The 113,975-nt window shown below is 62.8% G+C and carries 103 protein-coding genes and 2 tRNA genes (2 of these 105 only partly in view); 44 read left to right on the forward strand and 61 right to left on the reverse strand.

Annotation, left to right across the window (positions count from 1 at the left end):
• The 15 genes from yjfF to GYK42_RS01425 form a co-directional block, all read right to left on the reverse strand.
• Positions 1-170: the 5' end (the start) of a galactofuranose ABC transporter, permease protein YjfF gene (gene yjfF / locus GYK42_RS01355; protein WP_166446030.1), read on the reverse strand. It extends 805 nt beyond the left edge of the window; only the first 170 of its 975 coding nucleotides appear in the window; its start codon is at positions 168-170; the stop codon falls past the left edge of the window.
• Positions 167-1,249, reverse strand: coding sequence for an ABC transporter permease (locus tag GYK42_RS01360; RefSeq protein WP_139091368.1), 1,083 nt, complete (start codon positions 1,247-1,249; stop codon positions 167-169). The genes yjfF and GYK42_RS01360 overlap by 4 nt, the downstream gene beginning before the upstream one ends.
• Positions 1,246-2,787: a sugar ABC transporter ATP-binding protein gene (locus GYK42_RS01365; protein WP_166446031.1), complete on the reverse strand. Its 1,542-nt coding sequence runs from the start codon at positions 2,785-2,787 to the stop codon at positions 1,246-1,248. The genes GYK42_RS01360 and GYK42_RS01365 overlap by 4 nt, the downstream gene beginning before the upstream one ends.
• Positions 2,788-2,796: 9 nt before the next feature.
• Positions 2,797-3,759, reverse strand: a complete 963-nt coding sequence (locus tag GYK42_RS01370; RefSeq protein ID WP_166446032.1) for an ABC transporter substrate-binding protein — start codon at positions 3,757-3,759, stop codon at positions 2,797-2,799.
• A 159-nt stretch (positions 3,760-3,918) separates the two neighbouring features.
• Positions 3,919-4,953 (reverse strand): arabinan endo-1,5-alpha-L-arabinosidase, encoded by a 1,035-nt coding sequence (locus tag GYK42_RS01375; protein WP_240943367.1) that lies wholly within the window; start codon positions 4,951-4,953, stop codon positions 3,919-3,921.
• A 70-nt stretch (positions 4,954-5,023) separates the two neighbouring features.
• Positions 5,024-6,574: an alpha-N-arabinofuranosidase gene (locus GYK42_RS01380; RefSeq protein ID WP_166446033.1), complete on the reverse strand. Its 1,551-nt coding sequence runs from the start codon at positions 6,572-6,574 to the stop codon at positions 5,024-5,026.
• 224 nt (positions 6,575-6,798) lie between these two features.
• Positions 6,799-7,566 carry an SDR family NAD(P)-dependent oxidoreductase gene (locus tag GYK42_RS01385; RefSeq protein ID WP_058049305.1) on the reverse strand — a complete coding sequence of 256 codons (768 nt, stop codon included), beginning with the start codon at positions 7,564-7,566 and terminating at the stop codon, positions 6,799-6,801.
• Between the two features lie 34 nt (positions 7,567-7,600).
• Positions 7,601-9,178, reverse strand: coding sequence for an aldehyde dehydrogenase (NADP(+)) (locus tag GYK42_RS01390; protein WP_166446034.1), 1,578 nt, complete (start codon positions 9,176-9,178; stop codon positions 7,601-7,603).
• Complete coding sequence (gene araD1, locus GYK42_RS01395) at positions 9,175-10,167, reverse strand: AraD1 family protein (protein WP_046681929.1); 993 nt, start codon at positions 10,165-10,167, stop codon at positions 9,175-9,177. The genes GYK42_RS01390 and araD1 overlap by 4 nt, the downstream gene beginning before the upstream one ends.
• Positions 10,168-10,179: 12 nt before the next feature.
• Positions 10,180-11,922 carry an IlvD/Edd family dehydratase gene (locus tag GYK42_RS01400; RefSeq protein ID WP_166446035.1) on the reverse strand — a complete coding sequence of 581 codons (1,743 nt, stop codon included), beginning with the start codon at positions 11,920-11,922 and terminating at the stop codon, positions 10,180-10,182.
• Between the two features lie 196 nt (positions 11,923-12,118).
• Complete coding sequence (locus GYK42_RS01405; RefSeq protein ID WP_166446036.1) at positions 12,119-13,189, reverse strand: aldose epimerase family protein; 1,071 nt, start codon at positions 13,187-13,189, stop codon at positions 12,119-12,121.
• Positions 13,190-13,205: 16 nt separating this feature from the next.
• Positions 13,206-14,153 (reverse strand): glycoside hydrolase family 43 protein, encoded by a 948-nt coding sequence (locus tag GYK42_RS01410; protein WP_166446037.1) that lies wholly within the window; start codon positions 14,151-14,153, stop codon positions 13,206-13,208.
• Positions 14,154-14,177: 24 nt separating this feature from the next.
• Positions 14,178-15,530 (reverse strand): MFS transporter, encoded by a 1,353-nt coding sequence (locus GYK42_RS01415; RefSeq protein WP_166446038.1) that lies wholly within the window; start codon positions 15,528-15,530, stop codon positions 14,178-14,180.
• A gap of 187 nt (positions 15,531-15,717) precedes the next feature.
• Positions 15,718-18,375 carry a TonB-dependent receptor gene (locus tag GYK42_RS01420; protein WP_166446039.1) on the reverse strand — a complete coding sequence of 886 codons (2,658 nt, stop codon included), beginning with the start codon at positions 18,373-18,375 and terminating at the stop codon, positions 15,718-15,720.
• A 329-nt stretch (positions 18,376-18,704) separates the two neighbouring features.
• Positions 18,705-18,780 (reverse strand) — tRNA-Arg (locus tag GYK42_RS01425).
• Positions 18,781-18,979: 199 nt separating this feature from the next.
• On the opposite strand from GYK42_RS01425, the gene GYK42_RS01430 reads away from it, so the two are divergent.
• Entirely contained in the window at positions 18,980-19,540 is a 561-nt protein-coding gene (locus GYK42_RS01430) for a c-type cytochrome (protein WP_046681924.1), read from the forward strand.
• A 183-nt stretch (positions 19,541-19,723) separates the two neighbouring features.
• Here GYK42_RS01430 and GYK42_RS01435 read toward each other — a convergent pair whose 3' ends face one another.
• The 3 genes from GYK42_RS01435 to GYK42_RS01445 all read right to left on the reverse strand — a co-directional run bounded on the left by GYK42_RS01435 (position 19,724) and on the right by GYK42_RS01445 (position 24,843).
• Complete coding sequence (locus GYK42_RS01435) at positions 19,724-21,799, reverse strand: M13-type metalloendopeptidase (RefSeq protein WP_166446040.1); 2,076 nt, start codon at positions 21,797-21,799, stop codon at positions 19,724-19,726.
• Positions 21,800-22,041: 242 nt separating this feature from the next.
• On the reverse strand, positions 22,042-24,117 hold the full coding sequence (locus GYK42_RS01440) for a M13-type metalloendopeptidase (protein WP_166446041.1): 2,076 nt from the start codon (positions 24,115-24,117) through the stop codon (positions 22,042-22,044).
• A gap of 141 nt (positions 24,118-24,258) precedes the next feature.
• A complete protein-coding gene (locus tag GYK42_RS01445) occupies positions 24,259-24,843 on the reverse strand; it encodes a hypothetical protein (protein ID WP_166446042.1) in 585 nt (194 codons plus the stop codon).
• 327 nt (positions 24,844-25,170) lie between these two features.
• Between GYK42_RS01445 and GYK42_RS01450 the strand changes: the two genes are divergently transcribed.
• From GYK42_RS01450 to ybaL, 3 genes are all read left to right on the forward strand, one after another.
• Positions 25,171-26,610 (forward strand): S41 family peptidase, encoded by a 1,440-nt coding sequence (locus GYK42_RS01450; RefSeq protein WP_166446043.1) that lies wholly within the window; start codon positions 25,171-25,173, stop codon positions 26,608-26,610.
• 177 nt (positions 26,611-26,787) lie between these two features.
• On the forward strand, positions 26,788-27,909 hold the full coding sequence (locus tag GYK42_RS01455; RefSeq protein WP_166446044.1) for a beta-ketoacyl-ACP synthase III: 1,122 nt from the start codon (positions 26,788-26,790) through the stop codon (positions 27,907-27,909).
• Between the two features lie 210 nt (positions 27,910-28,119).
• The gene (gene ybaL, locus GYK42_RS01460) at positions 28,120-29,829 is read left to right on the forward strand and encodes a YbaL family putative K(+) efflux transporter (RefSeq protein ID WP_166446045.1); all 1,710 of its coding nucleotides are present in this window, start codon (positions 28,120-28,122) and stop codon (positions 29,827-29,829) included.
• A 79-nt stretch (positions 29,830-29,908) separates the two neighbouring features.
• Here the strand turns inward: ybaL and GYK42_RS01465 are convergent, their stop codons facing one another.
• Positions 29,909-31,954, reverse strand: coding sequence for an NADPH-dependent 2,4-dienoyl-CoA reductase (locus GYK42_RS01465; RefSeq protein ID WP_166446046.1), 2,046 nt, complete (start codon positions 31,952-31,954; stop codon positions 29,909-29,911).
• A 159-nt stretch (positions 31,955-32,113) separates the two neighbouring features.
• Between GYK42_RS01465 and GYK42_RS01470 the strand changes: the two genes are divergently transcribed.
• A complete protein-coding gene (locus GYK42_RS01470) occupies positions 32,114-32,695 on the forward strand; it encodes an SRPBCC family protein (RefSeq protein WP_240943368.1) in 582 nt (193 codons plus the stop codon).
• A gap of 1 nt (position 32,696) precedes the next feature.
• On the opposite strand, the gene GYK42_RS01475 is transcribed toward GYK42_RS01470, so the two are convergent.
• The 4 genes from GYK42_RS01475 to GYK42_RS01490 form a co-directional block, all read right to left on the reverse strand.
• Positions 32,697-33,152, reverse strand: coding sequence for a hypothetical protein (locus tag GYK42_RS01475; protein ID WP_034752899.1), 456 nt, complete (start codon positions 33,150-33,152; stop codon positions 32,697-32,699).
• A 42-nt stretch (positions 33,153-33,194) separates the two neighbouring features.
• The gene (locus GYK42_RS01480; protein ID WP_034783716.1) at positions 33,195-33,635 is read right to left on the reverse strand and encodes a DUF2721 domain-containing protein; all 441 of its coding nucleotides are present in this window, start codon (positions 33,633-33,635) and stop codon (positions 33,195-33,197) included.
• Between the two features lie 112 nt (positions 33,636-33,747).
• A complete protein-coding gene (gene pip / locus GYK42_RS01485) occupies positions 33,748-34,704 on the reverse strand; it encodes a prolyl aminopeptidase (RefSeq protein WP_166446047.1) in 957 nt (318 codons plus the stop codon).
• 78 nt (positions 34,705-34,782) lie between these two features.
• On the reverse strand, positions 34,783-35,265 hold the full coding sequence (locus GYK42_RS01490; RefSeq protein WP_166446048.1) for an Lrp/AsnC family transcriptional regulator: 483 nt from the start codon (positions 35,263-35,265) through the stop codon (positions 34,783-34,785).
• Between the two features lie 153 nt (positions 35,266-35,418).
• Between GYK42_RS01490 and GYK42_RS01495 the strand changes: the two genes are divergently transcribed.
• Positions 35,419-36,039 (forward strand): LysE family translocator, encoded by a 621-nt coding sequence (locus tag GYK42_RS01495; protein ID WP_235501942.1) that lies wholly within the window; start codon positions 35,419-35,421, stop codon positions 36,037-36,039.
• Here GYK42_RS01495 and GYK42_RS01500 read toward each other — a convergent pair.
• The 5 genes from GYK42_RS01500 to GYK42_RS01520 form a co-directional block, all read right to left on the reverse strand.
• Positions 35,976-37,400: a hypothetical protein gene (locus tag GYK42_RS01500; RefSeq protein WP_166446049.1), complete on the reverse strand. Its 1,425-nt coding sequence runs from the start codon at positions 37,398-37,400 to the stop codon at positions 35,976-35,978. The two genes, GYK42_RS01495 and GYK42_RS01500, sit on opposite strands and share 64 nt — an antisense overlap.
• 117 nt (positions 37,401-37,517) lie before the next feature.
• A complete protein-coding gene (phbB, locus tag GYK42_RS01505) occupies positions 37,518-38,258 on the reverse strand; it encodes an acetoacetyl-CoA reductase (protein ID WP_035823615.1) in 741 nt (246 codons plus the stop codon).
• Positions 38,259-38,394: 136 nt separating this feature from the next.
• Positions 38,395-39,573 carry an acetyl-CoA C-acetyltransferase gene (locus tag GYK42_RS01510; RefSeq protein WP_035823614.1) on the reverse strand — a complete coding sequence of 393 codons (1,179 nt, stop codon included), beginning with the start codon at positions 39,571-39,573 and terminating at the stop codon, positions 38,395-38,397.
• Positions 39,574-39,787: 214 nt separating this feature from the next.
• Entirely contained in the window at positions 39,788-40,273 is a 486-nt protein-coding gene (locus GYK42_RS01515) for a phasin family protein (RefSeq protein WP_166446050.1), read from the reverse strand.
• Positions 40,274-40,402: 129 nt separating this feature from the next.
• Positions 40,403-41,311 (reverse strand): LysR family transcriptional regulator, encoded by a 909-nt coding sequence (locus GYK42_RS01520; RefSeq protein ID WP_046681913.1) that lies wholly within the window; start codon positions 41,309-41,311, stop codon positions 40,403-40,405.
• 118 nt (positions 41,312-41,429) lie between these two features.
• Here GYK42_RS01520 and metE point away from each other — a divergent pair, with 118 nt between their 5' ends.
• The 6 genes from metE to ptuB all read left to right on the forward strand — a co-directional run bounded on the left by metE (position 41,430) and on the right by ptuB (position 48,036).
• Positions 41,430-43,763 carry a 5-methyltetrahydropteroyltriglutamate--homocysteine S-methyltransferase gene (metE, locus tag GYK42_RS01525; RefSeq protein ID WP_166446051.1) on the forward strand — a complete coding sequence of 778 codons (2,334 nt, stop codon included), beginning with the start codon at positions 41,430-41,432 and terminating at the stop codon, positions 43,761-43,763.
• 226 nt (positions 43,764-43,989) lie between these two features.
• Positions 43,990-44,739 (forward strand): septum site-determining protein MinC, encoded by a 750-nt coding sequence (minC, locus tag GYK42_RS01530; RefSeq protein ID WP_046682062.1) that lies wholly within the window; start codon positions 43,990-43,992, stop codon positions 44,737-44,739.
• A 37-nt stretch (positions 44,740-44,776) separates the two neighbouring features.
• Positions 44,777-45,592: a septum site-determining protein MinD gene (minD, locus tag GYK42_RS01535; RefSeq protein ID WP_034752889.1), complete on the forward strand. Its 816-nt coding sequence runs from the start codon at positions 44,777-44,779 to the stop codon at positions 45,590-45,592.
• 1 nt (position 45,593) lies between these two features.
• Positions 45,594-45,845 (forward strand): cell division topological specificity factor MinE, encoded by a 252-nt coding sequence (gene minE, locus GYK42_RS01540; RefSeq protein WP_034752886.1) that lies wholly within the window; start codon positions 45,594-45,596, stop codon positions 45,843-45,845.
• A gap of 117 nt (positions 45,846-45,962) precedes the next feature.
• The gene (locus tag GYK42_RS01545) at positions 45,963-47,411 is read left to right on the forward strand and encodes an AAA family ATPase (RefSeq protein WP_166446052.1); all 1,449 of its coding nucleotides are present in this window, start codon (positions 45,963-45,965) and stop codon (positions 47,409-47,411) included.
• Complete coding sequence (gene ptuB / locus GYK42_RS01550; RefSeq protein WP_166446053.1) at positions 47,404-48,036, forward strand: retron Ec78 anti-phage system effector HNH endonuclease PtuB; 633 nt, start codon at positions 47,404-47,406, stop codon at positions 48,034-48,036. The genes GYK42_RS01545 and ptuB overlap by 8 nt, the downstream gene beginning before the upstream one ends.
• Before the next feature lie 5 nt (positions 48,037-48,041).
• Here the strand turns inward: ptuB and GYK42_RS01555 are convergent, their stop codons facing one another.
• The gene (locus GYK42_RS01555) at positions 48,042-48,551 is read right to left on the reverse strand and encodes a hypothetical protein (protein WP_166446054.1); all 510 of its coding nucleotides are present in this window, start codon (positions 48,549-48,551) and stop codon (positions 48,042-48,044) included.
• Between the two features lie 168 nt (positions 48,552-48,719).
• Between GYK42_RS01555 and GYK42_RS01560 the strand changes: the two genes are divergently transcribed.
• The 7 genes from GYK42_RS01560 (at position 48,720) to GYK42_RS01590 (ending at position 56,257) form a co-directional block, all read left to right on the forward strand.
• Positions 48,720-49,409, forward strand: coding sequence for a response regulator transcription factor (locus GYK42_RS01560; RefSeq protein ID WP_166446055.1), 690 nt, complete (start codon positions 48,720-48,722; stop codon positions 49,407-49,409).
• 81 nt (positions 49,410-49,490) lie between these two features.
• Positions 49,491-50,765 carry a glutamyl-tRNA reductase gene (gene hemA / locus GYK42_RS01565; RefSeq protein ID WP_046681909.1) on the forward strand — a complete coding sequence of 425 codons (1,275 nt, stop codon included), beginning with the start codon at positions 49,491-49,493 and terminating at the stop codon, positions 50,763-50,765.
• Between the two features lie 87 nt (positions 50,766-50,852).
• Positions 50,853-51,929, forward strand: a complete 1,077-nt coding sequence (prfA, locus tag GYK42_RS01570; protein ID WP_166446056.1) for a peptide chain release factor 1 — start codon at positions 50,853-50,855, stop codon at positions 51,927-51,929.
• Positions 51,930-52,055: 126 nt separating this feature from the next.
• Positions 52,056-52,526 (forward strand): disulfide bond formation protein B, encoded by a 471-nt coding sequence (locus GYK42_RS01575; protein WP_166446057.1) that lies wholly within the window; start codon positions 52,056-52,058, stop codon positions 52,524-52,526.
• Between the two features lie 11 nt (positions 52,527-52,537).
• Positions 52,538-53,368, forward strand: coding sequence for a peptide chain release factor N(5)-glutamine methyltransferase (prmC, locus tag GYK42_RS01580; RefSeq protein WP_166446058.1), 831 nt, complete (start codon positions 52,538-52,540; stop codon positions 53,366-53,368).
• A 215-nt stretch (positions 53,369-53,583) separates the two neighbouring features.
• Positions 53,584-55,185, forward strand: coding sequence for a glutamate--cysteine ligase (gene gshA, locus GYK42_RS01585; RefSeq protein WP_166446059.1), 1,602 nt, complete (start codon positions 53,584-53,586; stop codon positions 55,183-55,185).
• Positions 55,186-55,213: 28 nt separating this feature from the next.
• Entirely contained in the window at positions 55,214-56,257 is a 1,044-nt protein-coding gene (locus tag GYK42_RS01590; protein WP_166446060.1) for a histone deacetylase family protein, read from the forward strand.
• 6 nt (positions 56,258-56,263) lie between these two features.
• On the opposite strand, the gene GYK42_RS01595 is transcribed toward GYK42_RS01590, so the two are convergent.
• Positions 56,264-57,046: a LytR/AlgR family response regulator transcription factor gene (locus GYK42_RS01595; protein ID WP_205711240.1), complete on the reverse strand. Its 783-nt coding sequence runs from the start codon at positions 57,044-57,046 to the stop codon at positions 56,264-56,266.
• Entirely contained in the window at positions 57,033-58,298 is a 1,266-nt protein-coding gene (locus tag GYK42_RS01600) for a histidine kinase (protein WP_166446061.1), read from the reverse strand. Before GYK42_RS01600 ends, GYK42_RS01595 begins: the two co-directional genes overlap by 14 nt.
• A gap of 283 nt (positions 58,299-58,581) precedes the next feature.
• On the opposite strand from GYK42_RS01600, the gene GYK42_RS01605 reads away from it, so the two are divergent.
• Positions 58,582-59,007, forward strand: a complete 426-nt coding sequence (locus GYK42_RS01605; RefSeq protein WP_166446062.1) for an organic hydroperoxide resistance protein — start codon at positions 58,582-58,584, stop codon at positions 59,005-59,007.
• Between the two features lie 62 nt (positions 59,008-59,069).
• Here GYK42_RS01605 and GYK42_RS01610 read toward each other — a convergent pair whose 3' ends face one another.
• Positions 59,070-59,903, reverse strand: coding sequence for a type 1 glutamine amidotransferase domain-containing protein (locus GYK42_RS01610; RefSeq protein ID WP_166446063.1), 834 nt, complete (start codon positions 59,901-59,903; stop codon positions 59,070-59,072).
• Between the two features lie 108 nt (positions 59,904-60,011).
• Between GYK42_RS01610 and GYK42_RS01615 the strand changes: the two genes are divergently transcribed.
• Genes GYK42_RS01615 through GYK42_RS01625 form a run of 3 tightly spaced genes read left to right on the forward strand, consistent with a single transcriptional unit; the run spans position 60,012 to position 62,110 of the window.
• Positions 60,012-60,920, forward strand: a complete 909-nt coding sequence (locus tag GYK42_RS01615) for a LysR family transcriptional regulator (RefSeq protein WP_166446064.1) — start codon at positions 60,012-60,014, stop codon at positions 60,918-60,920.
• Between the two features lie 39 nt (positions 60,921-60,959).
• The gene (locus tag GYK42_RS01620; protein ID WP_166446065.1) at positions 60,960-61,436 is read left to right on the forward strand and encodes a GNAT family N-acetyltransferase; all 477 of its coding nucleotides are present in this window, start codon (positions 60,960-60,962) and stop codon (positions 61,434-61,436) included.
• The gene (locus tag GYK42_RS01625) at positions 61,433-62,110 is read left to right on the forward strand and encodes a diphthine--ammonia ligase (protein WP_166446066.1); all 678 of its coding nucleotides are present in this window, start codon (positions 61,433-61,435) and stop codon (positions 62,108-62,110) included. The genes GYK42_RS01620 and GYK42_RS01625 overlap by 4 nt, the downstream gene beginning before the upstream one ends.
• A gap of 66 nt (positions 62,111-62,176) precedes the next feature.
• Here the strand turns inward: GYK42_RS01625 and GYK42_RS01630 are convergent, their stop codons facing one another.
• Both GYK42_RS01630 and GYK42_RS01635 read right to left on the reverse strand, forming a co-directional pair.
• The gene (locus GYK42_RS01630) at positions 62,177-62,638 is read right to left on the reverse strand and encodes an FKBP-type peptidyl-prolyl cis-trans isomerase (RefSeq protein ID WP_138828949.1); all 462 of its coding nucleotides are present in this window, start codon (positions 62,636-62,638) and stop codon (positions 62,177-62,179) included.
• A 155-nt stretch (positions 62,639-62,793) separates the two neighbouring features.
• On the reverse strand, positions 62,794-64,671 hold the full coding sequence (locus tag GYK42_RS01635; RefSeq protein WP_046681898.1) for a potassium transporter Kup: 1,878 nt from the start codon (positions 64,669-64,671) through the stop codon (positions 62,794-62,796).
• Between the two features lie 237 nt (positions 64,672-64,908).
• Between GYK42_RS01635 and rarD the strand changes: the two genes are divergently transcribed.
• Together rarD and ettA are read left to right on the forward strand one after the other, a co-directional pair.
• Positions 64,909-65,793, forward strand: a complete 885-nt coding sequence (rarD, locus tag GYK42_RS01640) for an EamA family transporter RarD (protein ID WP_166446067.1) — start codon at positions 64,909-64,911, stop codon at positions 65,791-65,793.
• Between the two features lie 96 nt (positions 65,794-65,889).
• Entirely contained in the window at positions 65,890-67,557 is a 1,668-nt protein-coding gene (gene ettA, locus GYK42_RS01645) for an energy-dependent translational throttle protein EttA (protein ID WP_034752850.1), read from the forward strand.
• A gap of 72 nt (positions 67,558-67,629) precedes the next feature.
• On the opposite strand, the gene GYK42_RS01650 is transcribed toward ettA, so the two are convergent.
• The gene (locus tag GYK42_RS01650) at positions 67,630-68,211 is read right to left on the reverse strand and encodes a porin family protein (RefSeq protein ID WP_046681896.1); all 582 of its coding nucleotides are present in this window, start codon (positions 68,209-68,211) and stop codon (positions 67,630-67,632) included.
• Positions 68,212-68,435: 224 nt separating this feature from the next.
• On the opposite strand from GYK42_RS01650, the gene GYK42_RS01655 reads away from it, so the two are divergent.
• The gene (locus GYK42_RS01655) at positions 68,436-69,017 is read left to right on the forward strand and encodes a molybdopterin-dependent oxidoreductase (RefSeq protein WP_166446068.1); all 582 of its coding nucleotides are present in this window, start codon (positions 68,436-68,438) and stop codon (positions 69,015-69,017) included.
• Positions 69,018-69,145: 128 nt separating this feature from the next.
• Here the strand turns inward: GYK42_RS01655 and GYK42_RS01660 are convergent, their stop codons facing one another.
• On the reverse strand, positions 69,146-69,508 hold the full coding sequence (locus tag GYK42_RS01660) for a hypothetical protein (protein WP_058049332.1): 363 nt from the start codon (positions 69,506-69,508) through the stop codon (positions 69,146-69,148).
• A 265-nt stretch (positions 69,509-69,773) separates the two neighbouring features.
• Between GYK42_RS01660 and GYK42_RS01665 the strand changes: the two genes are divergently transcribed.
• Positions 69,774-71,228, forward strand: a complete 1,455-nt coding sequence (locus tag GYK42_RS01665; protein WP_166446069.1) for a sensor domain-containing diguanylate cyclase — start codon at positions 69,774-69,776, stop codon at positions 71,226-71,228.
• A gap of 1 nt (position 71,229) precedes the next feature.
• Here GYK42_RS01665 and GYK42_RS01670 read toward each other — a convergent pair whose 3' ends face one another.
• Genes GYK42_RS01670 through GYK42_RS01700 form a run of 7 tightly spaced genes read right to left on the reverse strand, consistent with a single transcriptional unit; the run spans position 71,230 to position 78,277 of the window.
• The gene (locus GYK42_RS01670) at positions 71,230-72,057 is read right to left on the reverse strand and encodes a Rossmann-like and DUF2520 domain-containing protein (RefSeq protein ID WP_166446070.1); all 828 of its coding nucleotides are present in this window, start codon (positions 72,055-72,057) and stop codon (positions 71,230-71,232) included.
• An 8-nt stretch (positions 72,058-72,065) separates the two neighbouring features.
• Positions 72,066-72,653: a DUF924 family protein gene (locus tag GYK42_RS01675; RefSeq protein WP_166446241.1), complete on the reverse strand. Its 588-nt coding sequence runs from the start codon at positions 72,651-72,653 to the stop codon at positions 72,066-72,068.
• Positions 72,654-72,669: 16 nt separating this feature from the next.
• On the reverse strand, positions 72,670-73,410 hold the full coding sequence (locus GYK42_RS01680; protein WP_046681890.1) for an MgtC/SapB family protein: 741 nt from the start codon (positions 73,408-73,410) through the stop codon (positions 72,670-72,672).
• On the reverse strand, positions 73,411-73,665 hold the full coding sequence (locus tag GYK42_RS01685; protein ID WP_046681889.1) for a hypothetical protein: 255 nt from the start codon (positions 73,663-73,665) through the stop codon (positions 73,411-73,413).
• Entirely contained in the window at positions 73,665-75,476 is a 1,812-nt protein-coding gene (locus tag GYK42_RS01690; RefSeq protein WP_166446071.1) for an aminopeptidase P family protein, read from the reverse strand. Before GYK42_RS01690 ends, GYK42_RS01685 begins: the two co-directional genes overlap by 1 nt.
• A 46-nt stretch (positions 75,477-75,522) precedes the next feature.
• Positions 75,523-77,592: a DUF4132 domain-containing protein gene (locus tag GYK42_RS01695; protein WP_166446072.1), complete on the reverse strand. Its 2,070-nt coding sequence runs from the start codon at positions 77,590-77,592 to the stop codon at positions 75,523-75,525.
• The gene (locus GYK42_RS01700) at positions 77,579-78,277 is read right to left on the reverse strand and encodes a Crp/Fnr family transcriptional regulator (protein WP_166446073.1); all 699 of its coding nucleotides are present in this window, start codon (positions 78,275-78,277) and stop codon (positions 77,579-77,581) included. The genes GYK42_RS01695 and GYK42_RS01700 overlap by 14 nt, the downstream gene beginning before the upstream one ends.
• 180 nt (positions 78,278-78,457) lie before the next feature.
• On the opposite strand from GYK42_RS01700, the gene GYK42_RS01705 reads away from it, so the two are divergent.
• The 9 genes from GYK42_RS01705 (at position 78,458) to GYK42_RS01745 (ending at position 87,891) form a co-directional block, all read left to right on the forward strand.
• A complete protein-coding gene (locus GYK42_RS01705; protein ID WP_166446242.1) occupies positions 78,458-80,389 on the forward strand; it encodes an AMP-binding protein in 1,932 nt (643 codons plus the stop codon).
• 14 nt (positions 80,390-80,403) lie between these two features.
• Entirely contained in the window at positions 80,404-81,219 is an 816-nt protein-coding gene (locus GYK42_RS01710; RefSeq protein ID WP_029496076.1) for an ABC transporter ATP-binding protein, read from the forward strand.
• Between the two features lie 19 nt (positions 81,220-81,238).
• Positions 81,239-82,135, forward strand: a complete 897-nt coding sequence (locus GYK42_RS01715) for a branched-chain amino acid ABC transporter permease (protein ID WP_185982135.1) — start codon at positions 81,239-81,241, stop codon at positions 82,133-82,135.
• 78 nt (positions 82,136-82,213) lie between these two features.
• The gene (locus GYK42_RS01720; RefSeq protein ID WP_034752817.1) at positions 82,214-83,272 is read left to right on the forward strand and encodes a branched-chain amino acid ABC transporter permease; all 1,059 of its coding nucleotides are present in this window, start codon (positions 82,214-82,216) and stop codon (positions 83,270-83,272) included.
• Positions 83,273-83,330: 58 nt separating this feature from the next.
• Positions 83,331-84,650 (forward strand): ABC transporter substrate-binding protein, encoded by a 1,320-nt coding sequence (locus GYK42_RS01725; RefSeq protein ID WP_034752814.1) that lies wholly within the window; start codon positions 83,331-83,333, stop codon positions 84,648-84,650.
• 127 nt (positions 84,651-84,777) lie between these two features.
• The gene (locus GYK42_RS01730; protein ID WP_046681884.1) at positions 84,778-85,605 is read left to right on the forward strand and encodes an ABC transporter ATP-binding protein; all 828 of its coding nucleotides are present in this window, start codon (positions 84,778-84,780) and stop codon (positions 85,603-85,605) included.
• A 15-nt stretch (positions 85,606-85,620) separates the two neighbouring features.
• Complete coding sequence (locus GYK42_RS01735; protein ID WP_166446074.1) at positions 85,621-85,980, forward strand: MmcQ/YjbR family DNA-binding protein; 360 nt, start codon at positions 85,621-85,623, stop codon at positions 85,978-85,980.
• Positions 85,977-87,233, forward strand: coding sequence for a phenylacetate--CoA ligase family protein (locus tag GYK42_RS01740; protein ID WP_166446075.1), 1,257 nt, complete (start codon positions 85,977-85,979; stop codon positions 87,231-87,233). The genes GYK42_RS01735 and GYK42_RS01740 overlap by 4 nt, the downstream gene beginning before the upstream one ends.
• Positions 87,234-87,309: 76 nt before the next feature.
• Positions 87,310-87,891 carry a hypoxanthine-guanine phosphoribosyltransferase gene (locus GYK42_RS01745; RefSeq protein ID WP_058049341.1) on the forward strand — a complete coding sequence of 194 codons (582 nt, stop codon included), beginning with the start codon at positions 87,310-87,312 and terminating at the stop codon, positions 87,889-87,891.
• A gap of 106 nt (positions 87,892-87,997) precedes the next feature.
• Here the strand turns inward: GYK42_RS01745 and GYK42_RS01750 are convergent, their stop codons facing one another.
• From GYK42_RS01750 to GYK42_RS01760, 3 genes are all read right to left on the reverse strand, one after another.
• Positions 87,998-88,951: an NAD(P)H-dependent flavin oxidoreductase gene (locus GYK42_RS01750; protein WP_166446076.1), complete on the reverse strand. Its 954-nt coding sequence runs from the start codon at positions 88,949-88,951 to the stop codon at positions 87,998-88,000.
• A 98-nt stretch (positions 88,952-89,049) separates the two neighbouring features.
• Positions 89,050-89,973, reverse strand: a complete 924-nt coding sequence (locus GYK42_RS01755) for an MBL fold metallo-hydrolase (RefSeq protein ID WP_166446077.1) — start codon at positions 89,971-89,973, stop codon at positions 89,050-89,052.
• Between the two features lie 7 nt (positions 89,974-89,980).
• Positions 89,981-90,214, reverse strand: coding sequence for a DUF1289 domain-containing protein (locus GYK42_RS01760; protein WP_240943371.1), 234 nt, complete (start codon positions 90,212-90,214; stop codon positions 89,981-89,983).
• 278 nt (positions 90,215-90,492) lie between these two features.
• Between GYK42_RS01760 and GYK42_RS01765 the strand changes: the two genes are divergently transcribed.
• Together GYK42_RS01765 and GYK42_RS01770 are read left to right on the forward strand one after the other, a co-directional pair.
• Positions 90,493-90,906 carry a CopG family transcriptional regulator gene (locus GYK42_RS01765; RefSeq protein WP_101483396.1) on the forward strand — a complete coding sequence of 138 codons (414 nt, stop codon included), beginning with the start codon at positions 90,493-90,495 and terminating at the stop codon, positions 90,904-90,906.
• A 54-nt stretch (positions 90,907-90,960) separates the two neighbouring features.
• A complete protein-coding gene (locus tag GYK42_RS01770; RefSeq protein ID WP_240943372.1) occupies positions 90,961-92,229 on the forward strand; it encodes an extracellular catalytic domain type 1 short-chain-length polyhydroxyalkanoate depolymerase in 1,269 nt (422 codons plus the stop codon).
• Here the strand turns inward: GYK42_RS01770 and GYK42_RS01775 are convergent.
• The 3 genes from GYK42_RS01775 to GYK42_RS01785 form a co-directional block, all read right to left on the reverse strand.
• Positions 92,222-93,373, reverse strand: coding sequence for a response regulator (locus tag GYK42_RS01775; RefSeq protein WP_166446078.1), 1,152 nt, complete (start codon positions 93,371-93,373; stop codon positions 92,222-92,224). The genes GYK42_RS01770 and GYK42_RS01775 overlap by 8 nt on opposite strands.
• 31 nt (positions 93,374-93,404) lie before the next feature.
• Positions 93,405-96,452 carry a response regulator gene (locus GYK42_RS01780; RefSeq protein ID WP_166446079.1) on the reverse strand — a complete coding sequence of 1,016 codons (3,048 nt, stop codon included), beginning with the start codon at positions 96,450-96,452 and terminating at the stop codon, positions 93,405-93,407.
• Positions 96,453-96,547: 95 nt separating this feature from the next.
• Complete coding sequence (locus tag GYK42_RS01785) at positions 96,548-96,745, reverse strand: cysteine-rich CWC family protein (RefSeq protein ID WP_166446080.1); 198 nt, start codon at positions 96,743-96,745, stop codon at positions 96,548-96,550.
• Positions 96,746-96,976: 231 nt separating this feature from the next.
• On the opposite strand from GYK42_RS01785, the gene argB reads away from it, so the two are divergent.
• Entirely contained in the window at positions 96,977-97,870 is an 894-nt protein-coding gene (argB, locus tag GYK42_RS01790) for an acetylglutamate kinase (RefSeq protein WP_010393729.1), read from the forward strand.
• 65 nt (positions 97,871-97,935) lie between these two features.
• Positions 97,936-98,010 (forward strand) — tRNA-Thr (locus GYK42_RS01795).
• A gap of 161 nt (positions 98,011-98,171) precedes the next feature.
• Here the strand turns inward: GYK42_RS01795 and GYK42_RS01800 are convergent.
• Entirely contained in the window at positions 98,172-99,041 is an 870-nt protein-coding gene (locus GYK42_RS01800; protein WP_240943374.1) for a TraB/GumN family protein, read from the reverse strand.
• 90 nt (positions 99,042-99,131) lie between these two features.
• Between GYK42_RS01800 and GYK42_RS01805 the strand changes: the two genes are divergently transcribed.
• From GYK42_RS01805 to pabB, 3 genes are all read left to right on the forward strand, one after another.
• On the forward strand, positions 99,132-99,866 hold the full coding sequence (locus tag GYK42_RS01805) for a pyrimidine 5'-nucleotidase (RefSeq protein ID WP_166446082.1): 735 nt from the start codon (positions 99,132-99,134) through the stop codon (positions 99,864-99,866).
• Positions 99,867-99,968: 102 nt separating this feature from the next.
• Complete coding sequence (gene slmA / locus GYK42_RS01810) at positions 99,969-100,544, forward strand: nucleoid occlusion factor SlmA (RefSeq protein WP_034752791.1); 576 nt, start codon at positions 99,969-99,971, stop codon at positions 100,542-100,544.
• A 21-nt stretch (positions 100,545-100,565) separates the two neighbouring features.
• Complete coding sequence (gene pabB / locus GYK42_RS01815; RefSeq protein WP_166446083.1) at positions 100,566-102,410, forward strand: aminodeoxychorismate synthase component I; 1,845 nt, start codon at positions 100,566-100,568, stop codon at positions 102,408-102,410.
• An 84-nt stretch (positions 102,411-102,494) separates the two neighbouring features.
• On the opposite strand, the gene GYK42_RS01820 is transcribed toward pabB, so the two are convergent.
• Entirely contained in the window at positions 102,495-102,854 is a 360-nt protein-coding gene (locus GYK42_RS01820) for a DUF1428 domain-containing protein (protein WP_092713240.1), read from the reverse strand.
• Between the two features lie 115 nt (positions 102,855-102,969).
• On the reverse strand, positions 102,970-103,569 hold the full coding sequence (locus GYK42_RS01825) for a glutathione peroxidase (protein ID WP_166446084.1): 600 nt from the start codon (positions 103,567-103,569) through the stop codon (positions 102,970-102,972).
• A 181-nt stretch (positions 103,570-103,750) separates the two neighbouring features.
• On the opposite strand from GYK42_RS01825, the gene GYK42_RS01830 reads away from it, so the two are divergent.
• A complete protein-coding gene (locus GYK42_RS01830; RefSeq protein ID WP_166446085.1) occupies positions 103,751-104,875 on the forward strand; it encodes an extracellular catalytic domain type 2 short-chain-length polyhydroxyalkanoate depolymerase in 1,125 nt (374 codons plus the stop codon).
• A 5-nt stretch (positions 104,876-104,880) separates the two neighbouring features.
• Here the strand turns inward: GYK42_RS01830 and gabD are convergent, their stop codons facing one another.
• The 9 genes from gabD to GYK42_RS01875 form a co-directional block, all read right to left on the reverse strand.
• On the reverse strand, positions 104,881-106,335 hold the full coding sequence (gene gabD, locus GYK42_RS01835; protein WP_166446086.1) for an NADP-dependent succinate-semialdehyde dehydrogenase: 1,455 nt from the start codon (positions 106,333-106,335) through the stop codon (positions 104,881-104,883).
• Between the two features lie 92 nt (positions 106,336-106,427).
• Complete coding sequence (locus GYK42_RS01840; protein ID WP_166446087.1) at positions 106,428-107,270, reverse strand: PPK2 family polyphosphate kinase; 843 nt, start codon at positions 107,268-107,270, stop codon at positions 106,428-106,430.
• On the reverse strand, positions 107,267-107,689 hold the full coding sequence (locus tag GYK42_RS01845; protein WP_166446088.1) for a CoA-binding protein: 423 nt from the start codon (positions 107,687-107,689) through the stop codon (positions 107,267-107,269). Before GYK42_RS01845 ends, GYK42_RS01840 begins: the two co-directional genes overlap by 4 nt.
• A 66-nt stretch (positions 107,690-107,755) precedes the next feature.
• Positions 107,756-108,409 (reverse strand): bifunctional 2-keto-4-hydroxyglutarate aldolase/2-keto-3-deoxy-6-phosphogluconate aldolase, encoded by a 654-nt coding sequence (locus GYK42_RS01850; RefSeq protein WP_166446089.1) that lies wholly within the window; start codon positions 108,407-108,409, stop codon positions 107,756-107,758.
• A gap of 13 nt (positions 108,410-108,422) precedes the next feature.
• Complete coding sequence (locus GYK42_RS01855; RefSeq protein WP_431190145.1) at positions 108,423-109,319, reverse strand: SMP-30/gluconolactonase/LRE family protein; 897 nt, start codon at positions 109,317-109,319, stop codon at positions 108,423-108,425.
• Between the two features lie 15 nt (positions 109,320-109,334).
• Positions 109,335-111,065: an L-arabinonate dehydratase gene (gene araD / locus GYK42_RS01860; protein WP_058049351.1), complete on the reverse strand. Its 1,731-nt coding sequence runs from the start codon at positions 111,063-111,065 to the stop codon at positions 109,335-109,337.
• On the reverse strand, positions 111,062-112,075 hold the full coding sequence (locus tag GYK42_RS01865; protein ID WP_166446090.1) for a 2-dehydro-3-deoxygalactonokinase: 1,014 nt from the start codon (positions 112,073-112,075) through the stop codon (positions 111,062-111,064). Before GYK42_RS01865 ends, araD begins: the two co-directional genes overlap by 4 nt.
• Positions 112,076-112,159: 84 nt before the next feature.
• Positions 112,160-112,927: a hypothetical protein gene (locus GYK42_RS01870; RefSeq protein ID WP_166446091.1), complete on the reverse strand. Its 768-nt coding sequence runs from the start codon at positions 112,925-112,927 to the stop codon at positions 112,160-112,162.
• A protein-coding gene (locus tag GYK42_RS01875) for a XylR family transcriptional regulator (RefSeq protein ID WP_046681867.1) crosses the window boundary here: on the reverse strand, positions 112,924-113,975 show its 3' portion. The gene runs 148 nt beyond the window's last position; 1,052 of the gene's 1,200 nt are visible here — the last part of the coding sequence; the start codon falls outside the window, past its right edge; it ends in the stop codon at positions 112,924-112,926. The genes GYK42_RS01870 and GYK42_RS01875 overlap by 4 nt, the downstream gene beginning before the upstream one ends.

Genomic DNA, 113,975 nt, shown 5'->3' on the forward strand with positions numbered 1-113,975 from the left:
GTCATGCCGACGGCGATCACCAGCAAAAAGGCGTTATCGATCAACAGGTTGAAGATCACTTGCGTCGACAGCAGGCCCGGATAGGCGGCGCCGCCCAGGCCCAGCATCACCACCAGCAGCAAGACCGTGACGAGCGAGGTGAAATACGGGGTGTGCAGCAAGCCCTTCATGCTTTTCTCCGATGCAGCAATTGCTTGAATTCCGACGATTGCGACAGGCAGACGAGGAAGACGACGACCGACTTGACGACCATATTGACTTCCGGCGGCACGCCCAGCGAATAGATTGTGTAGGTCAGGGTCTGGATGATGAGCGCGCCTATCATGCTGCCGACTAAGCTGAACTTGCCGCCAGCCAGCGAAGTGCCGCCCAGGGTCACGGCCAGGATGGCGTCGAGTTCCAGCATCAGGCCCGCATTGTTCGCGTCGGCGCTCTTGATGTTTGAGCTGATCATCAGGCCCGACAGGCCAGCGCAGGCGGCGCAAAACACGTAGACGAAGAAGATCAGGGTCGCCGTCTTGATGCCGGCCAGGCGCGCCGCGACGGGGTTGATGCCGACGGCCTGGATGAACAGGCCCAGGGCCGTCTTGCGCATCAGCACGGCCGTGATGATGAACACGGCAGCGACGAGGAACAGGGAAAACGGCAAGCCGAACAGGTAGCCGCTGCCGATGAAAAAGAACGGTTGATAATAGACGGTGACGATCTGCCCATCCGTCAGCAATTGCGCCAGGCCACGTCCCGCCACCATCAGGATCAGGGTCGCGACGATGGGCTGCAAACCGAGGCCCGCCACCAGCACGCCATTCCAGGCGCCGCACAGCAGGGCCGCGCCCAGGGCGGCGGCCAAGGCCCAGCCCATGGGGATGTTGCTCACGTAGGTCGGCACGCCGTTGTCCATCACCATGGTGCCGCCGATCAGCATGGCGGCTACCGTACCGGACAGGGCCACGACGGCGCCCACGGAAATATCGATGCCGCGCGTGGCGATGACCAGGGTCATGCCCAAGGCCGCCAGCATCAGCGGGGCGGCACGGTTGACGATGTCGATCACGCTGCCGTACAAATGGCCGTCGCGGATCTCCAGATGGAAAAAGCCGGGGATGGCGAAGAAGGCCACCAGCAACAGCAGCAACAGCGCGGCCAGGGGCCGGCTCAGGGGATGGTGCAGAACGGTATGCAAGGCGGACGTACCCGTAGTGGAAGCCGGACGCGCCAGTGGCGCGTTCGATGGCGTGGATAAACTCATGTGGCGTCTCCGGCGATCACTTGCAGCACGGAGCTGTCGTCCAGCTCGCCGCGCGCATAGTCGCCGCAGGCCTTGCGGTCGCGCATGACGAGGATGCGGTCGCTGCAGCGCAGCACTTCCGGCAACTCCGACGAGATGAACAGGATGGCCATGCCCTTGCGACAGAGTTTGGCCACATAGCTCATGATTTCCTGCTTGGCGCGCACATCGATGCCGCGCGTCGGTTCATCGAGAATCAGCATGGCCGGCGACGTCACCAGCCAGCGCGCCAGCAAGGCTTTCTGCTGATTGCCGCCCGACAGGCTGCCGATCGGCGTTTCGATGCTGGCCGTCTTGATGCCCAGCGCCTTGACGTACTCGTCGGCCAGCGCCTGCTGGCGTTTGAAGGGAATGGCGCGCAGCAAGCCCGTGCGGGCCTGCAAGGCCAGGATAATGTTTTCGCGCACGGACAGCGACAGGATCGCGCCCTCGTGCTTGCGGTCTTCCGAGCAAAAGCCGATGTCCTGGGCAATCGCGTCGCGTGGCACGTTGAACTGGCGTATCTTGCCTTGCATGACGATGCTGCCGGAATCGGCCTTGTCGGCGCCGAACAGCAAACGCGCCAGTTCCGTGCGGCCCGAACCGAGCAAACCGGCCAGGCCCAGCAATTCGCCCTGGCGTATTTGGAAATCCATGGGCAGCAGCGCACCTTTGCGGCCCAGTCCCTGCGCTTCGAGCACAGTCGGACCAAAGCTGGCGGCACCCGCTTCCTGCGCCAGATCCAGCGCTTGTTCCTGCGTGTCGGCCGCCACGCCGATCATTTTATTCACCAGCGCCAGGCGCGACAGTTCGCTGCATGCATACTCTCCTTCGCGCTCGCCATTGCGCATGACGGTGATGCGGTCGGAAATGGCGTAGGTCTGGTCGAGGAAATGGGTCACAAACAGAATCGCCATGCCCTGCTCGCGCAGGCGGCGCAACACGGAAAACAGCAGATTGACTTCCGCCTCGTCCAGGCTGGACGTGGGTTCGTCGAGGATCAGCACGCGGGCCGAAATGTTCAGCGCGCGCGAAATGGCCACCATTTGCTGGATGGCCAGCGGAAAGCTGGACAGTTGCGCGGTGACATCGATGTCGATCTGCAACTGCTGCAGCAAGGCACGCGCCTGCTGCTGCATGGAACGCCAGTCGATGGCCCCGAAGCGGCGCGGGTAGCGGCCGATAAAAATATTTTCCGCCACCGACAGGTTCGGGCACAGATTGACTTCCTGGTACACGGTGCTGATGCCCAGTCCCTGGGCATCCGACGTGGACGCGGGGGCGATGGATTTGCCATCAAGCAAAATCTGGCCGCTGTCGGGCGTGTAGACGCCCGTCAGCACCTTGATCAGGGTCGATTTCCCGGCGCCGTTCTGCCCCATCAAAGTGTGCACTTCGCCCGGATACAGGCGCAGGGCAACGTCGCTGAGGGCTTTGACGCCGGGAAAGGACTTGCTGATGCCGCGCAACTCCAGCAAGGGAGCTGGCGCGGCGTTGTGTTGCGCTTGCGTATTCATCATGCGGCAAGCTTAGTACTTACGATTCGGGAATTCCTTGGCGGCCACCTCGGCAGGGAACACGCCTTCCACCGTCGTGATGCGCGCTGGCACGGGTTTACCGGCCACCACATCGCGGGCAATCGACATCAATTGCGGACCCAGCAGGGGGCTGCATTCCACGGTGACGTTCAGCTTGCCGGCAATCATGGCTTCGAACGCGCCTTTGACGCCATCGATCGAAATGATGATGATGTCCTTGCCTGGTTTCATGCCCGCTTCTTCGATGGCCTGGATGGCGCCGATGGCCATGTCGTCATTGTGCGCGTACAGCACGTTGATCTTCTTGCCTTCGGCCTTCAGGAACGCCTCCATTACTTCCTTGCCCTTGGCGCGCGTAAAGTCGCCCGTTTGCGAACGGATGATCTTCAGCTTGGGATTCTTGCCGATGACTTCCTGGAAGCCTTCCTTGCGGTCGATGGCCGGCGCGGAACCGACCGTGCCTTGCAGCTCGACGATGTTCAGTTGCGCGTCCGGGGTTTTCTTGGCGTGCTCGAGCAGCCACTGGCCGGCGCGGCGGCCCTCTTCCACGAAATCGGAACCGATGAAGGTCACGTACAGCGATTTATCGGTGACATTGACGGCGCGGTCCGTCAGGATGACGGGAATCTTGGCAGCCTTGGCTTCGCGCAAGACCGTATCCCAGCCGGACTCAACGACGGGCGAGAAGGCGATCACGTCGACCTTTTGCGCGATGAACGAGCGCAGGGCCTTGACCTGGTTTTCCTGCTTTTGCTGCGCGTCGGCAAATTTCAGGGTGACACCATCTTTCTTGGCCGCCTCCTTGATGGAGACGGTATTGGCGGTGCGCCATTCGCTTTCGGCGCCCACCTGCGAAAAGCCCATGACGAGGGGCTTGGCGGCAAAGGCGGAAGAAGTAGCGGACAGTGCCAACAACATGGCGCTGGCGAGGAGTGTGCGGCGTGTCAATTTCATTCTTGTCTCCAGTTTTTTTGGAATACCATCACAGCCGGATGCCGGATGGGCGGTTTTTTATGAACCCATGGTAGGAGAAAGCAACATAGCCATCCAATCAATTCTTTTTCGCTTGTGATATCGATTTGCGTATCACCTGCCGCCCATCCCCTGCCCGGCTTACCGTTTGGCTGCCGGCAATTGCCGACTTTGATAGCGGTTCAAGTCGCGCGCGTCGACTTGCGGCCAGCCATCCTTGTCCCACGTCATGGGCAGTATCTTGAGCTTCTGCAAGTAATTGTCCGCCGTCTCGTAGGCGTGCAGCACCAGGTAATCCTTGCCATCAAACGTGTAGGCACTGTTGTGGCCGAGGCCTTGCCAGTCCTTGTCGCCTTTCAGCACTACCGTGCCGCCGCCCTGCGCCATGTCGCGGCCATCCTTGTCCAGGTAGGGCCCCGTCACGCTCTTGGCGCGGCCCACGGCCAGGTGGTAGGTGCTTTTTTCCTTCTGGCAGCATAAGCCCCAGGAAACGAAAAGGAAGTAGTCGTTGCCGCGCTGGAAGATGAACGGCGCTTCGATTTCCTCGGGCGCCGGCTTGAATTCACCCGCGCGTGGCGGCAGCGGCACGCGTCGAGCGAGGGAATGCCACTCTTGCGGTTCCGCAATGCGGGTCCAGTCTTTGTTGAGTTTCACCAGCTTGATGCCGTTCCAGAAGGAGCCGAACGACATCCACGGCGTGCCCTTGGCATCGGTGATGATGTTCGAATCGATGGCGTTCCACTCGTCGCGCTCGGGCACCGATTGCAGCAGCATGCCCTGGTCGACCCAGCGATAGTCGGGCGAACGGGGATTCAAGGTCGTGTTGACGGTCACGCCGATGCCGGACGTATTCTTGCCGAAGCCGGATACGGAGTAGTACAGGTAATATTTTCCATCGTGAAATTGCACGTCGGGCGCCCAGATATGGTCGTCAAATGATGGCGCGGCCGTCTTGGCCCAGGTCGGCTGGCCCGCGAAGACGCGCCCTTCCGGCTGCCAGTCGAGCATATTTTTCGAACTGTAAAAGGTGATGCCGGGACCCGTGCTGTACAAATAATACGTGTCGCCTTCCTTGGCCATCACGGGGTCGTGCACGCTGACCTGGGCCGCATGCGCGGCAGCCATGATCGCCAGGGTGCCCAGGATGGCGGCCATGCCGCGTGTCAATATGTGCATCGTCTTCTCCAGAAATGACAGGCCGGCCCGTCATGCGGGCCGGCTCAATAAACGACAAGTGGCGGACAGCTTAGTCGACGGCCACCACCACGACGGCCTTGGCCGGCACGGACACGGTCAGCTTGCCGCCTTGCGCCTTGGCATTGAACGCCACCGGCTGCACTGCTTGCGGTTGCGCAAAGCTGTTGACGGCATCCATCTTGCCTGCGGTCAGCACGCGCCCCGTCACGCTGGCCACCTGCTTGCCGGCCAGCGCCACGCTCACATCGATGGCCTTGTGCGGGTTCGTATTGACCAGCGACAGATACACCTTGCCATCCTTGCCGCGCGCGGCCGAGGCGCTCACTTCCGGAATGCTGACCTTGCCCAGGCTGTACTTGCCATTGCCCTGGATGGCGACCGGCAGGGACGTGGCGTCCTGGAACGGCACGTACATTTCAAACGCGTGATACGTAGGAGTGAGGAAATATTTGTCCTTGTCCGTGATGATCATCGCTTGCAGCACGTTGACCATTTGCGCGATATTCGTCATGCGCACCCGATCCGCGTGGGCGTGGAAAATATTGAAGTTCAGGGCCGCGACCAGCGCATCGCGCAAGCTGTTTTGCTGGAACAAAAAGCCCGTATTGGTGCCCGGCTCCACGTCGTACCAGGTGCCCCATTCATCGACGTACAAGCCCGTCTTTTTCGAGGGGTCGTTCTTGTCGATGGCGGCGATATTGTTCTTGATCAAGCTATCGATGCGCAGGGTGCGGCTCAGGGTGGAAATCCACTCATTTTCGCCAAAGCCCGTGGCGGCGCCCTTCTTTTCCCAGACGCCGGTCGGCACCGTGTAGTAGTGGAAACTGATGGCATCCATCATGTTCGGCTTGATCTCGCGGCTGAGGGTACTGGACCAGCTGATGTCGTCGTCATTGCCGCCGCTGGCGATGAATTTCGGGCGCGCGCTTTCCGGCGTCTTCATGAAGGTGTGATAGTGCTTGTACAGGTCGGCATAGTACTGCGGACGCATATTGCCACCGCACCCCCACGCTTCATTGCCGATGCCAAAGTAATCGACCTTGTACGGCTGGGCGCGGCCATTCTTGCGGCGCAGCTCGGCCAGGGTCGATTTGCTGTCCGAGGTCATGTATTCGAGCCATTCGGACATTTCCTGCGGCGTGCCGGAACCCAGATTGCCGTTGATATAGGTCTGCGCGCCCAGGAGTTCCGCCAGGTCGAAGAATTCATGCGTGCCGACGGCGTTCGATTCTTCCACGCCGCCCCAGTTGGTGTTGACCTTGGTCGGGCGCTTGTCGCGTGCGCCGATGCCATCTTTCCAGTGGTATTCATCGGCAAAGCAGCCGCCCGGCCAGCGGACCAGGGGCACGTGCAACTGTTTCAGCGCGCCCAGCACGTCATTGCGCCAGCCCTTGGTATTCGGAATGCTGGACTCCGGTCCCACCCACATGCCTTCGTAGATACCCGTGCCCAGGTGTTCGGCGAACTGGCCGTACACGTTCTTGTTGATCACGGCACCGGGCTTGGCCACGTCGATGGTGACCTTGACGGGCGCGGCAAAGGCACTGCCGGCGGCCATGGCCAGGCTGAGGGCCACGATGCTGGTATGGATGAGTTTCATGCTGTCTCCTGTTTTTTAGTGAAAAGCAAGGGCCGGGATCAACCCGGCAATATGGAATGGCGATGCCTCTCCTGCCGCGGGGTTGGGGCGGCAAGAGCGGTGTTTCAAAGGAGGAAGATGGCTGCGGGCAAACCCGCGGCCGACAAAACGTTCAGGGCTAGGCGCCTTGCCGAAGACAGTACGAATGTACGGCTAGGCGAGGCAACAACGCCCTGGACGTTTTGTCACACCCAGCCGGCATCGACGATGAATTCTTGGGAGGAGCACATCGCGCCGTCATCGGAGGCAAGGAACAGCACCATGGCGGCGATGTCCTGTGGCATCAGCTTGCTCGGCAAGCACTGGCTTTTCTTGATTTCCACTTCCGCCGCGTCGTCGACCCACAGGTCGATCTGGCGCTGTGTCATGACCCAGCCCGGTGTGACGGTATTGACGCGGATATTGTGGGCGCCATAATCGCGCGCCAGGCCCCGCGTGAGGCCCACGACAGCCGCCTTGGTGGTGGCATACACAGGGTAGCCGCCCGACTTCATGTGCCAGGAAATCGAGCTGACGTTGATGATGGAACCGCCGCCCTTGCGCTTCATGCCCTCGAAGACGGCCTGGCACGTGAAGAACATGGGACGTTGATTGATCGCAATGCGCTCGTTCCAGTATTCCAAGGTGACGTCCTGCGCCTGGTGGCGCTGGTCGTTGGCGGCATTGTTGACGAGGATATCGAAGTCGCCCAGCTTGTCGGCCAGTTCGGCCATGACGGCCTGCAAGGATGGAATATCCGTGATGTCGCAATGACGGAAAATGGGTGCCGTCAGGCCCGCTTCGGCCAGGCGGCGGCACAGGGCCTCGCTCGCTTCCACGGCGATATCGACAAACGCCACCAGCGCGCCCTGGGCGGCAAACTCCGCCACCAGGGATTCGCCGATGCCGCTGCCGCCACCCGTGATAAACACGCGCTTGCCCTGCAAGCTGCCATATTTCGCCAATTGCTTCATCTTGTCTCCGCCTGTGTATTTTTATTTTTTGTGATTAAAGTTTACCCAGCACGCCATCGTGACGGCGCCAGATGCCCAGCGGATTATCGTCGCGCAGCGACTCCGGCAGCAAGTCTTGCGGCAGGTTCTGGTACGAAACGGGACGCAGGAAGCGGTTGATGGCCGCAGTGCCCACGGACGTGCTGCGGCCATCCGACGTGGCCGGGAACGGGCCGCCGTGCACCATGGCCGTCGACACTTCCACGCCCGTCGGGAAACCGTTGGCCAGGATGCGGCCCACGCGGCGCTCCAGCACGGGCAGCAGGCGGCGCGCATCGTCCACGTCGCCGGCATCCATTTGCAGGGTGGCCGTCAGCTGGCCTTCCAGGCTTTCCGTGATCGCCAGCAATTGCTCGATGTCGCGGCAAGCGACCAGCAGGGAAGCGGGACCGAAGACTTCGTCGCGCAGATCGTGCTTGGCCAGGAACGCTTCGCCCGACGTGACGAACAGGGCGGCGGCGCCCTTGCCTTCGTCGCCCGTGTTTTGCACCAGCGGCGTCACGTCGGCATGCTGCGCCAGGGCGGCGACGCCCTTGGCATAGCTGCTGGCGATGCCAGCCGTCAACATGGTGGCGGCAGGCGCCGGCGCCAGCGCTTCGGCGGCAGCGGCGGCAAACGCCGTAAAGTCAGGGCCTTCCAAGCCCAGCACGAGGCCCGGATTGGTACAGAACTGGCCCACGCCCATGGTCAGCGAGGCGGCAAAGCCGCTGGCGATCGCCGCACCACGGGCGGCCAGCGCCTGTGGCAGCACGAAGACGGGATTGATGCTGCTCATTTCTGCATACACAGGGATCGGCTGCGGACGTTCCGCCGCCACCTTCATCAGGGCGATGCCGCCCGAGCGCGAACCCGTAAAGCCGACAGCCTGGATGGCGGGATGGGCCACCAGGGTCTGGCCGATGCCATTGCCCGTGCCCGTCAGCAAGGCGAACACGCCAGCCGGCAGCTTGGCAATCTCGATCGCCTTGACGATGGCGCGCGCCACCAGCTCCGACGTGCCCGGATGGGCCGAGTGGGCTTTCAGGACGACTGGGCAGCCGGCAGCCAGGGCCGAGGCCGTATCGCCGCCGGCCACCGAGAAGGCCAGCGGGAAGTTACTGGCCGCAAACACAGCGACGGGGCCCAGGCCGATCATGCGCAAACGCAAGTCAGGACGCGGTGGCACACGCTCAGGCAAGGCCGAATCGATGCGCGCATCGGTCCAGGAACCCTCGCGCAGCAAGCCGGCGAACAATTTCAATTGCCCCACCGTGCGGCCTCGTTCGCCTTCCAGGCGCGCGCGCGGCAAGCCGCTTTCCGTCATGGCGCGCACGATCAGGTCGTCGCCCAGCTCAAGGATTTGCGCGGCGATGGTGTCCAGAAAATCGGCGCGTTCCGCGTCGCTGGTGGCGCGGAACGGGTCGAAGGCCGTTTGGGCCAGGCGGCACGCCGCGTCGATTTGCGCGGCGTCGACCATGTGGAAAGCGGGCGCGATGTGGGTGCGCGCGGCCGGGTCCCACGCTTCGAAGGAGCCGCCATTGCCCTTGACGGCGACGCCGCCGATCAATGCATCACCGGTGATATTGAAACTCATAATGTGCTCACTTTCGCAAATTCGGTTGGGAAGACGTCGAGGCGGTTGCGCAAGGCAGGGCCAAACGCGGGCGCTTCGATTTCAAAAGTTTCGCCCGGCGCCACGCTCACACCATCGGCAAAGCTTAACGTTGCCGTGCCAAAGAAGTGCACGTGCACATCGCCAGGGCGCTTGAACAGCGGATACTTGAAGTGATGGTGTTCCAGGTTGGCAATCGTATGCGACATATTCTCTTCGCCGCTGACGAACGCTTTTTCCCAGCGCACATTGCCAGCCGCGTCCAGCACGCGCGAGGCGCCGGCGATATGCGCGGGCAATTCGCCCACCAGCAGGGCCGGGCCCACGCTGCAGGCGCGCAACTTCGAGTGGGCCAGGTACAGATAGTTCTGGCGCTCCGTGATGTGGTCCGAGAATTCATTGCCGATGGCGTAGCCGACCCGGTAGGGCTGGCCGTCGTCGCCGATCACGTACAGGCCGGCGATTTCCGGCTCTTCGCCGCCATCGAGGGCAAAGTCCGGCATGCGCAGCGGCTGGCCGCCGGCGCGCACGATGGAGCCGTCGCCTTTATAGAACCATTCAGGCTGGGCGCCGGCCGTGCCGTCAGCCGGCTTGCCGCCTTCCACGCCCAGGCGGAACATTTTCATCGAGTCGCTCAGGGACTCCGCATCGCCGCCGATCTTCTTGTGCATGGCGTCGCGCGCACCGGCGCTGCCCAGGTGGGTCAGGCCCGTGCCCGTCACGTAGCAGTGCGCTTCATCGGCATGATCGAGCGGTGGCAGCACGCGGCCGGCAGCGGCCACGTCCGCATAGGAATGCGTGGTATTGCCGACCGTGGCGTTGACCAGGTCCGCCAGGCTCACCTTTTTGCGGATGGCGTCTTGCGCCAGCGCATACGTCGTGTTGTAGCCTTCGATGACGCGGATGGCGTCGTCTTGCAGCAGGCCGACGAGGCGCCCGCCGTGTTCATTCGTAAATTGCAGCAACAGCATGGGATTCTCCGCTTAGTGTGAGTGGCGCGGCACGGCGGAACCGCGATTGCCGACCAGGAAGTCGAAATCGCAGCCTTCATCGGCCTGCAACACGTGTTCGATGTACAGCTGCTGGTAGCCGCTCTTCGGCCCGGGTGCGCTGCCCAGTTCGCGGGCCGCCAGGCGCTCGGCGATTTCCGCGTCGCTGATGTCGATGTTCAGGCTGCCGTTGTGGCAGTCCAGGGCGATCATGTCGCCGTCGCGCACGATGCCCAGCGGGCCGCCCGCCATCGCTTCCGGCGCCACGTGCAAGACGACGGTGCCGTAGGCCGTGCCGCTCATGCGTGCATCCGAGATGCGCACCATGTCGGTAATGCCTTGCGCCAGCAGTTTCGGCGGCAAGCCCATGTTGCCCACTTCGGCCATGCCAGGATAACCTTTCGGGCCGCAGTTCTTCATGACCAGCACGGAGTTCGCGTCCACATCGAGATCCGGATCAACGATGCGCGCCTTGTAATGTTCAAAGTCCTCAAACACGACGGCCTTGCCACGGTGCTGCATCAGATGCGGCGAGGCGGCCGACGGTTTCAGCACGGCGCCGCGTGGCGCCAGGTTGCCGCGCAACACGCAAATGCCGCCATCGGCCAGCAAGGGATTGTCCAAGGTGCGCACCACTTCATCGTTGTAGATCGGCGCTTCGACGCAGTTGTCCCACAGCGACTTGCCGTTGACGGTCAGCGCGTTCTTGTGCGGCAGCAAATCGCCCTCGCCCAGGCGGCGTATCACGGCCGGCAAGCCGCCCGCATAGTAAAACTCTTCCATCAGGAAACGGCCCGACGGCAGCAAGTCGACGATGGTCGGCGTGCCGCGGCCTACCTTGGTCCAGTCTTCCAGCGCCAAAGGCACGCCGATGCGCCCGGCAATGGCTTTCAGGTGGATCACGGCATTGGTCGAACCGCCGATGGCGGCGTTGACCTTGATGGCGTTTTCAAACGCTTCGCGCGTCAGCACTTTCGACAGGCGCAGGTCTTCGTGCACCATTTCGACGATGCGGATGCCCGACATGTGGGCCAGCACGTAGCGGCGCGAATCGACGGCGGGGATGGCGGCATTGTGCGGCAGGGACGTGCCCAGCGCTTCCGCCATGCTGGCCATCGTCGAGGCCGTGCCCATGGTGTTGCAGGTACCGGCCGAGCGCGACATGCCCGATTCGGCCGACATGAACTGGTGCAGGGTGATCGATCCGGCCTTCATCTGTTCGTGCAACTGCCACACGGCCGTGCCGGAACCGATGTCCTTGCCATTGAGCTTGCCGTTCAGCATGGGGCCGCCGCTGACGACGATGGTGGGGATGTCGACGCTGGCCGCACCCATCAGCAGCGCCGGCGTCGTCTTGTCGCAGCCGACCAGCAGCACGACGGCGTCCATCGGGTTGCCGCGAATCGATTCTTCCACGTCCATCGACGCCAGGTTGCGCGTCAGCATGGCCGTCGGGCGCAAATTCGATTCGCCATTCGAAAACACGGGGAATTCCACCGGGAAACCGCCCGCTTCCAGGATGCCGCGCTTGACGTGCTCGGCCAACTGGCGGAAATGCGCGTTGCAAGGGGTCAGCTCGGACCAGGTATTGCAGATGCCGATGATGGGCTTGCCGTGAAACTCGTGGTCAGGTATGCCCTGGTTTTTCATCCAGCTGCGGTACATGAAGCCGTTCTTGTCCTGCGAGCCGAACCACTCGGCCGAGCGCAGGGCTACCTTCTTTTTTGTCTCAGACATGCCATTCTCCTGGTTGTGCCATGCCGGATCTAATGTCGTCGGCCCGGGCAGCGATGTTGGAATACTAAAGAATCCTGCCATGCCTTTCCAATCAATTTTTAATGCGTTCCGATATCGAAAACGATATCCATAAGCACCAATGAAAACGCCCTGCGCGCGCGTGGCGGCAGGGCGTGGGCTGTTTTAGCGGCGGTGCTTACTCGGCGGAAAAGCGGTACACGGTTTCCGTTTGATACACCTGACCCGGGCGCAAAATGGTGCTGGGGAAGTGCGATTGGTTCGGCGAATCCGGGAAATGCTGGGTTTCCAGGCATAGCGCGCCGCGATAGCAGATGGCGCCTTGCTTGCCCTGCTGGCTGCCGTCGAGGAAATTGCCTGAATAAAACTGGATACCGGGCTCCTGCGTGTACACCTGCATCACCCTGCCCGATTGCGGCTCGCGCACGGTGGCGGCCAGGTTCAGCCCATGATCTGCCTGTTTATTGAGCACAAAGTTATGGTCGTAGCCGCGGCCGATGCGCAGCTGCTCATGCGGCAGAGCTATGCTGCTGCCGATGACGGTGCTCTGGCGCAAGTCGAACGGCGTGCCGGCCACGTCCGCCAGTTCGCCCGTGGGGATAGCCCCCGCGTCCACAGGCAGGTAGCGGTCCGCGTTGATGGACAACTCGTGGCCGAGGATATCGCCCTGCCCCGCCAGATTAAAGTAGCTGTGGTTGGTCAGGTTGATCGGGGTGGCCTGGTCCGTCACGGCGTGGTAGCGCAGGTGCAGCGCATTGTCGTTGTCCAGTTCGTACACGACGGTGACGTCCAGCTTGCCCGGATAACCGTCTTCGCCGTGCGGACTGCTGCGCGTGAACGTGATGCCCACGGCATCGTCCCTGGTGAACGGCGCGGCTTGCCACATAACCTGGTGAAAGCCCTGATTTCCGCCATGCAAGTGATTCGGCGGGTTATTCACGGCCAGCTGGTAATCCTTGCCGTCCAGACTGAAACGTCCCTCGGCGATGCGGTTGCCGAAACGGCCGATGACGGCGCCCAGGAAGGCGCTGTTGTGCAGATACGGCTCGATGCGATCAAAACCCAGCACCACATCGGCAAAGCTGCCGTCGCGGTCCGGCACGTGGATTTCGCTGATGATGGCGCCAAAGTCGAGCACCTTGACTTGCATGCCCTGGCGGTTGGTCAGGGTAAATACGCTCACGTGCTGGCCGTCGGGCAGGATGCCGAACGGCAATTGCGTCACTGAAACAGAATCAACTGGGGTCATGGCGTCAGTCCAGGTTTTACAGGGTCGATGAACGGCCAAACACAGGCATGCCTTGCGCATCCCAGCGCAACGGTTTGACAAAGGTATGGCGGTCCGGGTTCCACAGCGGGTCGCCAACGATTTCCGTATAGGTGCGGGCATGGTACACCAGCAACACACCTTCGCCATCGGCGGCCGTCGTGAAGCTGTTGTGGCCGGGGCCGTAGATGCCGTGCTCGTAACAGGTGGCAAACACGGGCTCGGGCGACTTGGTCCACGAGAACGGATCGAGCAGGTCGGACGTGTCATCGGCCCACAGCAAGCCCATCGCATAGTTTTCATCCGTGGCACTGGCGGAATAGCTGATGAAGATCTTGCCGTTACGCTTCAGCACGGACGGCCCTTCGTTGACCCAGAAGCCGCGGATTTCCCAGTCGAATTCCGGCTTGCTCAGCATCACGGGCGGACCGGCCAGCTGCCACGGCGTGGCCATCGGCGCGATGTACAGGTTCGAATTGCCCTCGATGGCCACATCTTTCTGCGCCCACAGGTAGTACAGCACGCCGTCGTGCTCGAACGTGGTGGCGTCCAGGCAGAAGGTGTCGATGCCCGTGTCGATCTGACCCATGAATTCCCACTCGCCTTCGAGCGGGTTCGCATTCGTATTGCGGATCGCATACATGCGGTGCTGGAACAGTTTATGTTTGATCTCGCGGCTCGGCGCGGCGGCGAAATACACATACCAGGCGCCCTGGTTGAAGTGCAGCTCGGGCGCCCACACCAGCTCGCTGTACGGCCCCGTTTCCGGCTTGTGCCACACGGCGACCGTTTGCGCGTCGGCCAGGCCGGCGATGCTGTCGGCACGGCGCAGTTCGATGCGGTCGTACTGGGGTACGGAGGCCGTAAAGTAATAGTAGCCGTCGCTGTGGCGGTAGATATGCGGGTCGGCGCGCTGTTCGATCAGCGGTTTCAAGACGTCTGCCATGTTGCTTGCTCCATTCAATTATTCTTACGCGGCCACGTAGCCGCGCTTGTGCATTTCCACTTTCACACCCGTGTAATAACTGTCGCTGATGCGGTACTTGAACATCAGCAAGCCCATCAGCAAATGGAAAAAGCCGGGGATGATCGACAGCATCAGGGCGATGCCGTTCAGGGCGAATTGCGTTTGCTCATGGTTGGGCTGGTAATCGAAATACGCGAGCAGCACGCCGACCAGGCCGCCCGCCACCGCCATGCCCGCCTTCTGGCAGACGGAAATGCCGCCAAAGGCAAAGCCGGAGACGCGCTTGCCCGTTTTCACTTGACCGTAATCGATGGTTTCCGCGATGGCCGACCAGAACACGGGCGCGTGCAAGTCTACGACAAAGGACAGCAGGAAATACAGGGCAAAGGCCAGCACGGTGTCGCTCGGCTTCACAAAGAAATAGATCGCCAGGCTGATCAGGGCGACGCCGATCTGCGTGTAGCGGAACAGTTTTACCTTGCAATAAAACTTGGTGATCCAGGTCGAGGCGATCATGGCCAGGATGGCGGCCACCACACCCGTCGTGAGGAAGGCGGCCACGGTTTCCGTGCTACCGCCCAGATAGTATTTCGCGTAATAAATGGCGACCGAGCCGCGCACCACGTAACCGATGGTGCCCGTGACGCACACGCCGCACAGCACCAGCCACTGGTCGTTCTGCAGCAGCACTTTCAACTGCGCCAGCAGCGATTGCTTTTCCACCACGTGCACGACGCGCTCGGTGGTGGAGAAATAACAGAACAGGAACAGGGCCACGCCCATGACGGCCATCACGGCCATGGCCGCCTGGTAGCCGACGGCCGGGTTGCCGCCGCCCCAGCGCTGCGACAGGATCGGCACGACGATGGTCACCATGAAGGCGCCGATCTTGGCGAAGAACAGGCGGTAGCCGTTGGCCGACAGGCGGTCCTGCGGGTCGCTCGTCAGGCCGCTGATCAGCGAAATGTAGGGAATGCCCACGCCGGCCGTCATGATGGTCATCAGGATATACGTCGAGTATGCCCAGATCAGCTTGGCGTCATATTGCCACTCGGGCGTGCTGAAGACAAAGAAGACGCTGACGCCATACGGCACGGCCAGCCACAGCAGGTATGGACGGTAGCGGCCCGAGGCAAAGCTGTAGCGGTCGGTGATCTGGCCCATGACCAGGTCGGCAATGGCGCCGATGACTTTCACGGCCACGAACAGCAGGGCCAGGTCGGTGGTTTTCAAGCCATAGATATCGGTATAGAAAAAGGTGATGATCAACATCATCGACGAGATGACGACATTGAGCGCCATGTCGCCGGCGCCGAAGCCGACCTTTTCAACGGTAGATAATTTTTGCGTCTCCATGCTTTCCGTCCATTCTTTTTATGATGAATCGTGTCTGACTGCCCAACTGACAGGGGCGTTGCCGGCCGAAACCATGGCAACGCCCTTGGATACTGCTACTCACTCATGTAAAACGTTCATGGCAAGGCGCGTTGCCGAAGACAGTACGAGTAGTACGGCGAGGCAATGCAACGCAGCCATGGACGTTTTACATTTTCCAGCGCAGCGATAACCCTACCGTGCGGTCATAGCGGCGCGTATCGCGCGGATACACGCCCGCAGTGTTCCAGTAATCCTTGAACTTGGTATCGAGCAAGTTATTCCCATCGAGGGTCACGGTGAACTGGTCGTTGATCTTGTACGACAGCGAACCGTCGAGCTGGGCCGTCGGCGCCACTTTCAAGTCCAGGCCGGGGCCGCCCTGGTTGTAGCTGTCGATGAATTTCGAGCGCCAGTTGTAGGCCAGGCGGCCCGACCACGCGTCCTTTTCATACAGCAGCACCAGGTTGTACGCATAGCGCGACACGCCCGTAATGGCGTGGCTGCCCGTCTCGTCGTCGGTGGTGCCGCTCATGTAGGTGCCGTTCGCTTGCAAGCCCAGGCCGCTCAACAGGCCAGGCAAGCCGTCATAAAACTGCTGGTAGCCGATTTCCAGGCCCTGCAGCTTGCCGGCGGCCGTGTTGTACGGGCGGTCCACGTCATAGGTCTTGCCGGCGATGGTTTCGCTGGAAATGCGTTGCTGGATATAGCCGTCGAACTTGTGGTGGAAGACGGTGGCCGTGACGGAACCAGCTGGCGCGAAATACCATTCCAGTGCCGCGTCAACATTGTCGCCCGTCACCGGTTTCAAGTTCGGATTGCCGCCCGCGCCCGTGGCCTTCACCGTTTCCGTCGAATTGACGAGGGCCACGCCCGGGTTCAGCTGGGAAAAGCCGGGGCGGCTGATGGTGCGGCCCGCAGCGAAGCGGCCGACCAGATCCGAGCGCAGCTTGATTTTCAGGGCCACGCTCGGCAGCACGTCGGTGCTGGCCGTGTCGCTGATGACAGGCGTGTAGACGCCATCTTGCGAACTGTTGCCTTGCAGGCTTTGCTCGGTGCGCACGACGCGCACGCCCACAGTGCCGTCGACGGGATATGCTGCCAGCTTGAAGGCGATTTTCGCCTTGGTATAGATGGAATACGTCTTTTCCGTATCCTTGAAGAACGAGCCCGGGTCCATAGCGCGCGCCGCGCTGCTGCCGGTGACGGCTTCGCGGATGGTGCCCGTGTTATTGAGCAGGAAGCTGGCGCACGGCGTGTACCACTGCTTCAAGCCATAGTCGGGGCCGCCGCTGGACATCGGTTCCGACAAGCAATTAAGGCCAGGAATCGACGTCACGCTCTGGCGGCCGAACGGAAACGCGGCGCCGGACACGTCCGGTGCTTCCGCATTGCCCTCGAAACTCTTGATCGATTCGGCTTCGCGCTTCACGCCGCGCAGGCCGACGCTGATTTCCTTGAAGATGCCAGCGGCGCTCGGCGTGTACGCCAGGTCGGCGCGCACATCGTTCGAGCTGCCCTGGTCACGGCCGTAGCGGTCGAAGAAACCCTTCAGATAGTAATTCGATGGATCTTGCAAATCGCTGCCCGTGTAGTCGACGTGCAAGGTGCCGTTCTGGTTGGTGTTGACGCGGGCATTCGGCACGACGGTAATGGCGTCGAGAATCGGATTGCGCCAGGCATACGTGCTCTTGGTGCTGGCCACTTCCGACGTGAAACGCCATTCCGGATTGATATCCCACAAGCCGCCCACGGCAAATTGATGCGTCTTCGTCTGGTTCTTGTTCGCCTGCGTCGACATGATGGTGTTGACGTTGGTGGAAGTGAGGGTTTGCAGCTGGTCGGTGCCGGGAATTTTTGTTGCCGACACGGGCGTGCCCCACCATGGCAAGCCGACAAAGTAATCGGACTCGGCATCGAGGAGGAAGCGCGTGGCCATGCCTTCCGCGTACAGCTCGACGTCGGCGTTCGGGCGCCATTGCAGCACAGCATTGGCGGTGGTGCGGCGGCGGTCGCCCTTGATCGGCAGCAAGCCCACCTGGTCCGGCCCCGTCAAACCCGGCGACAGGAAACTTTTATCCACGGGCGCCGTATTGAACGCGCGTTCCTCGTGATAACGGTGCTGCTGCTGCGACAAGCCCAGCAGCGCGCCCACTTCGCCAATACTCGTCTTCCAGCGATTCGACAGCATGCCGCTGATGTTCGGGTCCGTGGCCTTGGATTTGTCGCTGTAGACGGCGCGCGTATTCACGCTGGCAGTGAAATCCTTGAAATCAAACGGACGGTTGGTGCGCACGTCGATGATGCCGGCCACGCCGCCTTCGACCTGGTCCGCGCCCTGCGATTTATACACGTCAACGCGCTGCAGCATGGTGGCGGGAATGTCGGCCAGGTTGACGTAGCGGCCCGTGGTGGTGAACAGTTCGCGGCCGTTAAGCAAGGTCGTGACATCGCGCAAGCCGCGGATCATGACGGCGCTTGCTTCGCCCGAATCGCGGCGGATCTGGATGCCGGAAATGCGCGCCAGGGTCTCGGCCACGTTGTTGTCGGGGAATTTGCCGATGTCGTCGGCGACGATGGAATCGATGACCTGGTCCGAGCGCATCTTGATCTGCTGGGAATTCTGGGCCGAGCGGCGCACGCCGCTGACGGTCACAACCGACACTTCCGCCGCCGGCTCGACACTGGCATCAACCGCCACCGCATCCTGCGCCCAGACCGAAGCCGTGCTCAGCAAGCCAATACCGGCCAGTGCCGCAACGGCTGCCTTCAAGATGAGTGGACGAGGGGAAGTGGCCGCGAGCGGGCCGGTGGCGTTGCGCATCATGAATCTCCAGATATTGTTTGATATTTTTATGTCGCTTGCATGTCGTTCGCATGCTCGGCGTTTATCTTAGGGGCTGGGCGATAATCTCTCCAATCAATTTTTCCACTGTTTCGATATCAATTTTGATATCGGCGGCTGGAGGGCTTTGGCGGCAACGGCAGGGGCGTCAGCGGCAGTTTCGGAAGGAAGATGCTGAAAAAAGCGGCAGTACTGGCTAGCGGCCGCGCAATGCCACCGACGCAGGCTGATGTGCTCAAGTCACGATGGGCAATACCGCAGGCAGCCGCATGGCAATGCTGGCTGGAAAAAACGGGAAAGCGTGATCTGTCTGGTGCGGCTGGCGGGGATCGAACCCACGACCCTTGGCTTCGGAGGCCAATACTCTATCCACTGAGCTACAGCCGCGTAGGGGGAATTTCTGAAGTGATGCGAAGGATACCGTTTTTCTTTACCTACGTCTACGGAAACTGTCGTATCGCTGGCAATTGCATGTCACTGCTCAATTTTTGTGCCTATAATTGTGGGTTTCATAAAGGTTTACATCCAAGCATGTAAAAATGCTACCTTACACGGCCATCAGTTTCAAATCTGGACTAAGGACATCATGAGCGACGCACATAACGAACAACAATCAGCGATCAAAACGCCTAAACAATTGCTTGCCGCCGTAGCTGGCTTCTTCCTCATCACCGTCATCGGCATCATCCTGCTGGTGCAGTTCGTCACGGCGCAAAAACTGACGGGCGCCGGTACGGATAGCCAGTCTCCGGAAGCCATTGCCGAGCGTTTGAGCCCAGTTGCCAACGCTGGCTTTACCTTCAAGGATGCCAGCGGTCCGAAAGTGCTGCAAAGCGGCGAAGCCGTCTATACGGCGACCTGCGTGGCTTGCCATGGCGCCGGCGTGGCCGGTGCACCGAAATTTGGCGACGCGGGCAGCTGGTCGGCCCGCCTGGCCCAAGGCTACGATACGGTCCTGAAACACGCCATCGAAGGCTTGCGCGCGATGCCGGCCAAGGGCGGCAATCCCGACCTCGACGATGTGGAAGTGGCGCGCGCCGTCGTCTACATCGCCAACGCGTCGGGCGGCAAGTTCAAGGAACCGGAAGTCCCGGCACCAGCCGCGGCCGCTGATGGCGCTGCTCCTGCAGCCGAACCTGCCAAATAATTCAGCCAGCGCGCTGAACCAGGAACCGCCCGGATGGGCGGTTTTTTTTCGCCTGCGCATAAGCAAGCGATTTTTCGGATTACGCGTGCCCCTAATCCGACCTACGCGACGTTCGCGACGGATGTGAAAAAGCCGCCCGGCTTGATAGCGGGGCGGCTCGATGCTAGCGCGTTAGCACTGCTGTTACCACATGATGACGCGGTCTTTCGGTGGCAGATACATCTTGTCGCCCGGTTTCACGTCGAAGGCTTGATAGAAGCCGGGCTGGTTGCGCATGGTGCCGTTGGCGCGGAACTGGCCTGGCGAGTGCGGGTCCGTTTTCAGCAAGACCAGTTGCTGCGCTTCCCGCATCTTCATGCGCCATACCTGGGCAAAGCCCGCATAGAAACGCTGCTCACCCGTGAAACCGTCGATGACGGGGGCTTTCTTGCCGTTCAGCGACAATTTGTATGCTTTATAGGCGATCGCCACGCCGGAATTGTCGGCGATATTCTCGCCCAGGGTCAGTTCGCCATTGACGAAGTGGTCCTTGACGGGGCTGAAGCCGTTGTACTGCGCCACCAATTGCTTGGTTTTCTTGGCGAAGTTTTTATGGTCGGCCTTGGTCCACCAGTCGCGCAGATTGCCGTCGCCGTCGTACTGGGCGCCCTGGTCGTCGAAGCCGTGGCTGATTTCATGGCCGATCACGCCGCCGATGGCGCCATAGTTGACGGCATCGTCCGCGTTGGCGTCGAAGAACGGCGCTTGCAGGATGGCGGCAGGAAAGACGATTTCGTTCAGTTCCGGGTTGTAATAGGCGTTCACGGTCTGCGGCGTCATGCCCCACTCGTCGCGGTCGATAGGCTGGCCCAGCTTGTTCAATTCGCGGTTGTAGTTGAGCAGGTGCGAACGCTGGATGTTGCCGATCAAGTCGTCGGGCGCCACCGTCAGGCCCGAGTAATCGCGCCATTTGTTCGGATAGCCGATCTTGGTGGTGAACTTGGCCAGCTTGATTTGCGCCTGTTTCTTGGTGACGGGGCTCATCCAGTCGAGCTTGTCAATGCTTTGCTTGTAGGCCGTCATCAGGTTTTTCACCAGCGCTTCCATGCGCACCTTGCGCTCGGCCGGGAAATACTGCTCCACGTACAGCTGGCCCACGGCTTCGCCCAGCGCGCCTTCGACGGCGCCCACGCCGCGTTTCCAGCGCGGACGCATTTCCGTCACGCCCGTCAGGGTAGTGCCATAGAAGGCGAAGTTTTCATCGACATACGCTTTCGGCAGATAGCCGGCGTTCGCGTGCAGCAAATGCCACTGGAAGTATGCTTTCCACGTTTCCAGCGGCGTCTTGTTGGCGATCTCGGCAAAACCTTTCAGGTAGCTGGGCTGGCTGACGATCACATAATTGACCTTGCCGGCGATGCCCGTGTCCTTCAGGTAGCGGGCCCAGTCGTAGCCTGGCGCCACGCTGGCCAGTTTCGCCAGTTCCACCTTGTTGTAGGTCTTGACGGGGTCGCGGTTCTGCACATTGCTCCATTGCGCCTTGGCCAGTTCCGTTTCCAGCGCCAGGATAGCCTTGGCATTGGCTGCCGCGTTCGTGTCGCCGGCCAAGCTGAGCATTTTTTCCACGTGGGCCAGGTATTTGGCGCGCGTATCGGCCTTGCCTGCTTCCAGGTAGTAATCGCGGTCAGGCAAGCCCAGGCCGCTTTGCACGATGTCGGCCACGTATTTGGTGGAATCCTTGGCGTCCTGGTGGATGCCGAAGTCGTACGGCGACGTCACGCCCAGCTTGCTGAAGTGCGCGATCACGGCCGGCAATTCCGCCTTGTCCTGCAGCGCGGCGATCTTCGCCAGCTCCGCGTTCAATGGCGTCAGGCCCAGGCTTTCCAGCTTGGCTTCATCCATGAAGCTGTTATAAAAATCACCGATTTTCTGGGCATTCGAACCGGCCGCGCGAGCCTTGTCAGCGGCCGCGCCTTCGACGATGCCGCGCAGCTGCGTTTGGGTATCGTCGGCCAGCTTGGCAAAGCTGCCCCAGCTCGACTTGTCGGCAGGAATCACGGTTTCCGCCAGCCATTTGCCATTCAGGTGCTGGAACAGGTCGTCCTGCGCGCGCACGCCAGGGTCGACGTATTCGACGGCGATGCCGGACGTCAGCGCCGCGGCAGCGACGGCCGTGGCGGGAGCGGCGGCGGCTTTCTTGGCAGTATCAGCGGCGCCAGCCATGCCGGACACGCCGGCCAGCAAACTCAAGGTCAATGCACTTAACAAATAACGATTCACGGTTGTCCTCTATATTGTATTGTGTGGAATATAAGGGTCAGAAGGCCCAGGGCTTCTGGCCCGGTTTTTGACTGTAGCATACCGGCTGAAATGACAGAAAGAACTTTGGCCAGAATGCAAAAAAGACCACGCAAGTGGTCTTTTTTGTTGTGACAAGATAACGTTTACATGACGTAGGTCGGCTTAGCCCAGAGGGCGTAAGCCGACAACATTGTGAGTCCCATCGGTGTGTCGGATGACGTTTACCAGATGATCACGCGGTTTTCCGGCGCAACATACATCTTGTCGCCCGGTTTCACGCCAAACGCTTCATAGAAGCCAGGCTGGTTGACCATGGTGCCATTGGCGCGGTACTGGCCCGGCGAATGGGGATCGGTCTTGATCTGCACGATCTGCTGCGCTTCGCGCATCTTGCTGCGCCACACCTGGCCAAAGCCCATGTAGAAACGCTGGTCGCCCGTCAGACCGTCCAGCACGGGCGCCGGCTTGCCGCCCAGCGAGATTTTATAGGCTTTATAGGCGATCGCCACGCCCGAGTTGTCGGCGATGTTTTCGCCCAGGGTCAGGGCGCCGTTGACGTGGTAGCCAGGCAATGGGCTGTAGCCATCGTATTGCTTGGTCAACGCGTCGGCCTTGGCCGCAAAATTCTTGCGGTCGGCCGGGGTCCACCAGTCGCGCAGGTTGCCGTCGCCATCGGACTGGCTGCCCTTGTCGTCGAAGCCGTGGCTGATTTCATGGCCGATGACGGCGCCGATGGCGCCATAGTTGACGGCGTCGTCCGCATTGGCGTCAAAGAACGGCGGCTGCAGGATGGAAGCGGGGAAGACGATTTCATTCATCGTCGAGCTGTAATAGGCGTTTACCGTTTGCGGCGTCATGCCCCACTCTTCGCGGTCGATCGGTTTGCCCAGCTTGGCCACCTGGCGCGCGGAACCGAAATTGGCGGCGCGCATCATGTTGCCCACCAGGTCGCCCTGGACGATTTGCAGCTTCGTGTAATCGCGCCATTTGTTCGGATACGCGATCTTCGGCGTGAACTTGGCCAGCTTGGCTTGCGCTTCCTTCTTGGTCTCCGGGCTCATCCAGTCCAGGGTGTCGATGCTGTCCTTGTAGGCGGCCAGCACGTTTTTCACCAGTTCCTCCATGTGCGCCTTGCGCTCCGCCGGGAAGTATTGCGCCACATACAGCTTGCCGACGGCTTCGCCCAGCACGCCTTCAACGGCGCCCACGCCACGCTTCCAGCGCGGCTGGTTTTCCTTCACGCCGCTGAGTACCGTGCCGTAGAAGGCAAAGCTCTCGTCAACGAAGTTTTTCGACAGATAGCTGGCATAGCTGCGCAGCAATTGCCATTCGAAATAGGCTTTCACGGTGTCCAGGTCGGCGGACGCGAGCACCTTGTTGTAGCCGGCCAGGTAGCTCGGCTGGTTGACGATGACGTAAACGACCTTGTTGGCGATACCGAGGGCGGCCAAGCCGGACTTCAGGTCGTAGCCCGGGGTCAGGTCGTTCAGTTTATTGATGTCGGTCTTGTTGTAGCGTTTGACGGGGTCGCGGTTCTCGACCTTGGTCCATTGCACTTCGGCCAAGGCCGTTTCCAGCGCAACAACAGCCTTGGCGCGGGCGGCGGCGTTCTTGTCGCCGGCCATGGCCAGCATTTTTTCCACGTGCGCCTGGTATTTTTCTTTTACGCCAGCCTGCTTGGCTTCCAGGTAGTAATCGCGGTCGGGCATGCCCAGGCCGCTTTGGCTCACGTAAGCCGCATATTTCGTCGAGGCACGGGCATCCTGGCCCACGTAGACGGAGTAGGGAGTCGACACGCCCGTCTGGCTCAGGTGGGCGATCAGGGCCGGCACGCCCTTCTTGTCGCGCAGCGAGCGGATGCGGTTCAGTTCGCCGGCCAGCGGCTTCGTGCCCAGCGCATCGAGCTTGGCTTCATCCATGTAGCTGGCGTACAGGTCGGCGATTTTCTGTGCTTCGGAACCGGCTTTCTTGTTTTTATCCTGTTGCGTGGCTACGATGATGCCGCGCAATTGCGGCGTCGTGTCGTCGCGCAGCTTGGCGAACGAACCCCAGCTCGACTTGTCGGCAGGGATCTCGGCCGTCGCCAGCCACTTGCCGTTCAAATGGGTGAAGAAATCGTCCTGCACGCGCACGGCGGGGTCGATGTACTGCACATCGATGCCGGAAACGACGCCAGCGGCGGCAGGTGCGGCGCTTGGGGCCACGGTCGGAGCGGCAGCGGCCGATACGGGTTCGGCGGCATGGGCAAACGCAGCCAACAGGGTCAGGGTCAGACTGCTTAAGAGATAGCGATTCACGAATTGTCCTTATGGGGCATGTCAAAAAGACCGGGCAGATAGCTGCGGGCGGATAGCCTGCCGCGCCAGGTACTGCAGGAATGTAGCACGTGAGCATGCCATTTGGCCATCCTTGGCCCCCGACTGCCTCCTTGCTTGCCCTTAGTTGCCCGGTATCGTCATGCCGGCGCCACTGCTGCCCATGCTCACGCCCGCGCCACCCATTCCCCCCTTGCCGCCCTTGCGCCCGCCGTGCTCGCCAGCGGGAGCGCCACGCGATTCGCTGCGGGGTACGGCGGCGTCCATCACGCGCGCCATCTGGCCGGCGAGGAACTGGGCCACCATCTGGCGCTGGTTCTCGTCCAGGGCGTCGTTGACGCTGAGCCACCATTCGCGCAACTGCTTTTCTTCGGCCAGGCTCTGTGTGCTTTCCGTGTCCAGGCCGGCGAGCAAGTCGCGCAGCTCCAGCCGGGGCGCCTGCAAGCCCTGCGTCACCGCCGCTTGCAGCCGTTCGCGGCGCATCTTGCGTTCGCGCAAGAGTTGGCGGGATTTCCCTTCCACCTGCTGCCACAAGATGCTTTGATTCGCATTGAGTTTCAGTTCCACCTTGAAATCGGGCGCCATCGGCAACAAGTCTTCCAGGCGCATCTCGGAAATCGGCACGGCCGAGGCGGTCAAGGCGGTTGTGCCCAGCAGCAAGGCGAGGCCGAGACGGCGCACGGCGGAGGGAAAGGTCAGCGAGGTCATGCGGGCTCCGGATAAAAAAAAGCCTGCGTCCGCAGACGCAGGCAAAACCACTTCGGGTCGAGAATGCGAGTCCACTATAGGGCCGCTGCACACGCTTTTTTTCGACTCTTACAAATGCTTACTCCCCTCAAGACTCCCTATACATCGCATACAAAACCGCAACATATGGCAAGCTGGCGGCCCCGTTTTCGCGCGTAGACTGGGCCCAGGCACGCTTTTTCCACGGCCGGCCCACGCCGGCAGAGATTCAGGTCTATACTTTCAACAAAGCGCCGCTCCACGGGGACTGGCGCTTGTGCAAGACACGCTAGCTGCAAAGGTGCAAAGATGGGCAAACTCAAAAATACCGGCTTGATCGGCCTGGGCGTGGTGGCCGGCGTCGCCGTGTCGCTGCAATTTTCCGCCATGGCGCAAAAAACCGTCGAACCGCCCCTGCCGCTGGAAGAATTGCGCCAGCTGGCCGACGTGTTTGGCCTGATCAAGTCCGATTACGTCGAGCCAGTGGAAGACAAGAAACTGCTGGAAGACGCCATTTCCGGCATGGTCGCTTCGCTTGACCCCCATTCCGCCTACCTGGACAAGAAAGCCTACGCCGAGCTGCGCGAAGGCTCCGAAGGCAAGTTCGTCGGCCTGGGCATTGAAATCGGCCTGAGCGAAGACGGCTACATCAAGATCGTCTCGCCCATCGAGGATTCGCCCGCCTACCGCGCCGGCATCAAGGCTGGCGACTTGATCACCCGCCTCGATGGCCAGCCCGTGAAAGGCGTCAGCCTCGACGACAACGTCAAGCGCATGCGCGGCGAACCTGGCACCAAGGTGTCGCTGACCATTGCCCGCAAGGATGAACCGCAGCCGCTGGCCTTTACCATCACGCGCGAGGAAATCCACCAAAAGAGCGTGAAGGCGAAGATGGTCGAGCCGGGCTACGCCTGGCTGCGCGTGTCGCAGTTCCAGGAGCCGACCGTCGACGACATGGCCGCACAGATCACGGCCCTATACAAGCAGGATCCGAACATCAAGGGCATGGTGCTCGACCTGCGCAACGATCCGGGCGGCGTGCTGCAAGGCGCCATCGGCGTCTCGGCCGCCTTCCTGCCGAAGGACGCGGCCATCGTCTCGACCAACGGCCAGCTGCCGGACTCGAAACAGGTGTTCTACGGCCGCGCCGAATACTATACTTTCCGCTCGGAAGGCGATGCGCTGGCGAAATTGCCCGCCGCCATCAAGAAAGTGCCGTTGGTGGTGCTCGTCAACACGGGGTCGGCCTCGGCCTCGGAAATCGTCGCCGGCGCCCTGCAGGATTACAAGCGCGCCACCATTATCGGCACGCAAACCTTCGGCAAGGGTTCCGTGCAAACCATCCGCCAGCTGACGGCCGACACGGCCGTCAAGCTGACGACGGCCCGCTACTACACGCCGAACGGCCGCTCGATCCAGGCCAAGGGCATCGTGCCCGACCTGCTGGTCGATGAAAATGCGGACGGCGACGGTTTGAACGGCTTGCGCATCCGCGAAGCGGACCTGACCAAGCATCTGAGCAACGACCGCGACCAGGAAAGCGCCAAAGCGGCCCCCGTCAACGACGAGATGGAAGAGCAATTGCGCATCATCGCCCTGGAAAAGACCCGCAAGCCGCTGGAATTTGGCAGCAAGGACGATTTCCAATTGCACCAGGCGCTGAACCACCTGAAGGGCTTGCCGGTGCAACTGGCCAAGGCCGAACCGGTGGTGGTGCAAGCCGACGTCAAGAAAGAACAGAAGAAGTAAGCAGCACAGCCAGGGGGGCACCATGCCCCCCGGTATTCCGTCCACGCGACAAAAATCAATCTTCCGCCACACATCGCCCTGCCCCGCAACACGAAACTCTCTACAGTCGAGCCTGTTTGTGTAAAATTTGCTTCACTTATCGGCGCCACGTCGATTGCCAAATTTGAAAGTTTAACCATGAAACAAGTCGTCATCAGCGGTACCGGACTGTACACGCCGCCATTTTCGATCTCCAACGAAGAACTGGTCACCTGCTTCAATGCCTACGCGGAAAAGTTTAATGCCGATAACGCCGACGCGATCACCGCGGGCACAGTGACGGCGCTGGACCTGTCGAGCGTGGCTTTTATTGAAAAGGCGTCCGGCATCAAGTCGCGCTTCGTGATGGAAAAGGAAGGCATCCTCGATCCGGCGCGCATGGTGTCGCGCATTGCCGAGCGCGGCGATGACGAACTGTCGCTGCAGGCGGAAATGGCCGTGGCCGCCGCGCGCGATGCGCTGGCACGCGCCGGGCGCACGCCAGCCGATATCGACATGGTGCTGGTGGCCTGCAGCAATATGCAGCGCGCCTACCCGGCCATGGCCGTGGAAGTGCAGGATGCGCTGGGCATCGATGGTTATGGCTTTGACATGAACGTGGCGTGTTCGTCCGCCACCTTCGGCATCCAGCAAGCCGTGGCCGCCGTGCAAAGCGGCCAGGCGCGCGCCGTGCTGGTCCTGAATCCCGAAATTACCAGCGGCCACCTGAACTGGCGCGACCGCGACAGCCATTTCATTTTCGGCGACGCCTGCACCGCCATCATTGTCGAAGCGAAGGACACGGCCGTGTCCCAGCACCAGTTCGAGATCATCGGCACGGAACTCAAAACGCGCTTTTCAAACGCCATTCGCAACAATTTCGGCTTCCTCAACCGTTTTGACGAGTCCGGCGTGGGCCAGGCCGATAAACTGTTCCGCCAGCAAGGCCGCAAGGTCTTCAAGGAAGTGTGCCCGATGGCCGCCGAGATGATCAAGGCAACCCTGGCCAAGGCCGGCGTGGAAGTGGCGCAAGTCTCCCGCTACTGGCTGCACCAGGCCAACCTGAACATGAACTTGCTGATCGCACGCCTGATCCTGGGCCGCGACGCGCAAGCCAATGAAGCGCCCGTGATCCTCGACACCTACGCCAACACCTCGTCGGCCGGTTCCATCATCGCCTTCCATAAATATCAGGATGACATGGCGGCGGGCAGCACCGGCGTCATCTGCTCGTTCGGCGCCGGTTATTCCATCGGCTGCGTGGTCGTGCGCAAGCTCTGAGCGCATGGGTGTAACATCGTTTGATTCCTTGAATTAGGCGATGTTCGGGGTGGATAGGCATGCGTTCGCGGCCACCTGGACGAAGATATAGCACAGGTTTTTTGCAATAAAGCCGCAGGAAATTTTCCGGCAGGGGCTTTGATGCGTTTATACTTAGCCGCTGAGCAACATCTCTTCCATCCGCACGTCGCCATAAGGAACCCACCACGCATGCCCCATGACATCAGCCTGATCACCACCATCGCCGCCGCCCTCGGGTTCGGCCTCATCTTCGGCTTCATCGCCGCGCGCCTGAAGCTGCCGGCACTGGTCGGCTACCTAGCCGCCGGCATCATCATCGGACCGGCCACGCCCGGTTTTGTGGCGGATGCGGAAATAGCGGGACAATTGGCGGAAATCGGGGTGATGCTGATGATGTTCGGTGTCGGCCTGCACTTTTCCATCGAAGATTTATGGGACGTGCGCAAGATCGCGCTGCCCGGCGCCATCCTGCAGATCGGCGTCGCCACGGCGATGGGCATGGGCCTGGCCCACTGGTGGGGCTGGACCCTCGGTGGCGGACTGATCTTCGGCCTGGCCCTGTCCGTGGCCAGTACCGTGGTGCTGCTGCGCGCGCTGGAAGAACGGGGCATCCTCGATTCCCTGAATGGCCGCATCGCCGTCGGCTGGCTGGTGGTGGAAGACCTCGTCACCGTGCTGGTCCTCGTGCTGCTGCCGGCGTTTGCCGGCGTGCTGGGCGGCAAGGTCGCGCCGGATGCCGAGGCCGTCAGCCTGTGGCAAACCCTGGCCATTACCTTGGGGCAAGTGGCCGGCTTCATCGTCTTCATGCTGGTCGTCGGCCGCAAGCTGTTCCCGTGGATCCTGTGGCAAGTGGCGCGCACCGGTTCGCGTGAACTGTTTACCCTGTGCGTGATCGCCGCCGCCGTCGGCATCGCCTATGCGTCCACCAAGCTGTTTGGCGTGTCGTTCGCGCTGGGCGCCTTCTTCGCCGGCATGGTGCTGCGCGAATCCGAACTCAGTCACCGCGCCGCGGAAGAATCCTTGCCTTTGCGCGACGCGTTCGCCGTGCTGTTTTTCGTTTCCGTCGGCATGCTGTTCGAGCCGAACATCCTCATCGAGAAGCCCCTGCAAGTGCTGGCCGTGTGCGCGATCATTATCTTCGGCAAGTCGATCGCCGCCTTCCTGCTCGTGATGGCGCTGCGCTATCCGCCGAAGACGGCCATCATCGTCTCGGCCAGCCTGGCGCAGATCGGCGAGTTTTCCTTCATCCTGGCCGCGCTGGGCCTCTCTCTGGGCCTGATGCCGCAGGAAGGGCAAAGCCTGATCCTGGCCGGCGCCATCCTGTCGATCGCCCTCAACCCGCTCGTCTTCAGCATGGCCAAGCCGCTGCTGCGCGTGATGAGCAACAGCGATTTCGCGCGCAAGTTCGAACGCACGACGGATCCGCTGGCCGAGCTGCCGATGACGGTGCCGCAGGAAAAACTGTCGGGCCAGATCGTCCTCGTCGGCTATGGCCGCGTGGGCCGGCGCATTGCCGCCGCCTTGATGGAGCGGGGCATCCACTTTGTCGTGGCCGAGGAAAACCGCGAAATCGTCGACCAGCTGCGCAAGCAGGGCATCCCGGCCGTGGCCGGCAATGCGGGCGAACCGGCCGTGCTGATCCAGGCGCACATCACGCACGCCACCATGCTCGTCATCGCCACGCCGGATACCTTCCACGTGCGCGCCATGATCGAGACGGCGCGCGCGCTGAACCCCGCCATCCTGACGGTGGTACGCACGCACAGCGAGGAAGAGGCGGAATTGCTGCGCGCGGAAAACGCGGGCAAGGTCTTCATTGGCGAGCACGAGCTGGCCAATGGCATGGCCGAGCACGTACTGCAGAGTTTTGAGACGGCGAAGAAGGGGCATGGCCATTAAAGTTCTTTGATGCCGAACCTCTAGCCCATGCAAATGCCGGGGTCGGACCCTGAGGGTCCGACCCCAGTTTTTTTCCGGGTTATAAACTCGCCGCCAGCTCCGCCCCTTCGCGTATCGCCCGCTTGGCATCGAGCTCGGCCGCCAGCGCGGCGCCGCCGATCTTGTGGAAACGGGGGCCGCCCGACACCAGCGGCTTGCCGTCCTTGTCCGTTTCCGGCATGAGTTCCGTCAAGCTGTCCTGGCCCGCGCAGATGACCACGTTGTCCACCGCCAGCAGGCGCTGCTCGCCGCCCACGGTGATGTGCAAACCTTGCTCGTCGATCTTGTCGTAGCTCACGCCGGCCAGCATGGCCACGCCGTTTCTCGCCAGCGCCGCGCGGTGCACCCAGCCTGACGTCTTGCCCAGCCCCGCGCCCACTTTCGACGTCTTGCGCTGCAACAGAAAGATTTGCCGCACGGGATGGGGCGCCACGGGCGGTACCAGGCCGCCACCGGTGGCCGCGTTCAAGTCCACGCCCCACTCGCCCGCCCAGGTCGCCACGGGTTGCGGCAACGGGTGCGCCGGGTCGTGCAGCAAATACTCGCCCACGTCGAAACCGATGCCGCCCGCGCCGATGATGGCGACGCGCGCGCCCACCGGCTTCTTGGCTTGCAGCACATCCAGATACGACAGCACCTTCGGATGGTCGATGCCGGGAATGGCCGGCAGACGCACCTTGATGCCGGTGGCGACGATGACGTCGTCATAGCCGCCGGCCAGTAATTGCTCGCGCGTCACGCGCTGGCCCAGGCGCAGCTTGACGTCCAGCAGCGCCAGCCGACGCGCAAAATAGCGGATGGTTTCCGTGAATTCTTCCTTGCCGGGAATTTGCATGGCTACCTTGAACTGGCCGCCCACGCTATCGCTGCTGTCGAACAGGGTCACCGCGTGCCCGCATTCGGCCGCCACGCAGGCGGCCGACAAGCCGGCCGGCCCGGCGCCAACGACGGCCACCCGGCGCGGCACGGCCTTTTTCGCGTACACGAGTTCCGTTTCATGGCAAGCGCGCGGGTTGACGAGGCAGCTGGCGCGCTTGTTGGCAAAGGTGTGGTCGAGACAAGCCTGGTTGCAGCCGATGCAGGTGTTGATTTCGTCGGCGCGTCCCGAGGCTGCCTTGGCGACAAAGTCAGGGTCGGCCAGGAAGGGGCGCGCCATCGACACGAGGTCGCAGTCGCCCCGCTCGAGGATGGCGTTGGCTTCGTGCGGCATGTTGATGCGGTTCGATGCCACCACGGGAATCGTCACTTCGCGGCGCAGGCGGCCCGCCACGGAAGCAAAGGCCGCGCGCGGCACCGAGGTGACGATGGTGGGCACTCTCGCCTCGTGCCAGCCGAAGCCCGTATTCAAAATCGTCACGCCCGCGTGCTCCAGCGCCTTGGCCACGGTCACCACGTCATCCCAGGTATTGCCGCCCTCGACCAGGTCGAGCAGCGAGTGACGGTACATGATGATGAAGCTGGGGCCGACGGCGGCGCGGATGCGGCGCACGATCTCCACGGGCAGGCGCATGCGGTTTTCGATCGTGCCGCCCCAGCGGTCCTGGCGCAGATTCGTGCGCGCGCACAGGAACTGGTTCAATAAATATCCTTCGCTGCCCATCACTTCGATGCCGTCGTAGCCCGCCTTTTGCGCCAGGCGCGCGCAGCGCACGTAGTCGCAGATCGTGCGCTCGATGCCCCGTTCGCTCAGGGGGCGGGGACGGAAGGGCGAGATCGGCGATTTCTTGGCCGACGCCGAGACGACGAACGGCTGATAGCCATAGCGGCCCGCATGCAGGATCTGCATGACGATCTTGCCGCCCTCCTCGTGCACGGCGCGCGTCACCTTGCGGTGGTTCGGCACGTCGCCGAGGAAATTCAAGGTCCCTCCGAACGGCAGCAGCCAGCCCTGGCGGTTCGGCGAGATGCCGCCCGTGACGATCAGTCCCACGCCGCCGCGCGCCCGTTCGCGGTAAAACGCGGCAAGCTTGCCATAATGGTAAAAACGGTCTTCCAGGCCCGTGTGCATGGACCCCATGATGACTCTATTGCGCAAGGTGGTAAAACCCAGGTCGAGCGGGGCCAGCAGATGGGGATAGGCAGTCATGGTGATCGGTCCGATAAGGTGGTTGCAGGCCGTACGGTAGCAAGCATTGCCGATCGCCGCAGCGACTTTCTCTAGACCGGGAGTTCTAAATCGCCCGGCGCAGCGGCCGGCGATGCGTACAGCTTGTGCCGGGCGGTACTTTCCCGTAGGCTAGGTGGCATGAAGCGACTCTTCCTCTGCCTGCTGATGCTGTGCGCCGTCCCCGCTACCGCGCTGGCACAGGCGATACGCCTGGACAGGCTGAAGGTCGAGGTCAAGCGCATCGAGGTCGACGGCCAGCGCATGTATGAAGTCGATGCCAGCGCCAGCGTGCAGGCGCCGCCGGCGTCCGTCTGGAAGACCCTGACCACCTACGAGCGCATGAATGAATTCGTGCCCGACCTCAGCTCCTGCCGCGTACTGTCTCGCAACGGCAATGAAGTCATCATCGAGCAGCAGGGCATGGCGCGCTTCCTGTTCATGAACCACCCCATCCATCTGGTGGTGCGGGCCACGGAAACGCCGTTGACGTCCATCGACATCGCCCTGATCTCCGGCGACATGCGGCATTACGAATCGCGCTGGAATCTGTATCCCGTGCCCGAGACGGGCGGCACGCGCATCGTCTTTTCCAGCCGGCTGATGCCGGGTTTCTATGTGCCCGGCATGCTGGGCACGACCATGATACGCGGCGATATCGAGCGCATGATGGCGGCCGTGCTGGCCCGCATCGACAGCCAGTACGCCGACAAATCCAGCTAAATTACGCCAGGTAGGTGTCGCGGTCGCGGATTTCCGCGAAGTTTTCCAGGCTGCCCAGCTTCACCGTGACGGGGTTCAGGCTGGCCTGCGGTTGCATCGAACGCCAGGCGAACAGCCATTCCTGCTCGGGCGCTTCGGCGCGCGTCTTGGTGAAGGCGGCGCCCAGGGCGGCGCGCTGGCCGTATTCGACCAGGCCATCGATGCCTGCCCAACTGGGCAAGGTGCGCTGCACGGCGCGGTGCAGGCGTTCGCCGAATTCTTCCGTATTGTGGATGATCAAACAAGCGTCAGCCGGGGCGAACAGGTCGAACAGTTGCTTGTCCCACACTTGCGAAAAGCTCAGGGTCAGGCAATTGCCCGCCGGTGCCAGGCGGAACTGGCCCAGGCTCAGCGCCAGCTCGAGTTCGCTGCGCTGGCCGTAGCGGTGCAGGGTAGGGGGACGTTTGTAATCGTGCATGCTGGACTCGTTCTTCAATAGTAGGGTAAACCGGCGCGCCGCTTACCGTGGCGGGCGGATATGGCGTCGGATGCGCTGGGCCGTCGCGGCCAGATAAATTTCGCGCAGTAAATAAATAAAACAGCCGATCAGGCAAATCACGGCCAGCACAAAGAAGGCCGCGATGTATTTGTCCAGGGTCAGGTTCAGAATATCGCCCAAAAACAGCATGGCGATGATGACGCAGACGAAGAAACCGCACGCCGTGCTCAGCGAAATCGAGTAATTGATCAGATGGGTACGCCGATACAAGGTATCTAGCTCATCCATATAGAAATCGTTGTAGCCGATATCGAGCCGGTCTTCCAGCACGCGCGTGCGGTCGATGATGCGGCCCAGGCGGTTGGTCAGCACCACCAGCATGGTGCCGATGCCGGTCAGCAGGAAAACCGGCGCAATCGCCAGCTGGATGATATGGCCGATGTCGCCGATCTGTATGTTCATGGATAAAAAGTCGTGGGTTCACACCGGCGCCCGACCTTGGCGCCAGCACAGGCCATAGTGTAGCAGGTGGCGCACGCCGGCTGGCCGCTTTGCCAACCGGCATGTTCACGGCTCATGCGAAGCCGCGCCCCGGCACGAAGCGCTCGGTGGCGCGCACCAGCGCCGAAGCGATGCCGTGCTCGAGCGCGCCATGGCCCGCGTCCGGGATCATTTCCAGCTGCGCGCCGGGCCAGGCTTGCTGCAGGCGGTAGGCCGACAGCGGCGGGCAGATGGCGTCGTAGCGTCCTTGCACGATAACAGCCGGCAAATGCGCGATGCGCTCCATGTTGCGGATCAGCTGGTCTTCCTCGAAGAAACCGAGATTGGCCATGTAATGCGATTCAAGCCGGCCCACGCCCAGGTCGAGCGCATCGTTCGGCGCATCTTCCGGTTGCGGCATCAGGTAGACGCGACGGCCTTCGAAGCGGCTCCAGGCACGCGCGGCCGGCCAGTACACGTTTGGATCGCTGCTGAGGATGCGTTGCACATAGGCCGCCAGCAAGTCGCCCCGTTCTTCCAGCGGAATCGGCGCGGCGAATTCCGCGTACAGTTCCGGATAGAACCAGCGCACGCCTTCGATGAACCAGTCGATTTCCGCCTGCGTGCACAGGAAAATGCCGCGCAGCACGAAACCGAGGCAGGCTGCGGGATGCGCCTGGCCATACGCCAGCGCCAGGGTCGAGCCCCACGAGCCGCCAAACACCAGCCATTGGGTGATGCCGAACTGGGCGCGCAAGCGTTCGATGTCCTCGATCAGCAGCTGCGTCGTGTTATTGCGCCATTCGCCCAGCGGCGTGGACTTGCCGGCGCCGCGCTGGTCGAACAGGATCACGCGGTAGCGCTGCGGATCAAAGAAACGGCGGTGCTGCGGCGACAGGCCCGCGCCGGGGCCGCCATGCAGGAACAGCACGGGTATGCCGTCGGGGTTGCCGCACTCTTCCCAATAAATGGTGTGGATGTCATCGACCGCCAGCATGCCGTGCCGGTTCGGCGACAGGGCGGGAAACAGGGGTGACAGTGTATCTGGCATGGCGGTCCTTGGAATGGCGGTCAGGGCGCCAGGCGCGAGTCCTGGCAACTGTTCCAATTATAGTGCGCCGCCGGCGCCTCAGGCCAGCAACAAGGGCAGGCGGTTCGACGACTTGATTTCGCGCATCGACAGGCTGGACTGGATTTCCGCCACGCCAGGCAGGCGGCGCAAGACCGTCGAGACGAATTCGCCATACGCTTCCAGGTCGCGCGCCACCACTTGCAGAAAATAATCGGCTTCGCCCGCCACGTTGTGGCACGACAGAATTTCGGGAATCGTTGCGATCGCTTGTTCGAACTGCGACGGCTGCTCGCCGCCATGGTTGGCAAACACGACACGGACAAACGCGACCAGGCCGATGCCCAGTTTCTTGCGGTTGAGCAAAGCCTGGTAGCCGGTAATAAAACCTTCTTCTTCCAGGCGGCGCAGGCGGCGCCAGACGGGAGTTTCGCTCAGTTTCAAGCGCTCGGCCAGGCGCGCATTCGACAGCCTTCCTTCATCCTGCAACAGCCTGAGTATCTGTAAATCGGTGGCGTCAAGGCTAACTTCTGAAAGTTTCATCTAATTTTTGTTTTTATACGAGTGGAATCTACCCGAATACTAGGGCATGCAGGGCAGGAAAAGCAAGCACATTTCATCGCTGCAAGAACATAATGGGGCCCGGCGAGCAGGCTGCACCGTGCGCATGCTCCCGCTTTTCTTTTCGACTGGCCCATGTCCGATTCTACCTTCCTGATGTACCTGCTGGCACTGGCTGGCGCCTTTTTATTACCGGGGCCCGACATGGCGCTGGTGCTGGCGACGGGCGCCGCGCGCGGCGTGGCCACGGCGCTGGTGACGGCCGTGGGTATCGCCGGTGCGCGCGCCGTGCACGTGGCGCTGTCGGGCGCGGGCCTGGCGGCGTTGATGGTGACGCATCCGCAAGCCTTGCAGTGGGTCAAATGGGCGGGCGCCGCCTACCTGCTGTACCTGGCGCTGCGCCTGCTGCAGTCGGCCCTGTCGAGCAAAACGGCGCCGGACGAAGCCGCCCCCGCCACGGCGCACAGCGCCCGCGCCAGCCTGGTGCGCGGCTTCCTGACGAATCTGCTCAATCCGAAGGCACTACTGTTTTGCAGTATGTTCCTGCCGCAATTTGTCGCCGGCAGCGAGCAGGTCGGCATGCAATACCTGCGCCTGGGCGCTGTTCTGGTGCTGATGGGCCTGCTGTTCGACGCCATCTACGCCGTGCTGGCCGCACGCCTGGCGCGCCGCCTGCGCGGCAAGCCTTCGCCTTACGGCAAGTTCGTGCTGCCCTCGGTCTTCGTGCTGCTGGCCGGACGGCTGGTGCTGGGCTGAACTGCTTTAGCGTCGGCAAAAAAGGCGGGGTAATCGTTCAGCAAGCTGCGCTCAAGGTCGTTGACCTTGCGAAATTGCCGCAGCGACGGCGCCATGGCACGCCCCGCATCCCAACTGCGCCAGGCATTCGGCGCATCGAATTGCGCCAGCAAGGCGTCGCCCAGATCCTGGTACACGGCCGCCATCTGCGGCTTTGCCTGCAGCACGTGCAGATACAAGGCCGTCGCTTGCGGCCATTGCCCCAGCTTGGCGCGCAAATTCCCCTCGAACAAGGCCAGGACGGGCTGCGTCATCCCCGTTTGCTTTCTCAATTCCTGCACGGTGGCCAGCGCGTCCGCGATGCCCTCCTTGTCCTTGGCCTGCAATCCCCGCGTCAAGTCGTGGATGGGCTGGCATTCCTGCATGGCCCGCTGCTGCTGAAGCGACAGTTTTTCGACCAGCGCACCCGTGGAAAAATGGTCTTCCAGCATGGTCAAGAAAGCCTCGAAGGGTTTTTCTGCCGCAAAGAGCCTTTCCGCTTCGGCGCGCAGCGCGGCATGCACCTGCGGTCCCGGCGGCGGCAACAGCGCCGCCTGCGCCAGCACCCGTTCGAGCGGGGGCGCATCGGCCGCCAGCGGGCGGGGCCGGTAGGCGGCCAGCGAATACGTGGCGGGCGCACCCGCCGTCATGGCGCTGACGCGGAAATGGCGCGTCACCGTGCCGCCCACTTCCTGGTAATGCAAGGTGAAGTCGGCGGGAATGCGCTTGCCGTCGGCCAGCAGCTTCAGCACCAGCGGATGGCCGCCCCAGGTGTAGCGCAAGTACTGGGCAAACGCCGTCGCATCGTCGCCGCTGGCGGGGCTGCCGGCAATGCCCAGGCGCAGCAGGGGCTGTCCGTCGAGCGACCACAGCACGGCGCCGTCGAGCACTTGCGGCGCCAGCGCGCCGCGCCGCTTGTTGTCCAGTACCGACAAAGCCTGTTCCTCATACACGGGCAGCGTTGCGTGCTGCTCAAGGCCGCCCGCCTTCAATATGCCGACGATCCCCTGCCGATGGCGCAGCTCGAAGACGCGAAAACCCGCCACGTCGAACAGCGAATACGTGTCGTAGGTGGACGCCGCCGTATCGATCAGGTAGCGGCGGCGCGTGGCAAAGTCCAACACGGACAGACTCTTGCCATCGCGCACGCTCAGGTAATGTTCGCCCAGCACGACATCGCTTTCCTGCGTAGTGCGCGCGGGCAAGCTGGTTTTCACGCCGGGTTTGTTGACGCGTTCGGTTGTCACCGTGACGTGGAACGCGACGCTGGCTTGGGCCGCGCTGGCGCCCAGGAAAAGGATGGCGGCCACGCTGGCGCGGCGCAAGGCGGAAACAAGGGTCATGGAGATGATGCAGTGGGGAAATGCTGATTCTAAGACAAATCCGGCCGTCCCCTTGTTTTGCTGGCAAGCATAAAAAAAGACAGCCGAAGCTGTCTTTCTGTTTTACCTCAACAACGATTACGACATGTGCTGGCCGCCGTTGATGGAAATGTTGGCGCCCGTGACGAACGCTGCCTCGTCGGAAGCCAGGTAGGCGACCAGGCCGGCCACTTCTTCCGGCTTGCCCAGGCGCGCCATCGGAATCTGCGGGATGATTTTGCTGTCGAGCACTTCCTGCGGAATCGCCATGACCATCTTGGTGCCGATGTAGCCTGGCGAGATGGTGTTGACGGTGACATTCTTGCGCGCCACTTCCAGCGCCAGCGACTTGGTGAAACCATGCATGCCGGCTTTCGCGGCCGAATAGTTGGTCTGGCCGAAGGCGCCCTTCTGGCCGTTCACGGACGAGATATTGATGATGCGGCCCCAGCCGCGTTCCACCATGCCGTCGCAGACAGGCTTGGTCATGTTGAAGACGGAATCGAGGTTGGTGCCCATGACGGCATCCCAGTTCGGCTTGTCCATCTTCTTGAACGTCATGTCGCGCGTGATGCCAGCGTTATTCACCAGCACGTCGACAGGACCGATTTCCGCTTCCACGGCCGCCACGCAGGCAGCCGCCGAATCGTAGTCGGCCACGTCGCACGGGTAGGCCTTGAAGTCATAGCCCATGTCCTTCGTCGTCGCCAGCCATTCCGCGACCTTCGGATTGCCTGGGGAATATGTGGTCACCACGCGATAGCCGAGGGCCGCCAGCTTGAAACACACTGCTTCGCCCAGACCGCCCATGCCACCAGTTACCAATGCAACTCTTGCCATTTTCATCCCCTCAGTGTCGTTCTATTGCTAAAAAGTTAATTATTTAAATAAAGCGATCCGAAAACACCGCATGATGGCGGCGTACCGAACCCAGTCGTCACCCACTTTGCGCGACGACTGGGTTCGGCGCTAGCGATTAATCCCGCTCGATCGCTAAAGCAACACCCATGCCGCCGCCGATGCACAAGGCTGCCAAGCCTTTCTTGGCGTCGCGGCGTATCATTTCGTGGATCAGGGTGACCAGGATGCGCGCGCCGGACGCGCCGATCGGGTGGCCGATGGCGATCGCGCCGCCGTTCACGTTGATCTTGCTGGTATCCCAGCCCATTTCCTTGTTGACGGCAATCGCTTGCGCAGCAAACGCTTCATTGATTTCCATCAGGTCCAGCTCTTCATGCGTCCAGCCGGCTTTTTTCAGGCACAAACGCGATGCGGAGACGGGGCCCATGCCCATGACGGCCGGGTCCAGGCCCGACGACGCGTAAGCCTTGATGCGCGCCAGTGGCTTCAAGCCCAGTTCTTTCGCTTGCGAGGCCGACATCATGATCACGGCGGCGGCGCCGTCGTTCAGGCCCGACGCATTGCCGGCGGTAACAGTGCCGTCCTTGGCGAACGCGGGGCGCAGGCCGGACAGCGATTCCAGGGTCGAACCTGGCTTGATGTATTCATCGCTGTCGAAGACGACGGTGCCTTTTTTGTTGGCGATTTCCAGCGGCAGGATTTCATCCTTGAACTTGCCCGCTTTTTGCGCCGCTTCCGCTTTCAGCTGCGACTGCAGCGCGAATTCATCCTGCTCGGCGCGCGTCACTTCGTATTTCTTGGCGACGTTTTCCGCCGTGATGCCCATGTGGTACTGGTTGTACACGTCCCACAGGCCGTCGACGATCATGGTGTCGATCATCTTGAAGTCGCCCATGCGGAAACCGTCGCGCGAGCCGTTCATTGCGTGCGGCGAAGCGCTCATGTTTTCCTGGCCGCCGGCGATGATGATGTTGGCGTCGCCGCACTTGATCGCTTGCGCCGCCAGGTGCGTGGCCTTCAGGCCGCTGCCGCAAACCTTGTTGATGGTAAATGCCGGGATCGAGCTAGGCAGGCCAGCCTTGATGACGGCCTGGCGCGCGGCGTTCTGGCCGACGGCGGCCGTCAGCACCTGGCCCAGGATCGCTTCGCCGATCAGGTTCGGGTCGATGCCGGTCTGTGCCAGCAAGCCCTTGATTACATGCGCGCCCAGTTCGGACGCAGGAATCTTGGCCAGACTGCCACCGAATTTGCCGACTGCGGTACGGCCGGCGGCCACGATTACGACATCATCCATTTATTTCTCCGATATGCAGGCCACGAGGGCCAAGGTCAAGGTACTAATAGAATCCAATGAGAATCCGGGGAAGACACAGCAAGCTGCGTTTCATTCTAGCGCGGCATGCGCCGCAGTTCCAGCGCCGCACCGCAGGCGGCGGCGATGACAGCCTGCTTGCGGTGGCGGCGGGCGGACTGGCGCGGCGGATAGCCGCTGCCGGGCCGCAACACGCTTACGCCTGGCGAGCAGGACGCGTGTTTTTATTTTTATCATACCCTTCATCGGCGCCGCCGAAAGTGGTTTTTAGAAAATTATTGAAGGGAATAATCAGGGGGACGGGGGTTTGCTTTACTACTTGCAACAGCTCGCCAAATTTTTGACGCGATGCAGCAAACTCACCCTTTGTCACAGTCTCGAATTTCTCCTGGGTTTCTTGGGCAACATCCTTTGCCTGGCGGCCATACGCACCGATACGTTCGATGGCCAGTTGCGACTGCGCGCGCGACAGCTGCAGCAGCGCTTGCGGGTCCTTCACGGACAGCAGCTGATTGCCCGCCACCGTAGCGGCGGCCAGCGCCGAGCGGGCCGCATCGAGTTGCAGGTCCAGCACGCTGGCGCCGCTGTCGACGGCAGCCTGGGCATACGCTTGCGCGCTGATCAATTGCGCTTCCACCACGGCCTTGCCGGCCAATGCCCATTGTTCGGAAAATGAAAACATGTCGTTTCTCCCCAAAGAGTAGACGGCGCCATGTTGCGCCGCACAGTGCTCAACTGTAAGCGGTGGTTCATTACTGAACCTTGATATATCTCAAGCTTTGCTGTTGGTTTGTTTCCAACTCAACGTTGATCAAGACAACAACTTGATACCATCGAGCGAGGCCGCGCACTGCTCGCGTATCACGCTGACGAAATCACGCACGTACGCCTTGTCCTGCAGATGGTCTGGCACGGAGACATACAAATCACTCCACAAGCCATGCTCGCCCACCGGGCGCGCCACCACATAATCGTAATCGACGTAATTCTTGATGGCCCAATTCGGCAAGGCGGCAATGCCGCGCCGGCTCGCCACCAACTGCAGCACGGCGACCGTCAATTCGGCCGTGCGACGCTCAAACTGGATGCCGGCCGGCCGCAGCACTTCGCGGATCAGGTCGATGCGCTCTTCCGGCACGGGATAGGTAATCAAGGTCTCGCCCGTAAAGTCGGCCGCCATCAGCCGGCGCTGCGCCTGCAGCCGGTGCTTCTGCGCCATCACCACCAGCATTTCAAAGCGGAACAGGGGAAACACGGTGAAGTCGGGACCATACGGCGAACCGATCACGAGATCGGCCTCGCCCGAACGCAGCAAGTCCGCCGGTTCGCTGTGAAAGCCGGAGACAAGATCGATTTCCACTTCCGGCCAGCGCTGGCGGAATGCATCCATCACGGGCATGAGCCAGTCGAAACAGGTATGGCATTCGAGCGCCACGCGCAGCTGTCCCTGATCTCCCTGCGACAGGCGCGCCACGTCGCGCTCGGCCAGCTCGATCTCGGGCAGCAGCTTGTCGGCCAGTTCCAGCAGCCGGCTGCCCGTGGCCGTAAAGGCGATCGGCATCGACTTGCGCTCGAACAAGGGCGCCTTGTAGCGCTCTTCGAGCAAACGGATCTGGTGCGACAGGGCCGACTGGGTCAGGTTGAGCAGTTGCGCGGCGCGCACCAGGCTGCCGGACGAACGGAGGGCACTCAGGGTGCGCAGGTGGCGGATTTCTAGCATCGGAAAAGTGGGATCTGTACGTGAATTATTTTCATGTTATTCGGCAAAATGTTTCGTTTTGATTATAGATCAAGTTGCCGCACACTCTAGCGCATTCACATTAAATCTCGATGACATCATGACCATTCGTACCCACATCCTTGGCTTTCCCCGTATCGGCGCCGCGCGTGAACTGAAATTGGCGCTGGAAAGCCATTGGCGCGACGAGCTATCCGAGGCGGCGCTGGAAGCGACGGGCCAGCAACTGCGCGCGCGCCACTGGGCATTGCAAAGGGAGGCCGGGCTCGATTACGTCACCGTGGGCGACTTCGCCTTTTACGACCAGGTCGCCAACCATATCCAGCTGCTGGGCTGCGAACCGGCGCGTTTTGACTTTGCGCCAGAGCAATCGCCCCTGTCGCGCTATTTCGCGATGGCGCGCAGTGAAGAAACGCATGCGGAGCACGCGGGCTGCGGCCACGCGCACCATGCACACGCCGCAGGCACTGTCGCGCTGGAAATGACCAAGTGGTTTGACACCAATTACCATTATCTGGTGCCCGAATTGTCGCCGCAGACCCGGTTTTCTCTCGCTTGCGAGCGCCTGCTGGCGGAAGCGGCCGAAGCGCAGGCGCTGGGCCACGAGGTCAAGGCAGCCCTGATCGGCCCCCTCACCTTCCTGTGGCTGGGCAAGGAAAAGACGCCAGGCGAGTCGAGCTTCGACCGCCTGGCCCTGCTGGAACAATTGCTGCCCGTCTACGGCGCGCTGCTCGACCGCCTCAAGCAGCAAGGCGTGACATGGGTGCAGGTCGACGAACCGATCCTGGGTCTGGACTTGCCCAGCGCGTGGCGCAGCGCTTTCGAGAGCACCTATTGGCAGTTGAACCAGGTAGGCGTGAATATATTGCTGGCCACGTATTTCTCGCCGCTGGAAGAAAACCTCAGCCTGGCATGCCGCCTGCCCGTGGCCGGCCTGCACGTGGACGGCATCCGCGCGCCGCATGAACTGATCAGTGTCACGGACTGGCTGCCCGCGCATAAAGTCTTGTCGATCGGCATCGTCGATGGCCGCAATATCTGGCGCACCGACCTCGACGCGGCCCTGGCCGTGCTGCAGCCGCTGGCGGCCAAGCGCAACGGCCACCTGTGGCTGGCGCCGTCGTGCTCACTGCTGCACGTACCGTTCAGCCTGGAAGCGGAAACGGAACTCGACGGTGAAATCCGGACCTGGCTGGCGTTTGCCACGGAAAAACTGGCGGAAATCGCCGTCCTCAAGGAGGCGCTCGCAAGCCATCCCGATGACGCTGCGCTGGCCGCATTGGCCATTTCTCGCCATGCCATTGCCGGGCGCCGCGCCAGCCCCCGCGTGCACCGTCCGCAAGTGGCGCAGCGCCTGCAAGCGCTCACGCCCACCGTGGACCGCCGCGATTCCAGCTTCCCGCTGCGCCAGGCCGTACAGCGCGCGCGTTTCCAGTTGCCCGACTTCCCGACGACGACCATCGGTTCCTTCCCGCAGACGACGGCCATCCGGGCCGCGCGCGCCAGTTTCAAGCGAGGCGAACTTGGGGGCGCCGAGTATGAAGCACAGATGCGCGCCGAAATCGCCCACGCCGTGGGACGCCAGGAGGCGCTGGGCCTGGACGTGCTCGTGCATGGCGAAGCGGAACGCAACGACATGGTCGAATACTTCGGCGAGCAGCTCGACGGCTTTATCTTCACGCGCCACGGCTGGGTGCAATCGTACGGCTCGCGCTGCGTCAAGCCGCCCGTCATCTACGGCGACGTGCAGCGCCCGGCCGCCATGACGGTGGCCTGGACGGTGCACGCGCAAAGCCTGACGAATAAACCGATGAAGGGCATGCTGACGGGGCCGGTGACGATCCTGCAATGGTCGTTCGTGCGCGACGACCAGCCGCGCGCCACCACGGCGCTGCAGCTGGCCCTGGCCATCCGCGACGAAGTGGCAGACCTGGAAACGGCCGGCATCGGCATCATCCAGATCGACGAACCGGCCATCCGCGAAGGCTTGCCGCTGCGCCGCGGCCAGTGGGACGCCTACCTGGACTGGGCCACGCGCGCCTTCCGCATCGCCGCGTCCGTCGTCAGCGACGCGACGCAGATCCACACCCACATGTGCTACGCGGAGTTCAACGACATCCTGCCGCAGATCGCCGCCATGGATGCCGACGTGATCACGATCGAGACAAGCCGCTCGGACATGGAGTTGCTGACAGGCTTTGGCCATTTCCAGTATCCGAACGAAATCGGCCCCGGCGTGTACGACATCCACTCGCCGCGCATCCCCTCGACCGCCGACATGGTGACATTGCTGCAAAAAGCCAGCGCCGTCATTCCACCAGCCCATTTATGGGTCAACCCGGACTGCGGCCTGAAGACGCGGGGCTGGGCGGAAACGGAAGCGGCGTTGAAAAATATGGTGGCGGCGGCACGGCAGATGCGCGCGGCTGCATGACATAAGCCCCTATCCAGGCCGCATGCAGGGCTGCTTTCGGAGCGGCGCACCGGTTTTCCGGGGCGCCGTCCGTTTTTTTTGACATGAAGTGGGTGTTGCCCTGCGGAATAGCACGCGCCAGGCCCCTGACGCCGATTTTTTTGCAGTAGAATGCAAGAAATTTACTGCTCCCATTGTTGCCGTACGGAACATCTGGCCTGCCGCAGTTTCACTTTGATAAATGTTTATGTCCAAAAGCCCGTCGCAGAAGCCTATCGAAATCAAGATTTCCACCGTCGTTGCTGTCTCCGCCATTATGCATAGCGCCGATACGCAGGCACTCGATGCCGCCTTGCGCGACATGACGGGCGGCGTGGCCGACTTTTTCGAGGACGACCTGGCCGTGCTGGACGTGGCAGCCTTGCCGCCCGGCAGCGTGCCCATCGACTGGGCCGCCCTGGTGGCCCTGCTGAAAAAATATCGTTTGAATGCCGTGGCCGTGCGCAATGCGCCGGCCGACATGCATGACGCCATCCTGGCGCAAGGCTTGAGCCTCGACAGCGGCAAGACGCGCGACGATGCGCCGCCCAAGGATGGCCCCAAGGATACGCCCACGGCCGCCGCCCAGGCGGGCGCCGACGCCCAGGTGATGGTCATCGACACGCCCGTGCGGGCGGGCCAGCGCATTTATGCGCGCGGCTGCGACCTGATCATTACCGCTGTCGTCAACAATGGCGCCGAAATCATCGCCGATGGCAGCATCCACGTGTATTCCTCGCTGTACGGCCGCGCGCTGGCCGGCGCCTCGGGCAATGCCCAGGCGCGCATCTTCGCGCTGGCCATGGAACCGGAACTGGTCTCGATCGCCGGCGTGTACCGCACGTTCGAGGATGGTTTCCCTGCGGAAATGGCGCGCGGACCCGCGCAAATTCGTTTGGCTGGAGACAGAATCGATATACACTCTGTCAATCCGGTCACTCCCGTGAACCGCTCTTAAGCTGCACAATTCAAGAGATATCTGAAAAGGATTATTTGTGGCAAGAATTATTGTTGTGACGTCCGGCAAGGGCGGTGTCGGCAAGACGACCTCTAGCGCCAGTTTTTCCACTGGCCTGGCCATGCGCGGCCACAAGACAGCCGTGCTCGACTTCGACGTGGGCCTGCGTAACCTCGACCTGATCATGGGTTGCGAGCGCCGCGTCGTCTACGACCTGATCAATGTGATCAACAAAGAGGCCACGCTGAACCAGGCCCTGATCAAGGACAAGCACTGCGACAACCTGTTCATCCTGCCCGCGTCGCAAACGCGCGACAAGGATGCCTTGTCGGAAGAAGGCGTGGAACGCGTGTTGAACGACCTGATCAACATGGGTTTCGAGTTCATCATCTGCGATTCGCCAGCCGGCATCGAGCATGGCGCGCTGATGGCGCTGACGTTCGCCGACGAAGCCATCATCGTTACCAACCCGGAAGTGTCGTCGGTGCGCGATTCGGACCGCATCCTCGGCATCCTGCAAGCCAAGTCGCGCCGCGCGCAGACGGGCGGCGAGCCGGTCAAGGAACATTTGCTGATCACCCGCTACTCGCCGAAACGCGTGGAATCGGATGAAATGCTGTCCTACCAGGACGTACAGGAAATCCTGCGCATCCCGCTGGTGGGCATCATTCCGGAGTCGGAGCAAGTACTGGCCGCCTCGAACCAGGGCAATCCGGCCATCCATTTCACGGGCACGGACGTGGCGCAAGCCTATGAAGACGTGGTCTCGCGTTTCCTCGGCGAAGAAGTCGAGTTGCGCTTTACCAACTATGAAAAGCCTGGATTACTCCAGCGCATTTTTGGGGCGAAGTGATATGGCCTTGCTTTCTTTCCTCTTCCCCCCCAAGCCGAAGACGGCCACCGCGGCCAAGGAACGCCTGCAGATCATCATCGCCCGCGAACGCAGCGGACGCGATGGCCCGGACTTCCTGCCCGCCCTGCACAAGGAATTGATCGCCGTCATTTCCAAGTACACCAAGGTGAATGCCGACGACATCAAGATTTCGCTGGACCGCCAGGGCAACCTGGAGGTGCTCGACGTCAACGTGGTGCTGCCGGACGCATAGAGCTGGCCAAGCAACAAAGGCGGACAAAAACAGTACTATAATCAAAGGGTTGACATTCAGTCAGCCCTTTTCGCGTTGTCCCTGACGACATTCACCTTTGCTGCACTGGAGCCAACATTGAAAATCGAACGGATCACTCTGCAGAATTTCCGTTGCTTTGAAAATGTGCAGCTCGCTTTCGATCCCCAGTTGACAGTAATTGTCGCACTCAACGGCCAAGGAAAATCCTCCCTGTTAGACGCCATCAAGATTGCCTTGTGGCCGTATATCGCCGGCTTCGACCTGGGCAGCATGTCGCTCGATACCACGGGCATACAGATCGACGATGTGTTTCGCGAAAAACTGGCAGCGCATCAGATGGAATGGCGCTTGCCTTGCGTGATTGAGTCATTTGGCACTATTGAGCCATTGGTCCATGATGCCGGTCGTACTGATCTGGATTGGCATGGGAGACGCTTGCGCGACAGCGTCAAAAGGTCCAGCAAAACAAAAAACAATGCTTTCTCTGATGCAATAGAGCTGTATGGCTATGCACAGGTTTTGGAAAATCGCGTCTTTGCCAATGGCCAGGTTGAAGCGGATGAATTGCCGATGCTCGGCTATTACGGCACGGGCCGATTGTGGAGCCAAAAGAAACTGGCTGGCAAAGTGGATAAAGTGGACCAGGCCTCGTTCTCGCGCACCTGGGCCTATCGCGATTGCCTCGCGCCTTCGTCAAGCTATAAAGACTTTGCCCAGTGGTACACGCGGGTATTCAAGGCGCTCAGGGATGCGCAGATTCGCAATCTCGAAAAGAGACTCGGCCCCGAAGTGGAGGTCGCGGGCGATCTGCTTGCACCGGTACGCGCCGTCCAGCAGGCCATCGACGTGATTCTGGAACCGCATACAGGCTGGCATTGGCTGGAATATAGCGCCGAACACGACGATCTGGTACTGGAACATCCTGATCAGGGCAAACTCAAGGTTAGCCAACTCAGTGACGGCATACGCAACATGCTCGCGCTCGTCGGTGACATTGCCTACCGCTGCTACAAACTCAATACCCACCATGGCGACAAAGCGGCCTTGCTGACGCATGGCATCGTCATGATCGATGAAATCGACATGCATTTGCACCCGGAGTGGCAACAGACCGTATTGCCTGATTTGCAAAAGGCATTTCCAAATATCCAGTTCATCGTCACGACCCACAGCCCTCAAGTACTGAGCAGCATCGACGCGCACTGCATACGCCGGCTGGATTGGGAACTGGATGAAGAAAGCGGTTGCAAGCGCATGGTGGTCAATACCATCGATCAACAAACTATGGGGGTGGCCAGTTCGGACGTGCTGGCCAATGTGATGGGTATCAATCCCGTTCCCGATGTCGAGCCTGCTCGCCAACTCAGTCACTACATGGCGTTAATTCAGCAGAATTTGCATGACGAGCCTGGTGGCAAGACGTTACGCGACCAGTTGGATGCTCATTTTGGCACCCTTCACCCAAAGATGCTGGAATGTGACCGCCTGATACGCCTGCAAGCGTTCAAACGCAAATTGCCGTTGCGCGAGACGGGTGATGCATAAGCTGCAACGCGGTGCTGCGCCGACGTGCTTGTCCAACTATCAGCATGGCCGGGACAACTGGAAGGCCGTCATCGCCGAAGACAAGCACGAGATATGGGAAAGATTGGACGAGATGCAGCAACATCGTTGCGCCTATTGCGAAGATACCTTGCGCAACGACAAGAGACATATAGAGCATTTTCGTCAAAAAGCGCATGATCCAAAGGTGACCTTTCTCTGGGCGAATCTTTTTGGTTCCTGTAATCGATTGGACAGCTGCGGCAAATTCAAAGATAAACTGCCACGTTACGATCCTGCCGACCTGATCAAACCGGACGAGGAAGATCCGGAACATTTTTTCTTGTTCGTCAGCGACGGTACCGTGGCCGTGCGCGAAGGATTGAACGCCACAGATAAAAAACGCGCAATGGAAACCATACGCATTTTCAATCTCAACGGCGCCTTGCGCCAAATGCGACGCAGTGTGATCGCTGGCTATATCGACCAAGCAAAGGAAGTCAGGGAAATGGTGGACTCAGGCGATTTCACAGTAGCGGAAGGAAAAGCATTTTTAAAAGACGAACTCGCGGCAACGGCGAATCAACCATTTGCGACGGCTATCAGACACATTTTGATCCCTACATAAAAGAATCAGCTTTGACTCGGCCTGACCGTGAGCAATTCCTGCGCCACCGCGGCGCAGGCGTTCACGTGCTGGTTGCCGATCTGGCGGAACACGGCGTAGCCGATGGCCGCCGCCACTGCCTGGCCGGCAAACGGCACGAAGCGCGCCACCTGCTTGGTGGCAATCTTGACGCCACTGCGCTTGAGCAGGTGGAGTATCAGTTCGCGCGACACCAACTTTCCTACCAGCATGCCGCCCATACCCACCGCCGCGCGGTAAGCCATCATCTTGAACTGCGGGTTCAGGCGTTCGATCTGCTCGGGCGTGAGACCAAATTCGTGGTTGATATCGTTGATCAGCATGGAAAACAGGCCCACGTCGGACATCAGGTCGATGCCTGGAATGGGAATGGCAGAGGCCCCCGCCGACATCATGGCGCGCCGCTGCACCAGGCGCCGGCAACGCTCGCGCACTTGCTCGATTTCCGCACGACTGGCCGGTATCAGTGTCCAATCGGTAGTGCTCTTGTCTGACATGGCCGTTTCTCCACAGTAGGGGGTAGATGAACAAGTGTAACGTAAAGGGTCTGCCCTCCGATTTCACTGGACACAGTTGCAATCTCTGTTATATTTCACTTGAGCATTCCTTAACATTACGATAAGCAGAGCAGACCGTCTGTTTGTTGCTACACACTCCAGCCAATTATGCGAATTGCCGTACTCGATAGCGACCATAGCCAGGCAGAACTGATCTGCCAGGTGCTCACCGCCGCCGGCCACGCTTGCCACGAGTTTCAGAGTGGCAAGGAAATGCTGGGGCAACTGCGCAAGGACAGTTGCGACATGCTCATCCTCGACTGGCACGTGAGCGATCTGGACGGTGCGGAAGTCTTGCGCCGTGCCCGGGAAAAACTGGCGCCGAAGGCGCCCGTGTTGTTTATGACCAACAGTTCCGGTGAAGACGACGTGGTGGCGGGCATGACGGCAGGTGCCGACGACTACATGATCAAGCCCCTGCGGCGCAGCGAACTGACCTTGCGCACCCAGGCGCTGCTGCGCGTGGCGTACCCGGCCCAGAATGGCGCCGAGTACTTGCAATTCGGTCATTACACGTTTGAAACCCGTCCCGGACGCCTGCTGCGCAATGGCGAAGTGCTGGACGTGACGCACAAAGAATTCGCCCTGGCGCTGCTGTTTTTCCGCAACCTGGGCCGTCCCCTGTCGCGCGCCTACATCCACGAAGCCGTGTGGCAACGCGACACCGCCCTGCCTTCGCGCACCATGGATACCCACGTCTCGCGCGTGCGCAACAAGCTGCAGCTGAAACCGGAACACGGCTACCGGCTCGTGCCCGTCTACAGCTACGGTTATCGCCTGGAAAAACTGGGCGGCTGAATGGCGGCAAACGGCTGACCTGCTCAAAGCGCGGGCACAAAGCGCTATAATGTCGGCATAAGTCACCCCAACAGCCCTGAAATGCAACTGCTCGCCGTCGGTCTCAACCATACCACCGCCCCAGTGTCGCTCCGCGAACAGCTGGCGTTTGCGCCTGAGCACTTGGGTTCGGCGGTGATGGCGGCGCGCACCTGGTTCCAGCGCATCGACTTGCGCGACAACGACGAAGCGGCCATCCTGTCGACGTGCAACCGCACCGAGCTGTATGCGGCCAGCCACGTGCCCAATCCGCTCGACGCGGGCGCGCATTTCCTGGCCGATTATCACAAGCTCAACTACAGCGAGCTGCGCCCCCACTTGTATATGCTGCCGCAGCACGATGCCGTGCGCCATACCTTCCGCGTCGCCTCCGGGCTCGATTCGATGGTGCTGGGCGAAACGCAGATCCTGGGGCAGATCAAGGACGCCATCCGCACGGCCGACGAGGCGGGCGGCCTGGGCACGTATCTGCACCAGTTGTTCCAGCGCAGCTTTTCCGTGGCCAAGGAAGTGCGCAGCAGCACGGAAATCGGCGCCCACAGCGTGTCCATGGCGGCGGCCGCCGTGCGCCTGTCGCAGCGCATCTTCGACAAGATCGCCGAACAGAACGTGCTGTTCATCGGCGCCGGCGAAATGATCGAACTGTGCGCCACGCACTTTGCGGCGCAAAACCCGAAAAGCATCACCATTGCCAACCGCACCATGGAACGGGGCGAGGAACTGGCGCACCGCTTCAACGGCAAGGCCATCCGCCTGGCGGACTTGCCGGAGCAGCTGCACCAGTTCGACATCGTCATCTCGTGCACGGCGTCATCGTTGCCGCTGCTGGGCCTGGGCCTCGTCGAGCGCGCCATCAAGGCACGCCGCCACAAGCCCATGTTCATGGTCGACCTGGCCGTGCCGCGCGATATCGAAGCGGAAGTGGGCCGTTTGAACGACGTCTTCCTGTACACGGTCGACGACCTGGGCAAAGTTGTGCAGACGGGCCTGGAAAGCCGGCAAGCGGCCGTGGCGCAAGCCGAAGCCATCATCGAGACGCGCGTGCAATCGTTCATGAGCTGGGTCGACGACCGTGCCATGGTGCCCGTCATCCAGCATTTGCATGAAAACAGCGAATCGTTGCGCCTGATGGAAGTGGAACGGGCGCGCAAGATGCTGGCCAAGGGCGCCGACATCGACGCCGTCCTGGAAGCGCTGTCGAAAGGCTTGACGGCCAAGTTCCTGCACGGCCCGCAGCAGGCGCTGCACCACGCGCAAGGCGACGAGCGCAAGCAGCTAGTCACCCTGCTGCCGAAACTGTTCCGCCCCCGCCGTTAGCGCAGCCCCGCTGGCCGCCCGCGCGCGACCACCCTTGCCCGCCTGCCGGGCTTGCATCATCCCACCACTCTTTTACCGCGAATCGCTATGAAACCATCCATGCTGGCCAAACTCGATCAACTGGCGAATCGCCTGGTCGAACTCGACGAACTGCTGATGCATCCGGACGCCACGTCGAACATGGACAGCTACCGCAAGATGACGCGCGAACACGCCGAACTGGGCCCGCTCGTGGCCCTGTACCGTTCCTACCAGGAAGCGGGCAACGATATTACGACAGCGCAAGAGATGCTGGGCGACCCGGACATGAAGGAATTCGCCCAGGAAGAAATCGAGACGGCGAAAACCACCATGACGCGCCTGGAACGCGAATTGCAGACCATGCTGCTGCCGAAGGACGTCAACGACGAGCGCAACATCTTCCTGGAAATTCGCGCCGGCACGGGCGGCGATGAATCGGCCTTGTTCGCGGGCGACCTGCTGCGCATGTACACGCGCTTTGCCGAGCGCAACCGCTGGCAGGTGGAACTCGTGTCCTCGTCCGACTCCGACCTGGGCGGCTACCGCGAAGTGATCGTGCGCGTGGTGGGCAATGGCGCGTATTCAAAGCTGAAATTCGAGTCGGGCGGCCACCGCGTACAGCGCGTGCCGGCCACGGAAACGCAGGGCCGCATTCACACGTCCGCCTGCACGGTGGCCGTGATGCCGGAAGCCGATGAAGTCGAGGACGTCAACATCAACCCGGCCGACCTGCGCATCGACACCTACCGCGCTTCGGGCGCCGGTGGACAGCACATCAACAAGACGGATTCCGCCGTGCGCATCACCCACTTGCCAACCGGCATCGTGGTCGAGTGCCAGGATGACCGCAGCCAGCACAAGAACAAGGCGCAAGCGATGAAAGTGCTGGCCGCGCGCATCAAGGACGTGCAGCTGCGCGAACAGCAGTCGAAGGAAGCGGCCACCCGCAAGAGCCTGATCGGTTCGGGCGACCGCAGCGAGCGCATCCGCACTTACAATTTCCCGCAGGGCCGCCTAACGGATCACCGCATCAACCTGACCTTGTACAAGCTCGACTTCATCATGGACGGGGATTTGACGGAGTTGACGAATGCCTTGGCGGCGGAGCATCAGGCTGAGCTTTTGGCGGCGCTGGGCGACTAAAGGCTGGCGCCGTTGTGTCGGCTTACGCTGCGCTAAGCCGACAGCTTTAAGTAGCGGCTAAGCAATAAAAATCGGTCCTTGTGCGAAAATGACCAGCTCGATTCCATCCACCTCACCGTGTCGCCCATGAAAAATTCACGCACCGTCCTCCTGTTGACCGCCGCCCTGTGTTTCCTGATGCTGGGCGTGGCCATGTATTTGCAGCACGCCATGAACATGGCGCCGTGCCCGCTGTGCGTGATCCAGCGCTACCTGTTCCTCGCCATCGGCATCGCCTGCCTGGCTGGCGCGGTGGCAAACAAACCGAAAATCGGCGCGGGCGTCGGCTTGCTGGCGGCCCTGGGCGGCCTGGGCGTGGGCGCCAAGCATTTGTACGTGCTGGCCAACCCCGGCTTCTCGTGCGGCATCGACCCGGTGGAAACGGCGCTGAACAAGGTCTTCACGGCAGAACTCATGCCCTTCATGTTTGAATCGTACGGCGCCTGCGAAAACGCCGGCGAGCCGTTTTTCGGCCTGTCGATCCCGCAATGGGCATTCGCCTGGTTCGCCATCTTCGCCATCGCCATGCTGTGGACCTTGCTGCGCCGTCAGAAATAATTGAAAGCACCATGTCAGAAACCTTGATTCCCGCCGGCAGCACTGTCGGCGCCCTGCAAATCCGTCCACTGCTCGATCCGCTCGATAACCGCATTTTGCTCGGCCACGCGCTGGGCCTGTCGCGCGTGAGTCTGATCACGCAATCGGAGCGCGTGCTCACTGCAGACGAAGCCGAACGCCTGTCCAGCTTGCTGGCGCGCCGCCTGCAGGGCGAGCCGATCGCCTATATCGTCGGCCAGCGCGAATTTTTCGGCCTGCCGTTCGAAGTGAACGACGCCGTGCTGATCCCCCGCCCCGACACGGAAGTGCTGGTGGAACTGGCGCTCGAGCGATTGCCGCCCGGCGGACGGGTGCTTGACATGGGTACGGGCAGTGGCGCCATCGCCGTCGCGCTGGCGCACACGCGCCCCGACGCCGTCGTCACGGCCCTGGACGTGAGCAGCGCTGCGCTGGCCGTGGCGCGCCGCAACGCCAGCGCCAACGGCGTGAACATCACCTTCATGGCCAGCGACTGGTTCGAAGCGCTGGGCACGGAAAAATTCGACCTGATCGTTTCGAATCCCCCCTACATCGCCAGCGGCGACCGCCACCTGGCCGAAGGCGATTTGCGCTTCGAGCCGGCGGACGCGCTGACCGACCATGCCGATGGCCTGTCGGACCTGCGCACCATCGTCTGCGGCGCCGCGCGCCACCTGGCGACGGGCGCCTGGCTGCTGATGGAGCACGGCTACGACCAGGCGGCATCCGTGCGCGGCTTGCTGGCCGACGCCGGCTACAATAAAGTGCAAAGCTGGCGCGACCTGGCCGGCATCGAACGAGTCAGCGGCGCCCGCCTGGGCTGACCGCCGCCACCTGCGCAAAGCTTGACCCGGCAGCGCGCCAGATCCCCCGCAGTTTGTTAAAATATCAAGCGAATTCCTGACCGAAGCGCCGTCCCCGTTCCCCGGGGCGGACGCTGGCGACGCGGCGTTTTTTGGGCCGGCGCCGACGCATTTGCCAAAATTCGGTTAATCTCAGCACAAATTATTTACATGCTGCACACGAAAGGAAGCTCAAATTGCCCAACCTGTTGACTCGCCGCCTGGCATTGCTGACCGAAGATGCCAACCGCGCGCTGCTGGGCGGCTTGCGCGGCATCGAGCGTGAAACCCTGCGCGTCGACCACGCCGGCCATCTGGCTTCCACGCCCCATCCCGCCGCCCTGGGCTCGGCGCTGACGCACCCTGAAATCACCACCGACTACGCCGAAGCGCTGCTTGAATTCATCACGCCGGCCGAATCCGACATCGCCATCACGCTCGACAAGCTCGACACCGTGCACCGCCACGCCTACAGCCGCCTCGGCGACGAGTTGCTGTGGAGCCAGTCGATGCCATGCCAGCTGCCGCCCGAAGCGGAGATCGAGATCGCCAACTACGGCACGTCGAACATGGGCATGCTCAAGCACGTCTACCGGCGCGGCCTGGCCTTGCGCTACGGCAAAGCCATGCAATGCATCGCCGGCATCCATTACAACTATTCGCTCGACGAACAGTTGTGGCAAGTGCTGGCCAGCAATCCGGACACCAGCGCCAGCGCCACGCAGGCAGCAGCCACGCCGAAAGACGTGCAGTCGGAAAGCTATCTGGCGACGATCCGCAACTTCCGCCGCTACAGCTGGCTCCTGATGTACCTGTTCGGCGCTTCGCCGGCCCTGTCCGCCGGCTTCCTGCGCGGCCGCGCGCACAAGCTCGACACATTGTCCGACGACACCCTGTTCCTGCCGTACGCCACCAGCCTGCGCATGAGCGACCTCGGCTACCAGAACGACGCCCAGTCGGGCCTGCGCCCGCACGAAAACAGCCTAGAAGACTACGTCAACGCGCTCACGCACGCCGTCAACGACCCGTATCCGCCGTATGCGGCGCTGGGTACAAAGAAGGATGGCGAGTGGATACAACTGTCCACCAACGTGTTGCAGATCGAAAATGAATACTATTCGACCATCCGCCCGAAGCGCGTGATCCGCACGGGCGAGCGTCCGATACAAGCCCTGTGCCTGCGCGGCGTGCAATACATCGAAGTGCGCTGCATGGATGTCGACCCCTTCGAACCGGTCGGCATCAGCCTGGAAACGGGGCGCTTCCTCGACGCGTTTTTGCTGTTCTGCGCGCTCGACGACAGCGGCCCCATCTCGGCCGAGCAAAGCGCCTGCTACACGAACAATTTCGCGCGCACCGTCAAGGAAGGCCGCAAGCCGGGCCTGACCCTGCGCCGCGATGGCGAGGACATCGGCTTGCAGGCCTGGGGCGAGGAACTGCTGGCGCGCATCGCGCCCGTGGCAGCGCTGCTCGACGCGCGCCATGGCGGCACGCAGCACGCGGACAGCCTGGCGGCGCAAGCCGTCAAACTGGCCGACCCGGACGCGACGCCATCGGCCAAGGTCCTGGCCGAGCTGCGCGCCAACGGCGGCTCGTTTGCCGCCTTCGGCCTGCAGCAAAGCGAACGCCATGCGGCGTTTTTCCGCGCGCATCCGCCCACACCCGAGCAAAGCGCATATTTCGACGCGATGGCCGCCAGCTCGCTGGCCGAGCAGCGCGCCATGGAAGCGGCGCCAGCCGGCAGCTTCGACGATTTCGTCGCCGCCTACCGCGCCAGCACCCTGTGCTCGCACACCTGATCCTGCCCGACTTTTTGCCTGGCGCCCCATGCTGACCTTCTACAATGAATTGCACGGCCAGCACCGGGGCCGCTTCGAGATGTTTCGCGGCACCATGGTGCCCTGCTTCGAGACGCCCGAACGGGCCGACATGGTGGTGGCCGAGCTGGGCCGGCGCAACCTGGGCCGCATCGTCACGCCGCACGGCGTGCCGCTGACGTCGCTCGAGCGCATCCACACGCCGCGCTACCTGCATTTTTTGCGTCACGCCTGGCACGAATGGCTGGCCCTCGATCCGGACAACGCGGGCAAGGACGCGCTGCCGTCCGTGTGGCCCGTGCGCACCTTGCGCAGCGATATCGAGCCGGACGACTTCACGGCCAAACTGGGCCTGTACTCGATGGACAACGGCACGCCGCTGACGGCCGGCACGTGGACGGCGGCCAAGACGGGCGCCGACTGCGCCGTCAACGCGGCCCACGCGCTGCGCCTGGGCGAGCGGGCCACGTTCGCCCTCACGCGCCCACCGGGCCACCACGCGGGCAGCGATTTCTTTGGCGGCTACTGTTTCCTGAACAACGCGGCCCTGGCCGCGCAGCATCTGCTCGACGACGGCGCCCGCAAGGTCGCCATCCTCGATATCGATTACCACCACGGTAACGGCACGCAAAGCATCTTTTATCAGCGCGACGACGTGCTGTTCACCTCCATCCACGCCGATCCGCGCAGCGAATATCCGTTTTACCTGGGCCATGCGGATGAAACCGGCAGCGGCGCGGGACTCGGCTACAACGTCAACCTGCCGCTGCCGGCCGGCAGCACCACGGCCAGCTGGTTCGCCGCCCTGGAAACGGCCTGCCTGCGCATCAATATGTATGCGCCCGACGCGCTGGTGGTGTCGCTGGGCGTGGACACCTTCGCCGGCGACCCGCTGTCGCACTTCACCCTGCAAAGCGGCGACTACCTGCGCGTGGGCGAACGCCTGGCCCACCTGAACCTGCCCACCGCCTTCATCCTCGAAGGCGGTTATGCGGTGAAGGAAATCGGCATCAATGTCGTCAATGTGCTGGAAGGTTTCGAGACGGCCGATTAAGCCGCCCTACATATTGCGGAACAAGGCCATGAACGGCTGGCTCACGGCCAGGGTTTCCGGCCGCGTCTTCAGGCGCAAGACACCGCGTCCCACCTCATCGCGCGTGACGGACGCCACCATCTTCATGTTGACGATGGTGGAGCGGTGGATCTGCTTGAAGATGGCCGGGTCGAGCACGTCGAGCAGTTCGCGGATCGGCTTGCGCAGCAGCGCCTCGCCATCCGCCGTCATGACGGCCGTGTACTTGGTGTCGGACTGAAAATAAGCGATGTCTTCCACCATGATCAGCCGCGTATCCTTGCCGCTGCTGGCCGTCAGCCACACCAGCGGCGGCGACTTGGCGGCCGCCGGCAAGGCGCTGCTCAATTGCTGCAGCAGGCCGGCCAGCGCGCCGTCACCCGCCCGGGCCTTGCCGGCCCGCGCCCGCACACGCTGCAGGGTCGCTTGCAGGCGCTCGCGGGCGATCGGTTTCAACAGATAATCGACGGCGCCCTTGTCGAAGGCGTCGATCGCGTACTGGTCGTAGGCCGTGACAAACACCACCTGCGTGGCGGGACTCGCTTCAAGCGCGCCGGCCGCCACTTCCAGCCCCGTCAAGCCCGGCATGCGGATGTCGAGAAAGGCGACGTCGGGCTTGTGCGTGGCGATGGCCTCGAGCGCCGTGCCGCCATCGTCGCAGGCGGCGACGATGCGCAGTGCCGGCCACTCTTCGGCCAGCAGGGCCACGAGCGCGTCGCGCAGCAGGGTTTCATCTTCGGCGATGACGCAAGTCATCTCAGGCTGATGCATACGACACTCCTTGCGCCGTGCTGTCGGGCACCGTGATGGTGGCCGTCACGCCATCGGGAAAATTGGCGACGATGGCAAACGCTGCGGCACTGCCGTAGGTCAGGCGCAGGCGTTCGCGCACATTGCGCAGGCCGATGCCCGTGCCGGCGCCATCGTCGCTGAAGCCCTTGCCGTCGTCGGCCACCGTGACGATCACCGTGCCATTACCGCTGCGCGCCATGATCCAGATGGTGCCGCCGCCGCTTTTCGGCTCCAGGCCATGCTTGATGGCGTTTTCCACCAGGGTTTGCAGCATCATCGGCGGCAGTTCCACCTGGCGCAGGTATTGCGGCACTTCGATCTGCAGGTTCAAACGCCCGCCCATGCGGATTTTCAAAATATCGAGGTAGGCGCGCGCCCGTTCCAGCTCCGTGCCCAGGGTGGACATGGCTTGCTCCGTGCGCGGCAGCGAGTGGCGCAGGTACAGGATCAGGTTGCCCAGCATTTCATCGGCGCGCACGGGGTCGCTGCGCGTGAGCAGCTGCGCGCTGGCCAGGGTGTTGTACAGGAAGTGCGGCTCGACCTGCGCATGCAGCAGGCTCAGTTTGGCCACCGTGAGTTCCTTTTCCGTCACCGTCTGGCGCGCCTCGGCCTGCTCGCCACGGCGGCGCTGCGCCACCCGGCGCGTGAGCGCCCGCGTCACCGCTTCCGCGTTTTCCAGGTTGCTGCCATGGTCGACGAGGAACCAGTCGGTCCAGGCATTGCGCGCCGGTTCGCAGATCAGGGTCACGCTGCCCGCCTCGCCATTCGGCGTGACGGTGGCGAGGATCTGGTTCGGCCGCGGCTCGAGGAAACCCAGCACGCGCATGCGCGGCAAGCCCGTGTGCGTGTAGGGCGCCGCGCGGCGCACTCTAGCCTGCACCTGCAGGCTGTCGCGCGCGCTTTCCACCACTTCGCTGCCCGGCAATTCGCGGATGGCCGCGTCGATCATGTCGAACGCCTCGCCCGCCTCGAACGGAATCTCGATCTGGCGCCGCTGACGGCTCGACAGGGTGCCGGCATTGACGGCGCCGGCGATCAGGCGCACGCGCCGCACGTGCGAAAACGCATTCGTGATCACGGCGCAGGCCAGCAGCGCGCCGACGATGACAAAGAAGCCTTCCGTATTCCCGAAAATATAGCGCAGGAAATTCTCGACCAGGATCGCCGTGGCGATGATGTAGGTAAGCATCGTGGCCAGGGTGATGCGCAGGATAAAGAAGAGGCTAGTCATGATTTTTCCTTGGTATTGAAGTGGGCCAAGCATAACCATCGGCGCACGCGGCGGTGGCCATTATGCGATGGAAGGGCAATACTGGCGACAAAGGCATCAAAATAAAGCATCAATATGCGTCTCCTCAAAATAAAATCGCTTGCAATTAAATAGCGCACGATATATATTAAGCACATGGACGCCGGCAAGTGCTTCTGCAGACGGAGATCCTGAGGCAACAGCCCCTGAAACAAGTAGCACACTATTTAGTAGCCACCTATTTATCTACCTAAAGGAAACCACCATGTCGATCAAACAAGTCCTGTACCGCGCTGTAGCCACCGCCACCGGAGGCCGTGAAGGCCGTGCCGTGTCGTCCGACAATGTGCTCGACGTCAAGCTGACCACGCCAAAAGAACTGGGCGGCAATGGCGCCGTCGGCACCAATCCGGAACAACTGTTCGCCGCCGGCTACTCGGCCTGCTTCATCGGCGCCATGAAATTCGTTGGCGGCCGCGACAAGATCGCCCTGCCAGCAGACCTGTCCATCGAAGGCAACGTCGGCATCGGCGCCATCGAAACGGGCTTCGGCATCGAAGTGGAACTGAAAATCTCGCTGCCAGGCATGGAACGCGCCGCCGCCGAAGCGCTGGTCGCCGCCGCCCACATCGTCTGCCCGTACTCGAACGCCACGCGCGGCAACATCGACGTCACCCTGACGATCGTCTAATCCCCGCTGCACGCACTGTACATCCCCGGCCGCGCCATTGGGCGTCGCCGGGGATTTTTGCTTTAGCGCAGCGCCTGCAGCAGCTTGTCCGCCAGGGCCGGCGCCGAGGCGGGATTCTGTCCCGTGATCAGTTCACGGTCGACCACCACGTTGCTGGTCCATGGCGCCTGGTTCTGCACATAGCGCGCGCCGGCCGCCTGCAAGCCCGACTGCGGATAGAACTTCATCGTCCCGCCCTTCAGCGCGCCTTGCGCCGCCAGCTCTTCCTGATTGCTGATGACCGTCATGCGGTAGCCGCTGTAGATCCAGTCCGCCGGGGTGGATGGCGTGCGGCCCGCTTCCAGCGCGGCCGCAAACGCTGCCGCCTGCGGCAAGGCCGAAAGCAGGGCGATGGGGCCATGACACAGCAGCGCCGTCGGCTTGCCATCCGCGTGGAACTGGCGCAGCAAGGCGCCCAGGCTGGCGTCCTTCAACAGATCCTGCATCGGCGCGTGGCCGCCCGGCACCAGCACGGCCGCGTAGTGTCCGTAACCGATCTGTTCCACGCGCTTCAGGCTGATCACGGGCGAGCGGCCCGGCACCGTCAGCGCCAGCTGGTCCAGCAGCGCCTTGTGCGCCGCGTGCGCGGCCGCGTCGCCGCCAAAGTAATCGACCGTATCCGAACTGGCGTCCAGGGTGGGCGCCTGGCCATGCGGCGTAGCGAACGTCACCGTGTGGCCCGCGTCGAGCAACTTTTTCACGGGCTGCATCAATTCATTCAGATAAAAGCCCGTCGGGAAGACCTTGCCGTCGCGCAGCTCGAGGTGATTGGCGTCCGACAGCACGACGAGGACGTCTGCCGCCTGGGCGGTGGAAAAGGCGGCGAGCAACAGGCTGCTGATCAGTAATTTTTTCATGGTGTGGCCTTTCTGTAGAGAGGTCACCAGCATATTCCGAATCAAAATGGGGAGAAATGATGAATAATGCACAGCACTGATGCGTAATCAGACTGAATAAGGCAAGACATGGATAAATTGCAGGCAATGCAGTTGTTTCGCCGCGTGGCAGAGCTGGGCAGCTTTCGCCGCGCGGCCGACGAACTGGACTTGTCGGCCTCGTATGTGAGCCGACGCATCGGCCAGCTGGAGCAGGAACTGGGCGGGCGCCTGATGACGCGCACCACGCGCCAGCTGGCCCTGACGGAAACGGGCGCCGCCTACCTCGAGCACTGCCGCAAGCTGCTCGACGAGCTGGCGCAGGCGGAAGACATGGTGGCCCATTCGACGGCGCACGTGACGGGCCGCCTGCGCATCAACGCCCCGCTGACCTTGGGCGTGGGCGAGCTGGCCGAAGGCCTGGCCGATTTCATGGCCGACTGGCCAGCGCTGCGCCTGGACGTCGACCTGAAGGATGAATACGTGGACCTGGCGGCGGCCAACTACGATCTCGGTTTTCGCGTCACCACCGCGCTCAACGATTCGAGCTACGTGGCGCGCCACATCCACGACTACCGCCTGCACATCTGCTGCGCGCCCGCCTACCTGGAACGTCACGGCCCCCTGCGCGAACCCACGGATCTGACGCGCCAGCGCTGCTTCATCTACAGCCACGCCCTGTTCGGCAGCCGCTGGCCGCTGCGCCATGCGGGACCGCACAGCGACATCGAAGTGCCGAACTGGGTCCGCACGAACAACACCCTGTTCATGCGCAGCCTGATCCTGCGCGGCCTGGGCATCGGCATCCTGCCCACCTTTGTCTGCCGCGAGGAACTGGCCAGCGGCGCGCTGGTCGAGCTGTTTCCGGATATCGAGCGCCCCAGCCTGGCGCTGTTTGCCATCTATCCGTCGCGCCAGCTGGTGGCGCCCCGCGTGACGCGCTGCATCGAGCACCTGAAGCAGTGGTATGCGCAGCGCTATCCCACGCCGGTGGCGTGAAGCCGGTAAAATCACGCCACTCTCAATCAAGGATGACCCATGATCAGCTGGCAATGGAACACGTTCGACGAACTCGGCCCCCACGATTTGTACCAGGTGCTGGCCTTGCGCCAGCGCGTGTTCGTCATCGAACAGCAGTGCATTTATCCGGACCTGGACGGCCATGACCAGCAAGCCATGCATTTGCTGGGCTGGCAAACGGTCGATGGCCAGCGCCGGCTGGGCGCCTACCTGCGCGTGCTGGCACCGGGCGCCAAGTATGTGGAGATGTCGCTGGGCCGTGTGCTGACGGCGCCCGAGGCGCGCACCACGGGCGCCGGCAAACAGCTATTAACGGAAGGCATCGCCCGCGCCGAACGCCAGCACCCTGGCCACGCCATCCGCATCGGCGCGCAGCAGTACCTGGAGCGTTTCTATCAATCCTTCGGTTTTGTCACCGTCAGCGCGCCGTACGATGAAGATGGGATACAGCACGTCGACATGCTGCGCGCGGTGGCGCCAGAAACAGCGGCATGACGACGGCCCTGATTTCCTGGAGCGGCGGCAAGGATTCCTGCCTGGCCCTGTGGCGCGCGCGCAACGCCGGCATGGCCGTTCCCCTGTTGATCACGGCCATGGATGAAGATGGCCGCAAGTCGCGCTCGCACGGCGTGCCGCCCGAGCTGCTCGCCGCGCAGGCGGCCAACCTGGGCGCGCGCCTGCAGCGCTATCACGCCAGCTGGGCCAGCTATGAAGAGCAATTCATCGCCATGCTGCGCGCGGCCAAGGCCGAGGGCATCGAGCATGCGCTGTTTGGCGACATCGACTTGCAGCCGCACCGCGACTGGGAGGAAAAAGTCTGCGCCGCGGCCGGCCTGACGGCCCACCTGCCCCTGTGGGGCGGGGACCGCCGCGCGCTGGTCGACGAATTTCTCGCCGCCGGTTTCAAAGCCATCGTCGTGTGCATCAATGGCCAGCACTTGCCGCGCGCATTTTGCGGTCGCGAGTTCGATGCGGCCTTCCTGGCCGACCTGCCACCCGACGTCGACGCCTGCGGTGAAAACGGCGAATTCCACACCTTCGTCTACGACGGCCCCGCCTTCAGCGCACCGGTGGCGCTGCGTCGCACGCAAGTGCTGCAATACGACGCGCCTGCCAACTTGGGCGGCGCCACGTATTACTTCCAGGAACTGGCCCCGCCCGAGGCGTAAAGGGGCCGCCAAAGCAAAAAGGGCGATTCCGAGGAATCGCCCTTTTATTTGCTGCCCTGCGCGTGCTTACTTCTTCGTCACGCTCACCAGCTTGATCTCGAACAGCAAGCCGGCGTAGCCAGGAATCTTCGGCGCGCTGCCCGCCTTGCCATAGCCGAGGTCATACGGGATGGCCAGGGTGCGCGTGCCGCCGACCTTCATGCCGACCAGGCCGCGGTCCCAGCCCAGAATGACACGGCCGATACCCAGAGCGAAGGTAAAACCGGCGCCATCCGGGCTCGCATCGAATTGCGTGCCTTTGTTGCCCGGCTTGCTCGCGTCATACAGCCAGCCCGTATAGGTCACCAGCAGGGTGTCGCCCGCCGCCGCCGCCGTGCCGGTGCCGACCACCGTATCGGTAATGGTCAGTTCTTTCACTTGCGTATTCGGGTCGAGCACGACCGGCTTCTCGGTGTTGGCAGCAGCACCGCAAGCGGTCAGGGCCACGGCGCAAGCGAGGGTGGCGATCATTTGAAATACCGATTTCATGGTTTCCCTTTAAATATTGGTGTGTGGCTCAGCCCGTACGGTGCGGACCGGTGCGAGCAGCAGTTTAACAGGAGTCGCGCAGCCAATTTGTAAGCAGACGTAAGCACGACGCTAAATTGCGCATCGATACAACATTGCCAAAATGGCCATCTCATCTAGATTTCCACCTGCGTGCCCAGTTCGATCACCCGGTTGCTCGGGATCTGATAGTAGTCGGCCGCCGTGCGCGCATTGCGCGACATGGTGACGAACAGGTGCTCGCGCCACGGCATCATGCCGGCGCCCGGCGTCGAGATGATGGTCTGGCGCGCAATGAAGAACGACGTTTCCATCATCTCGAAATCCAGTCCCTGCTGCGCGCACTGCGCCAGCGCGGCAGGAATGTCCGGTTCATCCTTGAAGCCGTAATGCACATTGACCTGGTAGCACTGGTGGCCCAGATCCACCACGCGCACGCGCTCCGATGGCGCCACCCACGGCTCTTCATGCATGAAGACGGTGAGGAAAATGACGCGCTCATGCAACACCTTGTTGTGCAGCAAGTTATGCAGCAGCGCATGCGGCACGCCATCCGTTTCGCCGCGCAGGAAGATGGCCGTGCCCGGCACGCGCAGCGGCGGCGCGATGAACAGCGACGAGAGGAAATCGTCGAGCGGAATCGCGTGCTTTTCCAGGTTCTGGAACACCAGCTGGCGGCCCCGTTTCCAGGTCAGCATGACGATGAACAAAATCGAGCCCAGCAGCAGCGGGAACCAGCCGCCATGGAACAGTTTCAGGGCAGTGGCCGACACCAGGTTGACGTCGATGATCAGGAAAAAGCCCGTGGCGGCCCAGCACAGGGCCAGGTTCATCTTCCAGCGGTAGCGGATGACGAAGAAGGTCAGGATCGTGGTCGACAGCATGGTGGCCGTCACGGCGATACCGTAGGCGGCGGCCAGGTTTTCCGAGGAACCGAAGCCGATGACGGCCAGCAGCACCACGGCCAGTTGCAGCCAGTTCACGGCGGGAATGTAGATTTGCCCGATTTCGCTTTCCGACGTGTGGCGCACGCGCATGCGCGGCAAGAAGCCCAGCGCGATCGCTTGCTTGGTCATCGAGAAGGTGCCGGAAATGGTCGCCTGCGAGGCGATCACGGTGGCCATGGTCGACAGGATCACCAGCGGGTACACGCTCCACGCGCCCAGCTGCTGGTAAAACGGATTCGTGACGGCTTCCGGATGGGCCAGCAGCAGGCCACCCTGGCCCAGGTAGTTCAGCGCCAGCGCGGGAAAGGCGATCAGGAACCAGGCCAGGCGGATCGGCTTCTTGCCGAAGTGGCCCATGTCGGCGTACAGCGCCTCGGCGCCCGTCAGCGCCAGCACCACGGCGCCCAAGGCAACGAAAGCAACGAAGCCGTTATTCATCAGGAAGGTCGCCGCGTGCAGCGGATTGAGCGCGGCCAGGATGGCTGGCGACTTGATGATGTTGACCACGCCCATGCCAGCCAGCGCGGCAAACCACAGCACCATGATGGGGGCAAAATAACGGCCGATGCCGGCCGTGCCGTGCGACTGTACCGAATACAGCGCAACCAGCACCACCATCGTCAGCGGCACCACATACGGACTGAAGGCGGGCGTGGCCACTTCCAGGCCCTCAATCGCCGACAGCACCGAAATGGCCGGCGTAATCACGCTGTCGCCATAGAACAGGGTGGCGCCGAAGACGCCGATCACCATCAGGGGGAAATGCCAGCGCGACAGGCGGCTGACGGATGACAGCACCAGCGCCATCAGGGCCATGATGCCGCCCTCGCCGCGGTTATCGGCGCGCAGCACCAGGGTCACGTACTTGAGCGAGACGATCAGAGTCAGGCCCCAGAAAATCAGCGAGACAATACCCAGCAGGTTCTCGGGCGACAGCATCAGGCCGTGGGCCGGGTCGAAGACGGTCTTCAAGGTGTACAGCGGACTGGTGCCGATATCGCCGTAAACGATGCCGACGGCCGCCAAGGTCATGCCGGCCAGGCCGCTTTTTTTATGTTCCGACGTCAAGATTGCACCCGTTTTTGTTTTGTTGCATCGCACAATATGATAGGTATTAGCAAATAGCAAGAGTATTTTTGCATGGTTCCGGGCTACCCCAAAGTCGTGATTTTGTGCCGCTCCGCCTTGCTGCGCGGGCTTGCGGCCATTGATTTCTTGCCATTCTACGCCTCGTCAGCGGCGCCGGGCAGCCCCCGATGTTTTCAGACATAATGACAGACTGTCTACTCTCCTGCGAAGCCCATCATGAATCCAGGCATGTTGTACGCCTCCCTCGCCTTCCTGTGCTGGGGCCTGTTCCCCCTGTACTTTCACGCCATCGGCGAGATCGCGCCGCAGGAAATCCTGGCGCACCGTATGGTCTGGTCGCTATTGTTCCTCGGCATCGTGCTGACCGTGCGCCGGCAGTGGAGCTGGCTGGGCAGCCTGAAAGCGCAGCCCAGGGTCGTGGCCAGCTTTGTTGCCAGTGCGTTTTTGCTCTCAGCCAACTGGTTCATCTATATCTGGGCCGTCAACAACGGCCACGTGGTCGACGCCAGCCTCGGCTACTTCATTACGCCCCTGATCAATGTCATGCTGGGTTTCCTGCTGCTGCACGAGCGCCTGCGCCGCCTACAGTGGCTGGCCATCGGCCTGGCCGCCTGCGGCGTGGCCTGGCTCACTTGGCAGGCGGGGCAAGTGCCGTGGATCGCCCTGCTGCTGGCGGCCTCGTTCGGCGGCTATGGCTTGCTGCGCAAGACGGCCGCGCTGGGCGCGCTGGAAGGCTTGTCGTTTGAAACATTGATTCTGTTCCCCCTGGCGCTGGCCTACATGCTGTGGCTGGCCTGGCATGGCCAGAGCGGCTTCGTCAATACAGATTCCACCGCCACACGCGCGCTGCTGCTGGTTTCCGGCCCTATCACGGCCATTCCTCTGCTGTTGTTTGCCGCCGGCGCGCGCCGCCTGCCGCTGGCCGTGTTGGGGCTATTGCAATACATCGCCCCCACGGGCCAGCTCTTGATCGGCGTATGGGTCTTCCATGAATCGTTCACGCCCGAGCGCATGCTGGGCTTCCTCGTCATCTGGACGGCGCTGGGCCTGTATGCGGCCGAAGGCCTGTGGAGCGGCCGCCGCGCGCGCAGCGCCGTCTAGTCTTGCCCTGGCGTCCGTTTCCGCAGCGCGCAGCGCTGGCCGGAAGCGGGCGTTTACCGTATCCTGTCCGTCTTTGTATATCACCCGAGATTTCTAATGGCAAATTACGTCTACACCATGAATCGCGTGGGCAAAATCGTCCCGCCCAAGCGCCAGATTCTGAAAGATATTTCCCTCTCCTTCTTCCCAGGCGCGAAGATCGGCGTGCTGGGCCTGAACGGCTCCGGCAAATCGACCCTGCTGAAAATCATGGCAGGCATCGACACCGACATCCAGGGCGAAGCCGTGCCGATGCCGGGCCTGAACATCGGCTACCTGCCGCAGGAACCGCAGCTGGACCCGGCAAAAACCGTGCGCCAGGAAGTGGAATCGGGCCTGGGCGAAGTATTTGAAGCGCAAGCCAAGCTGGAAGCCGTGTACGCCGCGTATGCCGAGGAAGACGCCGATTTCGACGCCCTGGCCACGGAACAGGCACGCCTAGAAGCGATCATCTCCACTTCCGACGGCGGCAATTTGAATCTGCAGCTGGAAATGGCCGCCGACGCGCTGCGCCTGCCGCCATGGGACGCCACCATCGGCGTGCTGTCCGGCGGTGAAAAGCGCCGCGTGGCGCTGTGCAAGCTGCTGCTGTCGAAACCGGACATGCTGCTGCTCGACGAGCCGACCAACCATCTGGATGCGGAATCGGTCGACTGGCTGGAACAATTCCTGCTGCGCTTCCCCGGCACCGTGGTGGCCATCACCCATGACCGCTACTTCCTCGACAACGCGGCGGAGTGGATCCTGGAACTGGACCGCGGCCACGGCATCCCATGGAAGGGTAACTACTCGACCTGGCTGGACCAGAAGCAAGCCCGCCTGAAGCAGGAAGAGGCGACGGAATCGGCCCGCCAGAAGGCGCTGCAGAAGGAATTGGAATGGTCGCGCCAGAACCCGAAAGCGCGCCAGGCCAAGTCGAAAGCCCGCCTGGCCCGCTTCAACGAGCTGTCCGAACACGAATACCAGAAGCGCAACGAAACGCAGGAGATCTTCATTCCCGTGGCCGAACGCCTGGGCAATGAAGTCATCGAGTTCAAGAACGTGTCGAAAGCGTTCGGCGACCGTTTGCTGATCGACAACCTGAGCTTCACCGTGCCGCCAGGCGCCATCGTCGGCATCATCGGCCCCAACGGCGCCGGTAAGTCGACCCTGTTCAAGATGATCACCGGCAAGGAAACGCCGGACAGCGGCGAAGTGGCCATCGGCCAGACGGCGCGCGTGTCCATCGTCGACCAGAACCGCGATAGTCTCGCTGACAACAAGTCCGTGTTCGAAGACGTGTCCGGCGGCGCCGACATGCTGACGGTGGGCCGCTTTGAAATGCCGTCGCGCGCCTACCTGGGCCGCTTCAACTTCAAGGGCTCGGACCAGCAAAAGCAAGTGGGCAACCTGTCCGGCGGTGAACGCGGCCGTCTGCACTTGGCGAAAACCCTATTAATGGGCGGCAACGTCCTGCTGCTCGATGAACCGTCAAACGATCTGGACGTGGAAACCTTGCGCGCGCTGGAAGACGCCCTGCTGGAATTTGCCGGCAGCGTCATGGTCATTTCCCATGATCGCTGGTTCCTCGACCGTATCGCCACGCACATCCTGGCATTCGAAGGCAACTCGCAAGTCACCTTCTTTGACGGCAACTATCAGGAATACGAAGCCGACAAGAAGAAACGCCTGGGCGAAGAAGGCGCGAAACCGAAACGTATTCGCTACAAGCCATTGACCACGTAACTTCAGTCCGGCAATGCAAAAAGGCAGTTACCTCGCGGTAACTGCCTTTTTTTTCAGCAAACTTCCAAGTGATTAAAAGTTGTAGCGTGCGCCTAAAGCGAGGCCGGTAGCCTTGCGGCCCTGGTCGGCGCTCTTGCCGAAGTGTTCCACTTCCGCCGTCAACGAGACTTTCTCGTTGATCGCGTACTGGGCGCCGACGGAAGCGTACACGCCCGTCTTGTCGTTGCCGCTGATGCCGGTCGACAGGCCCGTGCCGCTCACGCTGTTCTTGACCTTGGCCACGCCCAGCTTGCCGAACACGCCGACCTTGTCGGTCACGGGCATGGTGGCCTTGCCGGCCAGGTAGTAGCCGTGCGAATCGCTTTTCACGGAACCGTTGCCGGCGCCCGTGACATAGCTGTAATCCTTGCTGCCGAAATCGGCATAGCCACCCTCGACCGCCCAGGTCTTATCGAAATCGTAACCGGCGAAGATCTTGGCGCCGGCCTTGTAGCCGCTGTGATTATCGGCGCTAGTGGCGCCAGGAATATCGAAGTTATAGCGGTTGCCCGTGACACCGGCACCCACATAGGCGCCCTCGGCGTGTGCGGCGCTCATGCCGGTCAGTGCGGTAACGGAAGCGATCATTGCAAACAGGATTTTCTTCTTCATCATGTTCTCTCTCTCAATTAGTGAATGTTGCCTGGATTCGCAGTTCAGCGAAGTGCGATGAGGACACCATAACAGCTGAAAAAAGCTACGTCTTTCTCCATTCCGTAAGAACTGTGACAAGATGTAAGCCAACATTCCAAACTGACAATAACCGTAAAATGCGCACCGTTGAGCGAACTTAAGATAGACTTAAGAACATTATCGATTTTCAGTCAAAGGAGAAGTGCATGCATAAACGCCAGTTTCTCGCCGCCGCCATGGCTGGCGCGGCCCTGCCCGCCATCGCCCGCGCGGCGCCGGCCGGCCTGCGCAGTCCGGCCTTGCTGACCATCACGGGCAGCATCGACAAGCCGAACCGGGGTCCGTTCGACGCCGTGCGCGACCAGATGATGCACAAGCAAAAGATCAGTTTTGAGCGGGCGCGGGCATTCGACTTTGCGGCGCTGGCGAACTTGCCGGCGCGCACCATCCACCCCACCCTGGAATACGACGGCAAGGCGCATGCCTTGCGCGGGCCGTTGCTGGTCGATGTCTTGAAGGCGGCGGGCGCGCCCGAGGAAGGTGATATTCGCCTGCTGCTGCGCGCCGTGGATGGCTATGCGGCGGCACTGACCATGGCGCAGGTGCGCGCACAGCGTTTTATTGTCGCCACCCACCTGGACGGGCAGGCGATGGCGCTGGGCGGGCTGGGGCCGCTATGGGCGATCCACGATGCGGACCGCATCGCGGCCGTGGCGGCACTGCCCCTGGCGGAACGGTTCGCCAGCTGCCCGTGGGCGCTGTATCACATTGGCGTGGAGACGGGTTGAACTATCTACAACGCCAAGCAAAACCGTAGCGAGCGGAAGAGAGTTGCGGTCAAGAAGCGCAACTGTACGAAGGTACAGTGAGCATCGCAGACTGCAAATCACGACGCGCAGTAGGTTTTGATAGGCGTTTATGCGTAAGCTTCCGCCATCGACATGACGCGTGGGGCGATAGTGATGCCATGCTCCTCGAACAGCGCCGTGATGGCTGCCAGGTTGTGCGTGCACTCCTCGGTTTTCCAGCCCTTGAAGATATCCGTGCCATCCTTCTGGAAATGCAGGTCCAGCACTTTGCCCCCATCCTTGTGCAGGTAGGGCGAGCTATAGGTGTTCTCGAAGCCCAGCGCCTTCAATTGCCCCAGCAAGGCTGATGGTGGATGGTCGGGATCGGTGGCGAGAAAAATGCCGAAGGTCTTGCCAGGCGGCTTGGCGGCGATGTCGACCTCGTAGATGCCGGGGGCCTTGCTGACGGACGTACTCTTTAAAAATAACATGCAACACTCCCTGCGCGTAATGTCCCGCGCCTGAAACGGGCGGCAAGACAGGGGCGGTGCGCAATGATTCCCCTCGTCAAATCTTATTGCTAATTGGCATCTTTGTCGACAAATCGGCACTTTTATTTGGTAAGTCGTGGTTATCTTGTCGCGTTCGCCAGCGTAAATTATCAATAAAGCCAGTTATCATTGCGCCAATACCCGCCCTGCTGCATACTTTTGGCTTGCGTCACGATAGCCTTCCCGCCGGCCACTCCCCGTCTCCATGCGTCTTCTGTCGATCAAATACCGCCTGCTCATCCTCCTGACCCTGATCCTGGGGGCGGGTTTCATGGCCACCAGCCTGGCCAGCTACCTGGCTTCGCGCCAGGCCATCGAACACGGCATCGCCGACCAGACCTTGCCGCTGACGGGCGACAATATTTATTCGGAAATCCAGAAGGACATGCTGCGCCCCGTCTTCATTTCCTCGCTGATGGCGCACGACACCTTTGTGCGCGACTGGATACTGGCCGGCGAAAACAAGCCGGAACAGATCGTGCGCTACCTGGCCGAGGTCAAGAAGAAGTACGGCGCCATCACCAGCTTTCTCGTCTCCGACAAGAGCAGCAAATATTATTACGCGGAAGGCACCTTGAAATCCGTCAGCCCGCAGGCCACACGCGACGTCTGGTACTACCGCGTGCGCGCCATGGACAAGAGCGACTATGAAACGAATGTCGACATCGACATGGCCAACCGCGACAGCATGACCATCTTCATCAACCACCGCGTGGTTGACTACGACGGCCAGTTCATCGGCGCCACCGGCATCGGCCTGACCCTGGACACCATGAGCCACATCATCGACCGCTACCAGGCGCGCTTTCACCGCAACATTTATTTTGTCGATGCCGCCGGCACCCTGGTGTTGGCCGGCAAGACCATGCGCAACGGACGCGGCAACATCCGCAGCCTGCCTGGCGTGAGCGCCATTGCCGGGCAGATCATCAACCACCGCAGCGAACCGACGCATCTGTCGTACCAGCTGGGCCGCGCGGAAATTCTCGTCAACTCGCGTTTCATTCCCGAACTGGGCTGGTACCTGGTGGTCGAGCAGAATGTCAGCGACGAAGTCCAGTCGCTGCAGCGCGTGTTCATCTTCAACCTGGCCATCAGCTTTGGCGTCACCCTGCTGGTACTGGTGCTGACCTTGCTGACGGTAAACCGCTACCAGCGCCGCATCGAGCGCATCGCCTCGACGGATGCGCTGACCGGTCTATTGAACCGCCAATCGCTGGAATTGCTGTTCCAGCGCGCCATGCTCTTGTCCAGGCGCAACGAGCAACCGATGTCCGCCATCCTCTTCGACATCGATTTCTTCAAGCGCGTCAACGACACCCACGGCCACCTGTGGGGCGACAAGGTCATCCGTGGCGTGGCCGACGTGGCGCGCGCCACCGTGCGCGAAAGCGACGTCATCACACGCTGGGGCGGCGAGGAATACCTGGTACTGCTGAATAATTGCAGCCTGGCGCAAGCGGCGGAAGTGGCGGAAAACCTGCGCGCCGCCATCGAAGGCCACGATTTCGGCCTGCCCGTGCCGCAACTACCCGTGACGATCAGCCTGGGCGTGGCCGAGTACCGGCCGGAGGAGAGCGAATCGGCCTTCTTTTCACGCGCCGACAGCGCCCTGTACCAGGCCAAGCATCACGGCCGCAACGGCGTGCACGCGGCCTGAGTCATCCGCCGCGCTTGCGCCTGGCCAGATCCTGCGTGGGCGCCACCAGTGCACGGTACAACTCGCCCGTGGCGGCATCCCAGCTTTGCACGGCCATCTGCTGGCGTTGCACGGTGGCCGAATCACCGCGGGCGATGGGACCGGACAGCGCGGGCGCGGCGCCCAGGCGGAATACATTGGCCACCGCTTCCGTCACCAGCGGCTGCGCCAGTTCGCGCGCCACCGGTTCGGGAATGCCGGCCGCCTGGTAAGCGCGCAAGGCGGCGTCGAGCACTGTCACCAGGTAATTGCTGGCGAAGACGGCGGCGGCGTGATACAGGGTCTTGGCGGCCGGATCGATGGGCACGGGGCGCGCGCCGATGGCATTCAGGGCCGGCGTGAGGAAGGCCAGCGCCAGCGGATCGCCTTCGACGCCGCAAAACGTGCCGTCGAAGGTGGCGGCCACCTGTGCCGGGTCGGCAAAGCTGCGGATCGGGTGGGCGCTGGCGACAAACGCGCCCGCCTGCGTGGCCGCCAGCAGCACGTTCGAGGCCAGCGCGCCGCTGCAGTGAAACACGATGGCGCCCGCCTGGCGTCCCTCGGCCACCAGCGCCGCGCAGGCCGGGCCGATCTGGTCGTCCGAGACGGCCAGCATGGTGACGTCGGCGTGGCGCAAGGCCGCATAATTGTCGACAGGCGTGCCGGCGCCGATGAAAGCGACGGCCGCCTGCGCCGAGGCCATCGAGCGCGTCAGCACGTCCTGCAGCGCGATCCCGTCCACGCCGGCGAAAAGCCGGCCCAGCACCTTGCCCACGTGGCCGGCGCCGATAATATTCAAAGTCACATTCATGCGATTGTCTAGAAACTCGATCCTGGCTGGCGCAGGAATTCCACCTCTTGCGGCGTGGACGCGCGGCCCAGGATGGCGTTGCGGTGCGGGAAGCGGCCAAAGCGGGCGATTACTTCCTGGTGACGCTCGGCATAGTCGAGCATGCCGTCAAAGCCGGGTTGCGCCTGCGACAGCAGCTGGAACAGCTCGACGGCGCGCGCCTGCATGGCCAGGTCTTCCGCGTGTTCGAACGGCAGGTAGGCAAAAGCGCGCAGCATCGGCGGCAGTTGGCGGTCCTGCCCCGCTTGCGTCAAGGCGATGGCCAGCGCCAGCGCCCTGGTGTCGCCGGCAAAGGCGCGCGGCGTGCCGCGGTACACATTGCGCGTGAACTGGTCGAGCACGATGAGGCGCGCAAGCGCGCCGTGCGGCGTCGCATCCCACTCGCGCAAGCCGCCATCGATGGCGGCATCGATCAGCGCGCCGAAACGCGCAAGTATCTGCGCGTCGAAAGCGTCATCCTTGCGGAACCATTCCGCGCGCGACTGGCCATGGCCAGGCTGATCCGGCGGCAGGAACCAGAAATCGAGTACCTCTTGGGCCTGTGTATCCATGTCCATCCTCTCGGCATCCGTATTAATTGCGGGCATGCGACAGCTGGAAGCCCGCGATGCCTTCGAAGGCGGCCAGTTCGGCCGACATGGCCGACAGGCTGGCGCCCGTGTTCTTGCCATGCGCGATGGCGACAAAGCGCCATTCCTGCATGCCTTCGTTGCTGCCAATGGTCAGCGAGCCGCCGGCGATGTCGTAACCGCGCTTGGCGGCCATGCGCCGCAGCGCATCTTCGCGGGGAATAAACCCCTGGCGGAAGCGCATGGTGATGGCCACCGCGTGGCGCGACGGCAGCCAGTTCTCCAATTTTGACAGAAAAATCATCGCCATCGCGCACAGGAAGGCCAGGCCCATGGCCGACAGATAAAAGCCGATGCCGACCATGATGCCGATCACGGACGAGGCCCAGATCGAGGCGGCCGTCGTCAGGCCGCTGATATTGAAACCCTCGCGCATGATGACGCCGGCACCGAGAAAACCCACGCCCGTGACGATGCCCTGGATCACGCGCGTGGGGTCGCTGCCGACGATGGCGCCATGGCCGCCATACCAGAACTCGGGATAGCCGCCCAGCACCGTCAGCGCGGCCGAGGCCATGCAGACCAGGCTGTAGGTGCGCATGCCTGCCGCGCGCCCGTGATACGAGCGTTCATAGCCCACCAGCAAGCCCAGCAGCAGCGCGCCCAGCAAGTTCAGCAGGATCACGCCATTCGTCGCCAGCTCGGCCGGCGACCAGTAGGCGCGCAGGAAGTCGATGGTCGGCATTTAATCCTGGGGCTTTTTCGTCAGCTGCTTTTCAAACGCCACATCGAGCTTGCTGACGCGGCGCGCCTTTTGCGGTCCCAGGCCATTGACGAAGGCGACAAAGGCATCGAGTTCCAGCGGCGGGCACAGAGGCGGCAAGCCGGGGCCTTCGGTGAGGAAAAACAGTTCATCGCCCGTGCGCGCCATCGTGTAGAGGCGGTTGCCGGTGCGTTCCTTGAGCCGCTCGATGGCGGACGTGGCGCGGGTCGAGCGCATCAGATGGCTCCCGTGCGCTGTTCCAGCCACGCCAGCGCATCGCCGGACAACAGCGGCGCCAGGCGCGCGCGCACGGAGGCGTGATAGTCGTTGAGCCAGGCGGCCTCGTCGTCGCGCAACAGCGAGCGTTCCACGCAGCGCGTATCGATCGGGCACAGGGTCAATGTTTCGAAGCGCAGGAATTCGCCGAACTGCGTCGTCCCTGCGGGTACGTTGAGCACCAGATTCTCGATGCGGATGCCCCACTGTCCCGGCCGGTAGATGCCCGGCTCGATGGAAGTGATCATGCCCGGTTCCATGGCCGTCTGCGGCTCCGGCATGGCGGACTGGGAAATCGATTGGGGACCTTCATGCACATTGAGGAAAAAGCCCACGCCGTGGCCCGTGCCGTGGCCAAAGTCGACGCCCTCGGCCCACAGGGGTGCGCGGGCAATCGCGTCGAGCATGGGCGACTTCACGCCGCGCAGGAACTGCGCGCGCGACAGGGCGATCATGCTGCGCAAGACCAGGGTGAAATCGCGCTTGTGCTCGGCCGTGATCGTGCCGACGGGGACGACGCGCGTGATGTCCGTCGTGCCGCCCCAATACTGACCGCCCGAGTCGATCAGCAGCAAGCCGTCGCCTTCGATGGTCGCCGCCGAATCCGCATGCGCGTGGTAATGCATGATGGCGCCATGCGCATTGAAGCCGGCGATGGTGCCGAAACTGGGGCTGACAAAGTGCGCGCGGCGGGCGCGGGCGGCCGCCAGGTGCTCGTCGACGCCGATTTCCGTCAACGGCGCGCGCTGCGGGTCGGCCAGGGTGGCGTCCAGCCAGCTGAAAAATTCGCATAGGGCGGCGCCGTCCTGCTCCATGGCGGCGCGCACGTGGGCCGCCTCGCTATCGGTCTTGCGCGACTTGGCCAGGGTGGTCGGATTGATAGCTTCGACCACCCGTACGCCCTCGGCCACGGCCTGGCGCGTGCCAAACGTGATGCGGCGCGGGTCCAGCAGCAAGGTGGCGCCGGTAGGCAAGGAGGCCAGCGCAGCCGCCGCGCGGTCATACGCGGCCACGTCCACGCCCTCGCTTTCCAGGGTGGCGCGCAGGGCGGAGGCTACTTTGCCGTCGGCGACGAACAGGGTGGCGCGCTCCGGTCCCACCAGCGCATGCGCGAGGAAAACGGGGTTGTAATTGACGTCGGCGCCGCGCAGGTTGAACAGATACGCGATATCGTCGAGCGTGGAAATCACGTGGTGGCTGGCGCCGTGCGCGGCCATGCCGGCGCGCAGGGCGGCCAGTTTTTGCGTGCGCGACAGCGACGGATACGCGGCCGCATGTTCAAACACGGGCGCGACCGGCATGGCCGGGCGATCCGGCCACACGGCTTGCAGCACGTCGGTGTCCGTGCGCAGGGTCACTTGCCCGCCCAGCGCCTGCTGCAGCAATCGCGCATTGGCCAGCCCCAGCACGGTGCCGTCGACGGCCACCGTCTGCCCCGGCTGCATGGTCTCGCCCAGCCAGTCGATATACAGCACGCTGGCGCCGGACGGGATTTTCTTCAGGACGATGCCGCTGCCGGCCAGCTCGTCTTCCGCCTGCTCCCAGTAGCGGCCATCGGTCCACACACCGGCGACATCCTGCGTCACGACCAGGGTGCCGACGGAACCCGTAAAGCCCGACAGCCACTCGCGGCCCTGCCAGCGCGCCGGCAGGTACTCGGACAAATGCGGGTCGGCCGATGGCACGATCAACGCATCGATGTGCTGCGCGCGCATGGCGGCGCGCAGTTGCGACAAACGGGAGGCGGGAGTGGATTGGTCTGGTGTCTGCATGGGAGCGAAAATGGCGCGGTGCTGGGAAGCGTCTATGATACCGCGATTAGCAGCCGGGCTGCACTCGGTGCAGCGCCAGCAGCGCCCCGGCGGCGGCGGCGATTTTTTCCAGCAGCGCCTCGTCGTAGGGTAGCCACGGCACGGCGCCCAGCTTGCTCCCCTTCGCTACCGCCTCGATCACCGCCTCGGCGCCATACTTCGTGACCCTGCCGGTGGTCAGGTGGATCGCATGCTGGCCCACCATCAGGTGGCGCGCTTGCAGCGCCATCCGGCCATCCTCGATGTGGTCCGCGAATACCTGTTCCAGCACGGCGCGCCGCATACCCGCCATCGGCCCCGGTGCCAGGTTGGCCAGGTAAAACAGGCGCTGTTCGCGCTCCACGCTTTGCTCTTCCTCCACCAGCGCCAAGGCGCTGGCGCTGACCAGCAGGTCCCCCGCGCGGCACGCTTCCGAATACGCCACCGGCGCCATCGGCGTCAGCTGCGCGGGCGCCAGCCCGTTGGACGTGCAGGCGCCGCCCGCGCCTGGATACACGCGTCCCCCGAGGCGCAGCAATACGCGCCAGGCGCCGAACTGGCGCGACAAGCCTTCATCGTCATCCAGCCGCCAGCCTTCGCGGCGGGCCAGTCCCAGCAAGGTAGGCAGCGACAGCTGGTAGCCGGCAAATGGGGCGCTGCCGTCGCCGGGCGGTGCATATATTTCGCGATACACCTGGCGCAGCGGCTGGCGCACGCGCCGCCGCGTGACCAGCGCCTGCCAGGCGGCGCGCTGCTCACTGCTGCCGTACAGGGGATGCCACAGGCCGATGTCTCCTTGTTCAGGCAATTGCACTGGCTGCCCCTGCGCATCGATGGCCCCCTTCCCGTCGAGCATGAAGGCCAGTCCATCGCCCGTGCGCCAGACCAGCGCGCGCGACACCGTATCGATATCGGCATCGTCGCGCAAGGCGCGCCATTGGCCCAGGCCAAACCACACCTCGGTGGCGTATCCAGCTTCCAGGCGGCGCGCCAGCATGGCCTGGCGCCGCTTGCCCATGGGGCCGGGCATGCCGATCCTCCAGGCGATATCGGGCCGTTCGGCCAGCGCCCGTTCGGCCGGTTTCAGATTGCGTTCCAGTTTCTTGCGGATGCCCGCATGGCGTACCTGGGCCAGCGCCGCGCGCAGGGCCTGCAGGCTTTCGGGCGTGGGAATGGTTTCCACCGCATGGCCCAATGCCATCGCCAGCGATTGCGACGGCGCGCTCTTGGCCGCGCCGGGCGCCACGCATGCCAACGGCAACAAGACGGTGATCACGGGCCTGAACCAGGCATCATCGCGATAGGACGCCACCCGCGCGGCGCGCGCCAGCACCGGAGAGTCTGCCGTGGCAAAGGCGGCGTCGGCCGCATACGGCACGCTGCCGTCATGGATGGCGGCGATATGGCGCGCCGCCTGCTCCAGTATCGTGCGCGCAAAATCCACATACGCCGCATCGTCGGCCAGCACGTCGGCGGGATCGGCCTCGCCGATACTGTTGCGGTTCCAGAAGCTGCTGTGGGGCGAACCGGCCAGCGCCAGCAGGGACGCTTGCGCCAGCTGCGGCAGCAGTGCCAATTCCTGCAAGGTCAATGGCATCGGATAACGGGCGTGGCGCTCCTCCATTACCTGCGCAAATTGCGCAGGGGCGTCGCCGCCGGCAAGGCGCGCCAGCAGCCAGGCCTGGTAGGGCCGCTCGGCCCAGCCCGAGGTTGCGCCAAGAATGCGCCGCGCCTGCGCCGCCGTGCCTGCCGGCGCCTCGCCCTGCAGGCAGGCCAGGCAGCCGATGACATACGCCCATTCCAGGTTGTAATCAGCGGCCGCGTCGAGCGCGTCGAGGAACACGGCGCCGGCCAGCAATGGCGCCAGTCCGGCCTCGGTCACCTGTCCCAGCAGCGTGCGCGCCAGATTAAACCGCGTAATATCATCATGGCCGAAGCGCGCCGCGCGGTGCAACGCCCCCCAGATGGCACCCAGTTCTTCCGGTGTCCAGTCGTTGAAATCGACCGGCGGCCCCGCGAAACGCGCATGGTCGACGGCAGCGCCCTCGAGGCGTGCACGCAGCGCTGCGGCACGGCTGGAGATCTCAGTCTCCATCATCGGCCTCGTAGCGGCGCAAGCCTTCCAGGTCCAGCACGCGGATGCCGCCGTAATCGAGACGCAACAAACCCTTTTTTTCCAGCACCTGCAAGGCCTGGTTGGCGCGCTGGCGCGAGGAACCGGACAGCAGGCCGATTTCTTCCTGCGACAGTTGCACCAAGGTGTCCACGCTCGGGTACAGATGCGAATGGAACATCGAGGCCAGGCAGCGTGCCACGCGCGTGTTCAGGTCCAGCAGGCGTTCGTTTTCCACCATGCCGATGAACTGGCCCAGGCGCTCATTGAGCTGCATCAGCAGGAAGCGCGTAAATGGCAGGCTCGTTTCCAGCAGCCAGTGGAAGGTGGTGGCAGGCAAACGCGCCACGCGCGTATCGCGCACGGCGATGGTGTCGTATTTGCGCATCTCGCGCTTGAGCAGCGAACCTTCGCCGAACCAGCTGCCCGGTGACAAGCCCGTAAACGTCATGGCCTTGCCGGAAGCGGAAAAATTATTCATCTTGACCATCCCGCTGATGACGCCGATCCAGTTGTCCACCGGCTCGCCCTTGCGGCAGACAAAGCCGCCTTTCGGCACGAAAGTCTCGAACACATCGGCTTCGACCCGGGCCATTTGCACGGGATCGAGCAGCTGCGCCCAGTGGGCCGCGCGCACGGCATCCTTGAGGCTGATATCAGGATTGATCATTGTGCGATGCACCATCGAAAAGTGGGTAAATGTCCCCGAAAAGACAACTTGGCAAACTAACGCAGGCTACTATCATTGCACAAACGCCTTACACATAAAAAACACAGAGCGCCATCCAACGAGGTGGGGCCTGAGACAAGCAACAGGGAGACACTGGTGCAAACGAATACCACAGCAGCAATGCCGACTTTTCCGCGGCGCTTATTGCAACACGGGACAGTACGATCCGACAAGCCCGCATTTCGCGAAAAATACCTGGGCATCTGGCAAACCTGGACCTGGTCCGAGGTGAACGAGGAAGTGCGCGCGCTGGCCTGCGGCCTGGCCGCCATCGGCTTCCAGCGCGGCATGAACCTGGCCATCATCGGCGACAACCGTCCCCGCCTGTACTGGGCCATGCTGGCCGCGCAAAGCCTGGGCGGCGTGCCTGTGCCACTGTACCAGGACGCGCCGGCCGCCGACATGGCCTACGTGCTGCAGGATGCGGAAATCTGCTACGCCATCGTCGAAGACCAGGAGCAGGTCGACAAGCTGCTCGAACTCAAGGCCCTGTATCCGCACGTCGCCCACATCGCCTATGACGATGAACGGGGCATGCGCCATTACCGCCAGCCGGAGCTGACGTCCTTTGCCGCCCTGCAGACGCTGGGCCGGGCCTATGACCGCGAACACCCGGGCTTTTTCGACGCCGCCGTGGCAGCGGGCCAAGGCAGCGACTCGGCCGTGATCCTGTACACCTCGGGCACCACGGGCAAGCCGAAGGGCGTGTGCCAGAGCCACACGGCGCTGCTGGCAGCCGGCGAAGGCGGCGTCGCCTTCGACAAGCTCACCGACAATGAAGACATCCTGTCCTACCTGCCCATGGCGTGGGTCGGCGACTGCCTGTTCTCGCTGGCGCAGGCCATGGTGGCCGGCTTCACCGTCAACTGCCCCGAATCGGGCGACACGGTGATGATCGACATGCGCGAAATCGGCCCCACCTGCTACTTTGCGCCGCCGCGCGTGTTCGAGAACATGCTCACCAGCGTGATGATACGCATGGAAGACGCGAGCAGCATCAAGCGCCACATGTTCAGCCATTTCATGGACGTGGCCAAGCGCTGCGGCGCTCAGATATTGGACGGCAAGCCCGTGCCGCTGGCGGACCGCATCAGCTACAAGCTGGGTGAGCTGCTCGTCTACGGCCCCCTGAAAAACGTGCTGGGACTGTCGCGCGTGCGCGTCGCCTACACGGCCGGCGCCGCCATCGGCCCCGACCTGTTCCGCTTCTACCGCTCCATCGGCGTCAACCTCAAGCAGCTGTACGGCTCCACCGAAACCTGCGCCTATGTGTGTCTGCAACCGGACGGCAATATCAAGTTCGACAGCGTCGGTTTGCCCGCGCCGGGCGTGGAAGTCAAGCTGGCGGCCAATGGTGAAGTGCTGGTCAAGTCGCCCGCCACCATGAGCGGCTACTTCAAGCGTCCCGACGCCACGGCCGAAGTGATCGACGATCACGGCTACTTCCATACGGGCGACGCGGGCGTGTTCGACAGCGAAGGCCATCTGAAGATCATCGACCGCGCGGCCGACGTGGGCAAGATGAATTGCGGCGCCATGTTCGCGCCCAACTACATCGAAAACAAGCTCAAGTTCTTCCCCTTCATCAAGGAGGTGGTGGCCTTTGGCCATGCGCGCGACCAGGTGTGCGCCTTCATCAACATCGACATCGAAGCGGTGGGCAACTGGTCCGAGCGGCGCGGCATCGCCTACTCCGGCTACACGGACCTGGCGGCGCGCGCCGAGACCTATGGCCTGATCCGCGACTGCATCGAGCAGGTCAACGCGGAACTGGCGGCCGACCCCTTGATGGATCGCACGCAGGTGCACCGCTTCCTCGTTCTGCACAAGGAACTCGATCCGGACGACGACGAGCTGACGCGCACGCGCAAGGTCCGCCGCAAATTCATCGCCGAAAAGTACGCGGTGCTCATTTCCGCCCTGTATGAAGGCAAGACAACGCAATACATCGAGACCCAGGTGAAGTTCGAGGATGGCCGCACCGGTTCGACCAGCGCCGACTTGCAGATCTGGGACAGCAAAACGTACCGGCCCCAGGGCCTGGCCGCATGATGGAGCACAGCACGATGCAAATGAACGAACCCGACGCCCATTTCGGCACGGCCCGCAAGACGGGCCCCGTGATCCTCGACCTGAAGAACATTTCACTGTCGTTCGGCGGCGTGAAAGCGCTGACGGACATCTCCTTCGACGTGAAACAGCATGAAATCCGCGCCATCATCGGCCCGAACGGCGCGGGCAAAAGCTCGATGCTGAACGTGATAAATGGCGTGTACCGCCCGCAGCAGGGCGAAATCATCTACCGGGGCGAGCACCGGCGCGGCATGGATTGCTACGCGGCCGCCAAGTCCGGCATCGCGCGCACCTTCCAGAACATCGCCCTGTTCAAGGGCATGACGGTGCTGGACAACATCATGACGGGACGTAACCTCAAGATGAAGTCGAATTTCCTGCTGCAAGCCCTGTACTGGGGCCCGGCGCGGCGCGAGGAAATCGAGCACCGCAAGAAGGCCGAGGAAATCATCGACTTCCTGGAAATCCAGGCCATCCGCAAGACGCCCGTGGGCCGCCTGCCCTACGGCTTGCAAAAGCGGGTGGAACTGGGCCGCGCGCTGGTGGCCGAACCGGAAATTTTGCTGCTGGACGAACCGATGGCCGGCATGAACGTGGAAGAAAAGCAGGACATGTGCCGCTTCATCCTCGACGTCAACGACCAGCTGGGCACGACCATCGTGCTGATCGAGCACGACATGGGCGTGGTGATGGATATCTCGGACCGCGTGGTGGTGCTCGATTACGGCAAGAAGATCGGCGACGGCACGCCCGACGAGGTGCGCAGCAACCAGGATGTCATCAACGCCTATCTCGGCGTGGCGCACTAGACGAGGAATAGCAATGAATATCAATTTTTTCTTTGAAGTGCTGATCGGCGGCCTGCTGTCGGGCGTCATGTACGCGCTGGTGGCGATCGGCTTCGTCCTCATCTACAAGGCGTCGGGCGTGTTCAATTTTGCGCAGGGAGCGATGGTGTTTTTCGCCGCCCTCACCTGCGTCGGCATCATGGACAAGTTCGGCCTGTCGCTGTGGCTGGCCATCCCGCTGACGATGGTGACCATGATCGTGCTGGGCATGGCGATTGAAAAAGTCGTCTTGCGGCCCCTCGTCAACCAGCCTGAAATCACGCTGTTCATGGCCACCATCGGCCTGACCTTTTTCATCGAAGGCCTGGCGCAGCTGATGTGGGGCTCGCAGGTGCACAAGCTGGACCTGCCCATCGAAGACGTGCCGATGCCCTTCCTGATGGACCATTTCAATATCATCGTCTCGCAGTTCGACGTGGTGGCGGCCGGCATCTGCGCGCTGCTGGTGATCTGCCTGGCCTTGCTGTTCTCGAAAACCAAGGTGGGCCGCGCCCTGCGCGCCGTCGCCGACGACCACCAGGCGGCGCTGGCCGTGGGTATCCCGCTGCAGCGCATCTGGGCCGTCGTGTGGGGCGTGGCGGGCCTGGTGGCCATGGTAGCCGGCTTGCTGTGGGGTGCGCGCAACGGGGTGCAGTTCGCCCTCACCTTCATCGCCCTGAAAGCGCTGCCCGTGCTGATCCTGGGCGGCTTTACGTCGGTGCCGGGCGCCATCGTCGGTGGCCTGATCATCGGCGCGTCGGAAAAGCTGGCCGAAGTCTACCTCGGCCCCATGGTGGGCGGCGGCATCGAAGGCTGGTTCCCGTATGTGCTGGCCCTGCTGTTCCTGCTGGTGCGTCCGGAAGGCTTGTTCGGCGAGAAAATCATCCGGCGAATATAAGGCCCCAAGAGCATCGTAGGTCGGATTAGCCGAAGGCGTAATCCGACAAACACCCCAACAGCCAGTAAAGGACACGCCATGATTTACCGTGAAGCAGGACAATTCAAGACCAGCTACCAGGCTGACAACCAGATTTTCCCGATCAGGCAAGACCGCCTGGCGCTGACGGCCACGCTGCTCGTCGCCGTCTTCCTCCTGCCGTATTTCGCTTCGCCCTACATGCTGTCGGCGATCCTGATCCCCTTCCTGATCTTCGCCCTGGCGGCGCTGGGCCTGAACATCCTGACCGGTTACGCGGGCCAGCTGTCGCTGGGCACGGCCGCCTTCATGGCCGTGGGCGCCTTTGCCTCGTATAACTTCATGGCCCGCCTGCCTGGCTTGCCGCTGCTCGTGTCCTTCATCCTCGGCGGCCTGTGCGCGGCCATGGTGGGCATCGCCTTCGGCCTGCCCTCCTTGCGCATCCGCGGCTTTTATTTGGCCGCTTCCACCCTGGCGACGCAGTTTTTTGTCGTCTGGTGCCTGACCAAGATTCCGTATCTGACCAACTACAGCTCCTCGGGCGTGATCACGGTGCAGAAGATGACCATCCTCGGCTACCAGTTCGATACGCCGCAAAGCAAATACCTGCTGGTGCTGGCCATCGTTGCCGGCATGGCGCTGCTGGCCAAGAACATGATCCGCTCGAACGTGGGCCGCTCGTGGATGGCCGTGCGCGACATGGACATGGCGGCCGAAGTGATCGGCTTTCGATTGATGCGCACGAAGCTGCTGGCGTTTGCCGTCAGCTCCTTCTACTGCGGCGTGGCCGGCGCGCTGTATGCGTATGCCTACCTGGGCACGGTGGAACCGGAAGCGTACAACCTGGACCTGTCCTTCCGCATCCTGTTCATGATCATCATCGGCGGCGTCGGTTCGATTCTCGGTTCCTTCCTCGGCGCGGCCTTCATCGTGCTGCTGCCCGTCTTCCTGAACACCATCGCGCATGGCCTGGCATTGCCGACCAGCGTGGCTTCGAACCTGGAATTGATGGTGTTCGGCGCGCTGATCATTTTCTTCCTGATCGTCGAGCCGCACGGCCTGGCCAGGCTGTGGCAGATCGCGAAGGAAAAGTTGAGACTCTGGCCCTTCCCCCATTAATTTTTTGCAGTCGATGTCGGTTCACTTGAATACCAAATAAAACAAGAGGAGACACACAATGAAACACATCAAATCGCTCATGCTGGCCGCCGCCATCGCCAGTGCCGCACTCACCATGGCAGGCAGCGCGCAAGCGCAGGACAAGGAACAGTACATCGCCCTGCCGTCCTATCGCGTGGGTCCTTACGCAGCCGGCGGCTCCGGTTTCTACGGCGGCATCATCGATTACTTCAATCTGGTCAACCAGGCCGGCGGCGTCAATGGCGTGAAAATCAGCTGGGAAGAATGCGAAACCGAATACAACCCGTCGCGCGGCGTCGAATGCTATGAACGCCTGAAAACCAAGCAGGGCGGCGCCACCCTGGTCGAAACCCTGTCCACGGGCGTCGCCTACGGCATCCTCGACCGCGTGGCACAGGACAAGATCCCCATGACGATGATCGGCTACGGCCGCTCGGACGCCGCCAACGGCAAGGTCTTCCCGTATGTGTATCCGCTGATCTCGAGCTACTGGAGCCAGGCCGCCGCCATGATCAAGTACCTGGGCGACAAGGATGGCGGCATGGACAAGCTGAAAGGCAAGAAGATCGTCCACCTGTACCACGATTCGGCCTTTGGCAAGGAGCCGCTGCCCGTGCTCGAAGCGCTGTCGAAACAGTACGGCTTCGAACTGGTAAAAATTCCCGTCGCGCCGCCAGGCAGCGAACAGCAATCGCAATGGCTGCAAATCCGCCAGGCCAAGCCGGACCACGTGATCCTGTGGGGCTGGGGCGTGATGAACTCCGTTGCCATCAAGACGGCGCAGCGCAACGGCTTCCCGCGCGACAAAATGCTGGGCGTCTGGTGGGCCGGCTCCGAGGAAGACACGATTCCATCGGGTGACGCGGCCAAGGGCTACACGGCGATGACGTTCAATACCCCGGGCAACTACCCCGTGCTCGACGACATCCGCAAGAAACTCTACGCGTCCGGCAAGGGCAACCTGTCCGACCAGTCGCGCATCGGCTCCGTTTACCACATGCGCGGCGTGACGGCCGGCATCCTGTGGGTGGAAGCGATCCGCGTCGCGCAGGAAAAATTCGGCAAGGGCAAACCGATCACGGGCGAGCAAATGCGCTGGGGCCTGGAAAACCTGAACGTCGACGACGCGCGCCAGAAGGCAGTCGGCGCGCTGGGCATGTTCCCCACCGTGAAAACCAGCTGCGACGACCATGAAGGCTCGGGCGCCGTCAAAGTGCAGCAGTGGGATGGCAAGAAGTGGACCGCCATCACGCCGAAATGGATCGTCGGCGACAAGGCCCTGGTGCGCAAGCTGGTCGAGGAATCGTCGGGCAAGTACGCCGAAGAGAAAAAGATCACGCCGGCATGCATGAAGTAAGCCGCGTTCGGGATGGTGTCGGGTTACGCGCCACGCGCTAACCCGACCTACCTGGATACGAAGTAGGTCGGATCAGGCCGCAGGCCGTAATCCGACAAGCACCACCACCTATGAAAACGAAGCAGCCATGAACCATACTGCCACTGAAACACCGCCGCCCTACCTGTCGGTGAACAACATCGAAGTCATCTACGACCACGTGATCCTGGTTCTGAAGGGCGTGTCGCTGCAAGTCCCGCAGGGCAAGATCGTGGCGCTCCTGGGTGCCAACGGCGCCGGCAAGTCGACCACCCTGAAAACCATCTCGACCCTGCTGCGCGGCGAACGGGGCGACGTCACCAAGGGCGAAGTCCAGTTCAAGGGCGAGCGCGTGGACCAATTGACGCCGAATGAACTGGTCAAGCGGGGCCTGTCGCAGGTGATGGAAGGGCGCCACTGTTTCGGCCACCTGACCATCGAGGAAAACCTGCTGACGGGCGCCTACACGCGCAGCCTGTCGCGCGGCGAACTGAAAGACGCGCTGGACAAGGTCTACCACTACTTTCCGCGCCTGAAAACGCGGCGCAGCAGCCAGGCCGGCTACACCTCGGGCGGCGAACAGCAGATGTGCGCCATCGGCCGCGCGCTGATGGCCAAGCCGTCGATGATTTTATTGGACGAGCCCTCGATGGGCATCGCGCCGCAGATCGTCGAAGAGATCTTCGGCATCGTCAAGGATTTGAACCACAAGGAAAACGTGTCTTTCCTGCTGGCCGAACAGAACACCAACGTGGCCCTGCGCTACGCCGACTTCGGCTACATCCTGGAAAACGGACGGGTCGTGATGGAAGGGCAAGCCCAGGAACTGGCCAGCAACGAAGACGTCAAAGAGTTTTACCTGGGCGTGTCCAGCGCCGGGCGCAAGAGCTTCCGCGACATGAAGTTCTACCGCCGCCGCAAGCGCTGGCTGGCCTGACGCGGGAGGCAAGTCATGGACCTGGAACGGGCGAAGCAAGTGTGCCGCGGCTTTCCTGGCGCGACCGAAGACATCAAGTGGAGCAACGTGCTGGCGTTTTGCGTCGGCGGCAAGCTGTTCGCCCTGTGCGGCGCGGAAGCGCACAGCACGCGCGGCATGAGCTTCAAGGTCGATGCGGAGCGCTTCCTGGAATTGACGGACCGCACCGGCTTTCGCCCGGCGCCCTACCTGGCGCGGGCCAGATGGGTACTGGTCGCCAGTCCCGACGCCCTCGACGACGACGAAATGGCCGCCCTGCTGCGCCGCTCATACAGCCTGATTTTTGCGGGGCTGACGAAAAAAATGCAACGTGACATTGGAGAATCCGCAACATGACCGATACGCTCGACAGTCTGGAAGCACGCGCCCCCGAAGCGCGCGAACGCGAATTGATGGCCGGCCTGCCGCAGCTGATCGCGCGCGCGCAACAGGCGCCGGGCTGGGCCCGCATCCTCGATGGCGTCAACGCGGCCGACATCACCAGCCGCGCCGCGCTGGCGCAGCTGCCCGTCACGCGCAAGTCCGACCTCAAGCAATTGCAGCACGGCGCGCTGCCGTTCGGCGGCTTGAACACGACACCGAAGAACGCCCTGTCGCGCGTCTTTGTCTCGCCCGGCCCCATCTTCGATCCGGAAGGGCGCGGCCCAGACTGGTGGCGCTTCGCGCGGCCCATGTACGCGGCCGGCGTGCGCGCCGGCGGCTTGCTGCAAAACTGCTTTTCGTATCACTTCACGCCGGCCGCCTTCATGGTCGAAGGGGGCGCCGCGCGCATCGGCTGCACCGTCATCCCGGCCGGCATCGGCCAGACGGAAATGCAGGTGCAGGCGATGGTCGACCTGAAGCCGGACACGTATATCGGCACGCCGTCATTCCTGAAACTGATCATCGAGAAGGCGCGCGAAATGGGCGCCGACATCAGCAGCGTCACCAAGGCCGTGATGGGTGCGGAAGCCTTGCCCGAATCCCTGCGCAGCTGGTTTGCCGCGAACGGTGTGCCGCACGTGTTCCAGACCTATGCCTCGGCCGATATCGGCAGCATCGCCTATGAAACGGCCAGCAATGGCAAGCTCAATCCAGGCATGGTCGTGGACGAAAACGTGCTGCTGGAAATCGTCCACCCGGGCAGCGGCATTCCCGTCGCGCCGGGCGAAGTGGGCGAAGTCGTCGTCACCGTCTTCAATGCCGACTATCCGCTGATCCGCTTTGCCACGGGCGATCTGTCGGCCGTGCTGGTCGATACGCCGGAGTCGCCGTGCGGCCGCACGAATACGCGCATCAAGGGCTGGATGGGACGCGCCGATCAAACCACCAAGGTGCGCGCCATGTTCGTGCATCCGTCGCAAGTGCATGAAATCGCGCGCCGCCACCCGCAGATCAAGAAGGCGCGGCTGGTGGTATCGGGACGCATGGCCAACGACGAAATGGCTTTGCATTGCGAAGTCGACAATCCCCATGACGCCAGCGGCACCGAGGCCATCATCGGCTCGATCCGCGAACTGACCAAGCTGCGCGGCGAAGTGGTGCTGGTGGCCGTGGGCAGCCTGGCACAGGATGGGAAAATAATCGACGATGTGCGCGATTACAGCTAGGCGTAGCGCACGGATGGCGTTTGCGGGATAATACCCGCATTCATCATCAGCCCCATTCATCGCCATGCAAGAGTCCATGCAAGAATTTCATCACAATCGTGCCCGTGACCTGATCAAGAACGCGGAACTGCTGTTCGACCAAGACGCCGTGCAGGCGTCGATCACGCGCATGGCCGATGTGCTCAACACGCGCTTCAACGCCGAGGACTCGAAAGAGTTCCCGCTGGTGCTGGGCGTGATGGGCGGCGCCGTCGTATTTACGGGCAGCCTGCTGCCGCAACTGAGCTTTCCGCTCGAATTCGACTACATCCACGTGAGCCGCTACGGCGACGACGACAAGGGTGGCGAAGTGGTGTGGAAAGTCATCCCCCGCTCGAACGTTGCGGGCCGCACCGTCATCGTGCTCGACGATATTCTCGACGAAGGCGAAACCCTGGCGCACGTCAAGCAGCGCTTGCTGGACATGGGTGCCTCGGAAGTGATCCTGGCCGTATTCGCCGACAAGGCCATCGGCAAGAAAAAGCCCGTGCAAGCCGACATCGTCGGCCTGGTGATCCCGAACCGCTTCGTCGTCGGCTTCGGCATGGATGCGTATGGCTACTGGCGCAACCTGCCGGGGCTGTGGGCCATCAAGCCTGAGGATTTGAAGCAGGAGTGATGGCGGTGTTGTCGGATTACGCGCTGCGCGCTAATCCGACCTACCAGTGCCCGGTGGCGTAGGTCGGATTAGGCCAAAGGCCGTAATCCGACAACTACCACCAGTGTTACAACTTCAACCGCGCGCGCGCCGCATCGTATTCGGCCTTCAGGCGCGCCACCATCTCTTCCACGCTCGGCACGTCGTCCATCAAGCCCACGCCCTGGCCCGCGCCCCAGATGTCGCGCCAAGCCTTGGCGCTGCCGGAGCCGAAATTCATCGCGCTCTTGTCCGCTACGGGCAAGGCTTCCGGATCGAGTCCGGCCGCTTCGATCGATTTTTTCAGGTAATTGCCGTGCACGCCCGTAAACAGGTTGGTGTAGACGATGTCCGCCGCGCTGGAATCGACGATGGCATCGCGGTAGCCGTCGCTGACGTTCGATTCCTTGGTCGCCAGCCAGCGCGAGCCGATGTAGGCGAAGTCGGCGCCCATCGCTTGCGCGGCCAGCACGGCGTCGCCCGTGGCGATGGAGCCGGACAGCGCCAGCGGGCCGTCGAAGAATTTGCGCACTTCGCCCACCAGCGCGAACGGCGACAGGGTGCCCGCGTGGCCGCCGGCGCCGCTGGCCACCAGGATCAAGCCATCGACACCGGCTTCCAGCGCCTTTTTCGCGTGACGGATCGAGATCACGTCATGCAGCACGATGCCGCCATAACTGTGGATGGCGTCGAGCATTTCCTTGGGCGGCGCGCGCAGCGAGGAAATGATGATGGGGATTCGGTGTTTCACGCACACTTCCACGTCGTGCGCGAGGCGGTCGTTCGACTGGTGCACGATCTGATTGACGGCGATCGGCCCGACTTTCTTGTCCGGATTGGCGGCCTGGAAAGCGGCCAGTTCGGCCTGCAGCTCCGTGAGCCATGTGTCGAGCAATTCGGCGGGACGCGCGTTCAGGGCCGGGAACGAACCGACGATGCCGGCCTTGCACTGCGCCGCGACGAGGGCCGGGCCGCTGGCGATGAACATCGGCGAAGCGATAACGGGTAAGGAGAGGTTTTGCAACGCAACAGGCAATGCCATGGCGGACTCGCTGGAAAGTTGATCGGGATGAGAAACACACTGAGCTTGATTATAGTGCAGAAAAAGTACGATCGTGCTGAATTTATCGCCTGACCGTTTCAGCCCTCGTTAAGCAAGTACTCACCCTCGACACGCGCCGCCGTGGCCCGCATCAATTGTGAAACGGCCCACTCGGCCAGCGCGGCCGATTCCTGGCGCAGGAAGCGCCGGTTGGCCTCTTCGAAGACGGGCATGCCGCGCAGCAGGGCCGGTATGTCGGCGAGGGCGATGCGCTGGCGTTCCAGCAGCAGGAATTTCAGCAGCACTTTTACGGCGTTCTGCGCATTGCGCACGGGGTCGGACGCCAGGTAATCGAGGCGCGAATACGCGCGCTGCAAGGCGCCGGCGGCGTCCTGGAACGGCCGCCCGTGGCCGGGGATCACCACGCGCACGTCCAGACCGGCGATCAAGTCCAGGGTGGCGCGCGCTTCAGGAAAGCCGGAGCCGCCATCGAGTTCGGGGAAGATCACGCCAAAGCCGTTTTCCCACAGGGCGTCGGCGGAGATCAGGATGCCCTCCTCGGCGCAGTAAAAAATCAGCGAGTGCGGGTCGTGGCCCGGCGCGCCCAGCGCTTGCCAGCGCATGTCGGCCAAGGTCAATGTGTCGCCGGGCGAGACGGTGGCGTCAAAGCCGAAGCGCGGGCATTGCTGGCCCGTGGCCTGAAAACTCAGGGCGTCGACATCCCACGCGCGCACCTTGTCCGCTTCCGACACGGGAATGGCCGTATGGCAGCCGTATTGCGCTTGCAGCAGCGCGTTGCCGCCGCAATGATCGGAGTGCAGATGGGTGTTGAACAGGCGGTCCAGCGGACGGCCATCGAGACTGTGGCGCAGCAGGGCCAGGGTTTGCGGCGCATGCGTGACATAGCCGCTGTCGATCAGGGCCGTGTCGTCCCGGCCCAGGAACAGGATGTTATTCGACGAAAGCCAGCCGCGTTCGAACACCTGCATGGCATCGGGGAACAGCGCTGGCAATCGCGGCATGGCTTCCTCAGTAGTCGGGCTCGAAGTCGAGCAGTGATTCGCGTCCTGGCAATTCGGCCCACACGGCGCGCTTGAAGTCATCGTCGGCACGGCTCCAGGCGATGATCTCGTCGAGCGTGCGCAAACAGCCTTCGCACAAGCCGCTGTTGCGGTTCATCTTGCACAGGCTGACGCAGGGCGACGGTACCGGCGACGGCAAGGGGAGCGGAACGGCTGGCGGAGGTGGGTTGGCGACCATCATGGAGCGGCATCGGTAAACGTGAAGGCTTTCATTATGCCGCGAAACGGCGCCGGCGAGTCGGCGGCATCGTCATGCAATGTTTCTGTGAATATATTTTCCAGAGTAAAAATGATCAAAAACGCATCTTCGGGAAATTTATTTTGCGGTGCACTCTCACTCTGCGCGTGCCCGTCCTACAACACGAACAGGCCAGATCCTGCTTGACTTGGGATATTACACAACTATACTACCATCCATACAGATGGCAATTGGATGCCACATGGAGTTTTTGGAGAGATATGGCCAAGCAAGACAGCAAGCCCAAAATTGGGGAATCCGAGAAAATCACGATCAACCTCGGCTTGATCGACCTGGGGCAGATCGATCTGCTGGTCCAGGAGGGATTTTATTCCAACCGTACGGATCTGATCCGTACGGCCATACGCAACCAGCTCGGTATCCACGCCGACGTGGTGAGACAAACCGTCGCCCGTAAAAGCCTGGTATTGGGCATGCAGCATTACTCGCGCGCCGACCTGGAGGCGATCCAGGCAGCCGGCCAGCGCCTGCAGATACAGGTGCTGGGACTGGCCAGTATCGCCAGCGATGTCTCCGTGGAACTGGCACTGGCCACCATCGAGTCGATTTTCGTATTAGGTGCCCTGCACGCCAGCACCGTCGTCAAGACGGCGCTCGCAGGGCGAATTCACTAGCGTATTGGTTCGCGGCGATGACCCGGCCGATGCGCTGCACCGTTAAGGATGGTCATGAAACTACCTATCAACATGTTGGCGCAGATGCGCGCCGCAACCCGCAATCTGATGGGCAGCGGTCCCGCCGCCGCCACCGAAGCGATCCAGCAGGCGCTGTCCGCCGCCGGCCTGACGCCGCAAGCGGCAGCCACGCAAACGCCGCCACCACAGCCGATGCGCGACATTAATCCGCCACCTGCGCCGCAAGCCAGAGCCGAGCAGCCGCAAGCTGCCGCCGCGCCAGAAACGCCTGCCGCGCCACCCACGCCCGCACAGGCGGCGCAGGACTTCGCGCAGGATTTCATGTCGCGCCTGGGCGTGCCCGCCGGCCTGGGCCAGCACAGCTTCGACATGCCCAGCTTCGAACTGCCGAATTTCCACCCGCCCGGTTTCAATGCGCCGGCCGCCACGCCGGTGGAGATCCCCGCTGGCGCGCAGTTCATCGATGGCGTGTACCGCAACCATGCGGGCACGCGCTCCTACAAACTGTACATCCCCAGCAGCTACCACGGCCAGGCCATGCCGCTGATCGTGATGCTGCACGGCTGTACGCAAAATCCCGACGATTTCGCCGCCGGCACGCAGATGAATGCGCTCGCCGAAGAAAAGGAATGTTTTGTCGTCTACCCGGCGCAAACGCAGGGCGCCAACAGTTCGCGCTGCTGGAACTGGTTCAACGCCATCGACCAGCAGCGCGACCAGGGCGAACCGTCGCTGATCGCCGGCATCGCCCGGCAAGTGATCGACGAATATCCTGTGAATGAACGCGAAGTGTTCGTTGCCGGCCTGTCGGCGGGCGGCGCCATGGCCGTCATCGTCGGCACCTTGTACCCTGACCTGTTTGCCGCCGTCGGCGTGCATTCGGGCTTGCCCTTCGCTTCGGCGCAGGACTTGCCGTCGGCGCTGGCGGCCATGAAGGGCGGCGCCATGCCCAATGCCCAGCGCAAGGCGCCGGCCGGCGGCGTGCCCATCATCGTCTTCCATGGCGACCGCGACACCACCGTCAACCTGCGCAATGGCGATGAACTGATCGCCCAGGGCGTGCGCAGCCAGGCGGGCGGCAAGGCGGCCAAAGCCGCATCCATCGACGGCAGCGTGCCGAATGGCCACCGCTACACGCGCACCACGCACAGCCAGGCCGACGGCTCGCCGCTGGGCGAGTACTGGGTCATCCACGGCGCCGGCCATGCGTGGTCCGGCGGCAGCGATAACGGCAGCTATACGGATGGAAAAGGCCCGGACGCGAGCCGCGAAATGCTGCGCTTCTTCAAGACCGTCAGCTGATGTTCTCGGTATAGGGCGCGATCTGCCGCTGCTTGTCGGCGATCTCGCATACGCCGTCGGCATAGCGGTGGGAGATGGCGATGAACTGATCCTGGATCTGCAAAAAGGCGTCGACGATCTCGGCGTCGAAATGCGAACCGCGTCCCTCGACGATGATCTGCACGGCTTGCGCATGATCCATGCCCTGCTTGTAGATGCGCCGGCTGATCAGGGCGTCGTACACGTCGGCCAGCGCCATCAGGCGCGCCGAAATCGGGATGTCTTCGCCAGCCAGCCCTTGCGGGTAGCCGCTGCCATCCCATTTTTCATGGTGGCTGTAGGCGATCTCCTTCGCGTACTTGAGGAAATCGACTTCGATGCCCAGTTCGTGCTCGGCCGCCAGGATGGCGTCGCGCCCCAGGGTGGTGTGCGTCTTCATGATGGCCATTTCGTGCGGCTCGAAACGTCCCGGCTTGAGCAGGATATGGTCGGGGATGCCCACCTTGCCGATGTCGTGCAACGGCGCCGTCTTGAACAGCAGTTCGATATTCTTGTCCGTCAAAAAATCGCGGAAACGCGGCAAGCCGCGCACCTTCTCGGCCAGCGCCTTCAGGTAGTGCGAAGTGCGGCGGATATGATTGCCCGTCTCGCTGTCGCGCGTCTCGGCCAGCGAGGCCATGGCGTGGATGGTGACGTCCTGCAGCGCCGCCACTTCCTGCACGCGGCGCTCCACTTCCGTTTCCAGGTAATGATTCTGGTCGCGCAGGAAATCCTGCATCTGCTTCATCGCCAGCTGCGTCCTGATGCGCGCCAGCACGATGGGCGCCGAGATCGGCTTGGTGATGTAGTCGACGGCGCCCAGGGCCAGGCCCAGCTGCTCGTCCGCCACTTCGCTCATGGCGGTGACGAAAATCACGGGGATGCCGGCCGTGGCGGGATCGGCCTTCAGCGCGCGGCACACGTCGTAGCCGCTCATGCCCGGCATCATGATGTCGAGCAGGATCAGGTCGGGCTGGTCACTGCCGGCGGCGATCTTCAGGGCGCGCTCGCCATTGACGGCGATCTTGGTGCGGTAGTCGTCTTCCAGCACCGCGCGCAGCAGGTCGATATTGTCTGGCGTGTCGTCGACCACCAGGATGGTTGGCTTGCTTGCCGGCGCTCTCATGCCCGTCCTTCGTTCTGCATCATTATCCTTCTCACAGTGTCAGCTCCAGCGCATCGGCCACTTCGCCCAGCTGCGCCAGCGCACCTTCGAAATCGTATTGTCCCAGCATGCGCTTCAACTGGCGCGCATGTTCCGCCTGCCCTGCCGCCACCAGCACGGGACCGATGCCGTCGAGGTGCTTGACGGCCTGCGCATCGTCCTGCAGCAGCAGCTGCGACAGTTCGCGCAAGCCCGCTTCCAGGTGCGCCCGGTCCACCGGCGCCACGTGCGCCACCACCGCGCCGCCCGCCTCGGCCGCATGGCCGCGCGACTGCATGGCCAGCACGATCTTCGGCACCAGCTCGTCGAGCGCCAGGGTGCAGGCGGCCAGCGCCTGCGGCAAGCCGTCGTGCGAGCCCAGGCTGAGCAAATGCTCGACCCGCGCGGCGCTGTCGGCCAGGCCGCCGGCGCCGATATTGCCGGCCAGGCCTTTCAGGGTATGCGCTTCGCGGATCGCCGTTTCCAGCTGGTTGTTTTCGATGGCGGCAACGATGCGCTGCATGGCGTCGAACTGGGTTTCCACGAAGCGGTCCAGCAATTTTCGCATCAAAGCGGCATTGCCGCCCACGCGGCGCATGGCATCCGCCATTTTCAGGCCGGCGATCACGGGCAGCTCCGCTTCCGGCTGCGCCACCACCGCCGCCATTTCCTGCGGCGTGGCCGGCGCGATCCAGCGCGCCAGGGTGCCGAACAGCTGCGCCACGTCGATCGGCTTGGCGATGAAATCGTTCATGCCGGCGTCCAGGCATTTTTCCTTGTCGCCCACCATGGCATTGGCCGTCATGGCGATCACGGGCAAGTTCGAATAACGGGGATCCTGGCGCAGTTTGCGCGTCGCCTGGTAGCCGTCCATCACCGGCATCTGGCAATCCATCAGCACGCCGTCATAGGCGTTTTCCGCGATCTTCGCCAACGCGATGGCGCCATTGCCCGCGATGTCGACACGGATGCCGGCGTCGTTCAGGATATGCTGCGCCACCTCCTGGTTCACTTCATTATCCTCGACCAGCAGCAGCCAGGCGCCACGCAGGGCGCGTTCGTCGTCGCGGTAGCTGCTCTGGCGCTGCGTCTTGCGGCTCTGCCCCGTCACGCCGCCAAACACGAACGCAATCTGGTCGAGCAGGGTCGAGGCGCTGATCGGCTTGTTCAATACGCCGTCGAGCGGCAAGTCGCGCTGGCGCGCCGCCTCCAGCAGCGCTTCGCGATGGAAGGCCGTGACCATGATGCAGGCCGGCGTAGCATCGATGCCGGCGGCATCGGCGCGGATGCCGGCCAGGGTATCGAGGCCGTTCATGCCCGGCATTTTCCAGTCCATCAGCACCAGCCCGTACGGCCGCCCCTCGGCACGCGCCTGCGCCACGGAGCCGATGGCCAGCACGCCGCCAGACACGGCACGCGCCTCGAAGCCCAGCGCCGTCAGCATGCTGACGAAGATTTCACGCGCGCTGGGATTGTCGTCGACCACCAGCACGCGCAAGCCCTGGAATTGCTGCGGCAATAGCAAATTATCGCGCGGCACGGCGGCCAGGCCGAAGCGGGCCGTGAAGAAAAAGGTGCTGCCCACGCCCGCTTCGCTGACCAGGTCGATCTCGCCTTCCATCATTTCCACCAGGCGCTTGCTGATGGTCAGCCCCAGGCCCGTGCCGCCATGGTGGCGCGTGGTGGAGGTGTCGGCCTGCGTAAAAGCCTGGAACAATTTGCTGCGCTGGGGCGGCGTCAGACCGATGCCCGTGTCGCGCACGTCCACGCGCAGCACGGCCGCATGTTCTTCCAGCTGCTGCAGGCGGATGGTGACGACGATCTCGCCCTTGTCCGTAAATTTGATCGCGTTGTTGGTCAGGTTGATCAGCACCTGGCCCAGGCGCAGCGGGTCGCCCTGCAAGGCGTTCGGCACGTCGGGGGCGATGTCGAACAACAGTTCGAGCCCCTTGTCCTGCGCGCGCATCACGGACAGGTCGGCGATCTGCGCCAGCACGTCCTCGAGGAAGAAATCGACTTTTTCAAAGGCCATCTTGCCCGCCTCGATCTTCGAGAAATCGAGGATGTCGTCGATGATGGCCAGCAGGTTCTTCGACGCCGATTCCACCTTTTCCAGGTAGTTGCGCTGGGTCGACGTGAGTTCCGTCTGCAGCGCCAGGTGGGTCATGCCGATGATGCCGTTCATCGGCGTGCGGATTTCATGCGACATATTGGCGAGGAAATCCGACTTCATCTTGGTCGCATCCTCGGCCACTTCGACGGCGTGGCGCAGGTCCTGCTCGACGGCCAGGCTGGTGCTCATGTCCTTGAGCGCCTGGAGCAATTCGCCCGTCTCGTCGCGCGACGTCACTTCGATGACGGAACTGAAGTCGCCATTGGCCACGCGCGTGGCGATCGCCACCGCCTCGCCCAGCGGACGCGTGATCGAGCGCGCCGACCACGCAAAGGCGAGACCCGTCAGCAAGGCCGCCAGGCCGATGCCGCCCATCAGCAGCAGCGAGGTACCGATGTCGTTGCGTATCCGTGCCGCGCTGTCGCGGATCTGCTGCTGCTGCAAGTCGTCGAGCTGGCCCACGTACAGCAGCACTTTTTCCAGCACCGGCAAGGTCTGCGTCTGCACGGCCTGCTCGGCGCGGGCATGCTCGCCGCGTTCGACCAGTTCGAACATCGCCTTGAGCGACACATAGTAGTCGGCGCGTGCCAGGTGCATCTGTTCCAGCAGGCGCCGTTCCTCGGGCCGCGCATCGAGACCGTCGAGAATGCGCACCTGCTCATCGATGCCTTGCTTGATCGCTTCCAGGCGCGCCTGGTTCGCCTGGCGCAGCGCCAGCTCGTGCTGGTTCGGCAGGTTGCCGATGCGCGTGGCCGCCTCGCGCGCCAGCCCGTGGATCTTGCTGGTGGCCTTGGCGGCGACCCAGTCGCGCTGCAGGATATCGTCCGTCTCGGCGCGGATGGCATAGATGCGGCTGCCAGAGAGAACGATGACGACCAGCATCAGCACGATCAACATGGCATAACCGGCATTGATGCGCACGCCGATACTGATATCCCTGAAGCGCATGACTTTCCTATAAGAAATTCTTGAAAATCGAAGTCTGAACGTATTCCCCTACAAAATGCAAGGTCTTTTGCAAAGGAAAAAGCACGCCGATGCGCTTATTTGACCGGCGTTGCTGCCGGGCGCGTCAAGGTGGCGATATGGGCTTGCAGGCAGGCGGGGCACCAGCAGCCCATGGCGGCGCTGCCGGGCACGGGAACGGCCGGCGGCAGGGAGACGCACCAGCAGGGCTCCTTGGCGTCCGGGTCAAGCTGGCCGCACTGGAAAGTGGCGCCGCACAGGCTGCACTGGCTCATGGCTGTGTTTGAAATGGCAAGTGTGTGTCATGCTGCGCCGGGAGGCGACGCAGATGTAACGGGCAGTAAAAGGGCTGGCTGGGGGACATATCGGGCCAGACTATAGGATCATCAGGGAAAATACAACAAGATCGCCCTATAATGCCTCCAGGATTTTCTTCTTCCCTGTAAAATCGCACAAATCTATTTTCCGGACTCGCCATGAATCAACTAGCTAACTTGAACCTGGACATGAATGACGACTTGACGGCGGTGTCGCCGCAGATCAAGGCGCAGATTCTGGCCGAGGCCCTCCCCTACATCCGCAATTTCCACGGCAAGACCATCGTCATCAAATACGGTGGCAACGCCATGACGGACGAACGCCTGAAGCACGGCTTCGCGCGCGACGTCATCCTGCTCAAGCTGGTCGGCATGAACCCCGTCGTGGTACACGGCGGCGGACCGCAGATCGACAACGCGCTGAAAAAAATCGGCAAGCAAGGCACCTTCGTGCAAGGCATGCGCATCACCGATGAAGAAACCATGGAAGTGGTGGAGTGGGTGCTGGGCGGCGAAGTGCAGCAGGATATCGTCATGCTGATCAACCATTACGGCGGCCAGGCAGTAGGCCTGACGGGCAAGGATGGCGGCTTGATCCGCGCGCGCAAGATGCAAATGCCGGACCGCGAACATCCGGGCGAATTCCTCGACATCGGTTTTGTGGGCGAGATCGACGCGATCAACCCGGCCGTCGTCAAGGCGCTGCAGGACGACGCCTTCATTCCCATCATCTCGCCTATCGGTTTCGGCCAGGATGGCCAGGCCTACAACATCAACGCCGACGTCGTGGCGGGCAAGATCGCGGAAATCCTGAAAGCGGAAAAGCTGATCATGATGACCAACATCGCCGGCGTCCAGGACAAGCAGGGCAACCTGGTAACCGACCTGTCCGCGCGCGAAATCGACGAGATGTTCGCCGATGGCACGATCTCGGGTGGCATGCTGCCGAAGATCTCGTCCGCGCTCGACGCCGCCAAGTCCGGCGTGAACACGGTGCACATCATCGACGGCCGCATCGAACACTCATTATTGCTGGAAGTGTTGACCGAGCAGGCTTTTGGTACTATGATCCGTTCGCACTAAAAAAATCGCAATGCATCACAGCGAGTAGTTTGGCGGCGCAGATCACCTGGCGCCGCTTTTAATTTGCCCTTGTAGCTCAGTGGTAGAGCACTCCCTTGGTAAGGGAGAGGCCACGTGTTCGATCCACGTCAAGGGCACCAGTATCCTTTCCCCGCAGCTGAAAAACTGTCCATGGCAGCGTTGTCCTTCCTCGCCGACCATGCGTACTGTCTTCGTCTCGGCGCCTTGCCCTGAACACTTTTCATCTACTCTGCCGCCGTTTGTTGCGCGGCTAAGCCAGTTTTACCTCTTCAGCAGTTCTTCAATACACCCGCTCGACCTTCAAGCCCTTTTGACGCAGCAAGTCCGGCACGCTTTTTTCTCCGACCAGGTGCAGCACGCCGATGGCGGCCAGGCTGTGCTTTTCGCGCGCCAGGAGTTTGGCGATGCCGTCGGCCAGGGCCGGGTTGCGGCCATCCAGCAACACCTTTTGCACGAACTGCGCGGCGAACGAGGGGTCTGTTGCCGCCTTTGCCGCCAGCTTGTCGAAGGCGGCCGCGTCGGCGTTGCGCCAGGCGTTGGCGATGTCGCGTGCTTCCTGGCTTTGTTCCTGGTCCTCGATCGACGCCACGCCGTCTTCCAGGAAGCGACACTGGTCAACCGGCGTCATCGCGCCGAACAGCGCCATCTGGCCTTCCATCGATTCGAGTTCCACCACGGGGATCTTGCGCGCCTTGGCTTGCTGCGACAGGTAATTGTCGACGGCCAGGTCGGAGCGGTAGCCAAGCGTGGAAAATTCGCCGATGGCCAGCACGCTGGCCAGCATCCACGGCTTCATCGGCGCCACCGCTTCGGGCGCGATGCCGTATTTTTGCAACAGCGGCGCCAGACGCGGCGCCAGGGTCTGGCGGCAGTCGGCAGGCACTTTGCCGCCCGGCGCCTCCATGCCGTATTTCAGCACGGCGCTGACGGCCTTGCGCGGATCGGCGCCCGGATCGATCTCCAGCGCCAGCGCGCCGGCGCCGTCCAATGCCTGCGTCACCGTCGGCTCGAGCGGGTAAAAATCGGGCGCGCCGACGTGGATGGTACCGAACAGATACAGGGTGTGACTGGCGTCCTGCACCTTGAACAGGGCGCCACGGTTTTGCGCCACTGGCGGCGCTTCGGCCAAGGCCGCCTGCAACGGTGGCAAGAATAATCCGCAAAACATCACTATAATCTGGCGTCGCATGGTTTTCCTGATTGTTGAATTTTTCATCTTCTCTCGCTAGCAAAGACTCCTGTGCCTGTGTCCCATCTTAACCGCTCGTCGCCGGTCTGGCTGTTTGACCTCGACAACACGCTGCACAATGCCTCGCACGCCATCTTCCCCACCATCACGGCCAATATGAATACCTATATTGCCCGCGTACTGGGCGACGGCGTGACGCCGGCCGACGACGCTATCGTCAATGCGGCGCGCGCGGCCTACTGGCGCCGCTATGGCGCCACCTTGCTGGGCATGGTCAAGCACCATCAGGTGCAGGCCGCGCATTTTCTGCACGAGACGCATGCGTTCGACGATTTGCGCGCGATGATACGCGCCGAGCGGGGGCTGGGGGCTTTACTCAAACGCCTGCCTGGCCGTAAAATTTTACTCACCAACGCGCCGCTGCGCTATTCGAGCGACGTGATGCGCCACCTGGGCTTGCGCCGGCATTTTTCACACCACGTCGCCATCGAAGCGATGCATGTGCACCGCCAGTTGCGGCCCAAGCCATCGACCCTGATGCTGCGCAAACTGATGCGCAAGCACCACATCCGCCCCGGCCGCTGCATCCTGGTGGAAGACACCCTGGCCAACCTGAAGGGTGCGAAAAAACTGGGCCTGCGCACGGCCTGGATCACGCAATACCTGAAAATAGCCGATCCGATCGGCGTGGCGAAGTTGCCCAAGGCGTTAAATCGCCCCGCTTACGTCGATGTCAAAGTAAAATCTGTCCGGCATTTGGCACGCCGCCTTCACCGTCTGCGTTGAAGGGGACTCCTGGGCTTCCGGTTGACGCTGGAAGCCGCACCGCTAGCGGCGGTGACGGACCTCCCCATCAAGGCAGCATTTTTTTTAACGACAAGAGAAAATATGGCAAGCACACCGCCGGGCCAACGCAGGCTACAAATTCTTCAGGCCCTCGCCGCAATGCTGGAGCAGCCGAAAGGCGAAAAGATCACCACCGCCGCACTGGCGGCCAGACTGACCGTATCGGAAGCGGCCCTGTACCGCCATTTCGCCAGCAAGGCGCAAATGTTCGAAGGGCTGATCGAATTCATCGAGTCGAGCGTCTTCGGCCTGATCAACCAGATCGCGGAAAAGCACAGCGACGGCATGACGCAGACGCGCGACATCATCGGCATGCTGCTCAATTTCGCCATCAGCAATCCGGGCATGACGCGCGTGCTCATCGGCGATGCGCTGGTCAATGAGGACGAGCGCCTGCAAGTGCGCATGAACCAGTTCTACGACCGCGTGGAACTGGCGCTCAAGCAGGCCTTGCGCGTTGCCGCCGCCGAAGGCCATGGCAAGGAAAGCGAAGTGGCGGCGCGCGCCACCCTGATTGTCAGCTTCGTCATTGGGCGCTGGCACCGCTACGCCAAGAGCGGCTTCAAGATCAATCCATCCCAGGAAGCGGCGCTGCAAATCGCCATGCTGCTGGGGTAAGTCACCGCCGCGGCTGTCCCCATGCATACCGACTGCTTCGCCCTGCTCGACGACGCCAGCACACCCGGCGCCGGTTCGCGCCTGTACACGGGCCTGGCGGCGGTCTTGCAGTGCACCGAGGAGCAACAGTGGCCGGCACTGCTCGAAGGGCTGCAAGAGGCTTTACAGCGCGGCCAGTACGCCGTCAGCGTGTGCAGCTACGAACTGGGTGCGCACTTGCTGGCCATGCCGCCGCGCGCGGCCGGCCTTGATGCGCCGCCGCTGGCGCAAGTGCTCGTCTTTGAGCATTGCACGCAGCTGTCGCAGGACGAGGTGGCGCAGTGGCTGGACGCGCGCGTCGGCGCGGACGCCGCGCCTGCCGGCGTGGCCGATATCCGCGCGAACGTGGATCAAGCCGAATTCACGCGCGCGCTGCACCGCATCCACGACTACATCGTGGCCGGCGACACCTATCAGGTCAACTACACGTACCGTTTGCGCTTCGACGCCTTCGGTTCGCCCCTTGCCCTGTATGCGCGGCTGCGCGCGCGCCAGCCCGTGCCTTACGGCGCGCTGGTGATGCTGCCCGATGGGGGCGCCCTGCTGTCGCTGTCGCCGGAGCTGTTCGTGCGCCATGCGCAGGGAGAATTGACGGCGCGTCCCATGAAAGGCACGGCGCCGGCCGCCCCTGCGGATCAAACGGCAGAAAACGCGCGCCGCGCCACCGCCCTGGCCAGCGACCCGAAAAACCGCGCGGAAAACCTGATGATCGTCGACTTGCTGCGCAACGACATCGGCCGCATCGCCGCCACCGGTTCCGTCAAGGTGCCCGCACTGTTCGAAGTGACGCGCTACAGCAGCGTGCTGCAAATGACCTCTACCGTGCAGGCACGCCTGCGCGACGACGCCAGCCTGGCCGACATCTTCCAGGCCTTGTATCCATGCGGCTCGATCACGGGCGCGCCGAAACGCCGCACCATGGAAATCATCGCCGAACTGGAAGGGGCGCCACGCGGCATTTATACGGGCGCCATCGGCTGGTTCGACCCGCCGGGCGCCGGTGCTGCCCACGCTGTGGGCGACTTCTGCATGTCCGTGCCGATCCGCACCCTGGCCCTGCAGCCGGCTGGGCCTGGCGGTATCCGGCGCGGCGAGATGGGCGTGGGCGCCGGCATCGTGCTCGACAGCGACCCGCACGAGGAATTTGCGGAATGCCAGCTCAAGGCCCGCTTCCTCACGGGCCTCACGAACGACTTCGAACTGTTCGAGACCCTGCATGCGAGCCGCGACCATGGCTGCCGCCTGCAGGAGCACCACCTGGCGCGCCTGGCCGCCTCCAGCGCCTACTTCGGTTTTAGCTGGGATGCCACCGCTGCCCGCGCCGCGCTGCAGGCGGCCTGCGCGGCACGCCCCGACGATGTCCTTTTTCGCCTGCGCCTGGCGCTGCGCCAGGACGGCCAGTTCACGACGCAAAGCGGCGCGCTCACCGCCTTGCCGGGGACGGTCAACGTCATGCTGTCGCCCGACACAACGATTGCCGACGACCTGTTCCTGCGCCACAAGAGCAGCGTGCGCGCGCGCTACGACTCTGCCTGGCGCGCGGCCGAGGCGCAAGGCGGCTTCGACATGCTGTTCTTTAACGAGCGTGGCGAACTGACGGAGGGCGGGCGCAGCAATGTCTTCGTGCAGCTCGATGGCCGCTGGCATACGCCGCCCCTGTCCTGCGGCCTGCTGCCCGGCGTGCAGCGCGCGGCCATGCTGGCCGATCCTGCCTGGAACGCGCAGGAAACCATCATCACGCGCGCCATGCTGGCACGGGCCGAAGCCATCGTCGTGTGCAATGCGCTGCGCGGGGCGATGCCGGCACAGATTATCGCTAGCGCCTGAAACCGTTCAGGGCAAGGCGCATTGCCGAAGGCAGTGCGAACGCACGACGAGGCACTGCAACGCCGCCATGGACTGTTTCAGCCGCTAGATATCCACCTGCATTTCATAGCCGCCGTAGATCATCCGCTTGCCATCGAACGGCAGCTTGGCCGGATCCATCATCTCGGCCAGACGCGGATCTTTCATGACCTTGTCGTTGATTTCATCGCGCTTGGCGCGCGACTCATACACGATCCATGAAAACACCACCACTTCGCCATCCTGCAAGTCCACCGCCTGCGGGAACGAGGTCAGCTTGCCCGGCTTGACATCGTCGCCCACGCATTCGCGAAATTCCAGCGCGCCGTACTCTCGCCAGACGGCGCCGCAGCTGCGCGACATGGCCAGGTAGGCATCGAGCTTGGCTTTCGGTACGGGCACGACAAATCCATCGACATACGCCATGATGTTCTCCTTTGTTGTGACAAACGCGAACAACCAGCTTAGGACAATGATGGCAATGCGACAAGCGCGGCATTAAAAAAAAGCAGGCGTTCAAGCCTGCTTGTGTGTCGGCAACTTACAGCGCCAGTGCTTTTTCCACCGCGCCAACGAGTTTCTTGTCGTCCGGCGTCACCTTGCTGGGGAAGCTTTCCACCACTTTGCCGTGGCGGTCGATCAGGTATTTATGGAAATTCCAGGCCGGGGTCTTGCCCGTCTGCTTGATCAAATCCACGTACAGCGGGTTCGGTGCGGGACCGGAGACGACCGACTTCGAAAACATGGGGAACTTCACGCCATAGGTGTTGTAGCAGAAATCGGCGATTTCCTTGCTGTTGCCCGGTTCCTGCTTGCCGAAATCGTTTGACGGGAAGCCCAGCACCACCAGGCCCTTGCTGCCGTACTTGGCGTACAGCGCCTCGAGCCCTTCATATTGATTGGTAAAACCGCAATAACTGGCCGTATTCACCACCAGCACGACCTTGCCTGCGTACTGGCACAGGTTTTGCGGCGCCTCATCCTGCAGGCGGTTGAAGGTCTGCTTGAGGATGGCGGGGCAAGCGGCCGGCGCAGCGGCAGCGACAGCTGTCGCGGTGTCGGCGGCATGGGCCGGCACGGCCAGGCTGGCGCCGGCGGCAAGGGTGGTGAGCGCAAACAGCTGGGCAAGGGTCTTGGACATGAAGGGCACCATGGTTGAACGGAAAAAAACCATTCTATGTCAAACGCCGCGCGCGCGTGCAAGACGGACAACAACAGCGATTGCTTGAGCGACATCAACGACGGCGCAGTACTTGCCCAAAGCACAGTTTTTTTACCTATGCTCGGCCTTCCTGTCCCTTTCCCTGCCTTGTGGAGTCGCCATGCCCTTCCCGCACCTGACCGCATTACCCACCGCCCTGCTGGCCGCCAGCCTGCTCATCCTGGCGCCAGGCGGCGCGCACGCCGCCACGACGGCCAAAGCCGTCAAGCCCGCCGCGACCAAGGATGCACCCGCCCTGCCCGCCTACCAGGCCGACCTGAGCCAGACCACGGTGTCCGGCCTGTCCTCGGGCGGCTTCATGGCGGCGCAGTTTGCCGTCGCCTACTCGGCCACGGTGGCCGGCGCCGGCATCATCGCGGGCGGCCCATATTTCTGCTCGGGCCAGCCGGGCCGCTTCCCCTACATTCCCTACCTGACGAATGCCTTGAGCACCTGCATGAATCCCGGCAGTGCGCAGGTGGCGCCGCCTGTCGCCAGCGAATTGCTGCGCGCGGCAAACGATTTTGCGCGTGACCGTCTCATCGACGACACGGCCAACCTGAAACGCCAGCGCGTGTATCTGTTCAGCGGAACGAAAGACCAGACCGTGACGCGGCCGGTGGTGGAGCAGGTGGGGAAATTCTATCAACTGGCGGGCACGCCGGCGGCGCAGATCCGCTTCGTCGACACGCTGGGCGCGGGCCACGCCATTCTGACCGACAGCAATGCCGACAAGCCTTGCGCCGTGACGGAGTCACCCTTCATCAACGACTGCGACTACACGCAGGCGCGCGACATCCTGCAGCACCTGTACCCGGACCTGCAACCGTCGGCGACCACCCTGACGGGCAAGCTGATCGCCTTCAACCAGCGCAGCTTCATCCAGAACGCGTACTCGAGCATGAACAATACGGGCTACGCCTACATCCCGAAAGCCTGCGACAGCGAAAGCTGCCGCGTGCACGTGGTGTTCCACGGCTGCCTGCAAACGACGCAGGCCATCGGCGACCGTTTCTATACCAGCACCGGCTACAACCAGGTGGCGGACGCCAACAAGATCATCGTGCTGTATCCGCAAGCCGAACCGAGCCCCGTCTACCCGTACAACCCGAAAGGCTGCTGGGATTTCTGGGGCTACACCAGCATCAATCCGATCGACCCGGATTTCTACCGCAAGAGCGGCACGCAGATGGAAGCGGTCAAGGGCATGCTGGACCGGTTGGCTGCGCGCCGCGGCTCGCGTTAAGCGGCTTAGATACCGCCCATGCAGATGTATTTGATAACGAGATAATCTTCGATACCGTAGGTCGACCCTTCACGGCCCAGGCCCGATTGCTTGACGCCGCCGAAGGGGGCGATCTCGTTCGAGATCAGGCCCGTGTTGACGCCAACCATGCCCGTTTCCAGGCCTTCGGCCACGCGCCAGATACGGCCGATGTCGCGCGAATAGAAGTAGGCGGCCAGGCCGAATTCCGTGTCATTGGCCAGGGCGATGACTTCATCGTCCGTCTTGAAGCGGAACAGGGGCGCCAGCGGGCCGAAGGTTTCTTCCGTGGCCACGCGCATGTCGTTCGTCACGTCGGCGATGATGGTCGGCTCGAAGAAGCCGTTGCCCAGCGCATGGCGCTTGCCGCCGGCCAGCAGGCGCCCGCCCTTGGACAGCGCATCGGCCACGTGCTCTTCCACCTTGGCGACGGCCTTGGCGTCGATCAGCGGGCCTTGCGTGACGCCCGCCTCGATGCCATTGCCCACCTTCAGCTTGGCCACGGCGGCCACCAGCTTGTCGGCAAACGCGTCATACACGCTGTCCTGCACGTACAGGCGGTTGGCGCACACGCAGGTCTGGCCCGCATTGCGGTATTTCGAGGCGATGGCGCCTTCCACGGCCGCGTCCAGGTCGGCGTCGTCGAAGACGATGAACGGCGCATTGCCGCCCAGTTCCAGCGACAGCTTCTTGATCGTCGGCGCGCACTGCTCGGCAAGCAAACGGCCCACCTGGGTCGAGCCCGTAAACGTCAGCTTGCGCACGATGGGGTTCGACGTCATTTCGCCGCCGATGTCTTTCGGCGCGCCCGTGACGATACTGAACACGCCGGCAGGCACGCCCGCGCGCTCGGCCAGCACGGCCAGCGCCAGCGCGGAAAACGGTGTTGCTTCAGCCGGTTTCAGGACCATCGGGCAGCCGGCGGCCAGGGCCGGGCCGACCTTGCGCGTGATCATGGCGGCAGGGAAGTTCCATGGCGTGATGGCGGCGCACACGCCGATCGGCTCCTTGGTGATGACGAGGCGGCGGTCCGGCCATGGCGATTGCAGGGTGTCGCCCGCGACGCGCTTGCCTTCTTCCGCAAACCACTCGATGAACGAAGCGCCGAACTGCACTTCGCCCTTCGCTTCCGGCAGCGGCTTGCCCTGCTCGGTGGTCATGATCAGCGCCAGGTCGTCGGCGTTGTCCAGAATCAGGTCATGCCAGCGGCGCAGCACGGCCGCGCGTTCCTTGGCCGTCTTCTTGCGCCAGGCGGGCCAGGCGGCATTGGCCGCCTCAATGGCGCGGCGCGTCTCGGCTGCGCCCATCAGGGGCACCGTGCCGATATGCTCGCCCGTGGCGGGATTGTTCACGTTAATCGTCTGGCCACCATCGGCATCGACCCAGGCTCCATTCACGTAAGCCTGGTGACGCAACAAGGTAGGATCTTTCAACTGCAGCATAAGAATCTCCGGTCTGGTTTGAATTATCGACGAGGGATACTATGCCACAGCGCGGCCGATTCCGCAGGCGCGGCACGGAACTGGCTTAAGCTCTACTCGACCTTGAAAGACGACAGTTTCGGGTCCGGCGCCGGGTATTCCAGCTTCATGCCCTGCAGGGTTTCCAGCAGCAGGGATGCGACCACGAGGTTGCGCTGCGTCTTGGAGTTCGATGGCACCACGTACCACGGCGCGTGATCGGCATCCGTCTCGCGGATCGCCGTTTCATAAGCGCGCTGGTAGCCATCCCACTTCTTGCGCTGGGCGATATCGTTGGGGTCGAACTTCCACTGGCGGTCAGGATCGTCAAGCCGCTCCTGGAGCCGTCCCCGTTGCTCGTCCTTCGAGATGTGCAGGAAGATTTTCAGGATGACGGTGCCCGTTTCGCTCAGCATGCGCTCGAAATCGCGGATCTGCGCGTAGCGGCGCTGGCATTCGGCCTTGTCGATCATGTCCTGCACGCGCGTGATCAGCACATCCTCGTAATGGCTACGGTTGAAGATGGCGATTTCGCCCTTCACGGGCACGTGCTGGTGCACGCGCCACAGGTAATCGTGCGCCAGTTCGATATCGGTGGGGCCCTTGAACGCCACGGCGCGGATGCCCATCGGGTTGATGTTGCTGAAGATGGCCTTGACCGTGCCATCCTTGCCCGACGTATCCATGCCCTGCAGAACCAGCAGCACCTTCTTTTTGTGCTGCGCATACAGCATGCTCTGGCATTCGGCGATCTGCGCCGTCAGTGCCACGGTTTCCTCGCGGTCCATGGCCTTGCACTGGGATGGCGTCAGCTTCTTGTTCGCCGCCTTGGTGGCGGCGCCCAGCAGGCGCTTGCCGGCGAAGTCCTCTTTCAGCTCGAAGCCCTTGCCGGCACGGAATTGCGTGCGCGCCTTCATGCCGCCACCGCCAGCTTGCGGTGCTCGATTTTTGTGCAGTGATCCATCACCACGTCCAGGCCCGCCGCCCGCGCCAGCTGCGCCGCCTGCTCGTTGACGATGTCGAGCTGCAGCCACAGGCAGCCGGCCTTGACGGCGATGGCTTCCTCGGCGATGGGCAGGATATCTTCTGACTTGCGGAAGCAGTCGACGATGTCGATGCGCGCCGGTGCCACCGCAGCGGCAGCCTCCGTCAGGGTGGCGTAGGCGCGCTGTCCCAGCACATCGCGCCCGGCGAGGGCCGGATTGACGGGCAGCACGCAGTAGCCATGGTGCAGCAGGTAGTCGGCCACTTCATGGCTGGCGCGTTCGGGCTTGTCGGACATGCCGACGATGGCGATGATGCGGCTGTCTTGCAGGATGCGGGCGATGTTGGACATATTCTGGTCATAGTTGGGCGTGCGACATTGCCCGCCTAGCGTAGCAGATTCCCGTCGCGCCGGGAGCTAGCCAGAAGACTTAGCCTTGCGCACGGCCGCCATCTTCGCCACGAAAGCCTGCGCGCGCGCCGTCACGGCCGCGTAATCGCCCGTGGCGCCAGGGCCACTGAGGCTGCTGCCGATGCCCACGGCCACGGCGCCGCTGGCAAACCATTCCTGCAAGTTCTCCACCGTCACGCCGCCCGTCGGCATCAATGGCGCTTGCGGCAGGGGCGCGCGCAGGGCCTTGATGTAGGCGGGGCCGAACATCTCGGCGGGGAAGACCTTGACGATGTCGGCACCCGCCTGCAGGGCCGTGACGATTTCCGTCGGCGTCATCGCGCCCGGCATGGACAGCACCTGGTAGCGCTGGCACAGCGCGATGGTGTCCACGTTGACGCTGGGCGAAATGATGAACTGGGCGCCGGCCAGGATGGCGGCGCGCGCCGTCTCCGTATCGAGCACGGTGCCCGCGCCCAGCAGCACCTCATGACCATGGCGTTCGCGCAAGGTGCGCAGCACGCCCAGGGTATCGGGCGTGGTGAACGCCACTTCCAGCGCCGTGATGCCGCCGGCGATGCACGCCTCGGCGATCTGTACGGCCGCATCGGGCGAGTCGGCGCGCACGATGCCGACCATGCCCCGTTCGAGGATGCCATTGAAAACCATGTGTTTTTGCATCTGCTCTCTCCTGTCAGGCCGGCAAGGCGCCAAAGCGCACTTCCGGCAAACCGCGCACGCCTACCTGGCGTGCATGAAACAATCCGCCGGCCAGCGGTTCGCTCGCCAGCTGGGCCGGGGTCAAGCTCTCCTGCGCCGTCGTGACGAACAATTCGTCATAGTGCGGGCCGCCCAGGCTCACGCAGCTGGGCTGCGAAACGGGCAGGCTGATCTTGCGCTCGACGCTGCCGTCCGGCGCGAAGCGCAAGACCCTGCCCGCGCCCCACTGCGCGCTCCACAGGTAGTCATCCGCATCGATGGTGGCGCCATCGGCTGCGCCCGGTCCCGGATCGAGCACGGCAAACACGCGTACCCGGCTGGCGTCGCCTCCCAGGTAATCGTCCCAGCGATAGATTGCCTTTTTCATTGAGTCGCAGAAGTACATGGCCGTACCATCGACGCTGAAGCAGATGCTGTTCGAGATGGCGATCTGCGGCAGCGGCAAGCGCTCCAGGGTCAAATCCAGGTTGAGGCGGTAAAAGCTGCCGATCGCATCGCGGCATGGGCGCTCATCGAGCGTGCCGAAGACAAAGCGCCCCTGGCGGTCGCAGCGGCCATCGTTCAGGCGCGTCATGGGCAAGCCCCCCTCCACCGTGTGCAAGCGCGTGACGGCCCCGCTGCGCGCGTCAAACCAGGCCAGTCCGGAGGCCAGTCCCAGCAACAGCACCTCGTCGCTATCCGTCAGCGCGAAACACGCCAGGCGCTCGGGCATGGCCCAGCTCTGGCGCTCGCCCGTGGCCAGCACCAGCGCATGCAGCTGGCAGCCTTCGATATTCGTCCAGAAAACGCGGCCGCTGCGTTCGCACCAGCGCACACCCTCGCCCAGGAAATTCTGCGCATCGACCAGTAATTGGGCCTGTGTCCCCATCATTTTTTTTCCTTCCCTTCAATGTGACTCGCGCGGAACCGCCGAACCGCGGCAGCCGACCAGGAAGTCCAGATCCGCGCCTTCGTCGGCCTGCGTCACGTGCTTGATGTACATCGACTGGTAGCCGCCCTTCATGGCCGGCGGCGGTGCGCTCCACTCGGCGCGCCGGCGCGCCAGCTCAGCCTCGTCGACGTCCAGGTGCAAGCGCCGTCCCGCCACATCCAGTTCTATCATGTCGCCATCGCGCACCAGGGCCAGCGGCCCGCCCACGGCCGCTTCCGGCGCCACGTGCAGCACCACCGTGCCGTAGGCCGTGCCGCTCATGCGCGCGTCCGAGATGCGCACCATGTCGCGCACGCCCTGCTCCAGCAGTTTTTTCGGCAAGCCCATATTGCCCACTTCGGCCATGCCCGGATAGCCCTGCGGACCGCAGTTTTGCAGCACCATCACGCAGCTGGCATCGATATCGAGCGCGGGATCGTCGACGCGCTTTTTGTAGTGCTCGATGCTGTTGAACACGACGGCGCGGCCACGGTGCTGCATCAGCTCGGGCGAAGCGGCCGAAGGCTTGATGACGGCCCCGCGCGGGGCCAGGTTGCCATGCAGGACGGCGATGCCGCCCTCGTCCTTGAATGGCTGCGCCAGCGGCGTGATCACCTCGGGATTGAAATTTTCCGCTTCGGCCACGTTGACGGCCATGGTGGCGCCCGTGACGGTGAGCGCCTCGCCGTGCAATTTGCCCAGCAGGTCGCGGATGATCACGGGCAGGCCGCCCGCATAGTAAAAATCTTCCATCAGGTACTGGCCCGACGGCATCAGGTTCAGCAGACAGGGAATGTCACGGCCCAGGCGGTCCCAGTCGCCCAGGCGCATGTCCACGCCGATGCGCCCGGCAATGGCCAGCAAATGGATCACGGCATTGGTCGAGCCGCCGATGGCGCCGTTGACCATGATGGCGTTTTCAAACGCTTCGCGCGTGAGGATCTGCGACAGTTTCAGGTCTTCATGCACCATGTCGACGATGCGCCGGCCCGTCAGCTGCGCCTGCAGCTTGCGGCGCGCATCGACGGCGGGAATGGCCGCGTTGCCGGGCAAGGTCACGCCCAGCGCTTCGACCATGCTGGCCATGGTCGATGCCGTACCCATGGTCATGCAGTGACCGGCGGAACGCGACATGCACGATTCGGCCTGCTTGAATTCGGCTGACGTCATGCGGCCGGCGCGCACGTCCTCGGAAAACTTCCACACATCCGTGCCCGAACCGATCGGCTTGCCCCGGTAATTCCCGTTCAACATGGGGCCGCCCGACAGCACGATGGTGGGCAAGTCCACGCTGGCCGCGCCCATCAGCAGGGCCGGGGTGGTTTTGTCGCAACCCGTCAGCAGCACCACGCCGTCGATCGGGTTGGCGCGGATCGATTCCTCGACGTCCATGCTGGCCAGGTTACGGAACAGCATGGCCGTCGGACGCAGATTCGTCTCGCCCAGCGACATCACGGGAAATTCGACGGGAAAGCCGCCCGCTTCGAGCACGCCGCGCTTGACCATCTCGGCCAAGTCACGGAAATGGCCATTGCAGGGCGTCAGCTCGGACCAGGTATTGCAGATGCCGATGACGGGACGGCCATCGAAGGCGTCGCTGGGATAGCCCTGGTTCTTCATCCAGCTGCGGTGAATAAAACTGTCCTTGTCGTCGCCACCAAACCACGATTGCGAACGCAAGGGACGCTTGTTCTTGTTGCTGCTCATACTGTCTCCTGCGGGGAAATCAAGCCGCGCGCGGCGGCGATCAGCAGCGCACCGTGACCGGCCAGATAGTCTTGCTGCTGGTCGTCGACGATGATGCGCTTGCCATAAAAAAATCCGTGTTCCTCGATCAGCAAGCCGAGCGCCTGGCGCAGCATGGGCTTGCCGGTTATGACGAGCGGGCTATCGGGCCGCATCTGGATGGCGGTGCTGTTGCGCAGCGCCAGCAGGTCGCCGCTGAGGACGGCGCCCATCAGAAAATTGGCCCGCTCATTGCATTCGATGGCGCTGAACTGGCCCAGGGTGCGCACGCTGAAGCAGGCGCGCGCCAGCCCCGTTTTTTGCGCCGCGGCCGCGCCGGCCAGCAGCATTTTCGGCACCAGGGTCTGGGCAAAACCGCCATCGACCGATTGCTTGATCAGCGTGTGCTGCGTGATCGCCTGCAGCAGTTCGCCCGCGATGGTGGTGCTGCAGCCGAGGATGCGGCGCTGCTCGTCCACACTGATCAGCTTGGTATGCGAACCGGGCATGATCAGGGTCGCCGCGCCGCGCAATTGCAGGCGCTCGAGCAGCGCGACGACTTCCGTCTCTTCGCCGCGCATCATGTCCATTGCCTCGACGTTATGCAGGCCGACGGCGCCATGCTGGTTGCGCACGCCGGGAATCAGCCACAGGGGCTGCGCCAGCACGTCGGGCAAGTCCACCGCCTGCATGCCTTGCGCCAGCTGGGCCAGGCCGGCGGGCGCCGGCAAGTGCGGCACTTCCCGCACGCCCATGGGCGAGGTGATCATGCCCGAGGCCAGCGCCAGGTCCACCTCGGAAGGCGCGAGTCCGGCGCTGGCCAGCACGCTGGCGATGGTGTCGCGCAGCGCCTGTTTCAGCGCGCCGTTATGGCCATCGATGGCGGTATTGCGCACGCCCGTTTCCAGCTGCGCCTGCGCGACGACGGCGCCTGCGCGCCACAGCAAGGTACGCGTATTGGTGGTGCCGGCATCGATGGTGAGTATGTTCATGGGCAGGTTCGCAGCGTCGGTCAGGACAAAAATGAATGAGGGAAAAACTACCTCATGGTAGAACTGCCCCGCATATCTGACCAATCACTTATTTGACATCATTGATACCGGTTCGGATATGTCAAACGCGTCGATATCCTGCACGCCCAAACGGTAGGCGAGGTTGAACCGCGTCAGCTGTCCCGGCTGCAATTGCACGCCCTGCGCCAGCAGGGAAAAACAGCGCGCATCGGAATACAAACGGCAACTGTCCTGGGTGCTGGAAAAACGCAAGACCCGGCCGGAAGCGGGGTCGGCCACCCGCGCCGCCTCGCGCAGCTGGCCGCCGCCCGTCCAGTAAAAGTCATGCCGGAATCCCGGCAAGTGCACGAGCGCGGGCCAGGCCAGGCGTGACGCGAGCGGCGCCGGCTGGCGGAAGTCGAACGCGCTGCCCGCCACGTCGAGCGGAGCGCTGCACGAGTGGCCGCCTGGCCAGTAACGGTCGGCGGCCAGGCGCAGCACATGGTCGCCCACGGCGGCGCGGCCGCCCTGCAGATTGAACAGGGGTGCGGCCAGCGCGAAGCGGGAAACCGTCTCGGCCGTGGCGACGCAGTCGAGGTGCAGGCTGCCATCCTCGTCAAGCCGGTAGGTCAGGCGCACGGACAGGCCGTCGTGCGCCAGGTGCAGCAGCAAATGGCCGTCGTCCGGCGGCGCGCATTGCCAGGCCGTGGACGAGCGCGCAGCAGGGGGGGCGGCGCCCAGCACATCGGCCAGGCGGCCATAGCGGTCGGGCGCCCACCAGGCCCGCACGCTGGCATCGTGCGCGTCGATGGCCACGCGCATGCCGCGCGCATTGCGCAGCAGATGCATCATGGCGCCTGCCCTGGAGCTGGCGGCGGCCGGCTGCGTTGCTGGAATTCGCGCGGCGTGCAACCGAGTTCGCGCTTGAAGACGGCATGCATGTACTGCACCGTGGTAAAGCCGCAACGCACGGCCACCTCGGCCACCTGCCCCGGCCCGCGCGCCAGCAGGGTCTTGGCCGCATCGAGCTTGAAATGCAGGATTTCGTCGTGCACGCTGCGCCCCAGCTCGTGGCGGAAGTGCGCTTCGAGCGAGGAGCGCGACACGCCCACGTAATCGGCCACCTGCTCCGTCTTGATGCCCTGGCAGGCGTACTGGCGAATAAAATGGCGCGCCTGCATCACCTGCGGATGCTGGAAGGGCTGGTGGCGCGTGGAGGCCAGCACGTTCAGGCCGGCCGGCGGCACGAGGATGCGCGTGCCGGACAGGCGCGCGCCATTCAACATCTGATGCAGCAGATGCGCGGCCGTGCGGCCCATTTCCTCCGTGCCCTGGATCACGGAACTCAATGGAATGCGCGTGAGCATGCGCGCCAGCGGGTCGTTGTCGATGCCGATCAGGGCCACTTGCTCCGGCACGGCGATCCCCGCATGCATGCACGCTTGCAGCAGCTGGCGCGCGCGCGCGTCGCTGACGGCGATGATGCCGACGGGTTTTTCCAGGCTGTTGAGCCAGGCGATCTGCTGCTCCACCGCCTCGTCCCACGACGGCGCGCTGGTGGCGACGCCCCGGTACACGTCGGCGCGCATGTGATCGCGCTCCATCAAGGCGCAAAACGCCGTTTCGCGCTCCTGCGCCCAGCGGTTGACATCGGCCTCCGGCAGGCTGAAACAGGCGAAACGCGTCAAGCCCGCTTCCACCAGGTGTTCATAGGCCAGCTTGACGATCTTGAAATTATCGGTCGCCACATACGGGATGCCGGCCGGGTAATCCTCGGCGCGCGCATACGAGCCGCCTACGGCCACCACGGGCAGGCGGCTGTGCGCCAGCGCTTCGCAGACGGCGGGATCGTCGAAATCGGCGATGATGCCGTCGCCCTGCCAGCGCTCGATGCCGGGAA

Source organism: Janthinobacterium lividum (assembly GCF_011601275.1).
Classification (GTDB): Bacteria; Pseudomonadota; Gammaproteobacteria; order Burkholderiales; family Burkholderiaceae_D; genus Janthinobacterium; species Janthinobacterium lividum_E.

What these genes read in the sequence shown, in the direction of transcription:
- GYK42_RS01415 (WP_166446038.1), bottom strand. Translation starts at nt 15,530, where the DNA reads ATGGAGACGCAAAAATTATCTACCGTTGAAAAGGTCGGCTTCGGCGCC.
- GYK42_RS01360 (WP_139091368.1), bottom strand. Translation starts at nt 1,249, where the DNA reads ATGAGTTTATCCACGCCATCGAACGCGCCACTGGCGCGTCCGGCTTCC.
- GYK42_RS01380 (WP_166446033.1), bottom strand. Translation starts at nt 6,574, where the DNA reads ATGAAACTCATCCATACCAGCATCGTGGCCCTCAGCCTGGCCATGGCC.
- GYK42_RS01825 (WP_166446084.1), bottom strand. Translation starts at nt 103,569, where the DNA reads ATGTCCAAGACCCTTGCCCAGCTGTTTGCGCTCACCACCCTTGCCGCC.
- GYK42_RS01680 (WP_046681890.1), bottom strand. Translation starts at nt 73,410, where the DNA reads ATGCCGACCATCGACTTCCTGCGCGCCTACTGGTCGCCGGCCGAGCTG.
- GYK42_RS01470 (WP_240943368.1), top strand. Translation starts at nt 32,114, where the DNA reads ATGAAGCGACTCTTCCTCTGCCTGCTGATGCTGTGCGCCGTCCCCGCT.
- GYK42_RS01410 (WP_166446037.1), bottom strand. Translation starts at nt 14,153, where the DNA reads ATGGCAGACGTCTTGAAACCGCTGATCGAACAGCGCGCCGACCCGCAT.
- GYK42_RS01480 (WP_034783716.1), bottom strand. Translation starts at nt 33,635, where the DNA reads ATGAACATACAGATCGGCGACATCGGCCATATCATCCAGCTGGCGATT.
- GYK42_RS01465 (WP_166446046.1), bottom strand. Translation starts at nt 31,954, where the DNA reads ATGACTGCCTATCCCCATCTGCTGGCCCCGCTCGACCTGGGTTTTACC.
- GYK42_RS01670 (WP_166446070.1), bottom strand. Translation starts at nt 72,057, where the DNA reads ATGAATGTGACTTTGAATATTATCGGCGCCGGCCACGTGGGCAAGGTG.
- GYK42_RS01610 (WP_166446063.1), bottom strand. Translation starts at nt 59,903, where the DNA reads ATGAAAAAATTACTGATCAGCAGCCTGTTGCTCGCCGCCTTTTCCACC.
- GYK42_RS01865 (WP_166446090.1), bottom strand. Translation starts at nt 112,075, where the DNA reads ATGAACATACTCACCATCGATGCCGGCACCACCAATACGCGTACCTTG.
- GYK42_RS01685 (WP_046681889.1), bottom strand. Translation starts at nt 73,665, where the DNA reads ATGCGCTCGACCCGCGCCACGTCCGCCATCGAGCGGCTCAAGGAACGC.
- GYK42_RS01675 (WP_166446241.1), bottom strand. Translation starts at nt 72,653, where the DNA reads ATGGACATGGATACACAGGCCCAAGAGGTACTCGATTTCTGGTTCCTG.
- GYK42_RS01710 (WP_029496076.1), top strand. Translation starts at nt 80,404, where the DNA reads ATGCAAATGAACGAACCCGACGCCCATTTCGGCACGGCCCGCAAGACG.
- GYK42_RS01510 (WP_035823614.1), bottom strand. Translation starts at nt 39,573, where the DNA reads ATGGATGATGTCGTAATCGTGGCCGCCGGCCGTACCGCAGTCGGCAAA.
- GYK42_RS01445 (WP_166446042.1), bottom strand. Translation starts at nt 24,843, where the DNA reads ATGACCTCGCTGACCTTTCCCTCCGCCGTGCGCCGTCTCGGCCTCGCC.
- GYK42_RS01555 (WP_166446054.1), bottom strand. Translation starts at nt 48,551, where the DNA reads ATGTCAGACAAGAGCACTACCGATTGGACACTGATACCGGCCAGTCGT.
- GYK42_RS01625 (WP_166446066.1), top strand. Translation starts at nt 61,433, where the DNA reads ATGACGACGGCCCTGATTTCCTGGAGCGGCGGCAAGGATTCCTGCCTG.
- GYK42_RS01850 (WP_166446089.1), bottom strand. Translation starts at nt 108,409, where the DNA reads ATGCAAAAACACATGGTTTTCAATGGCATCCTCGAACGGGGCATGGTC.
- minE (WP_034752886.1), top strand. Translation starts at nt 45,594, where the DNA reads ATGGCCTTGCTTTCTTTCCTCTTCCCCCCCAAGCCGAAGACGGCCACC.
- GYK42_RS01405 (WP_166446036.1), bottom strand. Translation starts at nt 13,189, where the DNA reads ATGACCCCAGTTGATTCTGTTTCAGTGACGCAATTGCCGTTCGGCATC.
- GYK42_RS01785 (WP_166446080.1), bottom strand. Translation starts at nt 96,745, where the DNA reads ATGAGCCAGTGCAGCCTGTGCGGCGCCACTTTCCAGTGCGGCCAGCTT.
- GYK42_RS01370 (WP_166446032.1), bottom strand. Translation starts at nt 3,759, where the DNA reads ATGAAATTGACACGCCGCACACTCCTCGCCAGCGCCATGTTGTTGGCA.
- argB (WP_010393729.1), top strand. Translation starts at nt 96,977, where the DNA reads ATGAATGACGACTTGACGGCGGTGTCGCCGCAGATCAAGGCGCAGATT.
- GYK42_RS01755 (WP_166446077.1), bottom strand. Translation starts at nt 89,973, where the DNA reads ATGCCGCGATTGCCAGCGCTGTTCCCCGATGCCATGCAGGTGTTCGAA.
- GYK42_RS01780 (WP_166446079.1), bottom strand. Translation starts at nt 96,452, where the DNA reads ATGCGCTTCAGGGATATCAGTATCGGCGTGCGCATCAATGCCGGTTAT.
- GYK42_RS01830 (WP_166446085.1), top strand. Translation starts at nt 103,751, where the DNA reads ATGCCCTTCCCGCACCTGACCGCATTACCCACCGCCCTGCTGGCCGCC.
- GYK42_RS01400 (WP_166446035.1), bottom strand. Translation starts at nt 11,922, where the DNA reads ATGTCTGAGACAAAAAAGAAGGTAGCCCTGCGCTCGGCCGAGTGGTTC.
- GYK42_RS01615 (WP_166446064.1), top strand. Translation starts at nt 60,012, where the DNA reads ATGGATAAATTGCAGGCAATGCAGTTGTTTCGCCGCGTGGCAGAGCTG.
- araD1 (WP_046681929.1), bottom strand. Translation starts at nt 10,167, where the DNA reads ATGCTGTTGCTGCAATTTACGAATGAACACGGCGGGCGCCTCGTCGGC.
- GYK42_RS01475 (WP_034752899.1), bottom strand. Translation starts at nt 33,152, where the DNA reads ATGCACGATTACAAACGTCCCCCTACCCTGCACCGCTACGGCCAGCGC.
- GYK42_RS01745 (WP_058049341.1), top strand. Translation starts at nt 87,310, where the DNA reads ATGCAAGAATTTCATCACAATCGTGCCCGTGACCTGATCAAGAACGCG.
- GYK42_RS01620 (WP_166446065.1), top strand. Translation starts at nt 60,960, where the DNA reads ATGATCAGCTGGCAATGGAACACGTTCGACGAACTCGGCCCCCACGAT.
- slmA (WP_034752791.1), top strand. Translation starts at nt 99,969, where the DNA reads ATGGCAAGCACACCGCCGGGCCAACGCAGGCTACAAATTCTTCAGGCC.
- phbB (WP_035823615.1), bottom strand. Translation starts at nt 38,258, where the DNA reads ATGGCAAGAGTTGCATTGGTAACTGGTGGCATGGGCGGTCTGGGCGAA.
- GYK42_RS01740 (WP_166446075.1), top strand. Translation starts at nt 85,977, where the DNA reads ATGACCGATACGCTCGACAGTCTGGAAGCACGCGCCCCCGAAGCGCGC.
- GYK42_RS01665 (WP_166446069.1), top strand. Translation starts at nt 69,774, where the DNA reads ATGCGTCTTCTGTCGATCAAATACCGCCTGCTCATCCTCCTGACCCTG.
- GYK42_RS01390 (WP_166446034.1), bottom strand. Translation starts at nt 9,178, where the DNA reads ATGAGTTTCAATATCACCGGTGATGCATTGATCGGCGGCGTCGCCGTC.
- pip (WP_166446047.1), bottom strand. Translation starts at nt 34,704, where the DNA reads ATGCCAGATACACTGTCACCCCTGTTTCCCGCCCTGTCGCCGAACCGG.
- gabD (WP_166446086.1), bottom strand. Translation starts at nt 106,335, where the DNA reads ATGCTGCAGTTGAAAGATCCTACCTTGTTGCGTCACCAGGCTTACGTG.
- GYK42_RS01375 (WP_240943367.1), bottom strand. Translation starts at nt 4,953, where the DNA reads ATGCACATATTGACACGCGGCATGGCCGCCATCCTGGGCACCCTGGCG.
- GYK42_RS01455 (WP_166446044.1), top strand. Translation starts at nt 26,788, where the DNA reads ATGAAACAAGTCGTCATCAGCGGTACCGGACTGTACACGCCGCCATTT.
- GYK42_RS01765 (WP_101483396.1), top strand. Translation starts at nt 90,493, where the DNA reads ATGGCCAAGCAAGACAGCAAGCCCAAAATTGGGGAATCCGAGAAAATC.
- GYK42_RS01605 (WP_166446062.1), top strand. Translation starts at nt 58,582, where the DNA reads ATGTCGATCAAACAAGTCCTGTACCGCGCTGTAGCCACCGCCACCGGA.
- GYK42_RS01600 (WP_166446061.1), bottom strand. Translation starts at nt 58,298, where the DNA reads ATGACTAGCCTCTTCTTTATCCTGCGCATCACCCTGGCCACGATGCTT.
- GYK42_RS01560 (WP_166446055.1), top strand. Translation starts at nt 48,720, where the DNA reads ATGCGAATTGCCGTACTCGATAGCGACCATAGCCAGGCAGAACTGATC.
- GYK42_RS01490 (WP_166446048.1), bottom strand. Translation starts at nt 35,265, where the DNA reads ATGAAACTTTCAGAAGTTAGCCTTGACGCCACCGATTTACAGATACTC.
- GYK42_RS01720 (WP_034752817.1), top strand. Translation starts at nt 82,214, where the DNA reads ATGATTTACCGTGAAGCAGGACAATTCAAGACCAGCTACCAGGCTGAC.
- GYK42_RS01760 (WP_240943371.1), bottom strand. Translation starts at nt 90,214, where the DNA reads ATGATGGTCGCCAACCCACCTCCGCCAGCCGTTCCGCTCCCCTTGCCG.
- ptuB (WP_166446053.1), top strand. Translation starts at nt 47,404, where the DNA reads ATGCATAAGCTGCAACGCGGTGCTGCGCCGACGTGCTTGTCCAACTAT.
- GYK42_RS01430 (WP_046681924.1), top strand. Translation starts at nt 18,980, where the DNA reads ATGAGCGACGCACATAACGAACAACAATCAGCGATCAAAACGCCTAAA.
- GYK42_RS01730 (WP_046681884.1), top strand. Translation starts at nt 84,778, where the DNA reads ATGAACCATACTGCCACTGAAACACCGCCGCCCTACCTGTCGGTGAAC.
- GYK42_RS01870 (WP_166446091.1), bottom strand. Translation starts at nt 112,927, where the DNA reads ATGATGCATCTGCTGCGCAATGCGCGCGGCATGCGCGTGGCCATCGAC.
- GYK42_RS01590 (WP_166446060.1), top strand. Translation starts at nt 55,214, where the DNA reads ATGCTGACCTTCTACAATGAATTGCACGGCCAGCACCGGGGCCGCTTC.
- GYK42_RS01770 (WP_240943372.1), top strand. Translation starts at nt 90,961, where the DNA reads ATGAAACTACCTATCAACATGTTGGCGCAGATGCGCGCCGCAACCCGC.
- GYK42_RS01500 (WP_166446049.1), bottom strand. Translation starts at nt 37,400, where the DNA reads ATGACCCTTGTTTCCGCCTTGCGCCGCGCCAGCGTGGCCGCCATCCTT.
- hemA (WP_046681909.1), top strand. Translation starts at nt 49,491, where the DNA reads ATGCAACTGCTCGCCGTCGGTCTCAACCATACCACCGCCCCAGTGTCG.
- GYK42_RS01855 (WP_431190145.1), bottom strand. Translation starts at nt 109,319, where the DNA reads ATGATGGGGACACAGGCCCAATTACTGGTCGATGCGCAGAATTTCCTG.
- GYK42_RS01595 (WP_205711240.1), bottom strand. Translation starts at nt 57,046, where the DNA reads ATGCATCAGCCTGAGATGACTTGCGTCATCGCCGAAGATGAAACCCTG.
- GYK42_RS01420 (WP_166446039.1), bottom strand. Translation starts at nt 18,375, where the DNA reads ATGATGCGCAACGCCACCGGCCCGCTCGCGGCCACTTCCCCTCGTCCA.
- GYK42_RS01520 (WP_046681913.1), bottom strand. Translation starts at nt 41,311, where the DNA reads ATGCTAGAAATCCGCCACCTGCGCACCCTGAGTGCCCTCCGTTCGTCC.
- araD (WP_058049351.1), bottom strand. Translation starts at nt 111,065, where the DNA reads ATGAGCAGCAACAAGAACAAGCGTCCCTTGCGTTCGCAATCGTGGTTT.
- metE (WP_166446051.1), top strand. Translation starts at nt 41,430, where the DNA reads ATGACCATTCGTACCCACATCCTTGGCTTTCCCCGTATCGGCGCCGCG.
- GYK42_RS01365 (WP_166446031.1), bottom strand. Translation starts at nt 2,787, where the DNA reads ATGATGAATACGCAAGCGCAACACAACGCCGCGCCAGCTCCCTTGCTG.
- GYK42_RS01735 (WP_166446074.1), top strand. Translation starts at nt 85,621, where the DNA reads ATGGACCTGGAACGGGCGAAGCAAGTGTGCCGCGGCTTTCCTGGCGCG.
- minC (WP_046682062.1), top strand. Translation starts at nt 43,990, where the DNA reads ATGTCCAAAAGCCCGTCGCAGAAGCCTATCGAAATCAAGATTTCCACC.
- GYK42_RS01385 (WP_058049305.1), bottom strand. Translation starts at nt 7,566, where the DNA reads ATGAAGCAATTGGCGAAATATGGCAGCTTGCAGGGCAAGCGCGTGTTT.
- GYK42_RS01840 (WP_166446087.1), bottom strand. Translation starts at nt 107,270, where the DNA reads ATGAAGGCGCGCACGCAATTCCGTGCCGGCAAGGGCTTCGAGCTGAAA.
- pabB (WP_166446083.1), top strand. Translation starts at nt 100,566, where the DNA reads ATGCATACCGACTGCTTCGCCCTGCTCGACGACGCCAGCACACCCGGC.
- GYK42_RS01775 (WP_166446078.1), bottom strand. Translation starts at nt 93,373, where the DNA reads ATGAGAGCGCCGGCAAGCAAGCCAACCATCCTGGTGGTCGACGACACG.
- GYK42_RS01660 (WP_058049332.1), bottom strand. Translation starts at nt 69,508, where the DNA reads ATGTTATTTTTAAAGAGTACGTCCGTCAGCAAGGCCCCCGGCATCTAC.
- GYK42_RS01845 (WP_166446088.1), bottom strand. Translation starts at nt 107,689, where the DNA reads ATGTCCAACATCGCCCGCATCCTGCAAGACAGCCGCATCATCGCCATC.
- GYK42_RS01695 (WP_166446072.1), bottom strand. Translation starts at nt 77,592, where the DNA reads ATGATGGAGACTGAGATCTCCAGCCGTGCCGCAGCGCTGCGTGCACGC.
- GYK42_RS01690 (WP_166446071.1), bottom strand. Translation starts at nt 75,476, where the DNA reads ATGCAGACACCAGACCAATCCACTCCCGCCTCCCGTTTGTCGCAACTG.
- GYK42_RS01630 (WP_138828949.1), bottom strand. Translation starts at nt 62,638, where the DNA reads ATGAAATCGGTATTTCAAATGATCGCCACCCTCGCTTGCGCCGTGGCC.
- ybaL (WP_166446045.1), top strand. Translation starts at nt 28,120, where the DNA reads ATGCCCCATGACATCAGCCTGATCACCACCATCGCCGCCGCCCTCGGG.
- ettA (WP_034752850.1), top strand. Translation starts at nt 65,890, where the DNA reads ATGGCAAATTACGTCTACACCATGAATCGCGTGGGCAAAATCGTCCCG.
- prfA (WP_166446056.1), top strand. Translation starts at nt 50,853, where the DNA reads ATGAAACCATCCATGCTGGCCAAACTCGATCAACTGGCGAATCGCCTG.
- GYK42_RS01450 (WP_166446043.1), top strand. Translation starts at nt 25,171, where the DNA reads ATGGGCAAACTCAAAAATACCGGCTTGATCGGCCTGGGCGTGGTGGCC.
- GYK42_RS01820 (WP_092713240.1), bottom strand. Translation starts at nt 102,854, where the DNA reads ATGGCGTATGTCGATGGATTTGTCGTGCCCGTACCGAAAGCCAAGCTC.
- GYK42_RS01750 (WP_166446076.1), bottom strand. Translation starts at nt 88,951, where the DNA reads ATGGCATTGCCTGTTGCGTTGCAAAACCTCTCCTTACCCGTTATCGCT.
- GYK42_RS01495 (WP_235501942.1), top strand. Translation starts at nt 35,419, where the DNA reads ATGTCCGATTCTACCTTCCTGATGTACCTGCTGGCACTGGCTGGCGCC.
- GYK42_RS01515 (WP_166446050.1), bottom strand. Translation starts at nt 40,273, where the DNA reads ATGTTTTCATTTTCCGAACAATGGGCATTGGCCGGCAAGGCCGTGGTG.
- rarD (WP_166446067.1), top strand. Translation starts at nt 64,909, where the DNA reads ATGAATCCAGGCATGTTGTACGCCTCCCTCGCCTTCCTGTGCTGGGGC.
- GYK42_RS01705 (WP_166446242.1), top strand. Translation starts at nt 78,458, where the DNA reads ATGCCGACTTTTCCGCGGCGCTTATTGCAACACGGGACAGTACGATCC.
- GYK42_RS01575 (WP_166446057.1), top strand. Translation starts at nt 52,056, where the DNA reads ATGAAAAATTCACGCACCGTCCTCCTGTTGACCGCCGCCCTGTGTTTC.
- GYK42_RS01700 (WP_166446073.1), bottom strand. Translation starts at nt 78,277, where the DNA reads ATGATCAATCCTGATATCAGCCTCAAGGATGCCGTGCGCGCGGCCCAC.
- prmC (WP_166446058.1), top strand. Translation starts at nt 52,538, where the DNA reads ATGTCAGAAACCTTGATTCCCGCCGGCAGCACTGTCGGCGCCCTGCAA.
- GYK42_RS01650 (WP_046681896.1), bottom strand. Translation starts at nt 68,211, where the DNA reads ATGATGAAGAAGAAAATCCTGTTTGCAATGATCGCTTCCGTTACCGCA.
- GYK42_RS01655 (WP_166446068.1), top strand. Translation starts at nt 68,436, where the DNA reads ATGCATAAACGCCAGTTTCTCGCCGCCGCCATGGCTGGCGCGGCCCTG.
- GYK42_RS01725 (WP_034752814.1), top strand. Translation starts at nt 83,331, where the DNA reads ATGAAACACATCAAATCGCTCATGCTGGCCGCCGCCATCGCCAGTGCC.